Source organism: Rhodoferax sp., from assembly GCF_012927445.1.
GTDB lineage: Bacteria > Pseudomonadota > Gammaproteobacteria > Burkholderiales > Burkholderiaceae_C > Rhodoferax.
The window spans coordinates 626,542-738,941 of record NZ_JABBPD010000004.1; the positions used below are offsets into that span (position 1 = coordinate 626,542).

At 59.7% G+C, this 112,400-nt stretch carries 112 protein-coding genes and 2 tRNA genes (2 of these 114 only partly in view); 74 read left to right on the forward strand and 40 right to left on the reverse strand.

Annotation, left to right across the window (positions count from 1 at the left end; genetic code table 11):
* Positions 1-146: the 3' portion of a DUF2909 domain-containing protein gene (locus tag HHJ17_RS08525; protein ID WP_296501281.1), read on the forward strand. 76 nt of this gene lie to the left of the window's left edge; only the last 146 of its 222 coding nucleotides appear in the window; its start codon lies off the left edge, out of view; it ends in the stop codon at positions 144-146.
* Between the two features lie 67 nt (positions 147-213).
* On the opposite strand, the gene HHJ17_RS08530 is transcribed toward HHJ17_RS08525, so the two are convergent.
* From HHJ17_RS08530 to HHJ17_RS08560, 7 genes are all read right to left on the reverse strand, one after another.
* Entirely contained in the window at positions 214-1,095 is an 882-nt protein-coding gene (locus tag HHJ17_RS08530; protein ID WP_296501278.1) for a cytochrome c oxidase subunit 3, read from the reverse strand.
* Positions 1,096-1,150: 55 nt separating this feature from the next.
* The gene (locus HHJ17_RS08535; protein ID WP_296501276.1) at positions 1,151-1,372 is read right to left on the reverse strand and encodes a DUF2970 domain-containing protein; all 222 of its coding nucleotides are present in this window, start codon (positions 1,370-1,372) and stop codon (positions 1,151-1,153) included.
* Positions 1,369-1,968: a cytochrome c oxidase assembly protein gene (locus HHJ17_RS08540; RefSeq protein ID WP_296501273.1), complete on the reverse strand. Its 600-nt coding sequence runs from the start codon at positions 1,966-1,968 to the stop codon at positions 1,369-1,371. The genes HHJ17_RS08535 and HHJ17_RS08540 overlap by 4 nt, the downstream gene beginning before the upstream one ends.
* Positions 1,969-1,971: 3 nt before the next feature.
* Entirely contained in the window at positions 1,972-2,082 is a 111-nt protein-coding gene (locus tag HHJ17_RS08545) for a cytochrome oxidase small assembly protein (RefSeq protein WP_296501271.1), read from the reverse strand.
* A 17-nt stretch (positions 2,083-2,099) separates the two neighbouring features.
* The gene (gene ctaD / locus HHJ17_RS08550; RefSeq protein ID WP_296501269.1) at positions 2,100-3,722 is read right to left on the reverse strand and encodes a cytochrome c oxidase subunit I; all 1,623 of its coding nucleotides are present in this window, start codon (positions 3,720-3,722) and stop codon (positions 2,100-2,102) included.
* Between the two features lie 42 nt (positions 3,723-3,764).
* Positions 3,765-4,949, reverse strand: coding sequence for a cytochrome c oxidase subunit II (gene coxB / locus HHJ17_RS08555; protein WP_296501712.1), 1,185 nt, complete (start codon positions 4,947-4,949; stop codon positions 3,765-3,767).
* 322 nt (positions 4,950-5,271) lie between these two features.
* On the reverse strand, positions 5,272-6,144 hold the full coding sequence (locus tag HHJ17_RS08560; protein ID WP_296505532.1) for a biotin synthase: 873 nt from the start codon (positions 6,142-6,144) through the stop codon (positions 5,272-5,274).
* A 40-nt stretch (positions 6,145-6,184) separates the two neighbouring features.
* On the opposite strand from HHJ17_RS08560, the gene HHJ17_RS08565 reads away from it, so the two are divergent.
* Together HHJ17_RS08565 and trmL are read left to right on the forward strand one after the other, a co-directional pair.
* On the forward strand, positions 6,185-6,880 hold the full coding sequence (locus tag HHJ17_RS08565) for a ComF family protein (RefSeq protein ID WP_296501265.1): 696 nt from the start codon (positions 6,185-6,187) through the stop codon (positions 6,878-6,880).
* Between the two features lie 26 nt (positions 6,881-6,906).
* Complete coding sequence (gene trmL / locus HHJ17_RS08570; protein ID WP_296505534.1) at positions 6,907-7,395, forward strand: tRNA (uridine(34)/cytosine(34)/5-carboxymethylaminomethyluridine(34)-2'-O)-methyltransferase TrmL; 489 nt, start codon at positions 6,907-6,909, stop codon at positions 7,393-7,395.
* Here trmL and HHJ17_RS08575 read toward each other — a convergent pair.
* The gene (locus HHJ17_RS08575; RefSeq protein ID WP_296505536.1) at positions 7,392-7,847 is read right to left on the reverse strand and encodes a MaoC family dehydratase; all 456 of its coding nucleotides are present in this window, start codon (positions 7,845-7,847) and stop codon (positions 7,392-7,394) included. The two genes, trmL and HHJ17_RS08575, sit on opposite strands and share 4 nt — an antisense overlap.
* An 84-nt stretch (positions 7,848-7,931) precedes the next feature.
* Between HHJ17_RS08575 and HHJ17_RS08580 the strand changes: the two genes are divergently transcribed.
* The 3 genes from HHJ17_RS08580 to HHJ17_RS08590 are packed head-to-tail and all read left to right on the forward strand — an operon-like array spanning position 7,932 to position 11,216.
* On the forward strand, positions 7,932-8,588 hold the full coding sequence (locus tag HHJ17_RS08580; protein WP_296505537.1) for an NAD(P)H-dependent oxidoreductase: 657 nt from the start codon (positions 7,932-7,934) through the stop codon (positions 8,586-8,588).
* A gap of 1 nt (position 8,589) precedes the next feature.
* A complete protein-coding gene (kefC, locus tag HHJ17_RS08585) occupies positions 8,590-10,416 on the forward strand; it encodes a glutathione-regulated potassium-efflux system protein KefC (RefSeq protein WP_296505538.1) in 1,827 nt (608 codons plus the stop codon).
* 32 nt (positions 10,417-10,448) lie between these two features.
* Positions 10,449-11,216: a hypothetical protein gene (locus HHJ17_RS08590; protein ID WP_296505539.1), complete on the forward strand. Its 768-nt coding sequence runs from the start codon at positions 10,449-10,451 to the stop codon at positions 11,214-11,216.
* Between the two features lie 67 nt (positions 11,217-11,283).
* On the opposite strand, the gene HHJ17_RS08595 is transcribed toward HHJ17_RS08590, so the two are convergent.
* Positions 11,284-12,039 (reverse strand): sulfite exporter TauE/SafE family protein, encoded by a 756-nt coding sequence (locus tag HHJ17_RS08595; protein WP_296501252.1) that lies wholly within the window; start codon positions 12,037-12,039, stop codon positions 11,284-11,286.
* A gap of 17 nt (positions 12,040-12,056) precedes the next feature.
* Here HHJ17_RS08595 and HHJ17_RS08600 point away from each other — a divergent pair, with 17 nt between their 5' ends.
* Both HHJ17_RS08600 and HHJ17_RS08605 read left to right on the forward strand, forming a co-directional pair.
* A complete protein-coding gene (locus tag HHJ17_RS08600; RefSeq protein ID WP_296501250.1) occupies positions 12,057-12,695 on the forward strand; it encodes a trimeric intracellular cation channel family protein in 639 nt (212 codons plus the stop codon).
* A gap of 71 nt (positions 12,696-12,766) precedes the next feature.
* Entirely contained in the window at positions 12,767-13,201 is a 435-nt protein-coding gene (locus tag HHJ17_RS08605; protein WP_296501247.1) for a DUF1841 family protein, read from the forward strand.
* Positions 13,202-13,263: 62 nt separating this feature from the next.
* On the opposite strand, the gene HHJ17_RS08610 is transcribed toward HHJ17_RS08605, so the two are convergent.
* The gene (locus HHJ17_RS08610) at positions 13,264-13,929 is read right to left on the reverse strand and encodes a c-type cytochrome (RefSeq protein ID WP_296501244.1); all 666 of its coding nucleotides are present in this window, start codon (positions 13,927-13,929) and stop codon (positions 13,264-13,266) included.
* 102 nt (positions 13,930-14,031) lie between these two features.
* Here HHJ17_RS08610 and HHJ17_RS08615 point away from each other — a divergent pair, with 102 nt between their 5' ends.
* The 28 genes from HHJ17_RS08615 to HHJ17_RS08750 all read left to right on the forward strand — a co-directional run bounded on the left by HHJ17_RS08615 (position 14,032) and on the right by HHJ17_RS08750 (position 38,427).
* Complete coding sequence (locus HHJ17_RS08615; RefSeq protein WP_296501242.1) at positions 14,032-14,886, forward strand: MoxR family ATPase; 855 nt, start codon at positions 14,032-14,034, stop codon at positions 14,884-14,886.
* A 16-nt stretch (positions 14,887-14,902) separates the two neighbouring features.
* Complete coding sequence (locus tag HHJ17_RS08620; RefSeq protein WP_296501239.1) at positions 14,903-15,127, forward strand: hypothetical protein; 225 nt, start codon at positions 14,903-14,905, stop codon at positions 15,125-15,127.
* A gap of 9 nt (positions 15,128-15,136) precedes the next feature.
* A complete protein-coding gene (locus HHJ17_RS08625; protein ID WP_296501237.1) occupies positions 15,137-15,745 on the forward strand; it encodes a GNAT family N-acetyltransferase in 609 nt (202 codons plus the stop codon).
* Positions 15,746-15,752: 7 nt separating this feature from the next.
* Positions 15,753-16,967: a VWA domain-containing protein gene (locus HHJ17_RS08630; protein ID WP_296501235.1), complete on the forward strand. Its 1,215-nt coding sequence runs from the start codon at positions 15,753-15,755 to the stop codon at positions 16,965-16,967.
* Between the two features lie 4 nt (positions 16,968-16,971).
* The gene (locus HHJ17_RS08635) at positions 16,972-18,819 is read left to right on the forward strand and encodes an autotransporter assembly complex family protein (protein ID WP_296505540.1); all 1,848 of its coding nucleotides are present in this window, start codon (positions 16,972-16,974) and stop codon (positions 18,817-18,819) included.
* Positions 18,819-22,586: a translocation/assembly module TamB domain-containing protein gene (locus HHJ17_RS08640; RefSeq protein WP_296505541.1), complete on the forward strand. Its 3,768-nt coding sequence runs from the start codon at positions 18,819-18,821 to the stop codon at positions 22,584-22,586. Before HHJ17_RS08635 ends, HHJ17_RS08640 begins: the two co-directional genes overlap by 1 nt.
* Before the next feature lie 39 nt (positions 22,587-22,625).
* Positions 22,626-22,700, forward strand: a tRNA-Arg gene (locus tag HHJ17_RS08645).
* A gap of 180 nt (positions 22,701-22,880) precedes the next feature.
* Positions 22,881-24,101, forward strand: coding sequence for an integrase arm-type DNA-binding domain-containing protein (locus tag HHJ17_RS08650; RefSeq protein ID WP_296505542.1), 1,221 nt, complete (start codon positions 22,881-22,883; stop codon positions 24,099-24,101).
* 106 nt (positions 24,102-24,207) lie between these two features.
* A complete protein-coding gene (locus HHJ17_RS08655; protein ID WP_296505543.1) occupies positions 24,208-24,888 on the forward strand; it encodes a hypothetical protein in 681 nt (226 codons plus the stop codon).
* A gap of 69 nt (positions 24,889-24,957) precedes the next feature.
* Positions 24,958-25,293 carry an AlpA family phage regulatory protein gene (locus HHJ17_RS08660; RefSeq protein WP_366557531.1) on the forward strand — a complete coding sequence of 112 codons (336 nt, stop codon included), beginning with the start codon at positions 24,958-24,960 and terminating at the stop codon, positions 25,291-25,293.
* Positions 25,294-25,304: 11 nt separating this feature from the next.
* On the forward strand, positions 25,305-25,505 hold the full coding sequence (locus tag HHJ17_RS08665) for a hypothetical protein (protein ID WP_296505544.1): 201 nt from the start codon (positions 25,305-25,307) through the stop codon (positions 25,503-25,505).
* Positions 25,502-25,804: a helix-turn-helix domain-containing protein gene (locus tag HHJ17_RS08670; protein ID WP_296505545.1), complete on the forward strand. Its 303-nt coding sequence runs from the start codon at positions 25,502-25,504 to the stop codon at positions 25,802-25,804. The genes HHJ17_RS08665 and HHJ17_RS08670 overlap by 4 nt, the downstream gene beginning before the upstream one ends.
* A gap of 11 nt (positions 25,805-25,815) precedes the next feature.
* A complete protein-coding gene (locus HHJ17_RS08675; RefSeq protein WP_296505546.1) occupies positions 25,816-26,439 on the forward strand; it encodes a hypothetical protein in 624 nt (207 codons plus the stop codon).
* A 5-nt stretch (positions 26,440-26,444) separates the two neighbouring features.
* Entirely contained in the window at positions 26,445-27,002 is a 558-nt protein-coding gene (locus HHJ17_RS08680) for a hypothetical protein (protein WP_296505547.1), read from the forward strand.
* 82 nt (positions 27,003-27,084) lie between these two features.
* Complete coding sequence (locus tag HHJ17_RS08685) at positions 27,085-27,900, forward strand: helix-turn-helix transcriptional regulator (protein WP_296505548.1); 816 nt, start codon at positions 27,085-27,087, stop codon at positions 27,898-27,900.
* Positions 27,897-28,268: a single-stranded DNA-binding protein gene (locus HHJ17_RS08690; protein ID WP_296505549.1), complete on the forward strand. Its 372-nt coding sequence runs from the start codon at positions 27,897-27,899 to the stop codon at positions 28,266-28,268. The genes HHJ17_RS08685 and HHJ17_RS08690 overlap by 4 nt, the downstream gene beginning before the upstream one ends.
* A 335-nt stretch (positions 28,269-28,603) precedes the next feature.
* Positions 28,604-29,413 carry a helix-turn-helix domain-containing protein gene (locus HHJ17_RS08695; RefSeq protein WP_296505550.1) on the forward strand — a complete coding sequence of 270 codons (810 nt, stop codon included), beginning with the start codon at positions 28,604-28,606 and terminating at the stop codon, positions 29,411-29,413.
* The gene (locus HHJ17_RS08700) at positions 29,410-30,042 is read left to right on the forward strand and encodes a hypothetical protein (RefSeq protein WP_296505551.1); all 633 of its coding nucleotides are present in this window, start codon (positions 29,410-29,412) and stop codon (positions 30,040-30,042) included. Before HHJ17_RS08695 ends, HHJ17_RS08700 begins: the two co-directional genes overlap by 4 nt.
* Position 30,043: 1 nt before the next feature.
* Positions 30,044-30,271: a hypothetical protein gene (locus HHJ17_RS08705; protein WP_296505552.1), complete on the forward strand. Its 228-nt coding sequence runs from the start codon at positions 30,044-30,046 to the stop codon at positions 30,269-30,271.
* Positions 30,268-31,233: a hypothetical protein gene (locus HHJ17_RS08710; protein ID WP_296505553.1), complete on the forward strand. Its 966-nt coding sequence runs from the start codon at positions 30,268-30,270 to the stop codon at positions 31,231-31,233. Before HHJ17_RS08705 ends, HHJ17_RS08710 begins: the two co-directional genes overlap by 4 nt.
* A gap of 2 nt (positions 31,234-31,235) precedes the next feature.
* Positions 31,236-31,667, forward strand: a complete 432-nt coding sequence (locus HHJ17_RS08715) for a hypothetical protein (protein ID WP_296505554.1) — start codon at positions 31,236-31,238, stop codon at positions 31,665-31,667.
* A gap of 42 nt (positions 31,668-31,709) precedes the next feature.
* Positions 31,710-32,501 carry a hypothetical protein gene (locus HHJ17_RS08720; RefSeq protein ID WP_296505555.1) on the forward strand — a complete coding sequence of 264 codons (792 nt, stop codon included), beginning with the start codon at positions 31,710-31,712 and terminating at the stop codon, positions 32,499-32,501.
* Between the two features lie 36 nt (positions 32,502-32,537).
* Positions 32,538-34,532, forward strand: coding sequence for a hypothetical protein (locus tag HHJ17_RS08725; protein ID WP_296505556.1), 1,995 nt, complete (start codon positions 32,538-32,540; stop codon positions 34,530-34,532).
* A 777-nt stretch (positions 34,533-35,309) separates the two neighbouring features.
* A complete protein-coding gene (locus tag HHJ17_RS08730; protein ID WP_296505557.1) occupies positions 35,310-35,840 on the forward strand; it encodes a hypothetical protein in 531 nt (176 codons plus the stop codon).
* 629 nt (positions 35,841-36,469) lie between these two features.
* Positions 36,470-36,784, forward strand: a complete 315-nt coding sequence (locus HHJ17_RS08735; RefSeq protein ID WP_296505558.1) for a hypothetical protein — start codon at positions 36,470-36,472, stop codon at positions 36,782-36,784.
* Entirely contained in the window at positions 36,781-36,999 is a 219-nt protein-coding gene (locus tag HHJ17_RS08740) for a hypothetical protein (RefSeq protein WP_296505559.1), read from the forward strand. Before HHJ17_RS08735 ends, HHJ17_RS08740 begins: the two co-directional genes overlap by 4 nt.
* The gene (locus tag HHJ17_RS08745; protein ID WP_296505560.1) at positions 36,996-37,355 is read left to right on the forward strand and encodes a hypothetical protein; all 360 of its coding nucleotides are present in this window, start codon (positions 36,996-36,998) and stop codon (positions 37,353-37,355) included. The genes HHJ17_RS08740 and HHJ17_RS08745 overlap by 4 nt, the downstream gene beginning before the upstream one ends.
* A 646-nt stretch (positions 37,356-38,001) precedes the next feature.
* Positions 38,002-38,427, forward strand: coding sequence for a hypothetical protein (locus HHJ17_RS08750; protein WP_296505561.1), 426 nt, complete (start codon positions 38,002-38,004; stop codon positions 38,425-38,427).
* A gap of 43 nt (positions 38,428-38,470) precedes the next feature.
* Here HHJ17_RS08750 and HHJ17_RS08755 read toward each other — a convergent pair whose 3' ends face one another.
* Positions 38,471-39,187 carry a PEP-CTERM sorting domain-containing protein gene (locus HHJ17_RS08755; protein ID WP_296505562.1) on the reverse strand — a complete coding sequence of 239 codons (717 nt, stop codon included), beginning with the start codon at positions 39,185-39,187 and terminating at the stop codon, positions 38,471-38,473.
* Between the two features lie 567 nt (positions 39,188-39,754).
* Here HHJ17_RS08755 and HHJ17_RS08760 point away from each other — a divergent pair.
* Complete coding sequence (locus tag HHJ17_RS08760; protein ID WP_296503056.1) at positions 39,755-39,907, forward strand: DUF3096 domain-containing protein; 153 nt, start codon at positions 39,755-39,757, stop codon at positions 39,905-39,907.
* A 1-nt stretch (position 39,908) separates the two neighbouring features.
* Here the strand turns inward: HHJ17_RS08760 and HHJ17_RS08765 are convergent, their stop codons facing one another.
* Positions 39,909-41,480, reverse strand: coding sequence for an iron ABC transporter permease (locus HHJ17_RS08765; RefSeq protein WP_296505763.1), 1,572 nt, complete (start codon positions 41,478-41,480; stop codon positions 39,909-39,911).
* Between the two features lie 120 nt (positions 41,481-41,600).
* Here HHJ17_RS08765 and HHJ17_RS08770 point away from each other — a divergent pair, with 120 nt between their 5' ends.
* Positions 41,601-42,692, forward strand: coding sequence for an ABC transporter ATP-binding protein (locus HHJ17_RS08770; protein ID WP_296505563.1), 1,092 nt, complete (start codon positions 41,601-41,603; stop codon positions 42,690-42,692).
* Positions 42,693-42,902: 210 nt separating this feature from the next.
* Positions 42,903-44,054 carry a branched-chain amino acid ABC transporter substrate-binding protein gene (locus HHJ17_RS08775; RefSeq protein ID WP_296505564.1) on the forward strand — a complete coding sequence of 384 codons (1,152 nt, stop codon included), beginning with the start codon at positions 42,903-42,905 and terminating at the stop codon, positions 44,052-44,054.
* A gap of 15 nt (positions 44,055-44,069) precedes the next feature.
* Here the strand turns inward: HHJ17_RS08775 and HHJ17_RS08780 are convergent, their stop codons facing one another.
* From HHJ17_RS08780 to HHJ17_RS08805, 6 genes are read right to left on the reverse strand one after another with little or no spacing between them, the layout of a single operon-like run.
* Positions 44,070-44,822, reverse strand: a complete 753-nt coding sequence (locus HHJ17_RS08780) for a lysophospholipid acyltransferase family protein (RefSeq protein ID WP_296505565.1) — start codon at positions 44,820-44,822, stop codon at positions 44,070-44,072.
* Positions 44,822-46,114 (reverse strand): dihydroorotase, encoded by a 1,293-nt coding sequence (locus HHJ17_RS08785; protein WP_296505566.1) that lies wholly within the window; start codon positions 46,112-46,114, stop codon positions 44,822-44,824. The genes HHJ17_RS08780 and HHJ17_RS08785 overlap by 1 nt, the downstream gene beginning before the upstream one ends.
* A 1-nt stretch (position 46,115) precedes the next feature.
* Positions 46,116-47,078, reverse strand: a complete 963-nt coding sequence (locus tag HHJ17_RS08790; protein ID WP_296503074.1) for an aspartate carbamoyltransferase catalytic subunit — start codon at positions 47,076-47,078, stop codon at positions 46,116-46,118.
* Positions 47,079-47,081: 3 nt separating this feature from the next.
* Positions 47,082-47,579, reverse strand: coding sequence for a bifunctional pyr operon transcriptional regulator/uracil phosphoribosyltransferase PyrR (pyrR, locus tag HHJ17_RS08795; protein WP_296505567.1), 498 nt, complete (start codon positions 47,577-47,579; stop codon positions 47,082-47,084).
* Entirely contained in the window at positions 47,576-48,016 is a 441-nt protein-coding gene (ruvX, locus tag HHJ17_RS08800; protein WP_296505568.1) for a Holliday junction resolvase RuvX, read from the reverse strand. The genes pyrR and ruvX overlap by 4 nt, the downstream gene beginning before the upstream one ends.
* A gap of 11 nt (positions 48,017-48,027) precedes the next feature.
* Positions 48,028-48,627 (reverse strand): YqgE/AlgH family protein, encoded by a 600-nt coding sequence (locus tag HHJ17_RS08805; protein WP_296505569.1) that lies wholly within the window; start codon positions 48,625-48,627, stop codon positions 48,028-48,030.
* A 21-nt stretch (positions 48,628-48,648) separates the two neighbouring features.
* Here HHJ17_RS08805 and HHJ17_RS08810 point away from each other — a divergent pair, with 21 nt between their 5' ends.
* Entirely contained in the window at positions 48,649-50,127 is a 1,479-nt protein-coding gene (locus tag HHJ17_RS08810) for a deoxyribodipyrimidine photo-lyase (RefSeq protein WP_296505570.1), read from the forward strand.
* Positions 50,128-50,175: 48 nt separating this feature from the next.
* Here HHJ17_RS08810 and HHJ17_RS08815 read toward each other — a convergent pair whose 3' ends face one another.
* The 6 genes from HHJ17_RS08815 to HHJ17_RS08840 all read right to left on the reverse strand — a co-directional run bounded on the left by HHJ17_RS08815 (position 50,176) and on the right by HHJ17_RS08840 (position 59,664).
* Positions 50,176-55,833, reverse strand: coding sequence for an Hpt domain-containing protein (locus HHJ17_RS08815; protein ID WP_296505571.1), 5,658 nt, complete (start codon positions 55,831-55,833; stop codon positions 50,176-50,178).
* A gap of 44 nt (positions 55,834-55,877) precedes the next feature.
* Positions 55,878-58,118 (reverse strand): methyl-accepting chemotaxis protein, encoded by a 2,241-nt coding sequence (locus tag HHJ17_RS08820; RefSeq protein ID WP_296505572.1) that lies wholly within the window; start codon positions 58,116-58,118, stop codon positions 55,878-55,880.
* Positions 58,119-58,139: 21 nt separating this feature from the next.
* Positions 58,140-58,670: a chemotaxis protein CheW gene (locus tag HHJ17_RS08825; RefSeq protein WP_296505573.1), complete on the reverse strand. Its 531-nt coding sequence runs from the start codon at positions 58,668-58,670 to the stop codon at positions 58,140-58,142.
* 15 nt (positions 58,671-58,685) lie between these two features.
* The gene (locus HHJ17_RS08830; protein ID WP_296505574.1) at positions 58,686-59,051 is read right to left on the reverse strand and encodes a response regulator; all 366 of its coding nucleotides are present in this window, start codon (positions 59,049-59,051) and stop codon (positions 58,686-58,688) included.
* Entirely contained in the window at positions 59,051-59,449 is a 399-nt protein-coding gene (locus HHJ17_RS08835; protein WP_296503101.1) for a response regulator, read from the reverse strand. The genes HHJ17_RS08830 and HHJ17_RS08835 overlap by 1 nt, the downstream gene beginning before the upstream one ends.
* Positions 59,450-59,511: 62 nt before the next feature.
* Positions 59,512-59,664: a rubredoxin gene (locus tag HHJ17_RS08840; protein ID WP_296503174.1), complete on the reverse strand. Its 153-nt coding sequence runs from the start codon at positions 59,662-59,664 to the stop codon at positions 59,512-59,514.
* 148 nt (positions 59,665-59,812) lie between these two features.
* Between HHJ17_RS08840 and HHJ17_RS08845 the strand changes: the two genes are divergently transcribed.
* From HHJ17_RS08845 to HHJ17_RS08855, 3 genes are all read left to right on the forward strand, one after another.
* Positions 59,813-60,724 carry a bifunctional hydroxymethylpyrimidine kinase/phosphomethylpyrimidine kinase gene (locus HHJ17_RS08845; RefSeq protein ID WP_296503104.1) on the forward strand — a complete coding sequence of 304 codons (912 nt, stop codon included), beginning with the start codon at positions 59,813-59,815 and terminating at the stop codon, positions 60,722-60,724.
* Positions 60,708-62,021 (forward strand): glutamate-1-semialdehyde 2,1-aminomutase, encoded by a 1,314-nt coding sequence (gene hemL, locus HHJ17_RS08850; protein WP_296503106.1) that lies wholly within the window; start codon positions 60,708-60,710, stop codon positions 62,019-62,021. Before HHJ17_RS08845 ends, hemL begins: the two co-directional genes overlap by 17 nt.
* A 379-nt stretch (positions 62,022-62,400) precedes the next feature.
* The gene (locus HHJ17_RS08855; RefSeq protein ID WP_296503108.1) at positions 62,401-62,619 is read left to right on the forward strand and encodes a DUF1059 domain-containing protein; all 219 of its coding nucleotides are present in this window, start codon (positions 62,401-62,403) and stop codon (positions 62,617-62,619) included.
* 76 nt (positions 62,620-62,695) lie between these two features.
* Here HHJ17_RS08855 and purH read toward each other — a convergent pair whose 3' ends face one another.
* From purH to dusB, 3 genes are read right to left on the reverse strand one after another with little or no spacing between them, the layout of a single operon-like run.
* Positions 62,696-64,276 (reverse strand): bifunctional phosphoribosylaminoimidazolecarboxamide formyltransferase/IMP cyclohydrolase, encoded by a 1,581-nt coding sequence (gene purH / locus HHJ17_RS08860; protein WP_296503111.1) that lies wholly within the window; start codon positions 64,274-64,276, stop codon positions 62,696-62,698.
* 57 nt (positions 64,277-64,333) lie between these two features.
* Positions 64,334-64,570, reverse strand: coding sequence for a helix-turn-helix domain-containing protein (locus HHJ17_RS08865; RefSeq protein ID WP_296505575.1), 237 nt, complete (start codon positions 64,568-64,570; stop codon positions 64,334-64,336).
* Positions 64,567-65,619 (reverse strand): tRNA dihydrouridine synthase DusB, encoded by a 1,053-nt coding sequence (gene dusB, locus HHJ17_RS08870; protein ID WP_296505576.1) that lies wholly within the window; start codon positions 65,617-65,619, stop codon positions 64,567-64,569. The genes HHJ17_RS08865 and dusB overlap by 4 nt, the downstream gene beginning before the upstream one ends.
* A 127-nt stretch (positions 65,620-65,746) precedes the next feature.
* Here dusB and HHJ17_RS08875 point away from each other — a divergent pair, with 127 nt between their 5' ends.
* The 5 genes from HHJ17_RS08875 (at position 65,747) to HHJ17_RS08895 (ending at position 68,270) form a co-directional block, all read left to right on the forward strand.
* Positions 65,747-66,217 carry a YqaA family protein gene (locus HHJ17_RS08875; RefSeq protein WP_296505577.1) on the forward strand — a complete coding sequence of 157 codons (471 nt, stop codon included), beginning with the start codon at positions 65,747-65,749 and terminating at the stop codon, positions 66,215-66,217.
* A gap of 517 nt (positions 66,218-66,734) precedes the next feature.
* A complete protein-coding gene (locus tag HHJ17_RS08880) occupies positions 66,735-67,292 on the forward strand; it encodes a hypothetical protein (protein ID WP_296503124.1) in 558 nt (185 codons plus the stop codon).
* Between the two features lie 38 nt (positions 67,293-67,330).
* Positions 67,331-67,513: a hypothetical protein gene (locus HHJ17_RS08885; protein WP_296503127.1), complete on the forward strand. Its 183-nt coding sequence runs from the start codon at positions 67,331-67,333 to the stop codon at positions 67,511-67,513.
* Between the two features lie 137 nt (positions 67,514-67,650).
* A complete protein-coding gene (locus tag HHJ17_RS08890; protein ID WP_296505578.1) occupies positions 67,651-67,896 on the forward strand; it encodes a hypothetical protein in 246 nt (81 codons plus the stop codon).
* A gap of 62 nt (positions 67,897-67,958) precedes the next feature.
* Positions 67,959-68,270 carry a hypothetical protein gene (locus tag HHJ17_RS08895; protein WP_296503134.1) on the forward strand — a complete coding sequence of 104 codons (312 nt, stop codon included), beginning with the start codon at positions 67,959-67,961 and terminating at the stop codon, positions 68,268-68,270.
* A gap of 451 nt (positions 68,271-68,721) precedes the next feature.
* On the opposite strand, the gene HHJ17_RS08900 is transcribed toward HHJ17_RS08895, so the two are convergent.
* From HHJ17_RS08900 to HHJ17_RS08910, 3 genes are all read right to left on the reverse strand, one after another.
* On the reverse strand, positions 68,722-68,937 hold the full coding sequence (locus HHJ17_RS08900; protein ID WP_296503136.1) for a BrnA antitoxin family protein: 216 nt from the start codon (positions 68,935-68,937) through the stop codon (positions 68,722-68,724).
* 182 nt (positions 68,938-69,119) lie between these two features.
* Positions 69,120-70,205, reverse strand: a complete 1,086-nt coding sequence (gene ychF / locus HHJ17_RS08905; RefSeq protein WP_296505579.1) for a redox-regulated ATPase YchF — start codon at positions 70,203-70,205, stop codon at positions 69,120-69,122.
* A 272-nt stretch (positions 70,206-70,477) separates the two neighbouring features.
* Complete coding sequence (locus HHJ17_RS08910; RefSeq protein ID WP_296505580.1) at positions 70,478-70,834, reverse strand: rhodanese-like domain-containing protein; 357 nt, start codon at positions 70,832-70,834, stop codon at positions 70,478-70,480.
* Between the two features lie 134 nt (positions 70,835-70,968).
* Here HHJ17_RS08910 and HHJ17_RS08915 point away from each other — a divergent pair, with 134 nt between their 5' ends.
* The 12 genes from HHJ17_RS08915 to mdoH all read left to right on the forward strand — a co-directional run bounded on the left by HHJ17_RS08915 (position 70,969) and on the right by mdoH (position 85,019).
* A complete protein-coding gene (locus HHJ17_RS08915; RefSeq protein WP_296505581.1) occupies positions 70,969-72,108 on the forward strand; it encodes an FAD-dependent monooxygenase in 1,140 nt (379 codons plus the stop codon).
* A 14-nt stretch (positions 72,109-72,122) separates the two neighbouring features.
* Positions 72,123-72,836: a DsbC family protein gene (locus HHJ17_RS08920; RefSeq protein ID WP_296505764.1), complete on the forward strand. Its 714-nt coding sequence runs from the start codon at positions 72,123-72,125 to the stop codon at positions 72,834-72,836.
* Positions 72,836-74,653: a peptidase M61 gene (locus HHJ17_RS08925; RefSeq protein ID WP_296505582.1), complete on the forward strand. Its 1,818-nt coding sequence runs from the start codon at positions 72,836-72,838 to the stop codon at positions 74,651-74,653. The genes HHJ17_RS08920 and HHJ17_RS08925 overlap by 1 nt, the downstream gene beginning before the upstream one ends.
* A gap of 42 nt (positions 74,654-74,695) precedes the next feature.
* Entirely contained in the window at positions 74,696-75,475 is a 780-nt protein-coding gene (locus HHJ17_RS08930) for an enoyl-CoA hydratase (RefSeq protein WP_296505583.1), read from the forward strand.
* A 37-nt stretch (positions 75,476-75,512) separates the two neighbouring features.
* A tRNA-Met gene (locus HHJ17_RS08935) sits at positions 75,513-75,589 on the forward strand.
* Positions 75,590-75,777: 188 nt separating this feature from the next.
* Positions 75,778-76,233 (forward strand): hypothetical protein, encoded by a 456-nt coding sequence (locus tag HHJ17_RS08940; RefSeq protein ID WP_296501175.1) that lies wholly within the window; start codon positions 75,778-75,780, stop codon positions 76,231-76,233.
* Between the two features lie 104 nt (positions 76,234-76,337).
* Positions 76,338-77,696 carry a tRNA (N6-isopentenyl adenosine(37)-C2)-methylthiotransferase MiaB gene (gene miaB / locus HHJ17_RS08945; protein ID WP_296501173.1) on the forward strand — a complete coding sequence of 453 codons (1,359 nt, stop codon included), beginning with the start codon at positions 76,338-76,340 and terminating at the stop codon, positions 77,694-77,696.
* A gap of 55 nt (positions 77,697-77,751) precedes the next feature.
* Positions 77,752-79,173, forward strand: coding sequence for a HAMP domain-containing sensor histidine kinase (locus HHJ17_RS08950; RefSeq protein ID WP_296501204.1), 1,422 nt, complete (start codon positions 77,752-77,754; stop codon positions 79,171-79,173).
* Complete coding sequence (locus HHJ17_RS08955) at positions 79,157-79,843, forward strand: hypothetical protein (RefSeq protein ID WP_296501171.1); 687 nt, start codon at positions 79,157-79,159, stop codon at positions 79,841-79,843. Before HHJ17_RS08950 ends, HHJ17_RS08955 begins: the two co-directional genes overlap by 17 nt.
* Positions 79,840-81,264, forward strand: a complete 1,425-nt coding sequence (locus HHJ17_RS08960; protein ID WP_296501170.1) for a sigma 54-interacting transcriptional regulator — start codon at positions 79,840-79,842, stop codon at positions 81,262-81,264. The genes HHJ17_RS08955 and HHJ17_RS08960 overlap by 4 nt, the downstream gene beginning before the upstream one ends.
* 210 nt (positions 81,265-81,474) lie before the next feature.
* The gene (locus HHJ17_RS08965; RefSeq protein WP_296501169.1) at positions 81,475-83,049 is read left to right on the forward strand and encodes a glucan biosynthesis protein G; all 1,575 of its coding nucleotides are present in this window, start codon (positions 81,475-81,477) and stop codon (positions 83,047-83,049) included.
* Positions 83,025-85,019: a glucans biosynthesis glucosyltransferase MdoH gene (mdoH, locus tag HHJ17_RS08970; protein WP_296501166.1), complete on the forward strand. Its 1,995-nt coding sequence runs from the start codon at positions 83,025-83,027 to the stop codon at positions 85,017-85,019. Before HHJ17_RS08965 ends, mdoH begins: the two co-directional genes overlap by 25 nt.
* A 149-nt stretch (positions 85,020-85,168) precedes the next feature.
* Here mdoH and ffh read toward each other — a convergent pair whose 3' ends face one another.
* A complete protein-coding gene (gene ffh, locus HHJ17_RS08975; protein ID WP_296501163.1) occupies positions 85,169-86,533 on the reverse strand; it encodes a signal recognition particle protein in 1,365 nt (454 codons plus the stop codon).
* A gap of 77 nt (positions 86,534-86,610) precedes the next feature.
* Here ffh and ccsA point away from each other — a divergent pair, with 77 nt between their 5' ends.
* From ccsA to HHJ17_RS09015, 8 genes are all read left to right on the forward strand, one after another.
* Entirely contained in the window at positions 86,611-87,414 is an 804-nt protein-coding gene (gene ccsA / locus HHJ17_RS08980; RefSeq protein WP_296501161.1) for a cytochrome c biogenesis protein CcsA, read from the forward strand.
* Positions 87,411-87,638, forward strand: coding sequence for a PP0621 family protein (locus HHJ17_RS08985; protein ID WP_296501159.1), 228 nt, complete (start codon positions 87,411-87,413; stop codon positions 87,636-87,638). The genes ccsA and HHJ17_RS08985 overlap by 4 nt, the downstream gene beginning before the upstream one ends.
* Positions 87,639-89,381: an ATP-binding protein gene (locus tag HHJ17_RS08990; RefSeq protein WP_296501157.1), complete on the forward strand. Its 1,743-nt coding sequence runs from the start codon at positions 87,639-87,641 to the stop codon at positions 89,379-89,381.
* Positions 89,372-90,850, forward strand: a complete 1,479-nt coding sequence (locus tag HHJ17_RS08995) for a sigma-54 dependent transcriptional regulator (RefSeq protein WP_296501155.1) — start codon at positions 89,372-89,374, stop codon at positions 90,848-90,850. Before HHJ17_RS08990 ends, HHJ17_RS08995 begins: the two co-directional genes overlap by 10 nt.
* Entirely contained in the window at positions 90,837-91,433 is a 597-nt protein-coding gene (gene ampD / locus HHJ17_RS09000) for a 1,6-anhydro-N-acetylmuramyl-L-alanine amidase AmpD (protein ID WP_296501152.1), read from the forward strand. Before HHJ17_RS08995 ends, ampD begins: the two co-directional genes overlap by 14 nt.
* 433 nt (positions 91,434-91,866) lie before the next feature.
* Positions 91,867-94,791 carry a ribonucleoside-diphosphate reductase subunit alpha gene (locus HHJ17_RS09005; protein ID WP_296501150.1) on the forward strand — a complete coding sequence of 975 codons (2,925 nt, stop codon included), beginning with the start codon at positions 91,867-91,869 and terminating at the stop codon, positions 94,789-94,791.
* A gap of 129 nt (positions 94,792-94,920) precedes the next feature.
* Entirely contained in the window at positions 94,921-96,051 is a 1,131-nt protein-coding gene (locus tag HHJ17_RS09010) for a ribonucleotide-diphosphate reductase subunit beta (RefSeq protein ID WP_296501148.1), read from the forward strand.
* Positions 96,052-96,219: 168 nt separating this feature from the next.
* Positions 96,220-96,813 carry a histone gene (locus tag HHJ17_RS09015; protein WP_296505584.1) on the forward strand — a complete coding sequence of 198 codons (594 nt, stop codon included), beginning with the start codon at positions 96,220-96,222 and terminating at the stop codon, positions 96,811-96,813.
* A gap of 146 nt (positions 96,814-96,959) precedes the next feature.
* Here HHJ17_RS09015 and HHJ17_RS09020 read toward each other — a convergent pair whose 3' ends face one another.
* The 6 genes from HHJ17_RS09020 to HHJ17_RS09045 all read right to left on the reverse strand — a co-directional run bounded on the left by HHJ17_RS09020 (position 96,960) and on the right by HHJ17_RS09045 (position 102,132).
* Complete coding sequence (locus tag HHJ17_RS09020; RefSeq protein ID WP_296501144.1) at positions 96,960-98,021, reverse strand: zinc-ribbon and DUF3426 domain-containing protein; 1,062 nt, start codon at positions 98,019-98,021, stop codon at positions 96,960-96,962.
* Positions 98,022-98,055: 34 nt separating this feature from the next.
* The gene (prmA, locus tag HHJ17_RS09025; RefSeq protein ID WP_296501142.1) at positions 98,056-98,967 is read right to left on the reverse strand and encodes a 50S ribosomal protein L11 methyltransferase; all 912 of its coding nucleotides are present in this window, start codon (positions 98,965-98,967) and stop codon (positions 98,056-98,058) included.
* A gap of 12 nt (positions 98,968-98,979) precedes the next feature.
* Positions 98,980-100,329, reverse strand: coding sequence for an acetyl-CoA carboxylase biotin carboxylase subunit (gene accC / locus HHJ17_RS09030; RefSeq protein ID WP_296501141.1), 1,350 nt, complete (start codon positions 100,327-100,329; stop codon positions 98,980-98,982).
* Positions 100,330-100,347: 18 nt separating this feature from the next.
* Positions 100,348-100,806 carry an acetyl-CoA carboxylase biotin carboxyl carrier protein gene (accB, locus tag HHJ17_RS09035; protein WP_296501138.1) on the reverse strand — a complete coding sequence of 153 codons (459 nt, stop codon included), beginning with the start codon at positions 100,804-100,806 and terminating at the stop codon, positions 100,348-100,350.
* Between the two features lie 169 nt (positions 100,807-100,975).
* On the reverse strand, positions 100,976-101,542 hold the full coding sequence (locus HHJ17_RS09040; protein WP_296501137.1) for a TlpA disulfide reductase family protein: 567 nt from the start codon (positions 101,540-101,542) through the stop codon (positions 100,976-100,978).
* The gene (locus HHJ17_RS09045) at positions 101,539-102,132 is read right to left on the reverse strand and encodes a hypothetical protein (protein ID WP_296505585.1); all 594 of its coding nucleotides are present in this window, start codon (positions 102,130-102,132) and stop codon (positions 101,539-101,541) included. The genes HHJ17_RS09040 and HHJ17_RS09045 overlap by 4 nt, the downstream gene beginning before the upstream one ends.
* 55 nt (positions 102,133-102,187) lie before the next feature.
* Here HHJ17_RS09045 and mpl point away from each other — a divergent pair, with 55 nt between their 5' ends.
* A complete protein-coding gene (gene mpl, locus HHJ17_RS09050; RefSeq protein WP_296505586.1) occupies positions 102,188-103,672 on the forward strand; it encodes a UDP-N-acetylmuramate:L-alanyl-gamma-D-glutamyl-meso-diaminopimelate ligase in 1,485 nt (494 codons plus the stop codon).
* Between the two features lie 56 nt (positions 103,673-103,728).
* Here mpl and HHJ17_RS09055 read toward each other — a convergent pair whose 3' ends face one another.
* The 3 genes from HHJ17_RS09055 to rodA form a co-directional block, all read right to left on the reverse strand.
* Complete coding sequence (locus tag HHJ17_RS09055) at positions 103,729-104,868, reverse strand: 3-deoxy-7-phosphoheptulonate synthase (RefSeq protein WP_296505587.1); 1,140 nt, start codon at positions 104,866-104,868, stop codon at positions 103,729-103,731.
* 246 nt (positions 104,869-105,114) lie between these two features.
* The gene (gene tldD, locus HHJ17_RS09060) at positions 105,115-106,575 is read right to left on the reverse strand and encodes a metalloprotease TldD (RefSeq protein WP_296505588.1); all 1,461 of its coding nucleotides are present in this window, start codon (positions 106,573-106,575) and stop codon (positions 105,115-105,117) included.
* 36 nt (positions 106,576-106,611) lie between these two features.
* Positions 106,612-107,766: a rod shape-determining protein RodA gene (rodA, locus tag HHJ17_RS09065; protein WP_296501128.1), complete on the reverse strand. Its 1,155-nt coding sequence runs from the start codon at positions 107,764-107,766 to the stop codon at positions 106,612-106,614.
* 99 nt (positions 107,767-107,865) lie between these two features.
* On the opposite strand from rodA, the gene HHJ17_RS09070 reads away from it, so the two are divergent.
* The 5 genes in view from HHJ17_RS09070 to HHJ17_RS09090 are tightly spaced (at most 52 nt apart) and all read left to right on the forward strand, a layout consistent with a single transcriptional unit that may run on beyond the window.
* Positions 107,866-108,474 carry a YqiA/YcfP family alpha/beta fold hydrolase gene (locus HHJ17_RS09070; RefSeq protein ID WP_296501126.1) on the forward strand — a complete coding sequence of 203 codons (609 nt, stop codon included), beginning with the start codon at positions 107,866-107,868 and terminating at the stop codon, positions 108,472-108,474.
* A gap of 52 nt (positions 108,475-108,526) precedes the next feature.
* The gene (locus HHJ17_RS09075) at positions 108,527-110,593 is read left to right on the forward strand and encodes an RNB domain-containing ribonuclease (RefSeq protein WP_296505589.1); all 2,067 of its coding nucleotides are present in this window, start codon (positions 108,527-108,529) and stop codon (positions 110,591-110,593) included.
* A gap of 2 nt (positions 110,594-110,595) precedes the next feature.
* Positions 110,596-111,447: an energy transducer TonB gene (locus HHJ17_RS09080; protein ID WP_296501201.1), complete on the forward strand. Its 852-nt coding sequence runs from the start codon at positions 110,596-110,598 to the stop codon at positions 111,445-111,447.
* A gap of 29 nt (positions 111,448-111,476) precedes the next feature.
* Positions 111,477-112,310, forward strand: coding sequence for a shikimate dehydrogenase (aroE, locus tag HHJ17_RS09085; RefSeq protein ID WP_296501122.1), 834 nt, complete (start codon positions 111,477-111,479; stop codon positions 112,308-112,310).
* 15 nt (positions 112,311-112,325) lie between these two features.
* Positions 112,326-112,400, forward strand: the 5' portion of a protein-coding gene (locus tag HHJ17_RS09090) for a transglycosylase domain-containing protein (RefSeq protein ID WP_296501120.1). 714 nt of this gene lie beyond the right edge of the window; 75 of the gene's 789 nt are visible here — the first part of the coding sequence; the start codon lies at positions 112,326-112,328; its stop codon lies off the right edge, out of view.

A 112,400-nucleotide genomic window follows, 5' to 3' on the forward strand; every position in this document is an offset into this window, starting at 1 on the left:
GCAATGCCAAAGGAAAATCCAGAAGCCAAAAAATGGCGCTGGCACTGGCCCTGCGGGTGGGCATTTCAATTCTGCTTTTTGCCAGCATCCTGGTGGCCTGGAAACTGGGCTACATCCACCCGACCGGTATTGCATCCGGACAGTAAGCAAAACGCCCCAACAACAATCAAAAAGGCACCGCGCAGGGTGCCTTTTTCAGGTCAGTGCCGCAGACTACAGCCAATAGACCAGCACGTAAAGTCCAAGCCACACCACGTCAACAAAGTGCCAGTACCAGGCGGCGCCTTCAAAGCCGAAATGACGCTCAGCGGTAAAGTGACCTTTTTGCAGTCGCAAGGTAATGAACAGCAGCATCAACATGCCCACGAACACGTGGAAGCCATGGAAACCGGTCAGCATGTAAAAGGTTGAGCCATACACGCCCGATGTCAGCTTCAGATTGAGCTCATGGTAGGCGTGAAAGTATTCATAACCCTGCACAAACAGGAACACGATACCCAACAGAACCGTCATCCACATGAAGCCAATCGTCTTCGTCCGGTTGCCCGCAATCAACGCGTGATGCGCAATGGTCAGGGTCACACCGGAGCTCAACAGCAAGGCGGTATTGATGGTGGGCAACCAGAACGGCGTCATGGTCAAGAAGGGTTCCACGATGCCGGCGGGCGAGCCGGTCACGCCAGCCGCCAGGCTGGGCCAAACGGCCTTGAAATCAGGCCAGAGCAAGGCATTTTCCACACTGCCCAGCGCCGGGATGGAATGGCCGCGGGCCCACCACAAGGCCGTGAAAAACGCGCCGAAGAACATCACTTCCGAGAAGATGAACCAGCTCATGCTCCAGCGGAAGGACAAGTCGACCTTGTGGCCGTACTGGCCGCCTTCGCTCTCACGAACCGCCTCACTGAACCACTGAAACAGCACGCCCAGAAACCACACCATGCCGAAGGCCAGCGAATACTTGCCCCAGTCAGCGCCGTTAACCCATTGACTTGCGCCAAGGATCACAAAAAACAGTCCCAAGGCCGCCATCGCCGGATGCCGTGACGGGCTGGGTACAAAGTAGTACGGGGTTACGCCGCTTGTTGTTGAACTCATTTCAGCTCCATTCCTTCCGGTTCTCTTCACTATTTTTCAGGTGCAGGGCGGTGCCTTATTTGGCAACCACCCAATTCACCAACACTATCAAACCAACTACAAAAATGACAGCCCCGGCAATCCCCACCAGAATGATGTGAAACGGGTTAACGCGGGCCATGTCTTCCTGCGATTCGCTACTTTTTCGAATTCCAAAAAACGACCAGCTCACCAACTTGATGCTGCGCCAGAAGGACGTGGTGGGTACCGCATCTTTGTTCTTGCCGCTCTCGCTCATGAGCCTGCTCCGATCAGTCCATGCGCACCGGCGTCAGCCACGGGTGCGGCAGGTGTTTTGCCACCCACTTCAAAGAACGTGTAGGACAGGGTGATCGTCTTCACGTCCTTGGACAGCTTGGGATCAATCACAAAAACCACCGGCCAGGACTTCTTTTCACCCGGCTCCAGCGTGTACTGGTTAAAACAAAAACACTCCAGCTTGTTGAAGTGGGCACCGGCCTGCTGCGGCGCATAGCTCGGGATCGCCTGCGCCGACATGCGCCGGTTCTGCACATTCTGAAACTCGTACATCACCGTCGCCAACTCGCCCGGATGAACCTGCAGCGAACGCTTCGCCGGCTTGAACTCCCAGGGACCGCGGGCGTTGGCATCAAACTCCACCGTGATGGTGCGACTGGTGTCCACCTGGGTATTGGCGGGCATGTCCGGCGTGGCGCCGGGAATATTCCGGTCACCCAGGGCCAGAATATTGATGCCTGTCAGCTCACAAATAGACTTGTAAATCGGCACCAGCGCGTAACCGAAGGCAAACATACCAGCCGCGACAACGACCAGTTTGCGGACCATCCGAAAATTTTCGCGCTTCAGCGTCATGACCTAGTGGCTTTCCAGGTACATCTTGGCAAAAAAACCGACGAAGAACACCACGGCCACCGAGGCCAGGATCAGTCCGGTTTTCAAATTGGCTTTCTTTTGTTCTGGGGTCATGATCTAGGCGCCCAGTCTTAAGCGATGATTTTGGTCGCGGTCACGTCCAGCTTGGGCGGCGTCTCAAAGGTATGGAAAGGTGCGGGGGAAGGAATCTCCCACTCCAGGCCTTCAGAACCTTCCCATGGCTTTTGCGGTGCTTTTTCGCCTTTGCCGCGCATCGTGGGCAACACGATGAAGAGGAAGAAGTAAACCTGGGCAAAACCAAAGAAGAAGGCGCCTACCGATGCGATGGCATTGAAGTCGGCAAACTGCATCGGGTAATCGGCATAGCGGCGTGGCATACCGGCCAAGCCCAAAAAGTGCATCGGGAAGAAGGTCACGTTGAACGAAATCAGCGACCACCAGAAATGGATCTTGCCGCGTGTTTCGTTGTACATCACACCGGTCCACTTCGGGCTCCAGTAGTAATAGCCGGCAAACAAGGCATACAGCGATCCGGCCACCAGCACATAGTGGAAGTGCGCGACCACGTAGTAGGTGTCGTGAATCTGGATGTCAATCGGTGCCATGGCCAGAATCAGGCCGGTGAAGCCGCCCAAGGTGAACACAAAGATAAAACCGACCGCGAACAACATCGGCGTCTCGAACGTCATGGAGCCCTGCCACATGGTGGCCACCCAGTTGAAGATTTTCACGGCGGTCGGCACGGCAATCAGCATCGTGGCGTACATGAAAAACAACTGGCCAGTCACGGGCATGCCGGACGTGAACATGTGGTGCGCCCACACGATGAACGACAGAATGGCAATACTGGAAGTGGCATACACCATGGAGGCGTAACCGAACAAGCGTTTACGGGCGAAGGCCGGCACGATCTGGCTGATGATGCCGAAGGCCGGCAAAATCATGATGTAGACCTCAGGGTGACCGAAGAACCAGAAAATGTGCTGGTACATCACCGGGTCACCGCCACCTGCGGGGTTGAAGAAGCTGGTGCCGAAATGGCGATCGGTCAAGGTCATGGTGATGGCACCGGCCAGCACTGGCATCACTGCAATCAGCAGGTAAGCCGTGATCAGCCAAGTCCAGCAGAACATCGGCATTTTCATCAAGGTCATGCCGGGTGCGCGCATGTTCAGGATGGTGACGATGATATTGATCGAACCCATGATGCTGGAGGCGCCCAAAATGTGCAGCGCAAAAATACCGGTGTCCATGGAGGGACCCATTTGCAGCGTGAGCGGCGCATACAGCGTCCAGCCCGCAGCAGGGGCACCACCCGGCATGAAGAAGGAAGTGGCAAGCAACAGGCCGGCCGGAATCATCAGCCAGAAGCTGAAGTTATTCATGCGCGCAAAGGCCATGTCGGAGGCGCCGATTTGCAGCGGAATCATCCAGTTGGCAAAGCCGACAAAGGCCGGCATGATGGCGCCGAACACCATGATGAGTCCGTGCATCGTGGTGAGCTGATTGAACAATTCGGGGTTGATGAACTGCAAGCCCGGCTGAAACAGCTCAGCACGAATGATCAGGGCCAAGATGCCGCCAATCATCAACATGGTGAAGCTGAACAACAAATACAAAGTCCCAATGTCTTTGTGATTGGTCGCAAACACCCAGCGACGCCAGCCGGCCGGCGCATGGCCGTGGTGATCGTCATGAACGGGGTGGGCGGGGTGGTCTAGAACGGCACTCATTCAGATTTCCTTAACTATTCTTGTATTCGAGCTACGGGTCGCTTACTTGCGTGCCGCAGTGACGTCAGCCGGCTGAACCAGTTGCCCCGTCTTGTTGGACCAGTTGTTTTTGGTGTAAGTCATGACCGCGGCGATGTCCGTGTCACTGAGTTGCTTCCAGGCCGGCATGCCCAGATTGACTCGACCATTCAGCAGCACCGCCAGCTGCACACCCTTGTCCGCATCCAGCACCACGGCTGAGCCATCCAGCGGCTTGATGGGGCCGGCACCTTTGCCATTGGCCTGGTGGCAGGCCACACAGTTGGCGGCATACACTTTGGCGCCACGCTGGGTGATCTCTTCGGCCGTCCAGACCTTGGTCGGATCGTCCAATTTAGCAGCCAGCTTGACCTTCTCGGCTCCCACCCATTTGGAGTAGTCCTCGGCAGATACCACTTTCACGTGAATCGGCATGTAGGAGTGCTCTTTGCCGCAGAGCTGGGCGCATTGACCATAAAAATCGCCAATTTGCTCAGCCCGGAACCAGGTATCGCGCACAAAGCCCGGAATCGCTGCCTGCTGAACGCCGAAGGCTGGCACCATCCAGGCATGAATCACGTCATTGGCCGTGGTGATGATGCGGATTTTTTTATTGACCGGCACCACCAGTGGATGGTCCACCTTCAGCAGGTAATCGTTCACCACCTCGCCCGCCTTGGGGCCACCGTTATCGGACATGGCGCGCTGCGCGCTGTCCAGCGCCGAGATGAAGCCAATGCCCTCGCCTTCGCCCTTGAGATAGTCGTAACCCCATTTCCATTGCATGCCGGTCGCCTTGATGGTGAGGTCTGCGCTGGTGGTGTCTTTCATCGCCACCACCACTTTGGTGGCAGGTAGCGCCATCAAAATCACAATGACAAAAGGAACAATGGTCCAGATGATTTCCACCGTCACCGACTCATGGAAATTGGCCGGCTTGTGCCCCACCGACTTGCGGTGCTTCCAGATGGAATAAAACATGACCGCAAAGACGGCAATGAACACCACGGTACAAATAATCAGCATGAACCAGTGCAGCCAAGCCTGGTCTTCAGCAACCTTGGTCACCGCCGGGTGCAAATTGAGCTGGTTAACCGCCGGTCCACCGGGCAAATCACTGACGGCATGCGCTGCGGTGAAAGCTGCGGTACCTGCCCAGGCGCTTGCGGCCTGCAGCGTGCCAGTCAATTTATTGAAAATGCTTTTCATCATGTTCACTTGTTCTTTGCCTCAAATTAACTCAATCTGATCCTGCACGCGATGCATTTTTTGTTCGCCTAAAAGGCAAATTTGCGCAGGCTCCACCGCATCCGGGCCATCCAACAAACCACCGGCGACCAGCACCGGCAATTCAGCCCAAGCAAACGACAGAACCAGCACCCCGTGCTAACCCTCGTAGACAAAACTCACAGTGAGAAGTACAACTAGCCCCACTGAGCCCGTGATCCAGGCAACCGAATTTTCGAGATTGTAGCCCAGGCTTCTTCACTGCCAATTTGCCTGTCAAGCCTTTTTATCAAGGATTTCCGGATTAACTTTTGCGCTGGCTCAATGTTTCACGCATTTGTTCAAGTGAAAGCACCGTTTCAGGGCGCATGTCGAGGCGAGGCTTCGGCTTGAAGGCGTGACCATAGATAACTTCGAAAGTCAGATGCAGGGGGATGCCGCTCAGCGCCTGATGCAATTGATCGCGCCATTGCCGTCCGCGCAGACCGGCAAAACGTTGCGGCTGCAAATTGCGACCCAAGCCGCGCAACTCTTCCAGCAGCCGCTGCGGAGTCTCAAAAGTCAGGGTGATGCGCTCCATGTCCATCACAGGCTCGGCAAAACCGGCCCCCGCCAACATGTCGCCCCAATCGTGCATGTCGGTGAACTCATGCGAGGGTGCCGGCCAGCCCAAGGCTTGGTACAGCCCGCGCAACTCTTTCAAGGTATCGGGGCCCAGACAGGAAAACATGACAAAACCATCCACCGCCAGGGCGCGATGCCACTGCGCTATCAAGGCTTGGGGATCAGCCGCCATGTGCAGGGCCATGTTGGCCCACAGCATTTGAACGGCGCCATTGGCAGGCGTTTCAAAACGCGTCGGCTTAGCCGTCCAGCGGGCGGGATTCCACCAGGATGTGGTTATCGTTTTGGCGGCGTACGCGGCGCGGGCCGCCTGGGTTTCCGTGACAAAACAGCCGGCGTCGGGATAACGGCGGGACAACAGCCCATGCGCCTGCAGGCCGCCGCGCACCGGCTCCCAATGCGCCCAGTTCTTGGGTTGCAGTTTGATCCACTCAAGCCGCTCCTCCATGCGCCGGGCCACCTCCTCATGCAGCCAGGGAGACGGACCTGCTGGCATTTTTTGCCAGCGCTGGGCGGCTTGGGGGTCGATGGTGGGGGGGCGCTGAGTGGACATGATGTAGGGCGTAAAGTAGTCGCAAGAGTATATTGATTCGATGTTTCTCAAGTTGATCAAACGGGGGGTTGATGCACTGCCAAGCCAGTGCCTGGTGTGCCATGCCTGGCCGACCGAGTCCGTGTGCGAGGCGTGTGTGAATCAATTCGCCCAGCCTCAGAGTCGCTGCCAGACCTGTGCGCTGACGGTGCCCGCGGGCATCAGGCACTGCGGCGCCTGCCTCAAAACGGCGCCGCCACTGGACGCCTGCCTGGCGGCCGTGTCCTATGCTTTTCCGTGGTCGGACTTGATCGTGGGCTACAAGTTTCACAACCATCCGGGGCGGGCCAGTGCCTTTGCCGTCTTGTTGCGCAGCACGCCGTGGGCGGAGCCGGCACTGGAGGCGGCCGATGTCGTTGTGCCCATGCCGCTGTCCAGCGCCCGATTGCAAACGCGCGGCTTCAACCAGGCGCTGGTACTGGCCAGGCAGCTCGCACCGGACAAAACCGACAGCCGCCTGCTGCTGCGCATCAAGGACACGCCCGCGCAAAGCTCGCTCAAGCGCGCCGAGCGGCTGGACAGCGTGAAGGATGCATTTGCCGTGGAGCCTTTGTTGTCAGCCTCGCTCAAAGGGGCACGACTGGTCCTGGTGGACGATGTCATGACCAGCGGCGCCTCGCTCTTTGCGGCCGCGCGAACGCTGCGGGCGGCGGGCGCGGCGCACATCACGGGCCTGGTGATCGCGCGCACCGAGTAATGCCCCCACGCTGCGACAATCGGGCCATGTTTCATATCGTCCTTGTCGAACCCGAAATCCCGCCCAACACCGGCAACGTCATCCGTCTGTCGGCCAACACCGGCTGCACCCTGCATCTGATCGAGCCACTCGGCTTTTCCATGGACGACAAGCACATGCGCCGCGCCGGCCTGGACTACCACGAGTACGCCAAGCTCAAGCGCCATGCCAGCTGGCAGGCTTTTCTGGACACCGAACAGCCGGCACGGGAGCGCCTGTTCGCCCTGACCACCCGCGGCACACGCAACCCGTATCAGGTGGCGTTCCAGCCCGGCGACTGGCTGGTGTTTGGCTCCGAGACCAAGGGCTTGTCCGACGCCGTGCGGCAAACGTTTGCGCCGACCCAAGGCCTGAAGCTGCCGATGATTGAAGGTCAGCGCAGCCTGAATTTATCCAATGCCGTCGCCGTCACGGTGTTTGAAGCGTGGCGCCAAAACGGGTTTGGATCGACCACAACGACACCCGGAACAATCTAGGGGTAATGCCGAACCAGTGACTCGGCCACGCACACGGGCTTCGACAGTCCATCGCGCTCGATCGCTACTTGCCACGTCATTTGAACGCCCCCGTTGTCAATCGGCGCACTGGCGAGCAGCGTCAGGCGGCCGCGCAGCCGGCTGCCGACCGGCACCGGCGCCATGAAGCGCACTTTGTTCAGCCCGTAATTCACCCCCAGGCGCGCTTCCACAATGTGCAGGGACGACTCCAAAAACTGCGGAATCAACGCCAGCGTCAAAAAGCCGTGCGCGATCGTGCCGCCGAACGGCCCCGCTTTGGCTTTCTCAACATCGACATGAATCCACTGGTGGTCGCCGGTGGCGTCGGCAAACTGGTTCACCTGCGCCTGCGTGATGGTGAGCCAGTCGCTCAGCGCAATTTCCTGGCCGACCAGGCCGGCCAGTTCCGCAAGGGTTTGAAAAGTTTTCATGACGCCACTGTAGCGACGCGCGTGCCAGCGGCTTGTCCGTTGAGCGACAAACCGGCTGCCTGAGACTTGCGCTATCTTCAAGGTATGGACGAACACCTGCGCACACCCCCAGACGGACCTATTCCGGCACCCCCGGTTGCCGGTCAGGGCATTTACCTCCTCGCCGCCCACCCCAACTTGCGCGAATCCCGCGTTAACCGGCGCCTGTTGGACGCGGCCCGCAACGTCGCCCGGGTCGACACCAACGACTTGTATGCCCGCTACCCGGACTACTTTATTGACGTTGCAGCCGAGCAGGCGCGCTTGGCGGCGGCGCAGCTGATTGTGTTGCTGCACCCGATTCACTGGTATTCCATGCCGGCCCTGCAAAAGCTCTGGCTGGACGAGGTTCTGACTTATGGCTGGGCCTATGGCGTGGGTGGCGACGCCCTGCGCGGCAAAGACCTGTGGCTGGTGGCTACCACTGGCGGCCCGTCGGACTCCTACCACCCGCAAGGCTACAACCGCTATTTTTTCGATGCCTTTTTGCCGCCCTACGCGCAAACGGCGGCCCTGTGCGGCATGCGTTTTTTGCCACCGCTGCTGCTGCACGGCGCCCGCAGCGCCTCCGAGCCGGAAGTGACGCAGCATGTCGAGCGCTTCCGGCAGCGCCTGCAAAGCTACCCGCGCTGGCCCGAGATGGACGAACTGGGCAACTGCCCCGCCTGCGACGTGCCGCTGGCTGACCGACCCAGGGACTGACATGGAAAACATCCCGACCTGGCTGACCAACAGCTTCATCTACCTGAGCGCGGCCGTCATCGCCGTGCCCTTGAGCCAGGCGCTGGGCCTCGGTTCCATCATCGGTTACCTGGTGGCAGGCATCGCCATCGGCCCGTGGGGCCTGGGACTGGTGACCAATGTGGAAGACATCCTGCACTTTGCCGAATTCGGCGTCGTGCTGATGCTGTTTCTGGTCGGGCTGGAGCTGGAGCCCAAACGCCTGTGGAGCCTGCGCCGTCCGATTTTTGGCTGGGGCAGCGCGCAGGTACTGGGCTGCGCCCTGCTGCTGACCGGGGTCGCCCTCGCGTTGGGCGTGAGCTGGCGGGTGGCGCTGGTGGCCGGCCTGGGGCTGGCCTTGTCCAGCACCGCGATTGCGCTGCAGGTCATCAGCGAGCGCAACCTGCGCCCCACCAGCAGCGGGCAGGCGGCGTTTTCGATTCTGTTGTTCCAGGACGTGGCCGCCATCCCGATCCTGGCGCTGCTGCCGCTGTTGGCCCATGTTTCAGCATCAAATGAGGCGCTAGCCACCGTCAATATTGCGGAAGAAGCTCTCAAAATAATAGCAGTTATCGCCGGCATCGTGCTCGGCGGCCGGCTGCTGATGCGCCCGCTGTTTGGCTGGATCGCCCGCTCGCGGACGCCCGAAATTTTTACCGCCACCGCCTTGCTGCTGGTGGTGGGCATTGCCGGCCTGATGCAGCTGGTCGGCCTGTCCATGGCCTTGGGGGCCTTTCTGGCCGGTGTGCTGCTGGCCGAAAGCGAGTACCGGCGCGAGTTGGAAACCGACATTGAACCGTTCAAGGGCCTGCTGCTGGGCCTGTTCTTCATCGCCGTCGGCATGAGCATTGACTTTGACGTGCTGCGCCAGTCGCCGGGGCTGATGGCGCTGGTCGTGCTGAGCTTTCTGGCCGTCAAGAGCGTGGTGATTTACACGCTGGCGCGGCTCATGAAGCTGCCGTTTCAGGAGCGGCCCACCTTCACGCTGCTGCTGACGCAAGGCGGTGAGTTCGCCTTTGTGGTGTTTCAGGCCGCCGCCGGTAGCCATGTGCTGCCGAGCCAAACCGCCTCGCTGCTGATCGGCGCCGTGGCGGTGTCGATGCTGGTGAGCCCGCTGATTCTGGTGGGCATCGACAAGCTCTTATTGCCGCGCTACGCCCAGCGCGGCAAGGTCAAGATGGACGAAATTTCCGAGCCGCAGGAGGCGCCAGTGCTGATTGCCGGCTTTGGCCGTTATGGGCAAATCGTGGCCCGCGTGATGCTGGCGCAGGGCATCCCCTGTACCGTGCTGGAGCATGACGCCGAGATGATCGAGGCGGTGCGCAGCTTCGGTTACCGCGTGTTTTATGGTGATGCGACCCGGCTCGACCTGCTGCGCACCGCCGGGGCCGCCAACGCCCGCATTCTGGTGGTGGCGGTGGACGACATGGCTCAATCGCTGGCGATTGTGGACCTGGTGCAGGCGCATTTTCCCCAGCTGCAGATCGTGGCGCGGGCCCGCGATGTCACGCACTGGAACAAGCTGCGCGACCGTGGCGTGATGCGGGTCGAACGCGAACTGTTCGAGTCCAGCCTGCGCAGTGCGCGCAGCGTGCTGGAGCTGCTCGGGCACGGCGCCTTTGAGGCGCGCCAGACCGCCATGCGCTTTCGTCAACACAACCTGCAACTGTTTGAAAAAATGCATCCGCACTATCAGGACCGCGCCAAGTTCATCGCCGTGGTCAAACAGGGGCGCCAGCAGCTGGAAGCGCAAATGGCGCAGGAGCGCGCCGAACGCGCCGAACAGCGGCCGCCCGGCTGGGACACCTGAGCCAGTACCGAGCGGCGCCAAACAAGCACACCATGTCCAGTCCCTACACCCGCTGCCCCAAATGCGGCCACCAGCCGCTGCCCATTAAGCAAGCCTTGCCGGCCGCCTGCCCGGCCTGTGGCGTGATCCTGGCCAAGGTCGGCCAAGGCGTGCGCCGAACCGCCTCCGTGCCAGACGCTGACCCAGATTTACCCCGTGATGACACGCGTTGGACCGCGCTGCTGACCCGCATCCCGGCACGGGTCGACGCCCTGAGTTTTTGGCTGCGCGTCGCCATCCTGGCGGGCTTGGTCCTCTGGAGCTGGCAACTGATCGGGATGGATTACCGCAGCGGCGAAATGGGCGAGTCCTTCATTCACCGTCCGATTCTGGTGTTTCACGAGGCCGGCCACATCCTCTTCCTACCGCTGGGACACTGGATGATGGTGCTGGGCGGCACGCTGGGCCAGCTGCTGATGCCGGCCATCCTGGCCGGGGCGCTGCTACTCAAGAACCGCGATCCCTTTGGTGCCGCCGTGGGCTTGTGGTTTTTCGGCGTGTCGCTGCTGGATGTGGCGCCCTACATGTTTGACGCGCTGCAGCCGCAGCTGATGCTGCTGTCCGGCCAGGTGGGCGACGCCGGCGGCCACGACTGGATTTATCTCTTCTCCAGCCTGGGGCTGCTAGCGAAGTCCCAACTGATCGGCGGACTGACCCACAAGCTGGGCGCGCTGGTGGTGCTGCTGGCGCTGGGCTGGGGCACGTGGTTGCTGCGGCGGCAGTATCCACGGCGGGAAGATCATGTCAGGCAGGAAGATTAATAATTTATATCAAATCAACCCCTAGCCCCCGTAATCATTGCGCAAGAAGCTATTAATTAAATAGCGTCTACACCACCGCATCCCACACCAGCTTGACTCCGGTCAGCAGCATGCCGAGGTACACCAGGCGGTAAAACAGTACTTGACTGATGCGCCGGGCCAGCTTCACGCCGACCCAGACGCCAATCGGTGCAATCGGCAGCAACACCAGCGAGGTGGCCATGTTGCGGCCATCCAGCAAGCCCAGCCAGGCGTAGGGAATCCACTTAGACAGGTTGATAACGAAGAAAAAGAAGGCCATGGTGGCGGTGAACTTCACCGGCGACAGGCGCAGCGGGATCATGTAGGCGTTGACCGGCGGGCCGCCGGCATGGGCAATGAAGCTGGTAAAGCCCGAGGTGGCGGTCAGGATCGCGCCCAGCCATTTGGGCGGCGGCGCGCTGTCCACCTTGGGCGGGAACAGCAGGCGCTGCGCCAGAAACAGCAGTGTGAAGACACCGACCAGTCCCGCCACGGTATGCGCCTCCAGCACTTTGAACAGCAGCGCACCAATGACGATGCCAACCAGTCCAAACGGAATCAGGAACTTCAGCAGCTGCAGGTCGAAGTCTTTGCGAAAGGCGGCCATCCCCAGAATATCCATCACCAGCAGCACCGGCATCAGAATGGCCGCCGCCTGCGGCACACTGACCGCCAGCGCCATCATGGGCACGGCCAGCGAACCAAAACCGGCGCCAAAACCGCTCTTGCTGACGCCCAGCAAGAGCACGGCGGGGATGGTGACGGCGTAGAAATAGGGGTCGGTGATGAGCGGCAAAGCCATAGCGCGAAAATCCTGGCATGAACAATATTCAATCCTGGGGTGAAACCCTGAGACTTTTGGTGGAACTGGCCGCTACGGCGGCGTTTGCATTGTCGGGTGTTTTGGAAGCCGCCCGCAAACGACTCGATGCCGTCGGCGTCTGTGTGGTGGGTTTTGTAGCGGCGTTTGGCGGCGGCACCTTGCGCGATTTGCTGCTGGACCAGCGCCCCTTCTTTTGGGTGCGCCATGAGGAAATGCTGTGGGGCGTGCTGGCGTTGTGCATGCTGGCCATGCTGTTTCTGCGGCACCGGCATTTTGTCTTGACGGAAAAAGCCATCCAGTGGCCGGACGCGCTGGGCTTGGGGCTGTTCACTGCCACCGGCGTGCACCAGGCGCTGACGCTGCAAATGCCGGCGCTGGTCGCGGTGCTGATGGGCCTGATCACTGGCGTGTTTGGCGGCGTGCTGCGCGACGTGCTGTGCAACGAAATCCCGAGCGCCTTTCGCGACCACCAGCCGTACGCGGTCTGGGCTTTCGTCGGCGGCTGGACCTATGTCGGCCTGTGGCAGGCCGACGCCCCCGGCTGGCTGGCACTACTTTCCTGCGTCGGCATCACCGCCGGCTTGCGCGCCTTGTCGCTGTGGCGCAATTGGGAGCTGCCGGCCTGGCGGATATGAGCCTGCCAACCCAAGGGCTCACCGCGCAGCGGGCGACATCGGACGGCTGAGGCGCGACAATACGCCTCATTATGTTTTCACCTTCCCAAGCCGATGTGCGCCGCTTCTTTTGCTCCATTTATGCCAAAGCCCAGGCGGGTCAACCGCTGGAAGCTATTGAAACCATAGCAAGCCTGTGGATCGACGAGCACCCGGAATACCACGCCGAACTGGCCGATGTCGATGCCGCGCTGGCCGCCATGCAGCAGGCCGATGAGAGCAAGGGCAATCCGTTCCTGCACCTGTCGATGCACCTGTCGATCAGCGAGCAATGCAGCATTGACCAGCCGCGCGGCATCCGGCAAGCGGTGGAGCTGCTGACGCACCGCCGCAATTCGCTGCACCTGGCCCACCACGAGGCCATGGATTGCCTGGGCAAGATGATCTGGGAAAGCCAGCGCGCCGGTCGGCCACCCGATGGCGACGCCTACATTGGCTGCGTGCAGCAGCACGCCACACGCGACTGACGCTCAGCCCCAGCGGGTCGTTAAAAAGCCGCTTAAAAGCGGCTTTTTACGGGGTGATGAATTTAACGGAATTTGCTCTGCGGCACCGTCTTCAGTTCACCCGGCAGTGAACCCAAGTAACTGGCCATTTCTTTCAGTTCCGCATTGGAGAACTGCTTGGCGACACCACCCATGATGCCGTTGGCGCGGCCCCAGGTCGCGTTGCCTTCGGTCTTGTAGGACTTGAGCGCCACAAACAGGTAGTCGGAATGCTGGCCGGCAATCTTGGGGTAGCTCGGGTCAATCGGTTTGCTGAAATTGTCGCCATGGCAAGAGACGCAAGCGCCTTTGGTGACCAGGGCGACAGCGTGGGCATTGCCGTCCGCGGCTTTCGCCAGGGCCGGGGCACCGTCAACCTTGCCAAGGGTTTCGTAATACACGGAGATGTCGGCCATATCCTGTTCGCTCAGGTTGTCCACAATTCCGCGCATACTGGGGTGTTTGCGATCGCCCTTTTTGTAAGCGTTAAGTGCTGACACAATGTACTTGGCGCCCTGACCTGCAATCTTCGGAACCTTGTAGATTTCGGGGAAACTGGCCTGGTAACCCTGGATGCCGTGGCAGCCAATACACATCGAGATTTTTTTCTCGCCGGCGTTGGCATCACCTTTGACCTCTTGGGCATGGGCAGAAAAGACCGTCGCACAAGCGACAACCAGAGCAGGCAGTGACAGCAAGAATTTATTCATTTTGAGAGGACAATCAGCCAACGTTTGAGATAGATCAAACATTCATTATATCGGTCAACAATCCTTCAGCTACCTGCTGTTTTCCCTGACAAAGCCAGAACCATGAAATTCCAAGGAACCAAAAACTACGTCGCCACCCAGGATTTGATGCTGTCCGTGAATGCGGCCATCACCCTCAAGCGCCCGCTACTGGTCAAGGGCGAGCCCGGCACCGGCAAAACCATGCTGGCCGAAGAAGTGGCCCAGGCGCTGGACATGCCGCTGCTGCAGTGGCACATCAAGTCCACCACCAAGGCGCAGCAGGGTCTGTATGAATACGATGCGGTGAGCCGCCTGCGCGATTCGCAACTCTCCAGCGTGGACGGTGGCGAGCGCGTCAAAGACATCAACAACTACATCGTCAAGGGTGTGTTGTGGCAGGCCTTCACGGCGGAGCAGCCGGTGGCGCTGTTGATTGACGAGATCGACAAGGCTGACATCGAGTTTCCGAACGACTTGCTGCGCGAAATCGACCGCATGGAGTTTTACTGCTACGAAACCCGGCAGCTGATCAAGGCCAAAAACCGGCCGCTGGTGTTCATCACCTCGAACAACGAAAAAGAACTGCCGGACGCCTTTTTGCGCCGCTGCTTTTTCCACTACATCAAGTTCCCCGATGCCGACACCATGAAGAGCATTGTGGACGTGCACTTTCCCGGCCTGAAGCAAGAACTGCTGACCGCCGCCATGAAAACGTTTTATGACGTGCGCACCCTGCCCGGCCTGAAAAAGAAACCCTCCACCAGCGAGTTGCTGGACTGGCTCAAGCTGCTGGTGGCCGAAGACATTCCGCTGGAAGCGCTGCAAAGCCAGGACGACAAGGTGGCGGTGCCGCCGCTGGTCGGTGCCTTGCTCAAAAACGAGCAGGATGTGACGCTGTTTGAAAAGCTGGTGTTCATGCAACGGCATAACCGCTGAACCGGGAGCGTTACACATGGACAAATCACTGTTGATCGAAGGCCTGTCAGACGCCGTCGGCTTTATTGGCGGCGCCTTGCTGGGCTTCTGGCTTGGACGCCTTGTCGGGCTGGACATCTTTAGCGCGGGCTACAACAACGCCAGCATTGCCGGCATTGTGCTGGTCGGTGTGGGCGGTGGCGGCGGCCTGCAACTGGCGCGGCGCTGGCGCAAAAACAGCAATGCCAAAAGCAAAGACTGAGAGATAAGCATGGCCTACGTTGAGCCGGTCACTCTGGCCGCCAGGGGTGTTGAGCTGGTGCCGCTGGCGCTCGCCCACGAAAGCGGCTTGCGCGCGGCAGCGGCCGATGGCGAGCTGTGGAAGCTGCGCATCACCACCGTGCCCGAGCCGGAGCAAACCCGCAGCTACATTGAGAACGCGCTGGCCATGCGCGAAGCCGGCCACAACTTTCCCTTTGCCGTGCTGGACGCGGCCAGCGGCACGGTGCTCGGCACCACCAGTTTTCATGACATCGTGCCTGCGCTCAGGCGCGTGGAGATTGGCTGGACCTGGTATGCCCGGCGCTGCCAGCGCACCCACGTCAACACCACCGCCAAACTGCTCCTGCTGACGCATGCGTTCGAGACGCTGGGCTGCTTGGTGGTGGGCTGGCGCACCGACAATTTCAACTTTGCCTCGCAGGCCGCCATCGAGCGGCTGGGGGCCCAAAAAGACGGCGTCATTCGGGGCCATGCCCTGCGCCGCGACGGCACCATTCGCGACACCGTGATGTACAGCATGCGCAGCGGCGAATGGCCAGAAGCCAAAGCCCAGCTGCTGTACCTGCTGGACAAACCGCGTGCATCGCTAATCAGTTGAGGACACCATGCTGATCGACTTTTTTTACAGCCTGCGCTCGGCCAAACTGCCGGTATCGGTCAAGGAATTTCTGACCCTGCTCGAAGCCCTGAAAGCCGGCGTGGTGGGCCCCAACGCGCCCGAGCCGCAGGGTGACGAGGAGGCGACCGGTTACAAGATCGACGACTTTTACTACCTGAGCCGCACCACGCTGGTGAAGGACGAGAAGCACTTTGACAAGTTCGACCGCGCCTTTGCCGCCTACTTCAAGGGCGTGGAAATGATTGCCGACTTCACCAAGGACATCCCGCTGGAGTGGCTGCGCAAGAACCTGGAACTGGAACTCAGCCCCGAGGAGCGCGCCAAGATCGAGAAGATGGGCTGGGATGAGTTGATGGAAACACTGAAAAAGCGTTTTGAAGAGCAGAAGGAACGCCATGAAGGCGGCTCCAAATGGATCGGCACCGGTGGCACCAGCCCGTTTGGCGCCTACGGCCAGAACCCGCAAGGCATTCGCATCGGCCAGGACAAGAGCCGCAACCGCAGCGCCGTCAAGGTGTGGGACCAGCGCGCCTACAAAGACTACGATGACTCGCAAGAGCTGGGCACCCGCAACATCAAAATCGCGCTACGGCGCCTGCGCAAGTTTGCCCGCGAAGGCCATGAAGAAGAGCTGGACCTGGACGACACCATCTACTCCACTGCCGCCAACGCCGGCTATCTGGACATCAAGATGCGCCCCGAGCGCCACAACAATGTCAAAGTGCTGTTGCTGATGGACGTCGGCGGCACCATGGACGACCACATCCAGCGGGTGGAGGAGCTGTTCAGCGCGACCAAATCGGAGTTCAAGCACCTGGAGTTTTACTATTTCCACAATTGTGTTTATGACTTCATGTGGAAGAACAACCGCCGCCGCTTTGCCGAAAAGTTCCCGACCTGGGACATCATCCGCAAGTACAACAAGGACTACAAGCTGATCTTCATCGGTGATGCCACCATGAGTCCGTATGAGATTTTGCAACCCGGCGGCAGCGTGGAATACAACAACGAAGAGGCCGGCGTGGAGTGGCTGCAGCGCCTCACCAGCGCCTTCCCCAAATTTGCCTGGATCAACCCGGAGCCGCAAGGCGTCTGGCAATACCGCCAGAGCATCAGCGTGGTCCAGCAGCTGATGAACCAGCGCATGTTCCCACTCACCCTCAAGGGACTCGAAGAGACGATGCGCTTGCTGACAAAATAGCCGGATGTTCGGGCCATCCAAAAACAAACGATTCAACACGCTGACGCAAACGCTGTTCTTGTGGACAGCTTTTTTTGTTTGGATGACAGGATGTGCCGGGACGGTGCAGGCGCAAACGCCAAGCCAGGCCTTTGACATCGAGATCCAGGCGCCGTCCGAGGTGCAGGACTACCTGCAACGGCACATCGAGCTGCAACGCTACCGCGAGTTGACCGATCTCGACGCCAGCGAGCTGGCGCGGCTCTTGACCGCGGCCGAACGCAATCTGCAAGACTTGCTGGGTACGCTCGGCTATTTTTCACCGGAGATCAAGCTGGTGGTGCAAGACACGCCACAAAATCCCAAGGCAGCACGCCATGTCTTGATTACGGTGCAGCCCGGCGAACCGGTCAAGATCGCCGAGTTCACGCTCGACTTTACCGGCCCGATCACACAAGATGAAGCCACGCGGGAGCAGCGCCGGGCGATCCGCGCCAACTGGGCTTTGCGCCGTGGCATGGCCTTTACCCAGGCGAATTGGGATGCGGCCAAAACGCAGGCCTTGCGACAGCTCATCGCCCAGCGCTATCCGATCGGGACCATTTCTGCCAGCCAGGCCGACATTGACCCGGACACCCAAACCGCCCGGCTCAGCGTCACGCTGGACTCGGGTCCGGCCTACCGCCTGGGGCCGGTGCAGATCAGCGGCACCCAACGTTACGACGAACAACTGGTGACCCGGCTGGCGCAAATAACGCAGGGCGCCGACTACAGCCAAAGCCAATTACTGGAAGCGCAGCAACGGCTGCTGGACAGCGGCTTCTTCGACTCGGCGTTTGTGTCGCTCGACACCACGGGCAATCCAATGGCGGCGCCCGTGCTGGTGCAACTGCGCGAGGCCAAGCTGCAAAAAATCGTGCTGGGGGTCGGGATCAGCACCGACGGCGGGCCGCGCCTGTCCATGGAGCACACCCACCACAAAGTGCCGGGCATTGGCTGGCAGGCCGTCTCGAAACTGTCGCTGGACCGCGAAACCCAATCCTTCGGGACCGAGTTGACGGCGCCGCCGGATGCATCCGGCTGGCGCTGGGCAACTTCGGCCCTGTTTCAGAGCCAGACCTCAGGCAGCTTCGAGGTGGACAGCCAGCGCTACCGGGCCGGCCGCGGGCAAACCAGCGAGCGGACGGACCGCAACTACTATTTGCAATATGACCGTGCCAAAGCCTACGGCGCAGGTTTGCCGACGGTGGCCGATGCCCTCAGCGCCAATTACGCCTGGACCCAGCGCAACTTCGACAGCCTGCCGTTTCCCGCCAGTGGTTACGGCCTCGGTGCAGAACTGGGCGGCGGCGTCACCCTGGGCAGCAGCAGAGAACCCTATCTGCGCGTGCTGGCGCGCTGGCTGGGCATTTGGCCTCTGGCGGGTGCGCAGGTGGGCACCCGCGCCACGATGCGCGCCGGTCGGGTGGCGCTGCAGACCGAAGGCGGCATGGTGCTGGCCCGCACTGGCGCAGAACTGCCCAGCACCCAGCTGTTCCTGACGGGGGGCGATAACTCCGTGCGCGGTTATGCCTTTCGCAGCATTGGCACCGAACTGGCCAATGGCGCGATCGCCGCCGGTCGCTACCTGGCCACGGGCAGCGTGGAGTGGCAGCGCCCGATCGTGATCAACGACAAACTCACCGATTGGGAAAGCACGGTCTTTCTGGATGCCGGGGCCGTGGCCGACAAGCCGTCGGCGTTGCGGGCGCAAGTGGGTGTCGGTGCCGGCGTGCGCTGGAAGAGTCCGGTCGGGCCGCTGCAAATTGATTTGGCGTATGGCGTGGCCGTCCAGCAACTGCGCCTGCACATGAGCGTGGGGTTCACTTTCTGATGAAACTGCGTCCGCTCTTCCTTTGGCTCACCGGTTTGCTGACCACGGCGGTGCTGCTGGTTGGCGCCCTGCTCTTGAGCTTGTGGGTCTGGGCCGATAGCGACACGTCGCTGGCCACCGCGCTGCAACAGGCGTCGCGCTACCTGCCTGCCGGGCAGGTGCTGGTGGCCGAAGACGTGCTCGGCACCCTGCGCAAGGGCGGCCACATTGGCTTGCTGCGCTGGGAGAAAAACGGGCTGGTGGTGGAGGCGCGTCAGATTGATCTGACCTGGCAAGCGCTGGCCCTGCTGGACCGCCGCTTGCAACTGGACACGCTGCACGCGGCCCAACTCAGCATTGATGACCAAAGCCCAGCCAGCCCGGCCGCGCTGCTGGACAACTTGCTGCTGCCGTTTCAGGTGGACCTGACGTTTGTCATCGATGCCCTGCACTGGGCGGGCGCGGGGGCGCTGCAAGCCACCCACCTGTCAGGCCGCTACCAGTTTGAGGGCACGCGCCACGCCCTCACGCTTAAGAGTGCCCAGCTGGCGGCGGGCCAGTACCAGGCGCAGGCCAGCGTGTTGGCACAAGCCCCGTTGACGCTGGAGGTTCAGGTGCAAGGCGATGTACAAGCGCCCCTTCCCGGCAATGCGCCGCCGCTGCCACTGGCCGCCACCGCCTCGGCACGCGGCCATCTGGCCGGGCCCGATGCACGGCTAGAGATACTGGCCGAGGTGCGACCGGCCAGCCCCAGCGCCGCACCCCGAATTGACGCCAAAGCCACCGCGCCGATGCAGGCAAGATTGGCGGCCAAAATCAGCCCGTGGGCAGCGCAACCTGTTGTCAAAGCCGATGCCACGTTCAATGATCTGAACCTGGCCACCCTGTGGCCGGCGGCACCACAAACCCTGCTCACTGGCAGCGCCGCCGTGCAGCCGGACACAACGACTACAGCCCCTTCAAGCTGGCTGGTGCAAGGCAAGCTCACCAACCGCCTGAGTGGCCCCTGGGATCTGGGCCGTCTACCGGTCGATGCCGCGCAGGCACGCCTGAGTTTCCGTGATGGGCAGTGGCAGGTGCAATCGCTCACCGCCGACCTGGCCGGTGGGCGGCTGGCCGTGCAAGGCCAACTGACGGGCGCTAGCAGCAGCCGCTCGAACGCCACGACCACGCGGAGCTGGCAAGCGGAGGCCACGCTGAAGAACATCAACCCGGCCGCCCTGCACTCGCAACTGGCGGCGGCGCGCATTGACGGGCAACTCCATGCCACGGCCACACCGCAAGCGATTGAGTTTGACACCCGCTTGCAACCCTCGGCCAAGCAACCCGATGCCTCCCGCCTGCAGGGGTTGCACCTGAAAAACGCCAGCGCCAAAGGGCGCTGGGCCGATGGCACGCTGAGCCTGCAAACGCTGCAACTGCAAACCAGTGATGCCCAGATGCAAGGCCAGATCGATCTGCACCTGGCAAGCAAAGCCACACGCGGGCAAATGCAGCTGACATTGCCAGGTGGACAGGCACAAGTTCACGGACAGCTGAGTGCGCAGAGTGGTGCGGGCGAGTTTTCCTTGAAGGTGACGGATGCGGCGAAAGCCTCGCGCTGGCTGGCAACGCTGCCCGGGTTGTCCAAGCTGCTGCCCGACAAGGCGGTCCAAGGCAACGGAGAACTGACCGGGACGTGGGCCGGCGGTTGGCAAAGCACCAATTTGGTGGTGCAAAGCAGCCTGCGCGCCCAAGTCCTGCAACCCGTCGAAGGCCAACCGGCAACCGGTACGCGTCGGTTCGATCTGCAAGCCCAGGCCACCGGCCGGCGCCAGCCCAGCGGCGCCTGGCAGGCCGTGGTCAATTCCGCCCGACTGCAAGCGCAGAGTGGCCAACGCCCGGGCACCTGGACCATTCAAAGCAGCCAACCCGTCAGCCTCGGCTGGAACAGCACGGCCACCGGCAACGTGCTGGAAACCAGCGCAGGCGAAGCCGCCCTGACCGGCCCAGTCCCCGGCGCTGCCACCCTCGTCTGGCGCCCGATTCGCTGGAGCCGCAGCGGGGCGCGCCAGGAACTGAAAACCCAAGGTCGCTTGCAAGGCGTGCCGTTGGCCTGGCTGGACCTGCTGGGCAGCGCACAGGTGACCAAAATGGGTCTGCGCGGCGATCTGGTTTTTGATGGCGATTGGGATGTGCTGGCGGCGGACACGCTCAAAGTAAACGCCTCCTTGGTGCGGCGCAGCGGCGACATCAGCTTGCAGGCGGAAGGGGACGCGGGCCCCGGCATCAGTGCGGGCGTCAAGGACGCCCGCCTCACCCTGAAAGCGGACGGCGATGCGCTGCGCGTCAGCGCGCGCTGGGACAGCGAGCGGGCGGGCCAGGCGCAAGGCGACTTCAGCACCCGAATCGCCAGCGGCGCTGACGGCTGGCGCTGGCCGGCCGAGGCACCGCTGACCGGCTCGCTGCGGGCTCAACTGCCACAAGCTGGTGTTTGGTCGGTGCTGGCCCCGCCGGGCTGGCGCATTCGTGGCACGCTGGACGCCAACATCGCCCTCAGCGGCACGCGCATCGCGCCGCAGTGGAGCGGCACGCTGAATGCCGACAGCCTGGCGCTGCGCTCGATCGCCGACGGCATTGAATTCAGCCATGGCAAACTGCGCAGCACCTTGCGCGGACAGCGTCTTGACATCCAGGAATTCAGTTTGCAGGGCGCCAGCGGGGGCGGCGGCAGTGGCGGCACACTGACGGCCCAAGGATTTGCCCAATGGCTGCCCAGCGGCACCGGCGCCACGGCGGGTCTGTCCAAAATTCGTATCGAACTGGCGGCCCAGGCGCAGGCCCTGCGCGTGACGGCACGCGCCGACCGACGTCTGGCGCTCTCGGGCCAACTGCAGGTCAAACTACAAGACGCCCAACTGGAAATACGCGGGGCGCTGAAGGCCGATCAGGCGCTCTTCATCCTGCCCGATGAAAACACCCCCAGCCTCGGCCATGACGTGGTGGTGAAATCATCAACCAAAAATCCGGCAACCGCAGCCGACAAGATTGAAAACGACGCCCCGGCGCCCGACAACCTCCGCATCGTGCCCGATGTCGCCATCACACTGGACATGGGACCCGACTTTCAGGTGCAGGGCCGTGGTCTCACGACGCGACTGGCCGGCACTCTCATGCTGATCAGCTCGGCGGCCACCAACAGCCTCCCGCGCCTGATGGGCAACTTGAGCACGGTACGCGGCAGCTACAAAGCCTACGGCCAGCAACTCGACATCGAAGAAGGCGTGCTGCGCTTCACCGGTCCTTACGACAATCCGACGCTCGACATTTTGGCCATCCGGCCCAATTTAACGGTGCGCGTGGGCGTGCAGATCAGCGGTACGGCGCTGTCGCCGCGGGTGCGCCTTTACTCAGAACCCGAGATGCCGGAAGCCGAAAAACTGGCGTGGCTGGTGCTCGGCCGCTCGGCCGCCAACGGCGGCGCCGAGGCCGCCGTGTTGCAGCAAGCTGCGATGGCGCTGTTGGGCGGCAACGGCCGGGGTCTGTCGGGCGGACTGAGCGCGGCACTGGGGCTGGACGAGCTGTCCGTGCGCGGCGCGAGCAGCAGCGCCAATGGCACCACCAGTGCCGCCGCCGTCACGCTGGGCAAGCGCCTGTCGCGCAACTTCTACGTCGCCTACGAGCGCAGCATGGCCGGGACCCTGGGCACGGTTTATATCTTCTACGACCTGTCACGGCGCTTTACCCTGCGCGCCCAGACCGGTGAGCAAAGCACGATTGACCTGATTTTCACGGTGCCGTACGACTGAGCGCGGGTTGACAATCGCGTAGCCCTACAATTCGCGCTTCTCCTCGTAGCACAATGGATAGTGCGCATGCCTCCTAAGCGTGAAATACAGGTTCGATTCCTGTCGAGGGGACCATTTAATCGTTTCAGACCGTATCAGAAGACCTCAAAACCCGCGTAGTGCATAGCTACAGCGGGTTTTTTATTGCCTCATAGGGTCTCATGGGCTAACATGACATACCGACAACTTGACGGTATTTTTGACGGTAGATGCAAATACCGTCAAACGACATACCGTCAAAACAGAGGATTTACCGTGGCATTGAACGACACATTCATTAAAAACAACACCAAGCACAGCGGCAAAGTTGCTGGCGATAAGCACGCGGACGGTGGCGGAATGTATCTTTTAGTCAACGCAGGCGGCAAATATTGGCGAATGGACTACCGTTTTGAAGGAAAGCGCAAAACGCTGGCGCTGGGTGTTTATCCTGAAGTCTCATTGCTCAAAGCCAGGCAACGGCGCGAAAAGGCACGGGAGCTGCTGGCAGACGGTATTGATCCCGGTGCAGCCAAACAGGAAGAAAAACAAGCCAAGGCCACGGCAGCAGCCAACACCTTTGAAGTGGTTGCGGCGCAGTGGCTGCTGGCCACGTCAGCGAATCGGGCGACCGTCACGCAAGACAAGGTGGCCAACTGGCTGAAAAAGGACATCAACCCCCATATCGGCGCCATGCCCCTGACCACCATCGGACCGCGTGACGTGCTGGCAGTCGCCCGCCGGATGGAAACCCGCAAGGTGTTCGACAGTGCCAAGCGGATCGTACAAATTTGCGGGCAAGTTTTCCGCTACGCCGTGGCTGAGGGCACGGCAGAGCGCGACATCACGGCAGACTTGCGCGGCGCATTGCAGCAAGGCGAGAAAAAACATTACGCCGCCATCACGGAGCCCAAACAGGCCGGCGAATTGATGCGCTCCATCTTCGCCTACAGCGGGCACCAATGCACCCTGGCAGCGCTCAAACTCACCCCGCTGGTGTTTGTACGTCCCGGAGAGCTGCGCACGGCTGAATGGGCAGAAATCGACCTGGACGGCGCGGAGTGGCGCATCCCCGGCAGCAAAATGAAAATGGATAACGATCACATCGTGCCCCTGTCCACGCAGTCGGTGGAGCTACTGCGCAGCGTGCAGCCACTTACAGGCCATGGGCGCTACGTGTTCCCCAGCCTGCGCACCGGCGAACGCCCCATGAGCGAAAACACCATCAATGCAGCATTGCGCGGCATGGGCTACGCCAAAGAGGTGCACTGTGCCCACGGCTTCCGGGCCATGGCACGCACCATCATGGACGAAGTGCTGGGCCAACGGGTTGACCTGATCGAACATCAATTAGCCCACGCGGTGAAGGATGCCAACGGGCGAGCCTACAACCGTACGGCCCACCTGCCGGCACGCCGGGTGATGATGCAGACATGGGCTGACTACCTGGACAAACTGCGCATGGGTGCGGACGTGATCCAGTTCAAAAAAGCATAAAACAGTTTTAAGCCACGCCTAGCCCCGGCCTAATTAACCGAGGCGAAGACCGGGACACCCTGACCTGGCGGCGCTGGCTACTTTATTGGGGCGTGACAGGGGACGCATGATGAGAACTTCAAAACAGGAAGTAGGGCGAATATTGGCAGAGTTAGACGGCCAACTTCAGAGGCTCTTTGATGGAACAAAATTCGCTGATATCGGTCTCGCCGAACTTGCTTTCCGTCAGCTTCTTGAGTCGGCGAATGCGGGTGTGAGCCTTGAGGAAATGATGAGCGATCTATTGGCAAAGATGGCCAATTTTCCAATACCGCAAGAATATTTGCAGCACGTACTAAAGGCTTGTGCACATTCAGTCTCAGCCACGCTCCATTCCCAGTCTGGGAATGAGATAGGGGCATGGCAGCAGCTTTCAGATGCAAAGAATGAGGCTGGGTGTGCCTTGGCGTTGTTTGTGAATAGTTCTGAGCAACACCACAGAAAAACCGCGTTCTCTACGTCCGGTGGAAATAGCCGTGGCGGTCAAAACGCCAAATTGCGGGAGTTCGTCCTGACTGAGTGGAAACTCCTAAAGTTAGGTGATAGCAATCTAAAACCCGGTACTGCTGCAAAGTCTATCGCCGATAGATTTTTCAGTCCACGCGGCAACCCATATCAGCGTCCAGCGCTGAATTTGGATGACTATGACGCCGAAACTAAATTGGATGGTCTTGAACGGGCATTTGGAGACTGGATACGTAAATCTACAAATAGGGCACAGAGAAAAATAAAAAATACGGTTGCTTAGCAAGCGGATAGCCCGCAAGCGGGGGAAATTCGACACTTCATATCAAGCCGTTTCAGGAGGCGGCGCGATATGTCATACAAGTCATCGATTACACCCAAAACCACGATTGCATCAAGCGTTCCGGCTCCAAAGGTCGAAATTCACGTACCGGCTAATCCAGCCAAAGCAATCATCAACCAGTCGGTTTTCGACGCACTGCCAGATAGTGCTTTTATTCGAGAAGCGCAACTGGTGCAAAGCCCCAAACGGCCCGGTATACCGGCACCCCTGCCATTCTCTGCCCCGACGCTGTGGCGAAATGTGAAGGCAGGAACGTTCCCGGCTCCACTCAAGTTGTCCCAGCGCGTGACAGCTTGGCGAGTAGGTGACATCCGTGCCTGGATGGCATCGCAGGCCACGGCGTAAGGAGGCTGGCCATGAACACCACTACGCCAAACGAAAAGCCCGCCACGGATAAGCGATTCAGCACCTTAGCAGCCCGCGCGGCACTGGCGGGCCATACCCTTGAGCAAGTCGGAGCCGAGTACGTCCTGGCCAAGCTGACTTACTCGAAACATTGCGCTGACCTGGCGACGGTTGAAACGCTGGTTGAGCGACTGGAAGGAGTACCGGTATGAACTCACCCGTTCACCCACTGCGCACGCCCAGCGCCAAACGGGCGGCACTGGCGGCCATTCGCCGTGCGCATCCAGGAACAACCTGCATTGTTCAGTGCGACCGGCTCAAGGCCGCTCTGGCGCAATTCGCCATCACGACCTACGAAGCCATGCGCCATCTTGACGTATACGACCCGCGCGCCCGCGTGATGCAGCTACGCGATGACGGCGTGGCCATCGACACTCACTGGCGCATCGTTGAAACCGAATCAGGCGACAGGCACCGAGTCGGTTTGTACGTCAAGACCTGCGAAGCGTAAGGCCGGCACCAATGGGACTCGATAAGAAACCCGGAAAAGTAGAGGCGCACATCCGGGTCAACTTGTCTTTGCTCGATAGTCCCGCGTTCATCGCACTGGACTGGACGGCACGGGCATTGTTCTTGGACCTGCGCCATCGAATGCGTGGCACCAATAACGGCAACATCAGCGCCGCCCTGTCTGAACTGAAATCGCGTGGGTGGAACAGCTCAGCAACGCTTGTGAAGGCCTTGCGTCAGCTTGAGGCATTGGGCTTTCTCCGAAAGACGCGGCAGACCATCGGCGTGATGCGTGGCTCCAAAGTATGCAATCTATACCGATTCACAGATTCCGAAGTTTATGAACGCGCCAAGCTGGGCATCCCTGCCATGAATCCAACGGACGAATACAAAGCGTTCAAAACCTTGGACGAGGCACGGCAGGCTGTCGCCAAATCCATGGCTTCCGAGAAAAAAACAGCGCTTCAAAAAATGAACCGTGACGCTTCAGAAACTGAAGCCATAGGGCCGATTGACGCTTCAGAAATTGAAGTTACCCCCACCGGAGTGACTTCAAAAAATGAAGCGTCAAAAAATGTGCAAACAAGCCACAAAGCCAGTGCACACAAGGATTTCGCCAGTTTTCACACTGCATAGAAGTTTTGAAAAAGCAACTTCAAAAAATGAACACCTTTAGTAGTTATACCAATCCACTAGGACAGAACAGCATGAACGACAACTTCCCCGACATCAAGATTGAATTCATGAATGACGGCAAAGGTGACGGACTAATTCTTCTGTCGCAATTCACTGGCGAAGACGATTGCAGTGTCTCAATTCATCCGATTCACCTGAGATACATGGCCGAGAAGTTTGGTCTGATAGAAACAAGCGACCCGCTGGCACAAAAGACCATTGCCACACTGACGCGCCGCCTGCACCTGCTACGTGACCGGATAGACCATTTACACAACTATCTGGTGAACCACTCTGACCACAAACATGCTGACCTGTCATACGAGGTGACGTATGCGACCGCGTGCATAGATTTGGCTGACGAGTTTTGCTACGAACTGGTGGACGCAGAGCTGCAAGAGGTCACGCCTGCAACGTCACCTGCAACGGCTACCCCTCCCGTGCAAGGGAGTCCTACCCTTCCCGCCAGCGTCACCCCTCACACGGAAAGACAGCCAGTGGGACCCCAACCACGACTGATTTGATTCAGCACGGATAAAAAACATGTCACACCACGTCACACCAAATACAACCCTTCCAGTCAACACAACACGCCAGGATCAAGAAATGAACAACGACACTGTTGGAACAGGCCACGAAGCTCACAACGAAGCCACCAGCGAGGCCGCCCGCTCATCACTGAATGCAATGTGGGTTGGTTTGACTCCCGCGCCAAAAAATGCAGCCACGGACATCGTGGAGCCTTTGGCAGACGATGCGGATGACCTATCCGATGATTCGCATGGCGACTGCATTGACGACGCCGGCCCGCTCGCAGAACGTGGCCGCTCGAACGCACTGCTTAAACGCTTGCTGGCAAAGAGATTGGCCGCGTGCCGCGAACTCAATGGATGGGGCCAAACGCAAGCCGCGCTTTTGCTGGGGTACAAAAATGCAACGCAGCTCAGTTTGCTAGAGCAGGGCAAGCGTATGCCGCCGCCTGTCTTATTGATTCAAATGGCAAGGGTCTATGGCGTCAGTTCGGACTACCTTTTGGGCTTGAGCGACGAGCCGGAGCGCGACCCATCAACCGCCGCCGTGAAAGCTTCCATCAACCAGGTGCGCGTCATGCTGGATCGCAACGCCACGGCCGTTTGTGAGGCCTTGCATCAATCTCACCGTTTTGATACCTCCCAGGCATTTAGAGAGACCGGCGTCGTATCACGGGTGAAATACCTGCTTGACGCCGTTACACGTTTTCGTGAAATCAGCCCTATTTCGTTTGATGACACACGCGGGTCGGCAAAGCTTTTGTATGCAGTGCGGGAAGCCGATGAGGCCATCACGCAAGTGGGCAACCTGCTCGACCAGTCTCACCGCCGCGCTGAATTCGCACTGCGGCATGGTCGCGCGGCAATAGCCGGTGATGGGGTCGCGAAATGAGCCTGGATGTCTTGGCCCACGGGAAGTTGCGGGCCCCCGTTGAACTCAGAACCTCGCTGTCAGGCAAGGCCTACGTCCGCTTCAAAATGCACGCGCTCGATAAAAAGGGCAACACCGTGCCTGTGAATTGCGTGAGCTTCCTGCCCTCAGTGCTCGACAAGGTGAAGGACTTGGCAAAAGGCGATTCGGTTGTCGTATCCGGAGAAGCTGAAATCAGCGTCTGGAAGAGCCCGGATGGCCTTGACCACCACGGGCTCGATGTGAGCGTCAACGTCGTCATGACGGCCTACCACGCGGCTCTGCGTCGAGCCGATAGGCAACAAACCAGTGAGGACCACAACACCGTTGGTGGCCAAGACCAGCGATAGGGGGCACGCAATCAATGCTCCCTTCATATGCTACTAAATTAATAGCTTATGACGCAATGAATACGGGGTCTATCGCCAAATTTAAACCAATAAAACATGACCACGCCCTTGCCAAATTCTGGGGGCGCATCGGCGTATCCAGCGAAGACCGCCCCAGCACTGGCGAGTACGACGATCTTGATGATTGACGCCCCCACTGTTAGCCCCAGGGAAAGAGCCCGGGGTGGAGGACGGCTTGAAAAGCATAGCAGAAGCGCATGAATTGGGAAAAAGGCACATAGGCGCGCAAAGGAGCGCAATGAAACTAGGCATATCGCAACCAACCGAGACACTACATGCAGCCCACCACCATCGCAGAAATTGAGCCCCTTCTAAGCCCTGAGGAAGTCTCAAAATTCACCAAGATACCTTTGGCCACCCTGGCCACCTGGCGCAGTACCGGCAGAGGACAGGGCCTTTCCTTCGTGCGCATGGGGGGTGTGGTCCGATATCGCAAATGCGATTTGGATAGCTACATCAATTCCAATATTCACAGAGGTGACCAACCGGACCCCGTGGCGATGACCCTCGCCCTTCACAACAATCCACACATCAAGGCGCTCGCAAGCCAATGCGCTGTGGCCAAGCTTCGATTGGTTCAGAAAGCAGCCTATACCCAGTTCATTCGCGCTGCAGTGGCGCAGGCGGAGACTTCTAGCGCAACCGAGCAGTACCTGAAGAACCAACTCGCGGCGATCCATAACGAATCCGATGCCTTCGATGCTTGGGTTAAGCAAGAAAGAGAAAAACAGAAGGCTGAATCTGCCAAATTGGCGCCCTTGATGCTTGCCCTCTTGCCCTTTGAAAATGGACTCACGAGCCATCGTGCTCGACTGTTAGATCAGATACATGGCGTGGACAAAGCACAAGAGGCCAGCGCCTTGGCAGCCTCAAAAGCAGGGCTAAGCATGGCCGAAATGGAGCAGCTTGGACGGTTTGAACCGCCTGAAATTTCGGTGGCAAAGTGGCGTGCGAAGATCACTGAAATCGACGCTAAGCTCGCCCAGATCGCGGCCTTCTCTGCCGATCCGCTGAAACAGCTTGTACGCCTGGCCGGGCTGCCCGTGCCGGGCTTCGAGCAGCAGCTCGCAGGGAGCGCCGAATGAACCCCGGCAACCAACAGAAAGACGCTGAGCAACCCATCGATGAGCAGATTGTGGCCCAGATGGGGCTGAGCATGGGCCTGACGAATGGCCTCGTCGTGAAAGCATTCACCCATCAACTGGGACACCTTGACAAGCGCTTTTCTATCAATGCTCTGAGCGAAGAATTGCAGGCCATCACGGATCAGGTCAAAGATGGTGACCTGCACCACTTGGAAGCAATGTTGGTGACCCAAGCGATCGCCCTTCAAAGCATCTTCACGGACCTGGCGACAAGAGCCAGCGCGCAAACCAAAGCTGAACGGGCTGACAGCTTGTTGCTGCTGGCCTTGAAAGCCCAAAGCCACTCCCGCGCCACCATCAGCACCCTGGCAGACCTCAAGTTCCCACGGCAAACAACCTTCGTGAAGCAGGCAAACGTATCGCACGGGCCCCAGCAGGTCGTCAACGGTGCCAGGGCACCAGCCGGCCCCGTCGCCCTCCAGAACAAGCCGTCGCCAGTCCTTGAGCTTTCGCATGATGGAAGTGATGCCCTGCCCGTGGCAATCGCCAGCGACAAGGGCATGTCTCGTGCGCGCGCACGGAAATCCAAACCTTACCCCGCAAAACAAACTGATAGCTCAGGAGGATGACATGACCAAACGTGTTTGGACCGATGAACAGCGCGACCGGCTGCGCGAGGCAATTCAATACTACAAGCCATGGGAAAAATCGACCGGGCCTAAGTCTGCTGAAGGCAAGGCAGCAGTATCACAAAACGCCGACCAGGGCAGGCTTCGACCCCAATTGCGCGCGCTGAGTCGCACCCTTCGGGCGAGTGGGCTGACTTTGGCTGACATCACTGTGAAGGCGGCATCATGATCAAAATCAGCGGTGCACTCGGTGCGCTCAGTGCCCGGCGCAATGACGATCTGCAAAGCCGGCGCCTGGCCGACATCATCCTGACGCCTGAAGACCTGGCAGGCAAGACATCGGCGGCACGTTTGTTGCAAACGACGCTTGGTGGTGTAGTTCGGCACATCACAAACAAGGACCTTGACGCGTTCAAACGAAATGCGAAGGCGCTGGGCTCCAAGATGCGCACCGGCTTGACGGCGGCCGAGGTCATCGACCTTTCACGCCCGGCAGACCTGGAGCGTGCACGCAAAGAAATTCGATCCTCGATTGCGGCCAGGCTGCACAAAGGCGAAATGATGTTCGTGACGCCCAGCGGTCCTGATTCCAAGGTCAGCCGCCATTTCGTCAGCGTTGTGTTTCCCGGGTTCGGTGGTGCTGTCGCGCATCCCGGAAACGCTCTTCAGGCAGCGGCTCAACTTGTCAAATCGCCCCTGAAACTGGATTGCGATTGTGAACATTGGCGCTATAGGCTGAGATACATAGTGACGGCCATGGGCGCGAATGCCGCTCGTCCAGAAAATGGGTACCCCAAGCTGACAAATCCCCAGCTTGTCGGCGTGGCCTGCAAGCACGTCCTGCGCACCATGGTAGAGCTGCAGGGCAGCCTGTTCGTGCGCAAGCAGATTGCAAAAATGATAGACGCCGATCGATCGCGGCTGACCCCGGGCGCCAAGACGCGCGTCATCACGGTCAGCCGTGCCGAAGCCGACAAGGTGAGCCAAGGCCGCGTGCGCACCGTGCGAACGACCAACGAGAAATACGCCGCGAGCATCCGCAAGGCCATGCCCAAGGCCAGCGCGGACACCTCGACGGCGGCTGAACTCGCCAGCACCATCGCCGCGCTTCAGAAGCGCTCCGACATCACTTCAACGGCTCTTTTGCAGGCCCTGCAGGCGGTCATGCAGCAATACCCCACTGGAAAATAATCATGAACACAGAAGTCACACCCCCCCATTCACTGCCAGCCGTTCTGTTCAGGGAGCGTGTCCTGGACGATGCCGGCAAGCCAATTGACGACAACGTGCCAGATCCCGACGTATGGGAATTGGCTGATACGCGTGAGCCCGAGTTGTTGGAGCTGGGCCGTGGCCAGCTCTTGATTTTGGCAACAGACGTAATGGGGTTTCTGGATAGCGTCATGCTGCATCCCGTTGAGGACGGAGAGCAAACCATCCGCGCCATCTTCACCCCGGGCCCATCCTGCCCGGCCTACCGCATGGGCGACCTGCTGACCGTGGCCGTGCCCGACGCGGGGGCCATCACCTATCAAATTTTGGTTACCCATGGCGAGCTGCCCGACCAATTGCCGCTACCGGGCGAAATGTGCGCGCTGCTTCGCCTTGACCTCTGCCTGATCTGAAGGCGCAGACCTTAAAAACCCTGATATTTTTGGAGAAATTGAATGCCCAGTATTGATCCTACAAATTACCCTGTGTTGTCTTCGGACTGGACGGGTCTGTCCAAGCACTTGATCGCCAGCTTCTATCCAGTGCGTCGCATCGTGGACGGCACGAAATTCTGGTGGGAACGTGAACCAAATTCCACAGAGGTGCAAGCCCCTTTAACCGATGGAACCATCGAGCAAACTGCGAATTGGACATCACCTTTCGAAAACCAGCAGGCTGACGCCAAGTTGTCCAGTGTTTCAGCCCTACTGCAAATGAATGGCCTTCAGCCTATCCTGAATTCAATAGCGGGCATGTTCGGTAACGGCAGTGTGGTGGGCGACAAGATCAGTAGCACGGGTAAAGCGCTTGCCTCCCTCGCCGGGAAAACGGCAGTCACAAAGCTGAACTCCACCCAGATTTTTAGCGGTATGCCGCCCATGAAAATCAGTGTGACGGCGCATTTTCGAGCGTTGCGTAACTCTGATGATGAAGTTCAACTCCCGATAGATCAACTTATGGCATGGACGCTCCCTAAAAAGTTGTCATCCCAAGGATTTGTTGGAAATGCTGTGGATGCGGAACAGGAACTGGGCTGGAAAACCCTTTACCCATCGGAGGCACCACAGATCATCGGAATGAGCTACGCCAATTGCCTGTTTATGCCCTTGGTGATCGAGGCTATGCCGGTGCCACTGACGGGACCACGCGATCGCAATGGTCGCATGATTAGCGCCCAGATCGCCCTCACGCTGGGCAGTCTCTCTGCCCTGGATGCCAGCGACTGGACAGCTACGCGCCGGTTCTGAGTCAGTTAAGAAAACCAAAGATTTTTGGAGAACGATATGAGCCTCAAAGCAAACAAGGACGGGTTCCTTGTCGGTGAGCTGGACGAATCTAACCAGGACGCTACCGAAGAACTCAATGCCAGTCTGACCACTGGCCAGAACACAGGAAACCGGCTTCTGGGCGGCATCAGAACTGACGTGTCGGCCATCGCGAAGGCGCTGAATGTGGCGGGCCGATCAAGTTCGCCCCATCCGGTAGTGGAACCAGCCGGCAGGCGTGGCGCGTCTGAGGCCCGGGGCGGTTCACCTGGCCAGCCCTCGATGTCTGCGCAGCACACCGGTGGCTTCGGTGCGGCCAGTACACACGCCACGGTATCTCCGGCCGGCCGCGACAGCAAAGGTAGATTTTCGGCCGTGGCTGGTGGTGCTCAGGCTGGCGCTGATGGAAGCCGTCTCCTGGACAAACTTGGAGTCGCGACCGATGCACTGAAGGGCCTGGCAAGTGGATCCGGGCAAATGGACCCTTCACTGGCCGCGCTGAAAGAGGTCAAGGATGTCGTGGCGCCGATCGGTCGCGGGGCCTTCGCCTTGCTGGGCCGCTCCGGAACGCAGAAAAAAGAGCGCTGGTATCAGAAAATTTGGAAGACGCTGACGAATATTGAGAAGAAGCCTGCAGGTGGCAGCCCGGGCGGAATGCCTTCAATGGACAGTGGCGACAGCTCGCTGATGGGCGGAATTGCAGGCATTGCAGCACGATTCATCCCGGCCATCATCCCGATCGCATTGACGGCAATTGGCGCAGCCCTCGCGGTGGGCATCGGCGCTTTTGCCGGAACAGCGATAGGGACGGCCATTTACGAGTGGCTGACCAAATCAGGGTTGATGGAAAAGATTTTTGACGCCATTGACGCTGCAAAAGACAAAGTCAAGCAAGTCAAAAATGACTTCAACAAGGGCCAAGACGAAGTATTAAACCCGGTGAAATACGCGCCGCCCGTGCTGGACGACAGTGGCCGCAACCGGAACGATCCGCGCCGACTTGACCGACCAGACGCAGTCACCCCTGACGGGCGCATGATCAATGACCCGCGCAGGCTGGATGCGGGGACTGGTGAATTGCCGCCGTCAACTTCAGTTGCGCAGTCATTGGGACGGGGCAAAGGGCATGTGGTGAACTTTCTGAAGGATAAGGCTGGATTTGTCCCGCTGACAGACGAAAACGATCCCACAAAGAACATGCCAGCCAAGGCCCGCGCAAAGAAGACTGGCGATGCGTACACGGCGGGGAATATCGGCGGCCTGAACGATGCTCAAACACGCGCATTGGTTGCCTCAACCGCCCTCACAGAGAGTTCTGGCGGAAAGCTAGGTGTCGTGAATCAAGCCGGGTACGTGGGACGGTACCAAGCCGGTGCCGGTTGGCTGGCGGATGCCGGGCTGATCAAAGGTGGTGCCGTGGCGGTGAGTGCTGCCATGGCGACAGACGGATTCAAGAACGAATACAAATGGGGCCAGTCCGGTGGCATGAGCAAGTTCCTGAAGAACGATTCCAACTGGAACGATGGCATGAACTACCGGGGTTACTTGACCAGCCCCACGGTGCAGGACGCCGCTTTCAAGAAGAATTCAGACTCTGCCTATGCGCAACTCATGACGCTGGGCCCAACGCGGGGCGGTATTGACGCCAGCACACCGCCCGAGCAAGTTGCCGGTCTATTGAAGGCACGCCATTTGTCTGGCATTGGTGGGGCGCGCCAGGTTGTGCTGGGTGGTGCCGGGCCAAGTGACTCAAACGGAACCAGTGCGAGGAAGTATTACAACGATCTTGCAACTGACAAAAATGGATTCCTGGCCGCGTATTCGGCGCCATCAATCCCGTCTTCAGTGCCCACAAAGTTGCCAGCGATGCCGGAAATTCAGGTTCTAGCGCCATCCACTGAAAAGGACCGGCCGGTGAGCGTGACTATCCGGCAGCCAATTGGTCAGAACCTGTCAGACCGAGGAATTGCGCATGTGGTGACTGGCGGGATTGGCGCAACGGGTAGCTGGTAGCAGTCTGAAGGGGGCGGTCGCGCCAGCAATCGCCGAAGCCCTGCGACTTCGCGCCATGTCGGAGGGGTGAAATATAGGGTAATCCCAAGCTTGGAAAGCCTCAAAACCCAAGCTTGCGTTTTCTCTTTTCCAAGCTTGGAAAATGGCCGAAATCCAAGCTTGTCATGGTTGCGAAAACCCTCTGTCACCGACCGTACTATGCGCCTGCTTAGCTATCAAAAATGAAGCGACGGCATGGTGGTGGAACATAGCGAAACATAGCATCCAAGTGTTGGCAAAGGTTAACATTTCTGGCGCGAATAAAGTCTGGGTTCAGCGCCTAATATTTCCTCACCTTGCCAAGAAAAAAGCCCCGATCTCTCAGGGCTTGGTTCTGCAACTACTTCCAATGCCGGGGGTGTGGCAGATAAATCTGCTGGACCGATCCGGTTAGCGAGTTGCCAACTTGGTCTTGCTGGGTGGAAACCGGGGGTGTACGCACAACCGAAGTGCCATGCCCGAACCTACCCGCCTTCTCCCCGCCGAACCGTCAGCGGGGCAACAAGATGGCCGAATTCTCGATGAACCAGGTCAGTGTGTCAATTCGCGTGAGTGTTTGCCGCACGCCTGTTAGTAAAAGCTAAGGTTTCTGGCGTGGGGAGATCCGTTCTGCACGCTGGCATGGCGCTTCACGATTGACCGGGAATGGGGCGATCGCAAAGCCATGCGGTCGCACGTTTGATGGTGCCTTCGCCGCAAGTGCGTGGCGACAGCAGAGCCATCGGTTAGAGTTGTCGCATGGACGTCGGACTTGGTGCCTGGCGTCACAAACTCAGGAGTGAAACAATTGAACGGACACCGAAGCCGGTTCACTCCAAAGCCGCGATGGTGTCGGTTTTGGCGCTCAACGAACTGCTTGACGGCAACCGCTTGTCGCTAAATGGGACAGGGGACGAAGTGGGGCATCTCTTGACCACACTGGCCGGTGAGCCTACTGTGATCTGTTGGAATGCCATCAATTGTGAGGAGCTTCGCCTTTCGGTCTGGTGGAAATACGATCACTCGAAACACCCACAGGCCAATCTAGATGGCTCACAGCGTGAGCAGTTCCATACGTCTTCTCCATTGGCGAAAACCCAGCACTACCCAAAGTTCGTGGGCGCTGTCGTCAGCGGTTGGATTGAGCGCCGGACTGCGAAGCATATTCAGGGGAAGGGTGCCCAAGGCTTCTTTGACGTTTACACGCGACGAGGGGAGAAAGAAATACTGCAGGCCCTTCCAGTTCCGGTGCCCAAGGGGTTTAAAGCAGAAGGGCAATTTTTTTCCTAAGCCTTGGCAACAGAACTGTTTGCGAAATCGGCAATAGGCGTCATAATCCGCCCAAGCCTGAAAAGGCCCGGTGCTTGAAAACACCGTTATTGATCACGAGGCATATTCCCACGCCTTAAGCTGGGTTTTTTCACGTCCGAACACTTTGGTTTACGGGCGGGATGGGCTTGTCCGTAAGGCTGGCCGCATGGCGTGATCCATGTTTTCAACATCCCGTCCACCCGTTGCTCTTGAAAAGGCGGCGAGTGGTTTTCAGCCTCATCACGGAGCCCAAAACCATGACTACGATCAACACCACCACGCCCGCAGCGGCACCCCTGGGCAACTGTACGGTAAACCCGTACGGTTCAATTCCCACTACGGACACCTCCGGCAATCTGCCTACTCTCCCAGCGTTCACCAAAATCGGGCACATCTTGCGTGATCGTGTCGCTATCAGTCCACCGCCGAAGTTAGACCCGCTGGCACGTCAGCAAGCCATCGAAAACGCCCTCAGCACGGCGTTATGGCATATCCGCAAAGACAGCTCCCCGGCATCCATTCAACGCGCTACTGGCCGCGCAATGAGGGCTGCATCCATGCTCAAACAGGCGTGCACTGAGTCCACCACCACCGGGAGGGCTTGAGCCATGGCCACACCGACAACCAACCAACTGCGTAGCACCATCACCGAGATGGACAGCGCATCACAAGACGCATTCAGTGAAATAGCGACCATCGCCAAATTGGCTTTGGCATCACTGGAAACACCGGATGCTTATACCAACCCCGAATGCATGGCAATCGTGTTGAATGCTATTTTTGATAGGGCCATGGACGTCGAAAACAATATCAACGCCATGGCCGAGGAGGTGGGGTGCAACTACAAAGACCAGGCGCAACGCCGCCGCATGGACGCCAGGAGCAAAGCCCGAGAAACCACATCGAGCGGGGTGACAGCATGAGCAAAGAGCAAACCATGCTTCACCTGCAAGCCACATTTGCAGCCTGGGAAGAGCAACGTGATCGGTGTTTCGCCCTTGTTTCAGCGGTGCGAAGCAGTCTTTCGAAAAACGAAAACGCCTTCAACGAACTTCAGCTACTGGACATTGCGGAAGAAATGTTGGCCGATACCGGTGAGTTTCAACGACTCGCAGAAGCCCTGGGGGTGGCAGCATGAGCACCACCACAAAGACCGAGTCCATCGCGCCGAAGATGCCTGTTTTCACCACATCAGCGGCAATGACACTGCTGTGGAAAAAAGCCGCGCTAAAGCTGCAAACGGACGAACTGGAATGGTTTGCTGACGGAGCCGGGAATGAGGTCAATACGCAAACGCACTCAATGGCCGATTTTTTGATGGCGCTTGGGAGCATGGTCGGCAGCGACACCGAATCCGGTTCATTCCAAGACGCTGATGACGTGTCAAACCTGCTGTACAGCTTGTCGCACCAGTTAAGCACACTCAACGGCCTGGTAAACATTGCAGTCGATGCCAGCTACCTCGTACGCCTGGCGCTGAAAGGTCAACCATGAGCACCACGACCAACACCAGCACACCCGGCCGCCGTGTCGACCAACTGCGCACCGCCGTCGGGATGCTTGACGCGGCAAAAATGTAGTTGCACAAATTCACCCCAGACATGGACCGGGCCTACGACTTTGCGGAGACCGCCTTTGACAGCATCGCCCTGATGCGGATTCAGGATGCAGCCGCTACACGCAATGGGAGGGCTGCATCATGAGCGCCAAATCTATTATTGACACAGCCGCCGCCCCCGGAAAACCCTGCGCCTCCATGGGTCCGCCTGATCGCTTCTTTCGCAAGCCGCGCCCGGCTTTGAGCTAATATTCAGTCACACCGCGACACAAACAATCATGACGTGTCAAAACTGCAACAACGTGAGACACAAAAAGTTTTGACGGTACTTTTGACGGTACTTTTATTAATCAACTTTCAAGAATCCAGCACCCATGAGGGTTACAAGCCGTTTTGTGATTCCTGTCGAGGACCATTTAATCGTTTCAGACCGTATCAGAAGACCTCAAAACCCGCGTAGCTCATAGCTACAGCGGGTTTTTTATTGCCTCACATCATCTCAGGGGCTGACATGACATACCAACAAATTGACGGTATTTTTGTTGGTATTTGCGAAGTACCCACAACCGAGATACCAACAAGGTGGCGAACTGGCTCAAGAAAGATATTTACCCGCATATCGACAAGATGCCCATATCCGCCATCGGGCCACGTGACGTGCAGGCCGTCGGACGCAGGAGGGAAGCCCGGCTGGTGTTTGACATTGCCAAACGCATCATTCAAATCTGTGGACAGGTGTTCCACTACGCAGTGCCAGAGCGCAACGTGACAGCCGACCGGCGCGGCGCATTGCAGCAAGCAGAGAAAAAGGATTACGCAGCCATCATGCTCCCCAGAAAGGCAGGCGACCTGATGCGCTCAATATTCGACTACAGCGGGCACCTTTACACGGTGGCGGCGCTCAAACTGTCCCCACTGGTAGTTTGTACGCCCCGGCGAATTATGCAAGGCCGAATGGGCAGAAGTGATTTTGAAGCGGCCGTGTTGAATGTCACCATTGAAAAATAAAAAGCCCCGCAAAAAGCGAGGCCTCGAGTGAAAGCGTAAGAGCTTAGATCTTGCGGCGGCGTGATGCTGCCAAACCTGCCAACGCCAGCCCGACCAAGGCGAGTGAGGCTGGCTCGGGTACTACCTGCACGTTGTCGAGCATCATGAAGCCCGGATCATCCCGGAACGAGAATCTGATGGTTGACGTAGCGGCACCGGCCAGAACCGTGTAGTCATAGGCTCCAGATCCACCGCCGGGAGGATTCGTCAAGCTCAGCAAATTCGTCGTTGATCCGCTGATCCATTCAGCCAAGAAAGAACCTGGCGAACCATTGTCATTTATAAAGTCAAAGTGAACGTGTATCGGGGCACCGATTTGAGTTCCGAAAGACTGGAAAATCCCGCCGACCGAACCAACGGGTCCGAAGAAGGCATCGCATTGGCCCTCAGGTACCCCGATGCCCGGACATTGAACGCCGCTAAAACCGGTGTTGCCGAACTGTGTCCAACCGCTAAAGTCACCGGTCTCGAAGCCACCGTTGGTCACCTTGTTGGCCATTGCCGACGCAGATAAGGTCAAGAGCCCAGCCGCGACGGCCAGACTGCCCAGGAGGCGAAGAATTACGGGATTAGCTTTCATAACAAAGTTCCTTAGTTTAGATTTTGAGGTCCGGCAGACGACTTCAATCAGCAAAATCTGAAAGATGGCTTGCCGGATCGCTTGATAAAAAGCAATTCCCAGGCCAGTTTGCGATAAGCACGTGAATTTGACGTGCGGCAAGAGTGAAAACCAATATGAAAATCAGTCGATGCGCACACGCCGTGCTTCACCGACCGCAATAGCATGTAAATAATTCCGACATCTAAATAACAAATTCCGACACCTCAATGACATCATGACGGCTTTGACCGGTCTAAGACTCCACAGCAAACCGCTGTGACTCAGTTTGGGATCTGTGGCTCGATCCTTTCACACGCCTGAAGGCATCCGACGGCGAAGAGTAGCGCAAGGGTCAGCCGTTCAAATTGGGATACGGGGGATCAAAAGTCTGGAGGTTCTCGGCATCGAAAACCCCTCAATATTTCACGTGCACCAAAGATCCCACGCTGGAAAATATTCAAACTGGCGTGCCGGTTTTCCGCTGGACGCTTAAAGCATTGCATGGCGCACCCAATCATTGCGAGCCAAAACAGAGACACTTTGATGAATAACAGTATTTTTTAAACCGGTTTGATTGAAACCCAGCATCCATGCGGGTTACCGGCTAATATGAGAGTCCTGTCGAGACCAGTCTCGCGGCGCTTTCATTTTCTTTGTTTCATTGACTCACCACCGAAAAAGGCCGCTATGAACATCACTTTGCATTTAATCCCTATCGTCTCGCTCATTGCCGGAATCGTGATCCTCATCATGCCGCGGCTGCTGTCGACCATCGTCGCCGTTTACCTGATCGTGGTCGGTCTGGTCGGCTTGTTTGGTTCGGGCAACTTTCTTCGCTGACTCAGCGCGACGGCGCGCGCAGCGTGCGGCTCAGCAGCATGACCGGAATCAAGCCCACCAGCACCAGCGCCAGCGATGGCAGGGCGGCCTCGCCCAGGCGTTCATCCCGCGCCAACTGGTAAGCCACCACGGCCAGGGTGTCGCTGTCGAATGGACGCAGCACCAGGGTGGCAGGCAGTTCCTTCATCACATCGACAAACACCAGCAAGGCGGCGGCCGCCGTGGAGCGTTTGAGCAGCGGCCAGTGCACACGGCGCATCAGCGCCATATCGCGCGTGCCCAGCATGCGGGCCGAATCGTCAAAACTCGCGGGAATCCGGGCATAGCCGCTTTGCAGCGACTGCAGCGCGACGGCGGAAAAGCGCACCAGATAAGCCCAGATGAGCCCGAGCGACGTGGCGGTCAACACATAGCCCACACTGCTTTGTGGCGCCACGGACTGTAGCCAGCCGACCGGCAGCAACAGCCCGACGACCAGCACCGCACCGGGCACGGCATAACCCAGGCCGACCAGTTGCACCGCCAGCCGGGTCGGCAGGTCGGGCCGGCGCCGCATGTTGAACGCAAGCAGCAAGGCCAGCGCCACCGCCAGCACGGCGCTGATGGCGCCCAGCCGCAGGCTGTTCAGGGACCAGCCCAGAAACTGCCCCCACGACAAGACCGACCAGTCCGCCAGCAAGGGCCGCAGCATGAACAACACCGGCAGCACAAAGCCGATCAGCACCGGCGCACCGCACAGCAACCAGGCCAGCCACTTGGCAGGACCCTGCAAAGCGAGCGGCCGGGCATCCATGGCACCGGCGCGGCCACCGCGGGCCGCAGCAAAGCGCATGCGTTTTTGCGCCCGGCGCTCCAGGAACAAGAGCAGCGCCACCAACAGCAACAGCAGGGTGGCCAGCTGGGCGGCGGCAATGCGGTTGTCCATGGAAAGCCAGGCCTTGTAAATGCCGGCCGTAAAGGTCTGAATGCCGAAGTAACTGGCCACCCCAAAATCGGCCAGGGTTTCCATCAATGCCAAGGCCATGCCGGCCGCTACGGCGGGTCGGGCCAGCGGCAAAGCCACTTCCAGGATACGGCGGCGCATGGGCGCGCCCAGCAGCCGTGCGGCTTCCATCAGGTGCGCGGCGCGTTCGCCCAGTGCGGTGCGGGCCAGCAAATACACATAGGGATAGAGCGAAAAGGTGAACACCCAGGCCGCGCCGCCCAGACTGCGAATCTCCGGAAACACCCGGCCCTCCAGCCCCAGCGTCGTGCGCAGGAAGGTCTGCAACGGGCCACTGAACTGAAGAAAATCGGTATAGGCATAGGCCACCACGTAGGCGGGCATGGCCAGCGGCAACAACAAGGCCCATTCAAAAATCCGGCGCCCGGGAAACTCAAACATGGTCACGGCAGCGGCGGCAGACAGGCCGACCAGCACCACACCGATGCCGACCATCACGCACAGGCGCACGGTGGTCCACACGTAATCGGGCAACACGGTGCTGCTCATCTCCTGCAGGATCTGCGCGGCTGCCGCACCCGAGTCACCCCACGGCAGCCAAGACGCGAACACCGCGACCACCGGCAGCATGAAGGCGACGGTCAGGATCAACAACAGAAATTGGCGCAGCCGGCGAAGTCGTTGCAGAGACATGAAAGGGATCATCCGACTTTGTGCAAATGAGAATTGTAAGCATCTACAATCAACTTCATGTTCCTAGAGGTCTCACAACTCCGAGTGGCTTACGCGGGCCGCCGCCAGCCGGCCGTGCGCGATGTGTCGTTTGGCTTGCATGCGGGCGACATCGGCGTGCTGATCGGGCCGTCCGGCTGCGGCAAAACCACCCTGCTGCGGGCGGTCGCCGGGCTGGAGCCGGTGACGGCGGGGGTTATCAAACTCGCCAACCAGGTGGTGAGCAGTGCCACGATCAACGTGGCACCGGAAGTGCGCCAGATTGGCATGGTGTTTCAGGACTACGCCCTGTTCCCGCATTTGAATGTGGGGCGCAACGTCGGCTTTGGCATTCACCAGCTGGCCAAAACGGAGCGTGCGCAGCGCATCGCCGAAGTGCTGGAACTGGTCGGCCTGGCAGGGCAGGAAGAACGCTTTCCGCACGAACTCTCGGGCGGTCAGCAGCAGCGCGTCGCGCTGGCCCGCGCGCTGGCGCCCAAGCCCCGGCTGCTGTTGCTGGATGAACCCTTTTCCAACCTGGATGTCGATTTGCGTGAGCGTCTGGCGCACGAGGTACGCACCATCCTGAAGGCCGCCAAAACCACGGCGCTGTTTGTGACGCACGACCAGCTGGAAGCCTTTGCCATCGGCGACACCATCGGCGTCATGCATGAAGGCCAGCTGCACCAGTGGGACGACGCCTACACGCTGTACCACCGCCCGGCATCCCGTTTTGTTGCCGAGTTCATTGGCCATGGTGTATTCACCCCCGCCACCTTGATACAGGTAGACCAGCAGGTGGTCGTGCGCACCGTCCTGGGCGATCTCTCCGACATGGCCGAATGCCCGCTGCCGAGTGCCTTTGAGGATGGCGAGTGCGACGTTTTGCTGCGCGCCGATGACATCGTGCATGACGACAACGCACCGGTGAAGGCCGAAATCATGCGCAAGGCGTTTCGCGGCTCCGACTTTTTGTACACCCTGCGGCTGGCCAGCGGCGACACCGTCATGGCCCTGGTGCCCAGCCACCACGACCACAAAATCGGCGAATGGATCGGCATTCGCGCCCAGGTCGACCACGTCGTCACCTTCAAGAGAAATCAGGCGCAAGCCCCCGCAGTCATTGCGTAAGAAGCTATTAATTCAATAGCAACCAAGCACGTCACCGATGCAGAAGAATTGCGACGGCGAACCAGCCAACGGCAACCAACCTTTGCCGTTGGCGGGACATGGCGAATGCGCTCGTCGCACCGAAAGGGTGCCAGGTAGTAACATGGTTCGATCAGGGTAAACCCAAGTAACTTTTTTGCTTTTCCTCATTTGAAAACCGGATCATTGACCATGAAAATTGCGCTCCCTTCTTCTGTTTCACTTCGCCTGACTGCGGCGGCCGTACTGAGCCTGATGGCCGCCACGGCCTTCGCCCAGGAGGTCCAGACCGTCCGGATCGCCCACGCCGGCCCCACGTCCGGCGGCATTGCCCACATCGGCAAGGACACAGAGAACGGCGTGCGCCTCGCCATTGACGAGCTGAACACCCAGGCGGTCGTGATTGGCGGCAAAAAGATCAAGTTCGAACTGGTCGCCGAGGACGATGCGGGCGATCCGCGTCAGGCCACCGCGGTGGCGCAGAAACTGTGCGACGCCAAGGTGGCCGCTGTGGTGGGCCACCTGCAATCGGGCACCACCATCCCGGCGTCCACGATTTACAACCGCTGCGGCCTGCCGCACATCACCGCCGCCGCCACCAACCCGGACCTGACCAAGCCCGGCTACCCGACGACCTTTCGCCTGATCGCCAACGACAACGCGCTCGGCGCAGCGCTGGCCTACTTTGCCCATGACGCGCTCAAGATCAAGACCATTGCCGTCATTGACGACCGCACCGCCTACGGCCAGGGTCTGGCGGTCGTGTTCAAGAACACCGCCCAGCAAAAGGGCATGCAGATCGTGGCCGAGGAGTTCACCACCGACAAGGCGACCGACTTCACCGCCATCCTGACCGCCATCAAGAGCAAAAAGCCCGATGCCATCTTCTATGGCGGCCTCGATGCCCAAGCGGGCCCGATGCTGCGCCAGATGGAGCAGCTGGGCATGGCGAATGTCAAATATTTTGGCGGCGACGCACTCTGCACCGAAAAACTGTCCGAACTGTCCAGCATGGCGGGCACGCTGAAGAACGTGACCTGCGCCACCGGTGGCGCGTCGGTGCAGAAGATGCAGGGCGGCAACGCCTGGAAGAAGAAGTACGACGCCCGCTTCCCCGGCCAGTTCCAGATCTACAGCCCCTATGCCTACGATGCAACCTTTGTGCTGGTCGAGGCCATGAAACGCGCCAACTCGGTGGACCCCAAGGTCTATGCGCCGTTCATCAGCAAGACCCAGTACAAGGGCGTCACTGCCAACATCGCATTCACCTCCAAAGGCGAGTTGACGACCCCGGCCGTCACGCTCTACACCTTCAAGAACAACGTGCGCGCCGCGCTGAACTGAAGCCCGCCAGGTCCGCTACGCGGCCAGCCGCAGCGCCGCAATGGTGTTGCGCACATCGGCGGCCCAGGCGCGGCGGTCGCGGCCCTGGAAGAATTCGGGCTCGCCAAACGTCACCACCGCGCACAGCGGCGGTGCGATCAGCGTGCGCCAGATGGAGCCCAGCAAGGTGTCGTGGTCGATATAACACGGCGCCAGGCTGTGCGCACCGCTGGCGGCGTCGGCAAAGCGCAAGGCCACCGGCAGGACCGACACATTGGCGGCGATGGCGGCTTGAAACAAATTGGCATGAAAAGGCAACAAATCCACCCCGTTGCTGGTGGTGCCTTCGGGGAAGATCGCCAGGATGTCGCCCGCATGCAGGCGCTCGGCCATGTGGTGCACCACGCGCATGGCGTCACGCCGGGAGTCACGTTCAATGAACAGCGTGCCGGCACCGGTGGCCAGCGTGCCGATCAGCGGCCAATGGCGGACGTCGGCTTTGGAGACAAAGCGGCAGTGACGCGCGGCGTGCATCACCACAATGTCCAGCCACGAAATGTGATTGGCCGCCAGCAACACCGGGCCGTGCACGGGCGGCTTGCCAACCACTATTAATTTAATAGCTAGCCGCGCAAGCAGGACAAGGGCCCAGGCCTTAATTCGTGCTTCTTTTTGCGGGGACGACAGCTTGGGAAAAACAAAGACGACCGTGAGCAAACCGGTCACGATGTGCGACAGCGTTCGCACGCACTTCCAGCCGGCGAACAGGCGGACGTTGATGCGCTGCATCAGGCCTGGAACGCCACGTGCCCGGCCACGATCGTGCAGCGCACCTGGCCCGGCAACTCGTAGCCGGAGAACGGCGTGTGTTTGCCCTGGCTGCGCAAGGTACTTGCGTGCACATCCCATGCCGCCTTCGGGTCAAACACGCACAAATCGGCCACCGCCCCGACCACCAGCCGGCCGGCACTGTCTTGCAGCGCGCCCAACGAGGCACCCAGCACCCCTGCGGGCCCGCTGGTAACGACTTGCAGCGCCCGCGCCAGACTGACACCGCTGTCCAGGCTCCATTTGAGGGCCAGACTCAAGAGCAGTTCAACCCCGGTGGCACCGGCCTCGCTTTGCGCAAACGGCAGGGCTTTGGCATCTTCGTCCACCGGCGTGTGGTCGGACACCAAGGCGTCAATGGTGCCATCCGCCAGCGCCGCGCGCAGCGCATCGCGGTCGCGCTGCTGGCGCAAGGGCGGGTTGAGCCGGGCCCGGCTGTCGAAGTAGCCGATATCGGCATCCGTCAGATGCAGGGAGTTGATGCTGATGTCACAACTGACCTTCAAGCCCTCCAGCTTGGCCTGGCGCACCAGCGCCACCCCGGCCGCGCTGCTGAGGCGACACAGGTGCACGCGGGCCCCGGTGGCTTTCATCAGCTCGAAAATGGTGTGCAAGGCAATCGTTTCCGCCGCCACCGGCACGCCGCTCAGGCCCAGGCGGGTGGCCAACGCGCCACTGGCCGCCACCCCGGTGCCCAGGTACAGCTCCTGCGGGCGCAGCCAGACGGCATAACCAAAGGTACTGGCGTACTGGAAAGCGCGCTGCATGACCAGCGTGCTGGCGAGCGGGACTTCAGCCTGGCTGAAAGCGACACAGCCCGATTCGGTCAGCGACACCATCTCGGTCAGTGTCTCGCCGGCGAGGTTGTGGGTCAGGGCGCCCAGCGGATAGACGCGGGCCTGGTGCAGTTTTTTGGCGCGGTAGCGCAACATTTCAACCAGCCCGGCTTCGTCGAGCACCGGGTCGGTATCGGGCGGACAGACCAGACTGGTGACACCGCCGGCGACGGCCGCCGCCAGCTCAGACTTGAGCATGCCTTCATGCTCCAGTCCGGGCTCGCGCAGACGCACCGCCAGGTCGACCAAACCGGGCGCCACGACGCAGCCAGTGGCGTCGATGGTGCGCGTCGGCCGGAACTCAGGCGCTATATTTTTAATAGCTAGAACCACCCCATTGGCGAGGGCTACATCCGCAATTTCATCGAAACCGCTGGCAGGGTCGATGACCCGGCCGCCTTTAATCAATATAGTCATATCAGGCCTCGTTCCCTGCCACGATGCTCATCACCGCCATGCGCACCGCAATGCCAAAAGTCACCTGCGGCAAGATCACACTTTGCACGCCGTCCACCACGGCCGAGTCAATTTCCACGCCGCGGTTGATCGGCCCCGGGTGCATCACGATGGCGTCCGGTTTGGCCAGTTGCAGCTTCTCCGGCGTCAGGCCGAAGGTCTTGAAAAACTCATGGCTGGACGGCAGCAGCGCGCCGCTCATACGCTCACTTTGCAGGCGCAGCATGATGATGACATCGGCGCCGCGAATGCCTTCTTCCAGCGTGTGGCAGACCCGCACGCCCATTTGTGCCATGTCCGACGGCACCAGCGTTTTGGGACCGACCACCCGCACCTCGGCACAGCCGAGCGTGGTGAGGGCATGAATGTCGGAGCGGGCCACGCGCGAGTGCAGCACGTCGCCAACAATGGCCACCGTCAGGTTAGCAAAATCTTTTTTGTAATGCCGGATGGTGAACATGTCGAGCAAGCCCTGCGTCGGGTGCGCGTGGCGCCCGTCACCGGCATTGATCACATGCACATGCGGCGCCACATGCTGGGCGATCAGGTACGGCGCGCCGGACTCGCTGTGGCGCACCACAAACAGATCCGCCGCCATGGCGCTCAGGTTGGCAATGGTGTCGAGCAGCGATTCGCCTTTGGAGGCCGACGAGCGCGAGATGTCCAGATTGATGACATCGGCGCTGAGCCGGGTGGCGGCGATCTCGAAAGTGGTGCGGGTGCGGGTCGAGTTCTCAAAAAAGAGGTTGAACACGCTTTTGCCGCGCAACAGCGGCACCTTCTTGACCTCACGGTCACTGACGCTGACGAAATTCGCCGCGATGTCCAGCACCTGGGTCAGGATGCTCTTGGGCAGGCCCTCGATGGAGAGCAGGTGAATCAATTCACCGTTTTTATTGAGCTGGGGATTGCGCTTGTAAAGCATGGCTTACTGGGCCTCCACGTTGAAACTGAATGCACCGGCTTCGTTGCGCACGAGCGCCAACGACTGGCGGGCGTTTAAGGTCACGCGGGCGGCGCAGACATCCGCCTGAATCGGGAGCTCCCGGCCACCCCGGTCCACCAGCACTGCCAGTTGGACGCTGGCGGGCCGCCCGAAGTCAAACAATTCATTGATCACCGCGCGGATGGTGCGCCCGGTGTAGAGCACGTCGTCCAACAACAGGATGTGCGCTTCGTTCACGTCAAAGTCAATCTGCGTCTGGGCGCCGGCCGTCATGCCACGCCGGGCATAGTCATCCCGGTGCATGGAGGAGGAGATGACGCCGGGGCGCTCCGTCAGGTTCAGGTCGCGCTGCAACCGTTCGGCCAGCCAGACGCCGCCGGAAGTCACCCCGACCAAACGCATGCCCGGACGAAAGAGGGCCCGCACACCGGCGAGCAACTCAAGGTAAAGCGCTTCCGCGTCGAGCGCGAGTGTGCTCATGGAATACTCCTCAAAAACTGTTCAAGAATAATGCAGGCGGCGGCGGCATCGGCATCTTTGGCGCCCATCGACAGCGCTTCAGTGGTGGTGTAGCGCTCGTCCACTTCAAACACGGGCAGCTTGAAACGACCGTGCAACTGGCGCGCAAACTTCTTGGCGCGCGCCGTGTTTTCATGCGCGGCGCCGTCCGGGTGAAACGGCACGCCGACCACCAGCGCATCGGGCTGCCATTCCTTGATGTGCTGCGCAATTTTGACAAAGCGCGCGTCGCCTTCGGCGGTGATGGTGCCTTGCGGCTGGGCCGTGCGCATCAGGCGGTTGCCGACGGCAAAGCCGGTGCGCTTGATGCCAAAATCAAGTGCCAGAAAGGTTTGCAATCCGGCCGGCACGCTGACGGCCGCAGGCACCGGCGCCGGCAAGAGATCAGAAGGGGACATGGGCTGCTCGCTCATGCATGCCCCGCATCCGGCGACAGCATCCACAACTCCAGGCCCAGCAGCAGCAACGCCTGGTCATAGCGCTGCGCCACCGGCGTATCAAAAATGACGTTGTTGCTGGCGGCCACGGTCAACCAGCTGTTGTCGGACAGTTCGGACTCCAGCTGGCCCTCACCCCAGGCCGAGTAACCCAACGACACCAGAACGCGGCGGGGTCCGGCCCCGGTGGACAGGGCTTCCAGCACGTCCTTGGAGGTGGTCATCTCCAGTCCGCCCGCAATCGACATGGTGGAGGCGTAGGCGGTTTCGGCCGGTTGCTCGCCCCCGACGAAGATGGATTCGTGCAAGACAAAGCCGCGCTCCGTGTGCATCGGGCCACCCTGAAACACCGGTTTATCAAGCAGATCTTGGCGGCGCAACGGCAGATCGACCTTGTCAAACAGGCGTTTCATGTCCAGGTCGCCGGGCTTGTTGATCACCAGCCCCAAGGCGCCGCGCTCGCTGTGTTCACACACAAAAACAACGCTGCGGGAGAAAATTGCATCCTGCAGTCCGGGCATGGCGATCAGAAAATGGTTCGTCAGATTGGTCAGGGCAAAATCTCCGGGCATATATGAATTTTAACGGTGATCATGAACAAGCAATTTGAAACCGGTTTGATGTGGTTCCGCCGCGATTTGCGCGTGCAGGACAACGCCGCGCTGTGCCTGGCGTTGCAGGCCTGCCGGCAACTGCACTGCGTGTTTGTCTTTGACCAGGACATCCTCGCCGCCCTGCCCCGCACCGACCGGCGGGTCGAGTTCATCCGCGAGTCCGTGCACGAGCTCGACGCCGCTTTGCGACAACTCAGCGGCCGAGCCGGCGCGGGCCTGATCGTGCGCCTGGGCCGCGCCACTGAAGAAATTGTGGCGCTGGCCACCACACTGCAGGTGCAGGCGGTGTTTGCCGCGCGCGATTACGAGCCGCAAGCCATCGCACGCGACGCCCGGGTACGGGACGCCCTGACCGACGCCGGCATGGCGCTGCACACCTGCAAAGACCAGGTGGTGTTTGAAGGCCGCGAGCTGTTGACCAAAACCGGTACCCCCTATGGTGTTTTCACGCCGTACAAAAACACCTGGCTGGCGACCGTCAGCTCGCAGCATTTGCGCTGCCATGAGGCGGCGCCGCTGGCGGCCGCGCTGGCCTCGCGGCCGCCAGGCCTGCAACAGGCGGTGCCAGCTTTGGCCGAGATCGGTTTCGAGCCAACCAACCTGCGCACGCTCAAAATCCCCACCGGCGCCTCGGGTGCGGCGACCCTGTTTGAAGATTTCTTCGAGCGCATGGACGACTACCATGAAACGCGGGATTTCCCGGCCATCAAGGGTCCGAGCTACCTGGGGGTGCACCTGCGTTTTGGCACCGTGTCGATCCGGCAACTGGCCGCCACCGCCTTGCAGCGGCAAATTCAGGGCAGCCGCGGGGCGGCGGTCTGGCTGGGGGAACTGATCTGGCGTGACTTTTATTGCCAGATTCTGGCCAATTTCCCGCATGTGACGCAGGGCGCCTACAAGCGCGAGTACGACGCGATCCAATGGGAACAGGGTCCACACGCCGACGCCCTGTTCCAGGCCTGGTGCGAAGGCCGCACCGGCTACCCGCTGGTGGATGCCGCCATGGCCCAGATCAACCAGACCGGCTACATGCACAACCGTCTGCGCATGGTGGTGGGCAGCTTTCTGGTGAAGGATCTCGGCATTGACTGGCGCTGGGGCGAACAATACTTTGCCCAACACCTGAACGACTTTGACTTGTCGGCCAACAATGGCGGCTGGCAATGGGTCAGCTCCAGCGGCTGCGATGCCCAGCCGTACTTCCGCATTTTCAACCCGGTCAGTCAGAGCGAAAAGTTCGATGCCGAGGGCAAATTCATCCGCCGCTACCTGCCGCAACTGGCGCAACTGCCGAACAAAGTGCTGCACGCGCCCTGGACCGGCAAACCGCTGGAGCTGCAGATGGCGGGCGTGATACTGGGACAAAACTACCCGCGGCCGATCGTGGCGCACGATGCGGCCCGGGCGCTGACGCTGCAGCGCTATGCCGTCGTCAAGAAGTCCCTCCAGACGCCTTAACCAATAACGCTATAAATTTAATAGCTAGTTATATAGCCCCGACGGGGGCTACGACTGCTTTTTATCCTCAACCGGCGCTGCACAGTACAAGCGCACCAAGCCAATCAGCTCGTCTTCCGAATACGGCTTGCCCAGATAGTGATCCACGCCCAGCGCCCGCGCATGCTCACGGTGCTTCTCGGCAATGCGCGAGGTAATCATGATGATGGGGAGATCGCGCAGTTTGGCATCACCCCGGATATTGCGCACCAGATCGAAGCCATCCATGCGCGGCATTTCGATGTCGGACAGCACCACCGCCGGTTTTTCTTCCTGCAAGCGCTCCAGGGCCTGCAAGCCATCGTTCGCCAGCGCGACGCGGAAGCCTTCCCGCTTCAGGAGACGCTGCGTGACGCGGCGCACCGTGATCGAGTCGTCCACCACCAACACCAGAGGCGCCTGACTGACACCCACCATCAGGGACGCCAGTGGGGTGGCGGCGGCGTAAGACAAGCCGCCGACCGCCTGGTCGGCATTGAGCTTGAGTTGGCGTGCCTGTTCGCCATAAACGGTCGCCAGCGCCACCGGGTTGTAGATCAGGACCACGGCCCCCGAGGCCAGCATCGACATGCCGACCAAGCCTGGGAGACGTGACAACTGATGCCCGAGGTTTTTGACCACCACCTCCTGGTTGCCCAACACCTCGTCGACGTGCATGGCCACCCGCTGACCGGCGCTGCGGAAAATGGCAACCGGCAGCGTTTTGGTTCTGACCTCGCTGCTGTTGGCCGAGGCCTGCAACAGGGCCCCCGCCCAGAAAAACGGCACTTGTTCGCCACCAAACTCGAATACATGGCTCTGGTAGGCGCGTTCCAGGTCGGCCGCGGGTACCCGCCGCACCATCTCGACCAGATTCGCCGGAACACCCGTCACCAGTTCGCCCATGCGCAGCATGACCACCTGCGTCACCGCCGTGGTGAGCGGCAACACCAGTTGGAACTTGGTGCCTTGGCTGCGGACGGTTGATGTTTCTATGCGGCCACCCAGTGCATTGACCTCGGCCCGGACGACATCCAGACCAATGCCTCGACCGGACAACTCCGTGATCTGCGACGCGGTTGAAAAACCGGGGACAAAAATCAGATTGGCGGCTTCGGCATCCGTTAACGACGCGTGCTCGGCGACATGGCCATCAGCGTGTGCTTTTTCACGGATACCGTCCAGATCCAGCCCGGCACCATCGTCACTGATCTCGACCGACACATCATTGCTTTGCTGTTGCAGCCGAATGGTAATAGTGCCCGCCGCCGGTTTGCCGGCCTCGATGCGGACCGCCGCGTCCTCAATGCCATGGGCCACCGCATTGCGCAGCAAATGCTCAAACGCGGGCGCCATCCGGTCCAGCACGCCGCGGTCCATCTCCAATGAGCCCCCTTGAATGTCGAGCTTCACCTGTTTGCCGGCATCCTTGGCGGCCTGGCGCACCACGCCGTACAAACGCTCGGCAATGCCCTCAAACTCCACCATCCGGGTTCGCAGCAAGTCGCGCTGCAACTCACGGGCCTGACGGGCCTGGGCGATCAAATCATCCTCGACCCCCTCCACCGTGCGCTGCAGACTGCGCTGCACCGTGGCCACGTCATGCACCGATTCGGCCATCATCCGGGTCAGCTCCTGAACCCGGGTGAAGCGGTCAAACTCCAGCGGGTCAAAGCCTTGCGCCGAGTCTTTCGACTGGGCCAGACGCGACTGCATCTGGGATTCGGATTGCAACTCGATATCGCGCAACTGGTGGCGCAAACGGTCCAGATTGCCGGTCAACTCCCCCAGCGAGCCGCGCAACTGCCCCAAGCGGGACTCCAGCCGCGAGCGCGTGATCATCACCTCGCCGGCCTGATTGACCATGCGGTCCAGCAACTGCGAACGCACCCGCACGGTTTGATTCGGCAAATGGCGCAACGGCGCCAACGGTAGGGTCATTGGCAGCACAGTCGCCGGGACCACCATCGGCGCGACCGCCGCAGCCTCCCCTCCCGGGAGAACCGACGTGATCGCTTCTTCGATCGCCGGCCCGGCCTCCGGCAGACTCAAGGCCTGCTCTGGCGTGGCGCGCAGCCGATCAAAATGGGTTTGTATCGCATCAAAGCGCGCCAGCAACGGCTCCAGCTGCGGCGCCTGCAAATCCTCAACACCCAGCTGCTCAATGGCCGACTCCATGCGGTGCGCCATCTCGCCCAGACGCATGGCGCCGGCCAGACGCGCACTGCCTTTGAGCGTGTGCAACACGCGCAGCACTTCATTGCGGGCGCCCAAATTCTCCGGCCGCGCCGTCCATTGCCGCAACGCGCCGCCCAGCTGCGGCAACAACTCCAGCGCTTCTTCTTCAAAAATCGGGAACAGGTCGACATCAAGAACATCGAGCGCGTCAATGTCCTCCTCATCGAGCGTCAGCACAACCGAGGCGGCGAGCGGGATGCCCTGATCCAATGGAGCGGGTTCTGCCGCCGCAGGCAGGGTGACCGGCAGCGCGGGGGCTACCGGCTCAACTTCCGCAACCACTTCGACATCCGGGGACTGATCAGCAGCGGCTTCGGGTTCGATTTCCGGTTCAAGTTCGGCTTCAACCGGCTGCTCGCGCTCTTCGGCCACGGCGGGGAATTCAATCTCCACAATGGCTTTGAGCGCGTCAATCAGCGCGCGATCCGGCTCCTTGAGGAAGCCGGCCGCAAATTGATGCAGCAGGCGCCGAATATCTTCCGCCGCCGCAATGAAGACCTGCGCGTGCGCCGGAAGACTTTGCCGGTGAAGCTGCACATGTTGCAAGGCGTGTTCCAGTGCCCGGGCAATCTCGGACAAGGCAAAAAACCCAACGGTGGCGGAACTGCCGGACAAGGAATGCGCCAAGGCAATCGTGGTGTCGGACAGCGGCCGCGGCAACTCCAGCGCCCATTCGTTCAACTCGGTGAGCAAACGGCGCGACCATTCATCGGCCTCATTCAAATAAACGTTGTAGAGCGGAATATCAATGCGCAAGGTGCCAATCACCTTGACCTGATCTTCATCCTCGGCTTCCACCAGCTCGAGCGGTTCCGGCGCTGGCGGAACTTCTTCGGCCACAGGCTCCAGCTCAACCAGTTCGGGCTGCAGGGTCACGGCTTCGTCCGGCGTAGCGGCGGCCTCGGGCGGTGTTTCTGCAACTTCAGCGACGTCCGCAAAATCAAAATCCATCAGGTCCAGCGGCAACGCTTCCCCAACGGCCTCCGCCTCTTTATCCGGCTCCAGGCTGGCATCAAAGGCTTGCGTTACATCAAAATCAAACAGTTGGGTAGAAACGAAATCAGGCGGCGTTTCTTCTGCGGGCGCGGACACTGGCGCCGGCACCTCGTCACCCGGCAGCAGCAGATCCACCACGCGGTCGTCCAGACGCAGGCCATCGGCCGCCTTGCGAAAAGGCTGCGCAGTCCACGGTGCGTCATCGCCATTCGCGATCGCCTCGACCCAGCGACCCAAGCCTTGCATGGCCTTGTCGGCAAGATTAACCAATTCATTACTGGCCGGTTTTTGCTCTGCCAGCCAGGCATTGAGCAACTGCTCCATGGACCAGGATGCCTCACCAAACTCGTTGAGGCCCACCATCCGTGCGCTGCCCTTGAGCGTATGGAAGGAGCGGCGCAGCGTGCTCTGCTGCCCCAGGTCGGCGGGATCGCTGGCCAGATTCCGGGTCGCTTCCAGCCCGGTTTGCACTACTTCACGCGCTTCTTCCAGGAAGATATCCTTCAACTCACGTTCGTCATCGTCCAGCGTCGCAGCAATTGCCACTGGCAGCACTTCAGGCGGCGCAACCAACACGGGCGAAGCCACTTCAACCGGAAGTTCCGCTGGCGGGATTTCAACCGGCAACGCCACGGCCGCAAGCCGCTCGGCGGCAACGCTGGGGCTCGCTTCTGCCACGATCTCAGCAGGCTTTTGCCGCCCCATCAGGGGCTTGAACTCACCCAGTTCTTCGTCATAGACAAAGAGTTTTTTGGCCAGTTCGCGCTGATAACTCAGCATGTCGATCAAAAAACCAAGGGCACCCAGGCTGTTGCCCAACTTCTCGAAAATACCGGTTCGCGCGGACTCCACGTCGACCTCGTCAACCAGAAATCTTTCGACACTGCTCCGCATGCGCAACGCGGCCAATGCGGCTTGATCCAGCCCCAACACCGAGAACACGCCGCGCATCTGCGCCAGCTGGCTGGGCACCTCATGCAAAGGGACTTTGTCATGCGGGTTGCGAAAGAAAGAATCCAGTGATAGCTCCACCTCGCCCAGCGTCGCTCGCAACTCATCGACCACGCTCCCCATGATCTGCCGATCACTGACCCGGCGGTACAGGTCTTCCATCCACTTTTCGAGCGGCTCGGTTTCTCCGCCGGCATTGACGTTTTCCAGCCGCCGCGCCAGGCTGGCACTGCGTTCCGCCATGTGGGAGTCGGTCGGATCCAGATCTTCGTAGGCGGCTTCGAGGTACAGCACCGCCGTGGCCACTTCCATGGCCAGTGACGGCGCTGGCGCCTCGCCCGAGCGCACGGTAGCGTCGATGGACTGCGTCAAGGCGCGCACCAAATCACCACTCTCGGGGTGCAGTTTCAGCACCGAATCGGTCACCAGGCTGAATTGGTCCGTCGCCGCCTTCAAGCGGTTGGTATCCCCGCCAGCGAGCGCCGACCAGGTCTCGGTGGCGGCGGCAATCCGCTTGCGGGCCTGCACCAGCAGCGCCGGATCAAAACGTCCAAACTGGGGCGTCTCGTAATCAAACGATTTGGTCTGGGTCAACCCATAAGCGGCGCGAACCGCCGCCAGCACGGGCGCATCAACCGCATGGGCTGGAACCGCTTGCGCACAGAAAAACAGCAAATCCTGAATCAAACGATCAGAAATTCCGGCCTCGCCACGGGCCAGTGTTCGGTATTGCAAAAGAATACGGGACGCAGCCCGTTTGCCATACACATCGGAGGGACACAGCCCCAGCGACACGGCTTCAAAATAGGCGGCACAAATTTTCCAGAAAACGCGCGGCTCCAGCGTACTTTGCTCGGCGGCAAAACCCAGGCTGATATCGTGCATGGCTTTGGCTGCGGCCACATCACCCGACTTGACCACTTTCAGGATCAACCCGTCAAGACGGGCCCTAACAGCGGAGTCGTACGCCAGCGGCATCGCCTCTTCCGGCAGCGCCACGTCAATCCAGCGCCACTCAAACGGCCACAAATCGGCCGGGTGCACGCGATCCTCGCCTACCAATTCCAGCACATCGCGGTACTGGGGAAACAAGGCGACCGACGAGGCATTTTTGCCCTTGAGAACGCCTTCCAGGTATTCAGTCAGTGCAAAACTGGCCCGCTCCACCTTGTTGGCGGCTTCATCGCTGCAAAGCTCGGGGCGCTGCACAAAACGCTGGGCCAGCGCCTCCATGGCGCGCAAGACCTTTGCCGGTGCGGCCAATCCCACCATCTCCAGGGCACCCACGGCCTGATGCAGTTGCTGTCGGGCAATGCGCAACTGGCTGGCGTCCAGCGCGGCCAGATCGGAACCACGCGCCAGTTCGGCGTCACGCACAAATCGGCGCAGGGCTTTGGTTGCACCATCCAATGATTTGCGCAACTCATCGAGCACCCAGGCCAAAGGCCCGAGATCATGGGTCGCGAGTTCATTGTCGCCAGTCAGGGCAGCGTTCGGTTGCATGGGTTCGTGCACTCCTGGGGATAACAAATTCAAACTTATTCAGCTCAGGAAATCTTGAACCGGGCCACAGACTGGCGCAATTCTTCAGCCATTTTGGAGAGCTCGCGCACTTGCGTGGCGGTGGAGCGCGTGCCCTCGCCAGTCTGTTCGGTCACCGCAAAAATGTGCTGGATATTTTCAGCCACCACATTGGCCAGGTTCGCTTCCCGCGAAGTGGAACTGGAAATTTGCTCGATCAACTCGGACAGCCGACGCGACACCTGATCAATTTCGGTCAGGGCGGTACCGGCGTTATCCGACAGCTTGGCCCCTTCCACCACGCCCTGGGTGGAGCGCTCCATGGCGCCCACGGCATCCTGGGTGTCGGTCTGAATCGCCTTCACCAGCGCCGCAATCTGGCGCGTGGCATCGGCCGAGCGTTCGGCCAGCCGCTGCACCTCTTCCGCCACCACCGAGAAGCCGCGACCGGCCTCACCGGCGGAGGCGGCCTGAATGGCCGCATTGAGCGCCAGCACGTTGGTCTGTTCGGTAATGTCGGAGATCAGCTCGGTGATTTCACCAATTTCCTGGGATGACTCACCCAGACGCTTGATCCGTTTCGAGGTCTCCTGAATCTGGTCCCGAATCGAGTTCATACCGCCAATGGCGTTTTGCACCGCCTGCAAGCCCACCTCGGCGGCGCGCAGCGACTGCCGTGCCACAGAGGCGGACTCTTGCGCCTGCACCGACACTTCATTAATCCGGGAGGCCATCTCGACGACCGAGCGACCGGTTTCCCGAATTTCATGCAATTGCTCGTTGGAAGCGGCCAACAGCTCGGTGGACGTGGTGTCCACATCGGCGGTGGTCTGCGCCACGCGGGCCGCTGTGTTTTGCACGTTCCCCACCAGCGATCGCAATTCTTCCACCGTGTAGTTCACGGAGTCGGCAATGGCGCCGGTAATGTCTTCGGTGACAGTCGCCTCTTGCGTCAAATCGCCCTCGGCCACCGTCTGCAACTCATTCATCAAACGCAAAATCGCAGCCTGGTTGGCATCGTTCACCCGCTTCGCCTCTTGCTCCTGGTGCTCGGCATCGACTCGCTGCGCCTCGGCGGCAACCTGGCGCTTGCGACTGTCCAGCAACTGGACATAAGACAGGCCGGCGGCACAAAGCAGGGCAAACAAAGCGGAGCCGACCAGCACCGCCAAGGCGCCAACGCCAAGCCCGGTGTGGGCCGAAAGTTTGCTCTGCAGCGCTTCCAGATTGCGACGCAGCGGTTCGCTGTCACTCACAATGGAAACTTGCGCCTCACGCGCCGACACCAGCCCTTGCAGATTGCCCAGAATGGCGCCAGCCTGCATACGCGTCTCTTCAAACAGTTTGATCAAGGCCGCCAGTTGTTCACGCGTTTGCGGATCTTTGGAGGCTGTCAACCGCAACTCGGGGCTGCCATCCAGCAAGCCCTGTGAAATTTCCTTGAACGAATTCAAGTCTTTTCCCAGCAGGAAAACTGCCTCGGGATTCACACCCTCAACCGTCAAAAACTCATTGGACGACTTGCCAATGCGCTGCGTCAACATCACCAACTGACTTGCCGCCGAAATTTCGGCGGAGGAGGCATTTTGCTGCAGCTTGAGAGAGGACACGGTCTCGGCGATCTCCAGCAGATCGGAAGACTGCCGATTGATCAGGCGAAGCGCGGCCCCCACCTGCGTCAGGATTTTCTGCTGCGCCATCACCGTGGCGGCATGCTTTTCAGCGCGCTCCACCAAGGGCGTGATTTTGTCCAGCTCCGGCTGGTAGTCAGCACTCAAAGCCACCAGACTCATCTCTTGATCACCGGCTTTCAGACCGCGCACCGACTTGGCCAGAACACCCGAGCTATCGGCCACGTCCGGAAAGGCCTGCGCGCCCCCCACCAAGGCCTGCGATACCGATTTCGCCAACCGTTGTGACTGCATCAAAGAGTTGCCGGTGGCCTCCATCTGTTGCGCCACCCGGTCACCCTGACTTAAGGCCACCAGCGTCACCGCCGCCAGCAAAACCAAGGCCAAGCCCAGCAAGATCGACAGCATTCGCTGATGCTGAACGACTGTCTTCTTTCCGAGAATGGGCAGGGCAATCAAGTCGGGCGAATCTTCATCAGACTCGTCAGCGGTATTCAGCGCTGGTTCACCCTTGATTTGCCCAAGCATTCCCGGCTCCATCGCGGCGTCCGGCATGGCCAGACTCAACCGGGAATCTTCCTCGGAGTCGGGCACCTTTTTTGCAAACATGTTTTTCAGTTGATCGACAACGGACATAAGGGAACCTTAGGTAGAAACTTAAGCGCTAATGCTGAGAAATTCGGGAAGTTGAGATAAGGACTGGAGGTTGATCTCCTGCCAGTGCTCGCCGTTGAGGTCGGTAAACCGGTTACCGAAATAAGCCGGCGAACCCTCTGGGGGCGCCACGGCGTCAGAGAACGCATCACGTTTGCGCAGCCCGGCCAAGCCATCCACCAACAACGCACAATTGAGCTCCAGCGCCGCATTGAACGTGATGACACTGGATTCAGCCAGCGATTGCTCGCCTCTCAGTCGCGTTGCCCCGTCGCCCATGAAGCTGGCCAGATCCACAACGCCATACAAAGCGCCGCGCAGATTGATCACGCCCATGAACCAGGGACGGGCATAGGGCACCCGCTGAATATGAGCCAGCGGGAATATTTCGCCCGATTGCGACAGCGGGAAAAGGCAGTTGAACTCCCCCACTTTGACCGCCAGCCACGAGGCAGACACGCCCTCAGAGCGCGCCGCCTGCAATCGGCTGGCGAGACGGGTCTGGAGTTCCCGGAGCGCTTCGCGATTAGCCATGCAGTCCTGCGGAGTTCAACCCAAAGCCTTGATCTTGACCATCAACTCGGCCGCATCGACCGGTTTGGTGATGTAGTCGCGCGCCCCCTGGCGCATGCCCCAGACACGGTCAGTCACCAGGCTCTTGCTGGTGCACATGATGATCGGGATGCCGGCATATTCAGGCGTCCGGTTGATGGAGCGTGTCAGCTGAAACCCATTCTGGCCGGGCATCACCACATCCATCAGAATCAAATCGGGCTTTTCCTCGGACAGCCGGCGCAGCGCCTCATCAGCGCCCTCGGCGGTGCGGACCGACATGCCGTTTTTCTGCAGCAAATTCGTCATGAACATCAATTCAGTTTTTGAATCGTCCACGATCAGAACTTTTTGGATTGCCATCAATTTTCTCCTTGCATTACGGTGCCAAACTGCTGAACAGCCTGCAACAACTGGTCTTTGGTAAACGGTTTGGTCAAATAGTCTTGCGCCCCGACCATGCGTCCGCGCGCCTTGTCAAAGACGCCATCCTTGGACGACAGCATGACAATCGGCACGCCGGCAAATCGGGCATTGCGCTTGATGATGGCGCAGGTTTGATAACCATCAAGCCGGGGCATCAGGATGTCGCAAAAAATAAGATGCGGCTGGTAGTCATTGACCTTGGCCAGGGCATCGAAACCGTCCTCAGCGAGCATGACTTCGTGCCCACCCTGCTTGAGAAATATTTCGGCACTGCGCCGGATGGTGTTGCTGTCGTCAATCACCAGCACTTTGAAAGTTGATCCCGTCGTATTCACAAGACATGGCTCCTGAACTGGCATTTAACAAAAGTAACGATGCACATGTTGGGCAAACGGCCTCAAATCTGCACCATTTCGAAGTCTTCCTTGCGGGCGCCGCACTCCGGGCAGGTCCAATTGAGAGGCACCTCACGCCACGGCGTTCCCGGCGCGACGCCATGCTCGGGGTCGCCCGTCTCTTCGTCATAGATCCAGCCACAAATCAGGCACATCCAGGTTTTGGTCTCGCTCACAGCTTAAAAAGCCTTCCAATAGAATGTAATCATCGAATAAAGACGGCGTGCGGGCTTCAAACGCCACACACTACAACTCACGATATTCTGCCTGAAGAAAAATACGGGCCCGCTCATGCAACCACCCATGGTTTCCCTTATAGACGAAGAGCCGACGCAAGCGACGCATCCCGCCTGCGTCATGGTGTTCAACGCCAATGATCCCAGCGGTGCGGGCGGCCTGGCCGCGGATGTCACGGCCATTGCATCGGTGGGTGCGCATCCGCTGCCGATCGTGACCGGCGCCTACGCCCGCGACACCGCCGAGATTTTCGATCACTTTGCGTTCGACGAAGACGCCGTGACAGAGCAAGCGCGTGCCGCCCTGGAAGATGTCCAGGTCCAGGTGATCAAAGTCGGCTTTGTCGGCTCCCCGGAAAATCTCAGCGTGATCGCCGGCATTGCGGCCGACTACGCGGACGCGCCCCTGATCGCCTACATGCCCGACCTGTCCTGGTGGGATGAAGTCCAGATTGACCTGTACCTGGATGCTTTCAAAGAACTGATCCTGCCCCAAACCACCGTATTGGTGGGCAACCACAGCACCTTGTGGCGCTGGCTGCTGCCCGACTGGAGCACTGAGCGCAGCCCGGGGGCACGCGACATTGCCCGCGCCGCCCAAGAACTGGGCGTGTCCTATACGCTGGTGACCGGCATTCCGCTGCCCGACCAGTTCATTGACAACGTGCTGGCGTCCTCGCTGGCCGTGCTCGCCAGCGAAAAATTTGAACGCTTCGAGGCGGTGTTCTCCGGGGCTGGCGACACCCTGTCGGCCGCGCTGGCCGCCCTGCTGGCCAGCGGCGACGACCTGGCGGAATCCTTCACCGAAGCACTGAGCTACCTGGATCGCTGCCTGGAAGGCGGCTTTCGCCCCGGTATGGGGCACATCGTGCCGGACCGGTTATTTTGGGCCCTCCCTGAAGAGGATACCGAAGCAGACTCCGACGAACCCTCTTCTTTTTCCACGCTGGATTTCCCCTCTAATGACACAAAACACTGATCACAACCACACGCTGTTCGAACGCGCCAAGCGGGTCATCCCCGGCGGCGTCAACTCCCCGGTCCGGGCCTTCAAGGCGGTCGGTGGCACGCCCCGCTTTATCAAGCGCGCCCAAGGGGCTTACATGTGGGATGCCAACGACCAACGTTACATCGACTACATCGGCTCTTGGGGCCCGATGATTCTGGGTCACGGCCACCCCGCCGTCCTGAAAGCGGTGCAAGAAGCGGCGCTGGAAGGTTTTTCATTCGGCGCCCCGACCGAACGCGAAGTCGAGCTGGCGGAAGAAATCCTGAAACTGATGCCGTCGATGGACATGGTGCGGCTGGTCAGCTCCGGCACCGAAGCCGCCATGAGCGCCATCCGGCTGGCCCGCGGTGCCACCGGCCGCAGCAAACTGATCAAGTTTGAAGGCTGCTACCACGGCCATGCCGACGCGCTGCTGGTCAAGGCCGGCTCCGGTCTGGCCACCTTTGGCAACGCCACCAGCGCCGGCGTGCCGCCCGAGGTGGTGCAGCACACCTTGGTGCTCGAATACAACCATATTGGCCAGCTGGAAGAAGCCTTTGCCTTGCACGGCGACACCATCGCCTGCCTGATGATTGAGCCGATTGCCGGCAACATGAACTTCGTGCGCGCCTCGGTGCCCTTCATGAAACGCTGCCGCGAACTGTGCACCCAGTATGGCACCTTGCTGGTGTTTGACGAAGTCATGAACGGCTTTCGGGTCGCCTTGGGCGGCGCACAAAGCGTCTACGCCCGTGACATCCCCGGCTTTGAGCCCGACATGACGGTGATGGGCAAGGTCATTGGCGGCGGCATGCCGCTGGCGGCCTTTGGCGCCAAACGGGCCGTGATGGAGCAGCTGGCGCCCCTGGGTGCGGTGTACCAGGCCGGCACGCTGTCCGGCAACCCGGTGGCCACCGCCTGCGGTCTGGCCACGCTGCGTGAAATTCAAAAGCCCGGCTTTTTCGACGACTTGTCGCGCAAAACCCGCTTGCTGGTCGATGGCCTGACCGCGGCGGCGCAGCAGGCCGGCGTTCCGTTCTGCAGCGACAGCGAGGGCGGCATGTTCGGCTTTTTCCTGCTGGACGCGCTGCCGCAAAACTACCCGGCCGTCATGAAGACCGACAGCGCCCGCTTCAACCAACTGTTCCACGGGCTGCTGGACCGTGGCGTCTACATTGCGCCGGCCCTGTTCGAAGCCGGTTTTGTGAGCGCCGCACACACCGATGACGACATCGCCACCACCGTGGCCGTGGCGCATGAGGTCTTCAAATCGCTATCTAAACAATAGCTTACAACGCTTATTTAACGGGGGCTACAGCCTGATTAGCCATTGAAAATCACTCCTCAAAATGGCCTCTCAACGGCAGGCCGCTGGCTGCCCCAACGTGAGCGACGTCAAGGGCGGCATGAATCTGGGGGGCCACCCGCGGCTTGCCCACGGTCAATCCATCGGGTTACCCCGCCGATGGGGTGCGTCTGGCGTGGATCTCGGCCGTCAAATTGAACACGGTGTTTGACAAAAATTTCTTGCAGATTTGATTTTTTTGACTATAAGAAAAGAGCGGCACCGTTCGCAATTGCAGAGCGCCCGGCCCGACGCCATTGCTGACAACTCTGCGCGGCAATCCGAGCCTCTGCATCGTCATTAACTTGATAGGGAGGTTGACATGACACGCCAATACGTGGATTGCCGGGAATTTCCAAGTGACATGAATTGCTCGGTAGCGATCGCGGCTGACACGGACCAAGAACTGCTGGAGGCAGCCGTTCAGCACGCCGTCGCGGTTCATCACCACGAAGACTCCCCGGAATTGCGCCAACAAATTCGGCAACTCTTCAAGGAAGGCACGCCACCCATGGCGGTGTCGCGCAAGCAGCCCGCCTGACTGGGCCTTCCCATAAAAAAAGCGGCACCAGGCCGCTTTTTTTTACTTAACACCGATCACGCGGCAGTAAGCCCGTTCAATGGCGGAAATGGCGCACACCGCTGAACACCATCGCCACACCGCGCTCGTTGGCGGCATCGATCACTTCCTGATCGCGCATCGAGCCACCGGGCTGGATGACGCAGGTCGCACCGGCGTCTACCACCACATCCAGACCGTCGCGGAACGGGAAGAAGGCGTCGCTGGCGACCGCCGTGCCATTCAATGACAGGTTGGCATGTTGCGCCTTGATGCTGGCGATGCGGGCCGAGTCCAGGCGGCTCATTTGACCGGCGCCGACGCCCATCGTCATGCCATCTTTGCAGAACACGATGGCGTTGCTCTTGACGAACTTGGCCACGTTCCAGGCAAACAACAGGTCTTGCAACTGCTGTGCCGTCGGTTGCACCTTGGTGACGACCTTGAGGTCGGCCAGCGTGAGCGTGTGGTTGTCGGCAGTCTGCATCAGCAGGCCGGAGCTGACGCGCTTGATGTCCATCGTGTTGCGGCCCTGGCTGCCGTCGGTGGGCAGGCTGATTTTCAGGATGCGCACATTGACCTTGGTCTTGAACACTTCCAGCGCCTCGGGGGTGTAATCCGGCGCCATCAGCACTTCAACGAACTGTTTTGAGATTTGCAGCGCAGCCTGCTCGTCCAGCGTGCGGTTGAGGGCAATGATGCCGCCAAAAGCGGAGGTCGGGTCGGTCTGAAACGCCTTACTGTAGGCTTCCAGCGTGTCGGCGCCCACCGCCACGCCACACGGGTTGGCGTGCTTGACGATGACGCAGGCCGCTTCCTTGCTGGCGTCAAAGCTCTTGACGCATTCCCACGCCGCGTCAGCGTCGGCGATGTTGTTGAAGCTCAGTTCCTTGCCGTGCAATTGCACGGCCGTCACCAAGGAGCCGGCGGCCGGGTTCAGGTCGCGGTAGAAGGCGGCTTGTTGGTGCGGGTTTTCGCCATAGCGCAGGTCTTGCAGCTTGATGAACTGGCTGTTGGCCTGGGCCGGGAACAACTGGCGCGCCGGCGTGCTGTTGTCTTCTTCAAAGGTGATCGACGACAAATAGTCGCTGATGGCGCCGTCGTACTGGCTGATGCGGTTGAACGCAGCCACCGACAGGGCAAACTTGGTTTTGAGCGTCAGGCCACCGTCGGTCAACTCGGCCAGCACTTGGGCGTACTGCGAGGCGTCGGTCAACACCGCCACGTCTTTCCAGTTCTTGGCTGCGCTGCGCACCATGGCGGGGCCGCCAATGTCGATGTTTTCAATCGCATCTTCCAGCGTGCAACCGGGCTTGGCGACGGTCGACTCAAACGGGTAAAGATTCACCACCAGCAAGTCGATGGTGTCGATACCGTGCGCTTTGATGGCCCCCATGTGCTCGGGCAGGTCGCGCCGGGCCAGCAGGCCGCCGTGCACTTTGGGGTGCAGGGTTTTGACTCGGCCGTCCAGCATTTCGGGGAAACCGGTGACTTCCGCCACTTCGGTCACGGGCAGGCCGGCATCGGCCAGCAATTTGGCGGTGCCGCCGGTGGACAGCAGCTTGATGCCCAGCGCGTGCAGCGCCTGTGCAAATTCAACGATGCCGGTTTTGTCGGAGACGGATAAGAGTGCGTTCATGGGTTTAAATAAAGTAATCGATAAAAAAAGTGAGGCTCACAAGCGCTGGCGCACGGCTCACTCAATCAGCTTGTGTTCCAGCAGTTTCTTGCGCAAGGTGTTGCGGTTCAAGCCCAGCCACTGGGCGGCTTTGGATTGGTTGTTGTCGGCATGCTGCATGACGACTTCAAGCAGCGGTTTTTCCACCACGTTGACCACCATGTTGTACATGCCGTTGGGCTCGCTTTCGCCCAAGTCCCTGAGGTAGTCCGTCAGGCTGTTGCGCACGCATTCTTCTATGTGCATCGTGCTCATGCTGCTTTTTCCATGTGCTTTTCTTTCTCGCTTTGCAAACCATTTGGAACGGCCGCCGGCATCCGGTCCATCTGCGCGTTCATCCCGTCAAAAAAATCAGCCACGGCACGGGTCTGGTGGCCGCAGTCTTCGATCAAATTCATGCGCGCCCGAAAGTCCTCGCCGCCGGGCAAGGACTTGACGTACCAACCAATGTGCTTGCGCGCCGTGCGCACGCCGGAGTATTCGCCGTACAGCGCGTAATGGTCTTGCAGATGGTCCAGCAACAGCTGTTTGACCTCGGCCACCAGTGGCGGCGCCAGATGGGTGCCGGTCGCCATGAAATGCGCCATTTCGCGAAAAATCCAGGGCCGGCCCTGCGCCGCGCGACCGATCATCACGGCGTCGGCCTGGGTCGCGGCCAGCACCTGCAGCGCCTTCTCGGGCGACGCAATATCGCCGTTGGCCACCACCGGCACGCGCACCGCGGCCTTGACGGCGGCAATGGTGTCGTACTCGGCCTGCCCGTTGTAGCCCTGTTCGCGGGTGCGCCCGTGCACCGTGATCATCTGCACGCCCGCCTGTTCGGCGGCCCGGGCCAGCACCACGGCATTTTTTTGCGCCTGGCACCAGCCGGTGCGCATTTTGAGCGTGACCGGCACACCGCGCGGCGCACAGACGGCCACCACGGCCTCGACGATGGACAAGGCCAGCGTTTCGTCCTGCATCAGGGCGGAACCGGCCCATTTGCTGCAGACTTTTTTGGCCGGGCAACCCATGTTGATGTCAATGATCTGTGCGCCCCGGTCAATGTTGTAGGCCGCCGCCTCGCCCATCATCCCCGGCTCGGTGCCGGCGATTTGCACCGCGATCGGGCCGGGCTCGCCTTCGTGGTTGGCACGGCGCGAGGTTTTCAGCGTGCCCCACAAATCCGGCCGGCTGGTGACCATTTCACTCACGGCATAGCCCGCGCCCAACTTCTTGCAAAGCTGACGGAACGGTCGATCCGTCACCCCCGCCATGGGGGCGACAAAGAACGGATTGGCGAGCGAATAGGGACCAATGTTCATGCGGACAAATGAATGACGATGAGACCTTGTGCAGGGTTAAAACAGGGGGGGCGGCAAAAAGCCAGAGGTGAATTCTAACTGCCCAAAATTTCAGCAATTAAAACGTAAACCCTATACTCACGCACCCATGCCCACCTGGATCGATCACCTCCTCAAACTACTGGCGCTGCCCGAATTCGGCCTGAGCACGGTGTTTGTCGTGTCGTTCATTTCGGCCACGCTCATTCCCCTAGGCTCCGAGCCGGTGGTGTTTGGTCTCGTCAAGCTGAATCCGGCCCTTTTTTGGCCGACCATCCTGGTCGCCACCGCCGGCAACACCCTGGGCGGCGCCGTGACGTGGGCCATGGGCCTGGCGTCGCACAAAGTGGTTGATCGCTACCAGCATTCCAAACATCATTTGCGGGCGCTGGACTGGCTGGAACGCATCGGCCCGAAAGCCTGCCTGCTGGCCTGGCTACCGGGCATCGGCGACCCGCTGTGTGCCGTCGCCGGCTGGCTCAAACTGCCGTTCTGGCCCTGCCTGGCCTACATGGCGATTGGCAAGTTTGCCCGCTACCTGACGATGACAGCGGCACTGGTTGGCCTGTTTGGCCCTTAAACATCGGGCAGGGATGAGGCAGCGCGTGGGAGCGACTGAACCTGCGGTTCTTGATGTCGCACCCACGCGCTGCCTCATCCCCACCGACTTGACGTGTTGACGGCCTCAGGTCAAACGCCCCAAAACGCTATGATTTTTATAGCTTTTTACGCTTTCTGCACGGCGGCTAGCGGATTTTTAAGCTTACAAAAAAGAATGACTCAAGCCACAAACCCATACGTTTGCATCACATTGATTTGTGGATCAGTTGATTGACACGAAACAATCAAAACAGGTGGCACGCTAGCCTTGTTTTTGGGTGTCAACAATACGACCGTTTTACGAACACTATTTCAACGATGAAATTTGACCTGGATCGGTTAGCAACAGTTTAGGACGCCGATGTTGGCGTGAGTGGTGCTTAAAAAAAGATGGCATGAAAAATTTTAAAAAAATACAAAAATAGCTTAAATACATCTTGCAACTATCTTAAATATATCTTAGGATTGCTTCATTGTTTTTTTAAACGGAGCTAACAATGAATGACCAAGTTAAAGCAAAAGTATGGGGGGTGTTCGTCGGCGAAAGAGGTGATCAATTGGAGGCGTTCAACTCAAAAAATGGGCCATTTCCGCCGTCACCTGGAGTAGAGGGTTACATTGCGATAGGTTGGGCAGGAATGGGCGACCTTCGAATGTTCAAAAACAACTACTCTGACTACTTGGAAAAATTTAGAATTTTGTACCCTGATGAAGATGGAAATGAAAGAGTTCTAAAAACACAAGCAAACATACCGTGGAATTTCGCTTATTCCATAAATGATGGCGATTTTGTTATTTGCCCTTCATCAGCATCTGGGTATTTGCTTATTGGGAATATCGTTGGGGATTATGAAAATGACTTCAATAATTGGATAAGCGTTGCAAAGACAAAAACACGTGCTGATCTTATGCACTTAAGACGTGTTAAATGGATTACTGCCTTATCCAAGGATGATCCAAGATATGAAAAAATTCATCGAATTGGACAGCTAACAGTTGTATCCCCAAGTTTATCTGCAATAGATTTGATTAACATAATTAACGAAGATAAATAAATAAAATTTAGATTTCTTGATTTACAACGAGGCATAAAATGGCGAAAATTAAATACGAAATTAGATTCTACATTTCAAATTCAACTGGTAGTTCAAAACAAGGTCCAAATACAGCAACGATTGAGGCTGAAAGCGAAATAAATGCCATTTCAGAAATAAAGAAAAAATACCCTGATTCATCAACTAGGAAATTTGAGTTAATTTCATTAAAACAAAAATAGAAAAGTAAATAAGGAATAGCCAACCCTCAATATAGTATTTGTTAATCTGAATTTTGCCGAATATTTTTTAAATATTTATCGGTCTAACTTCTTGTGAGACAAGTCAAGAAAACTATTAGGATAGCAAGGAAGTAATCATGAGCCAAGGTATCTGCAATACATGTCGTAAATATAAAAAATTACATGGCAATGGTTCGTGTGGAGGTTGTCAAGCACAAAAATATGGAGGGGATTTCGCAGAATGGCTATTTGATTTTGTGGCTAAAAAAATAAAATTATTTATTAATAGAAAAAAAATAATTTGTACAATAAATTTATGCCAATTCAACACTCCAGTCGAACGTCGCGATCTGTATAAAAAAATTAATCACAATCTCAAGTAGTTAACCACCTATTAAACTACTTAATTTACTAAAATTTATGGTGTTTATCTTAGAATAATTCAATGAAAAAATATATTAACATCGCATTTTTAATGATTTCCATTTCATCAATTTCTATTTCATCCTATGCTGAAATTCTCAAAGGACAACGCATTGTTGGATACTATGATTGCGGCACAATGCAATGCAATTTCGTGACCCCTGATGCCGGAACATTTGATTTTGAAGTTGCCGATAAGAAAGTAGCACCTAAAATTTTCAAATTATGTAAAGTTGATGATATTTGTGCGATTACAGGTGATCTTGACATTGAAAATTCAACAATCCTTAAAGTAATTAAGGTTGAAAATAGCGGGACTAAACACAAAAAATAAAGTGCAATACGTACCCTGCTTGAATTATTTTAGATTTCAATGCAGTGTCGTGGTATTCGAAAAATATCAAGACACTGCATAATGCCTTAAATCGTGAATTCTGAAATCTTTAAATTGTGTTCATAAAAGGAACCTTTGCTGAACAGCCAGCTAGGCCATCCACTTGACATAACGTCCTGTCGCGTCAAGTGGAAACCGCAGCACCCAATGTCAGCTAGCAGGCAGGCCCGCTCGACCACCTGCAAATCACACAACGCTAGGCGGGGACGGGGCAGCGTTTGGGGGCGACATCAAGAACCGCAGGTTCAGTCGCTCCCAAGCGCTGCCCCGTCCCCGCCGGTCCGAAACAAAAAAATACCCGAACCCACTATCAATAAAATAGCTTCTTACGCAAGCTGCTCAAGCTCTAAAGCCCGATTCGGAATAAATCAAGAGATGACCAGGAAGTTCATCACGTCGCACGAAAGGCGGCGGACACGTCGGGTGATAGGCGGATGGTAGTGGGCACCTTGGGCGCGGCCTTGACGCTGCCCACTGGGCGGCCCTGGCGCCGTGCCATGATCTGCTCGGGCGTGGTCACGCGGCCCTCGCCGCGCTTGGCCTGGGCTATGGACTCCAGCAAATCGCGTTCAAATTCACTCAGTTCTGTATCGACTTTGAGTTTCATAATTTCGCCTCTCGTGAAGTTTTGCCAGCTCGCGCAAAAATGCAGCCGACAAGTTATCTTGCGTGGACTTGTCGTAGACGGTCAAAGCGAATGACTTCACAGCAGACGAACAGACACCGCTATTATTTTAATAGCTGCTTACGCAGGCAGAACAGGGGCTACAGCCCCGTTTCTTATAAATATCAGGAACTGAACAGGAAGTTCATCACGTCGCCATCCTTGACGACGTATTCCTTGCCTTCGCTGCGCATCTTGCCGGCATCTTTGGCGCCCTGCTCACCCTTGTGGGTGATGAAATCTTCAAAGGCAATGGTCTGGGCCCGGATGTAGCCCTTCTCAAAGTCGGTGTGAATCACACCCGCCGCCTGCGGGCCGGTATCGCCGACATGGATGGTCCAGGCGCGCACTTCTTTCACGCCAGCCGTAAAGTAGGTTTGCAGGCCCAGCAGCTTGTAGGCCGCAATGATCAGGCGGTTCAGGCCCGGCTCTTCCTGGCCGATTTCGGCGAGGAACATTTTCTTGTCTTCCTCTTCCATGTCTGCCATTTCGGCCTCGATCTTGGCGCAGATCGCCACCACCGGCGCGTTTTGCGCTTTGGCGTAGGCGGTCAGGCGGTCCAGGAATGGATTGTTCTCAAAACCATCTTCGGCCACGTTGGCCACAAACATGGCAGGCTTGGCGGTGATCAGGAAGAACTGCGTCAGCAACGGCAACTCTTCCTTGCTGAACGCCAGGGTCCGCACCGGTTTGGCTTCATTCAGCGCCGCCTGGCATCTTTCCAGAATCGACACCAGCTTGATGGACTCCTTGTCACCGGAGCGTGCGGCCTTGGTCACGCGGTGCAAGGCTTTTTCCACCGCCTGCAGATCGGCCAGGCACAACTCGGTCTGGATCACTTCCATGTCGGAGATCGGATCGACCTTGCCAGCGACGTGAATCACGTTGTCGTCTTCAAAGCAGCGCACCACATTGATGATGGCGTCGGTTTCGCGGATGTGGGCCAGAAACTTGTTGCCCAGGCCTTCGCCGGTGCTGGCGCCGGCCACCAGGCCGGCAATGTCCACAAACTCAACAATCGCGCGCTGCACCTTTTGCGGCTTGACGATCAGGGACAGCGCATCGAGACGGGCGTCCGGCACTTCCACGATGCCCACATTGGGCTCGATGGTGCAAAACGGATAGTTTTCGGCGGCGATGCCGGCCTTGGTCAGGGCGTTAAACAGGGTCGATTTACCGACGTTGGGCAAGCCCACAATGCCACATTTCATGAAATTTCCTTAAAAATCAAAGCACTAGCGAACCCAACGGGGCATCGTGGAAGTGCCGGACCCGCGCAAGATAACGGGGTCGAAAAGATCAAAACCAAACGGGCAAAACACGGCATTGCTGCACAGTTTTGTCCTCGTTTAGCCCTGGAAGATTGATGTCAATTGTAATGATCAGCGAGCCAATGCTTAAAAAGGCGAGCGCGACCGATGGGCGCATCCTGCGGGAGAGTGGTCCAGTCGCAAGGTGCACACCGTACGCCGTCCAAAGAAGATTAGTCCAAAAACTTGCGCCAGGTTCCGATGTTGTAAACCTTCTGGTAGCCCTTCTTCTTTAGCAATAGTTTTGCCATGCCGCTTCGTGTTCCGCTGGCACAGCAGAGAACAACCGGGGACGACTTGGGTATCTCACCGAGTCGGCTTCCCAATTCCGGCAGGGGGATGTTGATTGTTCCAGGTGCGTTCCCATTGGCGAACTCCCCAGCCGATCTAACGTCGACAAAGATGGCGCCGTCCTTCTTGAGTTCTGGCAGCATGGCAATGACTCTTTTTGAATTCCACCACTTGTACGCCCACCAAAGACCCAAGGCCAGGAATGGCCAATACTTTTCAAAAAGACCCAAAAAATCCATATAACTCCTTATTAGACTGAATGAATGAAGTATCGGTGAATGCCCGAAAGCGCACTTTTTTGATGGCCACCGCTGTGATGAGCCCATTGGGCTGATTGAATAGGGATTTAGCGCGGGCTTCTACAATCCCGAACATGACTCAACCCTTTGATATTTGCATTCGCGGCAGTGGCATTGTGGGTCGCACGCTGGCGCTGTTGCTGGCGCGTGAACGTCTTCGCGTGGGCCTGGTGTCGCTGGCCCCAACCGTGGCCAAAAACGATTCACCCGAAAAGACGACAACGGCCGACGTGCGGGCTTATGCCTTGAATGCCAAATCCAGAGCCCTGCTGGAATCACTGCGCTGCTGGCCCGATGCCCAGCACGCGACCGAAATCCTGTCAATGCAGGTCAAAGGCGACGACGGCGGTGAGGTGAACTTCAGCGCCAGCGACCTCCAGGTTCCCGGTTTGACCTGGATTGTGGATGTGCCGGTGCTTGAAGCCCAGCTGGCCGAGGCGGTGCGGTTTCAACCCCTCATCGAGTTGCTGGACGCCCCCCAACCGGCCACCCTGACCGTCATCTGCGAAGGCAAGACCAGCAGCACACGCGCCGAGTTCGGCATTGACTTTGAGGTCACGCCCTATCACCAGCGCGCAATCGCTGCCCGGCTGCGGTGCGAAACGCCCCATGCCCAAATCGCCCGCCAGTGGTTTTCGCAGGGCGAAATTCTGGCTTTTTTGCCGATGGGCGGGCCCGAAGGGAACTCTGTCGCCATCGTTTGGTCTGTTGAAGAGGGTCGCGCGCAGGCGCTGCTGGACGAGAGTCCGGACGAGTTCTGCCAGCAGTTGGTAGCGGCGAGTGAAGGCTGCCTGGGCCAACTCACCCTGATCAGTGAGCGAAGCGCCTGGCCGCTGCAGCAGGCGCAAGCCGATCGCTGGGTCGGCCGTCATGACGGCAAGGCGTGGGCCTTGGCCGGTGACGCCGCGCACAACGTTCATCCGCTGGCCGGGCAAGGCCTGAATTTGGGGCTGGGCGACGTGGCGGCACTGGCAACGGCCTTGCACGAGCGCGAGTACTGGCGCTCGGTCGGCGACGAAAAACTGCTGCGGCGCTACGAGCGCTCGCGCAAGGCGGCGGTGTTGACCATGGGCGCCACGATGGATGGCCTGCAACAGTTGTTTTCGCAACGGAGTGCCCCCTGGCAAGCCGCGCGCAACTGGGGCATGAAGGGGTTTGAACGGAGCGGCCTGGTCAAGCAATGGGTCGCACGCCAAGCCATGGGTTTTAAATAATTGACGGGATGATGATGAACTTGATGAAAACCGCCTTGCTGGCCGCCACTCTGGTGGCGGCTTTTAGCGTCAGCGCCCAGGAGGCCACCATTCGCAAGAATCTGGGCGAGCGGATTCCTCAGCTGAAGAAAATCGACGAGGTCACCAAGAGCCCCATGCCCGGCCTGTTTGAAATTCGGGTCAACGGTACCGATATTTTCTACACCGACGCTGAAGGCAATTTCCTGGTTCAGGGCAATCTGATCGACACCAAACAACGCCGCAACCTGACTGAAGAACGCATCGACAAGCTGACCGCCATCAGTTTTGACTCGCTGCCGATCAAGGATGCCTTCACCATCGTGCGCGGCAATGGCAAACGCAAGCTGGCCGTCTTTGAAGACCCCAATTGCGGCTACTGCAAACGCTTCGAGCACGACCTGCAAAAAGTGGACAACGTGACGATTCACATGTTCCTCTACCCCATTCTCAGTGCGGACTCTGCCGAGAAGTCCAAGCACATCTGGTGTGCCAAAGACAAAGCCAAATCCTGGCAAGACTGGATGGTGCGGGACCAGTTGCCCAAAGCAGCGAGCTGCGATAGCGCCGCCATCGAGCGCAACGTGGAGTTGGGCCGCAAGTACAAGATTACCGGCACCCCGACGCTGGTCTTCGTGGACGGCACCCGCGTGCCCGGTGCCATCAGCACCGCCCAAGTTGAAAAACACCTGACCGACGCCAAGAACTGATGACCACCGCTGCCGTTGGCTACAGCGTGCGGGTGCAAGACCTGCATGCCCATCTGTTTCAGGTCACGCTGACCATCGCGCAGCCCGCACCCTTGCAGCGGGTCAGCCTGCCCGCCTGGATTCCGGGCAGCTATCTGGTGCGTGAGTTTTCCAAAAGCTTGCAACGCTTGCAAGCGCACCAGGGCGCCACATCGGTGGCACTGACGCAGCTCGACAAGTGCAGCTGGCAAGCCGAATGCGCGGCGAACCAGCCGCTGGTGCTAAGCTACGAAATCTACGCCTTTGACAACTCGGTCCGCACCGCCTGGCTGGACGCAGCGCGCGGCTTCTTCAATGGCACCAGCCTGTTCCTGCAAGTCGCAGGCCAGGAAAACTTGCCCCATGCGCTGGAACTGCGGGCGAACAAGGCATCCCCCAACTGGCAGGTTGCCACCGGACTGACACCCAAAAAAACCAATAAGAGCGGCTTCGGCCGCTATCTCGCCGCCAACTACGACGAACTGGTGGACTGCCCGGTGGAGATGGGCGAGTTCTGGAGTGGCTCTTTTGTGGCGGGCGGCATCCCGCACCGTTTTGTGGTGACCGGCGCGCCCCCCAGCTTTGACGGCGACCGGCTGCTGGCCGACGCGCAACAGATTTGCGAAGCTGAAATCCGTTTCTGGCACGGCCCCAAGGCCGGCAGTCGCGCCAGCAACCAACCACCGCAGCAGAGCTACCTGTTCATGCTCAACGCCGTGGACGATGGCTACGGCGGCCTGGAGCATCGCAACTCCACCGCGCTGATTTGCACCCGCAAAGACCTGCCGCGTCTGAGCAACCCGGCGCTGCTGCCGCACACGACCCAACCGCCGACCATGCAACCCAAGCCATCCGAGGGTTACACCACGCTGCTGGGTCTCATCAGCCATGAGTATTTCCATACCTGGAACGTCAAGCGACTGCGCCCGGCCGAATTTACCCGTTACGACTACGCCCAGGAAAACTACACGCAACTGCTCTGGTTTTTTGAAGGCTTTACCAGCTACTACGACGATCTGCTGCTGCGCCGGGCCGGACTGGTTGACGACACCACCTACCTGAAGCTGCTGACCAAGACCGTCAACCAGGTGCTACAGACGCCCGGGCGCGAGGTGCAATCCGTGGCGCAGGCCAGCTTTGACGCTTGGGTGAAGTACTACCGGCAGGACGAGAACACGCCCAACGCCACGGTCAGCTATTACACCAAGGGCGCGCTGGTGGCCTTGTGTCTGGACCTGACGCTGCGTCATGAGGGGCAAACAACCCTCGATGCGGTGATGCGGGCCTTGTGGCTGCGCTGCAAGGGTGGCCCCATGCGTGAGAGTGATCTGTCCAATGTGCTGGAAGCCCTCTCGGGTCGGTCTTTTGCCAAAGAGATTGCACACTGGGTGCATGGCACCGCAGCCCTGCCCCTCCAGGCACTGCTCGACGGGCAAGGCATCGCCGTGCTGGAAGAGCCAGCCCAGATCGCGCAACGCCTCGGCCTGCGCGTGGCGGAGAGCAACGGGATTGTGATCAAAACCGTTTTGCGCGGGGGCGCCGCTGAATCCGCCGGGTTCGCCGCGGGCGATGAATGGCTGGGGCTTGAAGTCGGGACGGCCAAGTCCGCCACCCACTGGCGCCTCAGCAAGCTGGATGATTTGTTGCTTTATGCGGGCACGGCCACCCAGGTCATCGCCCTGGTGGCACGCGACAAGCGACTGATGAAACTGTCGCTGTCACTGCCCAAGGCCGTCACCACCTGGCGGCTGGTGGCGCGCGACGGCCAACGAGTTGGCCAGTGGCTCAACGCCGCCTGATTTTCTTTCGATGTCAACCATTAACAAAAACCGGAGAACTGCATGAACTACGAACTGATCAACGTCCGCACCGAAGCCGACAAAGTCGGCATCATCACCCTGAATCGCCCCAAGCAACTCAACGCACTGAACGACCAGCTGATGACGGAGTTGGGCACCGCACTCAAAGCCTTTGATGCGGACCCGGCCATTGGCTGCATGATCATTACCGGCAGCGAAAAAGCCTTTGCTGCCGGGGCCGACATTGGCGCCATGGCCAGCTATACCTTTGCCGATGTGTACAAAAGCGACTACATCACCCGCAACTGGGAACAGATTCGCTTAATCCGCAAACCCGTCATTGCCGCCGTCAGCGGCTTCGCACTCGGTGGCGGCTGTGAACTGGCCATGATGTGCGACTTCATCATCGCCGCGGACAACGCCCGCTTCGGCCAACCTGAAATCAAACTGGGCGTGATTCCCGGCGCCGGCGGCACCCAACGTCTGCCACGCGCCGTGGGCAAAGCCAAGGCCATGGACCTGGCCCTGACCGGCCGCATGATGGACGCGGTTGAGGCCGAGCGCGCCGGTCTGGTCAGCCGCGTCGTGCCGCTGGACAAGCTGATGGAGGAGGCGCTGGGCGCCGCTTTGATGATCAGTGATTTCTCACAAATTGCCACCATGGCCGCCAAAGAATCCGTCAACCGCTCGTTTGAAGGCACCCTGAGCGACGGCATCAGTTTTGAACGCCGCATGTTCCACGCCCTGTTTGCCACCGCCGATCAAAAAGAAGGCATGGACGCCTTTGTGAACAAACGCAAAGCAAATTTCAAGAACCTGTGATGAATGCGGCTTCTAGTTGCTATAATCTGCGGCTGTCGGTGATATAGCTCAGTTGGTTAGAGCGCAGCATTCATAATGCTGATGTCGGTGGTTCAAATCCACCTATCACCACCAAATTATTCAGAACCCGCATCAGCAGCTGTTGATGTGGGTTTTTTGTTGATGCGCCCGCTGGCTGAGCGCCCCTGGTTCTGTCGATCAATGCCATCGATGCCAAGCTATTGATTTACAATGGATTTTTTACAGGTTGAGATTCTTCAACCTGAATTCGCCTCTCAAACCCCAGCCTCTGGATGAACACCATGAACCGCTGCCTGCCCCTGCCAATGCTCCGTTTTCTGCTGATGCTGGCCCTTGTCTGCACGGCCACCTCCAGTCCCATGCCCGTCGCGGCGCAAACCACGCTGCGCCAGTTTCCACTGGCGGCCAAGCGTGGCCTGCTGGAGGTAACGGCGCCGCCGGCGGTGCTGATGAGCGGCACGCCCGAGCGGCTGTCGCCGGGCGCCCGCATCAAGGGCGTCAACAACGAACTGGTGATGTCCGGCTCCTTGGTCGGCACCCGCGTGCTGGTCAACTACCGGCGCGATGCGCAGGGGCAGATTCATGAAGTCTGGATCCTGAGCCCCGAAGAAGCGCAAGAAAAACGCAGCGGGATGGAGCCGGTGACGAACTTCATTTTTGGCTCAGACGCCGACAAGCCCAAAACGGATGACGGCAACACGCCGTACAACCAGCTGCCCAAGTATCCTCGGCAGTAACGGCGTTGGTCCGCCCCTCGAAATTTATATAAAACAGGCGCTAGCCCCCGTCTTATATGCGCAAGCAGCTACAAATACAGTAGCAATTAACCTGAATTCTCTCCATGTCCAAAAAAGTCTTTATCAAAACCTTCGGCTGCCAGATGAACGAGTACGACTCGGGCAAGATGGCCGATGTGCTGAATGCCGCACAGGGCTACGAGCCGACCGACAACGTGGAAGAAGCCGACCTGATTTTGTTCAACACCTGCTCGGTGCGGGAGAAAGCGCAGGAGAAAGTGTTTTCTGATCTGGGGCGCGTCAAGCACCTGAAAGAAAAAGGGGTGCTGATCGGTGTTGGCGGCTGTGTCGCCAGCCAGGAAGGCGCCGCCATCATTGCCCGCGCCCCGTATGTGGACGTGGTGTTTGGCCCGCAAACCCTGCACCGCCTGCCGCAATTGCTGGCACAGCGTGACCGGCAGAACCGCTCGCAAGTCGACATCAGCTTTCCCGAAATCGAAAAGTTTGACCACCTGCCGCCAGCGCGTGTCGAAGGCGCCACCGCTTTTGTCAGCATCATGGAAGGCTGCTCCAAATACTGCAGTTACTGCGTCGTGCCCTACACCCGGGGCGAAGAAGTGTCACGCCCGTTTGAGGATGTGCTGGTCGAGGTGGCCGGGCTGGCGGACCAGGGCGTGAAAGAAGTCACGCTGCTGGGCCAGAACGTGAACGCCTACCGCGCCCGCATGGTGAGCGACGCCGCATCGCCCTCCAGTGAAATGGCCGACTTTGCCACGCTGCTGGAGTACGTGGCCGACATTCCCGGCATTGAGCGCATCCGCTACATGACGAGCCACCCCAACGAGTTCACGCCAGCGCTGATTGCCGCTTACGAGAAAATTCCGAAGCTGGTGAGTCACCTGCATTTGCCGGTGCAACACGGCTCCGACCGCATTTTGATGGCGATGAAGCGCGGCTACACCGCAATGGAATACAAATCGACCGTGCGCAAACTGCGCGCCATCCGGCCCGACATGGCGATGAGCAGCGACTTCATCGTCGGCTTCCCCGGCGAGACCGAAGACGACTTCGGCAAGATGATGAAACTGATTGACGATGTTGGCTTTGACAATTCGTTCAGCTTTATCTTCAGCCCGCGCCCCGGCACGCCTGCGGCCAATCTGCATGACGACACGCCGCATGAGGTGAAGCTGCGCCGGCTGCAACATCTGCAGTCGGTCATCAACGACAGCATCAAGCGCATCTCGGAGAGTCGCCTGAACACGGTGCAGCGCATTTTGGTGGAAGGCCCGTCCAAGCGCGATGCCGCCGAGCTGATGGGCCGCACCGAGTGCAACCGGGTCGTCAATTTCGTCGGACCGACCGAGATGATCGGGCAGTTGGTGGACGTCAAGATTACCGAGACACGCTCTTACTCGTTGCGCGGCGACGTGCTCCCCCAACACATTGCCGAGCCGGCCTGAGGCGGCCACCTTGCTGGGAAACCGCCTGCTCTACGGCACCCGACACCCGTTGAGAATGCTGCAGCGATTTTCGTTTCGGCAGCTCCTGGTCATCGCTTTTCTGCTGATTGCCGCCTTGCTCGGCGCAGCCTCGCTGCGCGCCCTGTTCACACTGGAAGACCTGACTCTGCAAAGCCGCGACGGCGCGGCGCAAGCGCTGGAACTCAGCCGCTTGGCCCAGACCCTGAGCGAGCTCAGTGTCTCGATGGAGCGCGCCTCGCGCCAGTCGGTGGTGCTGGACGACCGCGTTCTGCGCAAGCGCTTTGCCGACGAGGCCCGTGACGCCAGCAACACCCTGGCCAGCATGACCGCCGAAGGCCTGGCCAGCGGCAGCAAGCGGGACTGGCTGGCGCACCTGCAAACCGTGGGCAATCTGCTGACCGGCCCGCCCGAGACCGCGCTGGACCGGGAACGCCAGCTGGCGCAGGAGTTTCGCGAACTGGCGGTCGTCAATTCGGCCATCGCGCTGCAGGTGCAGCAGACTATCCAGCAACGCAACAAATCACTGGAAACCAAGCTGGAAGACAGCCGCCGGCACCTGGCGCAACAAGTCACCTGGGCCATCGCGCTGGCGGTCGCCATGGCGCTGGCCTTCGGCATCTGGTTCACCCTGCCGCTGAGGCGGCTGGAGCGCGCCATCGTCGGCCTCGGCGAAAACCGGCTCGATCAGGTGATCGCCATCCGGGGCCCGGCTGACTTGGCGCTGGTGGGGCAGCGGCTGAACTGGCTGCGGCTGCGGCTGGTTGAGCTGGACGCCGACAAATCGCGCTTTTTGCGCCATATCTCCCACGAACTCAAAACCCCGCTGGCCTCAATGCGGGAAGGGGTCTCCCTGCTGGAAGATGGTGTGGCCGGCGAGCTGAACCATGAACAACTCGAAATTGCCCAAATCCTGAAGCACAACACCGGCGTCTTGCAGAGCCAGATTGAAGATTTGCTGCGGTTCAATACGGCCGCGTTTGAGGCCCGCCAGTTGCACCGAAAAACCACCAACTTGCTTGAATTGATGGAATCGCAGGTGGACGCGCAGCGTCTGCAATGGCGTGCGCGCGACTTGTCGGTCACCGTCACCGGCGAGCGGACGATGGTGGAGGTCGACCCCGAAAAAATCGGCACCGTGCTGGCCAACCTGTTGTCCAACGCCATCCGCTACTCGCCGCTCAACGGCCTGATCCGGCTCGAGTTGAGCACCCTGCCGGGCCTGGTCCGGATCGACATTCACGACCAGGGCGTTGGCGTGGCTCTGACAGATCGGGAGCGGATTTTTGAGCCGTTTTACCGTGGCGAACGCCAACCGACCGATATGGTCCGGGGCAGCGGCATTGGCTTGTCCATCGTTCACGAATATATTGCGGCACACGGCGGCCGCATCGAGCTGCTACCGGACCAACCCGGTGCCCACTTCAGAATTGAGATTCCCCATGTTTTTAAATCCTGAAACTTCTGCCTCCCATGCCCTGCGCCGGCTCCGGACCGGCTTGCTGGCGGCCCTCACGGCGACGGTGCTGGCGGCCTGCAGTACCACCACCGCGCCCGGCCCCGTCTGCCAGACCGAGGACGAGGCGCCAAGCACTGGCACGGAGCCGTCTGTGATGGCCAGCCCCCAGCCAACAACCAGTCCCCTGGTCGCGCCGGCCAGCCCGGCCACGCCGATCACGAACCAGGCCGTCGCCCGCATGCTGGCCTATGCCGAACGGGTGCATCTGATGTCGCCGACAGAATTGAGCCAGGAAGCGACCCGCTTGGACAACGGGGCCAGCCCCACCGAGCAGATGCAGCGCTCCCTGGTGTTGAGCCAGATGCTGCAACTGCCTGAACTGATCCGGGCGCAGGAACTGCTGGCCCGCGTGCTCGCCAACAACAGCATGGAGGCGCAGTCGCTGCATGCCCTGGCCCGCCTGCTGGCCGCGCGCTATGGCGAGTTCCGCCGCCTGGAAGATCAGCTGGAGAAACAAACGCAACAGACGCGCGAGGTGCAACGCAAGCTCGACCAGACCAATGAACGGCTGGAGGCGCTGAAGGCCATCGAGCGCAGCCTCACCAGCCACCCACCGGCCCCCAAGTCGTCACCCCCGGCCAAACGCAGCAACCCGTCCCCCGCCCCATGAGCGAATCCCGCCCCCCGATCAAACCAGCCGCGGCAGCGTCGCTCGCCCAAGGGCCCCATCTGCTGGTGGTTGACGACGACGCCGACATGCTGCGCCTGCTGACCATCCGGCTGACGGCGGCAGGCTACCGCGTCAGCGCCGTCACCTCCGCAGAAGCGGCCATGACCCAGTTGCACATTGAGCGGCCCCAGCTGGTGCTGAGCGACGTGCGCCTGCCGGGCCGCGACGGCCTGGCGCTGTTTGACGACATCCGCGCGCAACACCCGTCGTTGCCGGTGATTTTGCTGACCGCCCACGGCACGATTCCTGATGCGGTGGAGGCCACCGAGCGCGGCGTCTTCTCCTACCTGACCAAGCCGTTTGATGGCAAGAGTCTGCTCGACAAGATTGCCCAGGCCCTGTCACTGAGCGCCCCGGCCCATTCAGCCAAGCAGGGCAGCCCGGAGGCGTGGCAAGACCAGATCATCAGCCGCTCCAGCCGCATGGCGGAAGTGCTGGCGGAAGCGCGGATGGTGGCGCAATCCGACGCCAGCGTGCTGCTGCGCGGCGAAAGCGGCACCGGCAAGGAACTGCTGGCCCAGGCGATTCACCAGGCCGGGGCACGCGCCAGCAAACCGTTCATCGCGGTGAACTGCGGCGCCATTCCGGAAGCCCTGCTGGAGTCGGAATTATTTGGCCACGTCAAAGGCGCGTTCACCGACGCCGTCGCCAACCACGCCGGGCTGTTTCAGGCCGCGGACGGCGGCACCCTGCTGCTGGACGAGATTGGCGATATGCCACCGGCCCTGCAGGTCAAGCTGCTGCGCGTGCTGCAGGAACACATGGTGCGGCCGCTGGGCTCCAGCCAGTCCATTCCGGTGGATGTGCGCATCATCTCGGCCACCCACCGCGACCTGGACCAGGCCATGGCCGAAGGCCAGTTCCGGGCTGACCTGTACTACCGGCTCAACGTCGTCACCCTGACCTTGCCGCCGCTGTCCGAGCGGCGCGAAGACATCCCCCTGCTGGCCAATCATTTTTTGGTCAAGCTGGCCAGCAAGTACCACAAGCGCCTGAGCGGCTTCGCGCCCGAAGCCCTCAAAGCCTTGACCACCACCGCCTGGCCCGGCAATGTGCGCCAGTTGTACAACGTGGTGGAGCAGGTCTGCGCCCTGTCGACCTCGCCGCTGGTGCCGCTGGCGCTGGTGGAGCGCGCCCTGCGCTCGCCCAGCGTCGAGGTGCTGACGTTTGCCGAGGCCAAGCAGCGCTTCGAGCGCGACTATCTGGTCGGCCTGCTCAAGCTCACCGACGGCAATGTGGCCGATGCCGCGCGCCTGGCCGACCGCAACCGGACCGAGTTTTACCGCCTGATGCAAAAGCACGGCTTGACGCCCGGCCTCTTTAAAACAGACAGCACGGCACCGCCGACAGCGGCCGCCTGAAGCGGAGTCGCTCTCAGGCGACAGCCCTAAGTGCATGATTTAAAAGAGATTCTTCTTTCCAAGGCAAGATGCTGTCGCTCTCCGGCGACAAAAACACCGGTTTTTGCGGGTTTTTCGGCGATTTTCAAGGCTCCTGATTTAAAAACAGGTCCAAGCTGTTGATTTAAATAGGTTTTTTAAAGTTGGCATAGGGTTTGCACTAGTCAAACCATGCAAGCTTTAATTCGACCTTCTTTTCTCGCTCGCCGTCCTCTCTTTCAGGCCCCTCTGGCCGCCTTGACCGTCGCCGGTCTGCTGGTCTTGATGGCCGGTCAGGCACGTGCCCAGGCCTGGGGTCTCGACAACGTCGCCGGTCTGGCCCGCCAGCGCGCCCAGGCCGCCTACAAGCCGGCGTCACATGCCATCCCCGCTGAACTGGCCAACCTGGACTACGACGGTTACCGCGACATCCGCTTCAACCGGGACAACTCCTTGTGGCGGGCAGACAAGCTGGACTACGAGGCCAATTTTTTCCATGTCGGCAAAAACGGCGACTCGGTTCGCATCAACGAGATCACGCCGACCGGGGTCAAGCCGATTCCCTACAACCCGGCCAACTTCAACTTTGGCAAAAACAAACTCTCGCCGCAAAAGTGGGGCAACCTGGGCTACGGCGGCTTCCGGGCCTTCAACACCCTGAACTCGGCCAGCTACAAGGACGAACTGGTCGCTTTTTTAGGCGCCAGCTACTTCCGGGCGCTCGGTACGGGCCAACGCTACGGCCTGTCGGCACGGGGCCTGGCGGTCGATACCGCCGGTGGCACCAATGAAGAATTCCCCGGTTTTACCGAGTTCTGGCTTGAAAAGCCGATCGCCGGCGCCAAGCAGCTTACCGTCTACGCGCTGATGGACTCGCCGCGCATGACCGGGGCCTATCGCTTCGACATCAAGCCGGGCGAGCAGACCGTGACCGAAGTGCACGCCCGCATCTTCATGCGTCCGACCGACAAGCCGGTGGCCACACTGGGCCTGGCGCCGCTGACCAGCATGTTTTTCTTTGGCGAGAACCAGCCCCGCCCCGGCGATTTTCGGCCGGAAGTGCACGACTCTGACGGATTGATGATCGCCACCGGCGAAGGCGAATGGCTGTGGCGGCCGCTGCAAAACACCGCCGCCCCGGTGGCGACCTCGTTCAGCATGAAGAGCCTGAAGGGCTTTGGCCTGATGCAGCGCGACCGCGACTTCAAAAGCTACGAAGACACCGAAGCCCGCTATGAACTCCGGCCCAGTGCCTGGGTCACGCCGCTGGGTGACTGGGGCGCCGGCCGGGTCGAATTGCTGCAATTTACAACGCCCGACGAAACCCACGACAACGTGGCGGTCTACTGGGTGCCGGCCAAAATGCCGCCGCCCGGTCAATCGATGGACTTTGCCTACCAGATTGCCTGGCAGGGCAAAAACCAGCAGTTGCCGCCCAACGGTTGGGTGACGCAATCGCGCCGCGGCACGGGCTACACCAAGCTCGGCACCGAGGCCTTGGGACAGCAAACCCAGTTTGTGATTGATTTTGCCGGCCCGGCGCTGGACGCCTTGCCCGAAGACGCGCCGGTGCAGGCCATCGCCACCGCCAATGCCAATGGCCGCATCACGGAAAGCCTGGCCTACAAGAACCCCGCGACCGGCGCCTGGCGCATGACATTGCGCGTGCAACGAATCAATCCGGCGCTACCCGTGGAGCTGCGCGCCTTCCTCCAACATAACAACCAAACACTGAGCGAAACATGGACCAACCTGATCACACCCTGAAAGGACGCAGTACTTTGCGCGAAGAACGTCACCCCAATGCGGTCACGGCACCGCCGATTAACCGCGGCTCGATGGCCCCCCGGCCCTGGCGCGGTTTCTGGAACAGCCTCGCCACCGCCGCCCTGTTGCCGGTTCTCAAGTTGACCGGTCGGGCGCAAGCCCCCGTGGCGCCCAGCCCGCAGAGGTCGGAAAAGCCGGAGCCGTGGCAACTGGCCGCCAAACGTCGCCGCACCGTGTTTATGCTGCTGACCCTGGTCAGTACGGTGCTGGCCACCCGGCTCTTTGCCGACATGCAGCCCGACTACGACAACGCTTTGCTGCAGTACGGCCAGACCGCGCTGTTTGCCTTGCTGTCGGCTTGGGTCGTGACCGGTTTCATGACCGCTATGATGGGTTTTTATGTGATGCTGCGCGGCGATGCCCACAGCCTGTCAGCCAAAAAAGTTCAGCACCACACGCTGGATGCGGCGACGCGCACCGCCATCATCATGCCGATCTGCAATGAAGATGTGCGCACGGTCTTTGCCGGCCTGCGCGCCACCTGTGAATCGGTGGCACTGACCAGTCATGTGCGGGCCTTTGATGTGTTTGTGCTGTCGGACAGCAACAACCCGGCCATCATCAAAGCCGAGCGCGCCGCCTGGGAAGACTTGCGCGCCCAGCTCGCCAGCCAGCCCGAGCAGCAACAAGTCGAGGTCTACTACCGTCTGCGCAAACGCCGCACCGACCGCAAAGCGGGCAATGTGGCTGATTTTTGCCGCCGCTGGGGCAAAGATTACAACTACATGGTGGTGCTCGACGCCGACAGCGTGATGAGCGGCGACTGCTTGGTCTCCATGGTCAAGCTGATGGAAGCCAACCCCACCGCCGGCATCATCCAGACCGCCACCCAGGCCATCGGCCACGTCACCCTGCACGCCCGGGCGCAGCAATTTGCCTCCCGCGTGACGGGTCGCCTGTTCACGCTGGGCATGCAGTTCTGGCAAATGGGCGAGTCGCACTACTGGGGCCACAACGCCATCATTCGTGTCGCACCCTTCATGGAACATTGCGCGCTGGCGCGCATTGCCGGTACCGGCGGCATGTCGGGCAGCATCATGTCGCATGACTTTGTCGAAGCCGCCTTGATGCGCCGCGCCGGTTACCACGTCTGGCTGGTGGCCGATCTGGTGGGCAGCTACGAGCAGCAACCGCCGGACCTGCTGGCCGAACTGCAACGCGACCGCCGCTGGTGCCAGGGCAACCTGCAAAACTCGCGCCTGATCGCCGAACCCGGCATTCACCCGGTGCATCGCTCCATGTTTGCCACCGGTGCCATGGCCTATTTGTCGGCGCCGGTGTGGCTGAGCTTCCTGACACTGGGCACGGCCCTGTGGCTGTCGGGCACGCCGATGATTGCCGACTGGATGCTGTTGCCCGGCGAACTGGTGTCGCTCTGGTCCTGGACGCTGTGCATGCTGTTTTTGCCGCGCATTCTGGGCATCGCCGCCGTGCTGATCAACCGCCAGCAACAGTCGTTTGGCGGCACCGCCAGCCTGCTGCGCAGCGCCGTACTGGAAACCCTGATTGCCCTGCTGCAAGCGCCTATTCGCATGGTGGCGCACTCGCTGTTTGTTGTGGTGGCGCTGACCGGTCTGAAGCTGGAATGGAAATCACCTCCGCGCGAAGCAGCGGCCGTGCCGTGGCGCCATGCACTGACACAGCTCGCGCCCATGAGCCTGGTGATCGTGGCGCTGGCCGCTGGCATCGCCATGATTGATGCCAGCGCCCTGATCTGGTTGCTGCCGGTTGGGCTGCCGCTGCTGCTGGCCATCCCGATGACGGTGATCACCAGCCGCGTCGGCCTGGGTACCGCCATGCGGGCGCAAAACTACCTGCTGATTCCGGAAGAGACCAAGTCACCGGCCGTGTTGCGCCGGGCCTGGCTGCACGCCAGCCAGCTGGCCAAGCCCCGACTGATCGCGGCCTGAGCACCGGGCAAACCAAATAGCGGCGTCAAGCCGCTATTTTTTTAATAGCTGCTTGCGCAGGATTTACGGGGGCTAGAGGCCGAAATGACCTAATAAAACCGGGACAGAACCGGCGCGCGGCGCGGCGCGGCGGTCTGTCCCACCCGGTTTCAGAACGGCATCTTGGGCATGCCCTTCATGCCGCCCATGCGCTTCATCATTTTCATCATGCCGCTGCCCTTCATCTTTTTCATCATGTCCTGCATCTGCTCAAATTCCTTGAGCATGCGGTTCACTTCCTGAACCTGCACCCCGGCGCCAGCGGCAATGCGGCGCTTGCGGGTGGCCTTGATCAGCTCCGGTTTGCGGCGCTCCAGCGGCGTCATGCTGTGGATGATGCCTTGCTTGCGCTGGATGTCTTTTTCCGCCCGGTTCATGTCGACCTGGCCGGCCTTGGCCGCCATCGCCGCCGGCAGTTTGTCCATCAAACTGGCCAGGCCGCCCATTTGTTTCATTTGCTGAATCTGGGCCAGAAAGTCATTCAAATCGAAACCGGCGCCGCTCTTGATCTTGGCCGCCAGCTTTTGCGCAGCGGCAATATCGACGCCCGAGGTGACCTGCTCCACCAGCGCCAGAATGTCGCCCATGCCCAGGATACGCCCGGCATGACGCTCGGCATCAAACACTTCCAGGCCGTCCAGTTTTTCGCTGGTGCCGGCAAACTTGATCGGGGCTCCGGTAACCTGGCGCACCGACAGGGCCGCACCGCCACGTGAATCGCCATCGGTCTTGGTCAGGATGATGCCGGTAAGCGGCAACGCTTCCTTGAACGCGCGGGCGGTGTTGATGGCGTCCTGGCCCTGCATGGCATCGACCACAAACAGCGTTTCGACCGGGTTCAGCACCGCGTGCAAGTCCTTGATTTCGCGCATCAGCGCTTCGTCAATCGCCAGCCGGCCGGCGGTATCGACCAGCAGCACGTCAAAGTAATGCTTGCGGGCGTAATCCAAAGCGGCCAGCGCAATGTCGACCGGCTTTTGGTCCGGCGTGCTGGGGAACCACTCGGCGCCGGCTTGGGCCGTCACCGTTTTCAACTGTTCAATAGCGGCCGGGCGGTACACGTCGCCCGACACCGTCAGCACTTTCTTGTTGCGCTTTTCGATCAAATGCTTGGCCAGCTTGGCGGTGGTGGTGGTTTTACCAGCCCCCTGCAGACCGGCCATAAGGATCACGGCCGGCGGTTGCGCGGCCAGATTGATGTCGCTGACGCCCTCGCCCATGGTGAGCGCCAGCTCTTTGTTGACAATGCCAACCAGCGCCTGACCGGGCGACAGCGAGCCCAGCACGTCCTGGCCCAGCGCCTTTTCTTTGACGCGGGCAATAAAGTCACGCACCACGGGCAGCGCAACGTCGGCCTCCAGCAGGGCCATGCGCACTTCACGCAGCATGTCGGCCACGTTGGCTTCAGTGATACGGGCCTGGCCGCGGATTTCCTTGACGAGGCGGGAGAGTTTGTCGGTAAGGGCGGAGGCCATAGAGGGTATTCCGGTGAACGGAACCAAGGTTGGGTGCCAACAGGCACTGGCAATGTGCAAAACGCTAAACTGTGCCCATGATTTTAGCCAGTGCTTCCCCCTTCAGTTTGACTTTGGCACTTGGTGCGGCCGTGGCCTATGGGGTGTCCGCCATCGGCGCCTCGCGGCTGGGCGCACAGGCCACCCGCAGCGCCGTGTGGCTGGCCTGGCTGCTGCACGGTATTTTATTGGCGTGGAGCCTGTTTGGCAGCCAGCCCCGCTTCGGCTTTGCGCCCGCCTTATCTGTCACGGCCTGGCTGGTCGCCGTCGTCTACGCGATTGAAAGCCAGGTCTTCCCGCTGCTGCAGACGCGCTGGACCCTGTCGGCCCTGGGCGCCATCGCCGTCATCCTGGCGGTGCTGTTTCCGGGTAACCCGCTGCATGCCAATGCCTCGCCCTGGCTGCCATTGCACTGGGCACTGGGCATTGCGTCCTACGGGCTGTTTGGCGTGGCAGTGGTGCACGCCTGGTTCATGATGCGGGCGGAAGAACGCATCCGCCTGGCCACCGATCCGCACAGCGGCATGCCGCTGTTGACGATGGAGCGGCTGACCTTCCGCTTTGTCGGCGCCGGCTTCATTCTGTTGTCGGCCACCCTGCTGGTGGGCTTTTTGTTTGAGCAGCAGCTCTATGGCTCAGCACAGCCCCTGAAATGGGACCATAAAACCATCTTTTCGGTCCTGTCCTGGCTGGCGTTTGCCATCCTGCTGGTGGGTCGTGCCCGGTTTGGCTGGCGCGGCCGACGGGCGGTGCGCATCTTGTACATCGGCTCCGGGCTGTTGCTGCTGGCCTACGTCGGCTCGCGCTTCGTCATGGAGATCATTCTCGGACGGTCGGTATGAAGTTCCTGCTTGTGCTGCTGGTGGTGTTGGTGGGTGCCTGGCTCTGGCGGAGCAACCGGCAGTCAGACCCCAAACTGAAGCAACAAACACCCAAGGCAGCGCCAAAGCCGCTGGACATGGTTCGCTGCGCACTCTGTTCGGTCCATGTGCCTTCCGTGGAGGCGATTCAGGGTAAAAAAGGGGTGTACTGCTGCGCAGATCACCGCCAGCGCGCGGAGCCCTGAATGAGTCGGCAGCCAGAGACGCACTCTTGGTTCGGCCCTTCCTTGCTGGAACCGGGCATCGAACCGGTCGACAACCCCCAGGAATTTGAGCGCTTGTGGCGCGGCTTCATGACGGCACGCGTGACGCTGGGGCTGGTGCTGCTGTTGCTCCAGAGCACCATCTACGCCCTCGGCACAAGCAAGGACACCACCTTAATCCTGATTTGCACCGGCTACTTTGCCGCCACTCTGACGATGCGCCTGATGGCCAGGCCGCGCCCGCTGGGCAAGACATTGGACGCCCAATGGGTCGCCACCATCGGTGTGGATATTCTGGCCTTCGCCGCCCTGCAAGCGGCCCAAGGCAACAGCATCAATTACGCGCCCCTGTTCGTCCTCCCCATTTTGATGGCGTCCGTGCTGGGGTCCCTGCTGCTGGCCATGGGGGCGGCGGCGAGTGTGACCTTGCTGCTGTTTGCCCACGCCATGTGGCTGTCCCTTCAAGTCCCCGCCGACACCGCCGCCCATTTTTTGCAGGCAGCCCTGACGGGCGCTGGCTGCTTCGTCATTTCATTTCTGGCCAACCAGATCGCCACCCGACTGGCCAACGTCGAGCTGCGCGCTCAACGCAGCCAGTTGGCGGCGCGGGTGCAACGGCAGGTCAACGAACTGGTGATTGAGTCGTTGACGGACGGGATTCTGGTGGTTGACCAGCGCAGCATGGTGCGGGCCGCCAATCCGGCAGCCCGCACCATGCTGGGCGGCGAACGCGCCCTGAGTGGCACTTCGTTTGAACTCGTTTCCCTGCCCGGCTGGCGGGGACTGGTGGATCTGATGAATCTGAGTTTTTCCGAGCAGGCTGCCCAACAAGCGGATGTCACCATTCACCATGCCGGCCAGGGTCCCCGACGCGTGCAGGTCCGCACCCAACTGACGGCCACGCAGGATGGCAGCCACGAAAGCCTGTGCGTCATGTTTCTACAAGACCAGCGCGAGATGGAAGCCCGCGTGCGCACCGAAAAACTGGCCAGCATGGGCCGGATGTCCGCCGCCGTCGCCCACGAAATTCGCAATCCCCTGGCCGCCATCGCGCAAGCCAATGCCCTGCTCGACGAAGACCTCTCCGACCCGCGGCACAAGCAACTCACCCAGATGGTGCAGCAAAATGCCAAACGACTGGAAAAAATTGTGGAAGAAATCCTCAATATCTTCCGGGTGCAGCACCGTGAAAACGGTATCGCCGCCAGTGCGCTGGCCGTGAATGAGGCGGTCGCCCGAATTTGCCGGGACTGGCAAGGCCAGACGACCAGTGAACACAGGTTGCGCGTCGACCTGTCGCCCCGCCCTGTCGAAGTCAGGTTTGACGCAGAGCACCTTCGCCGGATTCTGGTGAACCTGCTTGACAATGCCAGTCGCTACGCCACCCACCAGCGGGACGCCATCCTGGTGTCTGCCGGCACGTCGCCCACCGGACAAAGCGCGTTAAGCGTCTGGAGCGACGGTCCGCCGATGGATCAATCGGTCCAGCGCCATTTGTTTGAACCCTTCTTCTCTTCGGAGAGCCGCTCCAGCGGCTTGGGTCTCTACATTTGCCGCGAGCTTTGTGAGGGACACGGCGCCTCGATTGCCTATTACCGAACACCGCGCAACGTCTGCGGGAAGGTCGTCGAAGGAAATGAATTTCTTGTGACCTTTCGGCCCCAGCGGTCAACCACCCGCAATAGCACAGCCAGCGACAACACACCGGTAACACCATGGCCTTAAACACACAGCTGAGCACCGCCCAGATCCTGGTGGTTGATGACGAGCCCGATTTAAGGACGTTGTACGAGCTGACGCTTTTACGTGCCGGCTACCGGGTGGAGACGGCCGAAAGCGTGGCCCAGGGCCTGCAGCTGCTGGCCGAACGTCGTTTTGATGTTGTCATCACGGACATGCGCCTGCCCGATGGTCTGGGCATGGAGCTGATCCGGCACATCAAGGCGCAGCAACGCGGGGAACGCTGTGTCGTCATCACGGCCTACGGCTCGGCCGAAAATGCGGTCGAGTCACTCAAGGCCGGTGCTTTTGACTATTTGACCAAGCCGGTTGACCTCAAGCAGTTTCGCGCGGTCATTGCCTCTGCCGTGCTGGACCCGATCCCGCCGGCCAGCAAGGCCGACCGGGCTCTATCACTGAAACATGACAGGAGCGACAACGCGCCCGCCCTCTTCAATGGCGAGGCCGCGCTGCTGCGACTGGTGGGGGAATCCGCCAGCATGCGAGGGGTCAAGGAACGGATCGTCAAAGTGGCGCGCAGCATGGCCCCCGTGCTGGTGACCGGCGAGTCGGGCACCGGCAAGGAGCTGGTGGCGAGCGCCATCCATGCCAACAGTCACCGCGCCGCGGGCGCGTGGGTCGCCGTCAACTGCAGTGCCATTCCCGAGAGCCTGCTGGAAGCCGAGTTCTTTGGGTCAAAAAAAGGCGCTTACACCGGTTCCACCCAAGACCGTGATGGCTTCTTTCAGGCGGCCAGTGGTGGCACTTTGTTTCTGGACGAGATTGGCGATTTGCCCCTGGCCATGCAATCCAAACTGCTGCGGGCCATTCAGGAGCGCCGCATCCGCCCGATTGGATCGCCCCAGGAGGAGCTGGTCGATGTTCGCATCCTCAGCGCGACCCACAAAAATCTCGCCGAAGAAGTGAAAGCAGGTCGCTTTCGGCAGGATCTGTATTACCGATTGAATGTGATTGAAGTCGTGATCCCGCCCTTGCGGGAACGCCGCGAAGACTTAGCCGAACTGTGCAAGGCCTTGCTCGGCCGGATTGCCAATGAATCAGGCATCCCGGAGCCCACGCTATCGGCTGCCGTGCTTGATCAACTCGCCGCCGACCCGTTGCTGGGCAACGTCCGCGAGCTGGAGAACCTGCTGCATCGCGCCATCGCCTTGAGCGATGAAGATGACCTTCAGATTGAACCCTCCGTGCGGCAACCACTTCTCCCGGCGTCATTTGCACCCCAGAGCGGCCCAGCGCCGCTGGACGACGACCAGATCAGCATCCCCAGCGATTTGCAAAGTCATTTGGACCGCCAGGAGCGTGAAATACTGATCCAGGCCCTGCGTGAAACCGGCTTCAATCGCACGGCCGCAGCGGCCCGACTGGGGTTGAGTCTGCGCCAAATGCGGTACCGCATCGCCAGGCTCAACATTGACACCCCGAACAACAGCGAATCGTCTGATGACCTCGCCTGAACCTTTGCACCCTACGCCGCTCTGGCTGGATGGCTGGTACCAATTTTCGGGGCGGCTGGTCTCCCCCAATTTTGGGCCCCGCCCCAGGGGGACCCATGTTGATCTCATCGTGCTGCATTGCATCAGCCTTCCCCCGGGCCAGTACGGCGGTGACGAGGTACAGCGCCTCTTTACCAACCAGCTCGACTGGCGCCAGCACCCCTACTTTGAAAGCATCGAGGGCATGAAGGTGTCGGCCCACTTTTACATCCGCCGCAATGGTGACCTGCAACAGTTCGTCAGCGCCAACGACCGCGCCTGGCACGCGGGCGCCTCCAGTTACCGCCAACGGAGCAACTGCAACGACAACTCCATCGGCATAGAACTCGAAGGGGTTGCAGGAGACCGCTTTGAGGACAGCCAGTATGAAACACTGGCGGGTTTGTGTGCGGCCATCCTGCAACGCTACCCGATCACACAGATTGCCGGCCATGAACACATCGCACCGGGACGGAAAACCGACCCCGGAAATGGCTTCAACTGGCGACTGTTACAACGTTCGCTGGGCTTGGCATCGCCCTACTTCCCGGATGGCCTTTTGTAAAAAAATGTTTTCTGAATTTATTTAATCGCATCGCGTCCCCCCTGACGCGAACGACGCTGCCAGCGGTTCAAAAAAGCCAAACAGAGGCTGCATGCGGCACGGAAGCGCAAAAGCCTTCGCAAGGCTTGGATTGACTGGCCTCAACCCATAATTCTCCGACTTGGCAAGGGGATCCGAAGGATCCGGTGGCACGCACCGGGGCGTCCCCCCTAGAAATTCACCGCCGCGCCAGCCACTGGATTTACGTGAACCCGTGAATTTTTCCAGACACATCAAGATACACTACCGGTAGTGCTTGAAATCAAGCAAGACCCCATATATAGTGTGTCCTGCAGACAACGACAGACCATCCACACGCGGATCCGGTGCTGCGCCCAGAGACACGAAACCACCCAAAACACAGCTACAGACGAGGATATCTATGCAGACAGCTTTGAATACACTTCCCGACCTCCAGACCGGGGCTCCTGGACAGCACGGCACCGATGGCGAAAGCAATGCGGCGGCGAATTCGCTGAGCCATTACCAAATCCTTCGCCGCAACGGCTCGGTGGTGCCTTTTGAGCCCAACAAAATCGCCGTCGCCATGATGAAGGCGTTCTTGGCGGTGCATGGGACGCAAGGTGCGGCCTCGGCCAGCGTTCGTGAAACGGTGGATGGTTTAACGCAGGCCGTGATTCGCGCCCTGATGCGCTCGCGTCCCGGCGGCGGCACGTTTCACATTGAGGATGTCCAGGACCAGGTGGAACTGGGTCTGATGCGCAGTGGTCATCACGAAGTGGCCCGCGCCTATGTGTTGTACCGGGAAAAGCGCAACCAGGAACGCGCCAAAAAGGTGGTCGAAGAGACACCGCAAGCCCCCGTGCTGCACGCCCTGGACAATGGCAAGCGCATCGTGCTGGATCTGAACCGCCTGAAAGGCCTGATTGAGTCCGCCTGCGCCGGCTTGGGCGCCGACGTCAAGCCGGAGCCGATCATGGCGGAGACCATGCGCAATCTGTACGACGGCGTCCCGATGGACGAGGTGTACAAGGCCTCGGTGCTGGCCGCGCGCACGCTGATCGAGAAGGATCCCGATTACACCTATGCCACAGCACGGCTGCTGTTTCACACCATGGCCAAGGAAGCCTTGGGCCGGGATGTGGTGCAGGCCGACATGGCGCAAGCCTATGTCGATTACTTTCCGCAATTTATCCAGCAAGGGGTCGACAACGAACTGCTTGACGCCAAACTGCTTGAGTTCGACCTGCAACGGCTGGGCGCTGCGCTCAAGGCGGACCGGGATCTGAAGTTTGATTACCTTGGTTTGCAAACCCTGTATGACCGTTACTTTCTGCACATCGGCAAAACCCGCATTGAGTTGCCCCAGGCGTTCTTCATGCGCGTGGCCATGGGCCTGTCACTCAACGAGTCAGACCGCGAGGCGCGTGCCATTGAGTTCTACGAGACTCTCTCCTCCTTTGACTTCATGTCCAGCACACCAACGCTGTTCAACAGCGGCACCCTGCGCTCGCAACTCTCCAGCTGCTATCTCACGACCGTGCCAGACAATCTGGAAGGCATTTACGACTCCATCAAGGAAAACGCACTGCTGTCCAAGTTTGCAGGCGGCCTGGGCAACGACTGGACGCGTGTGCGCGCCTTGGGCGCCCACATCAAGGGCACCAATGGCGAGTCGCAAGGGGTCGTTCCGTTTTTGAAAGTGGTGAATGACACTGCCGTGGCAGTCAATCAGGGCGGCAAGCGCAAGGGCGCGGTTTGTACTTACCTGGAAACCTGGCACCTTGACATCGAGGAGTTCCTGGAGCTGCGCAAAAACACCGGCGACGATCGCCGTCGCACCCACGACATGAACACGGCCAACTGGATTCCTGACCTGTTCATGCGTCGCGTGATGGAAAAAGGCCAGTGGACCCTGTTCTCACCCAATGACGTGCCCGATCTGCACGACAAGTTTGGGATGGCATTCGAGAAAGCCTATGTGGCTTACGAAGAAAAAGCAGCGGCCGGAGAACTCAAACCCGCCCGCACTTTGCAGGCGGCTGACTTGTGGCGAAAAATGCTCACCATGCTGTTTGAAACCGGCCACCCCTGGATCACATTCAAGGACGCCTGCAACATCCGTTCTCCGCAACAACATTGCGGCGTGGTGCACTCCAGCAACCTGTGCACGGAGATCACACTCAATACCAGCGACACCGAAACCGCAGTGTGCAACCTCGGTTCGGTCAACTTGCTGCAGCATTTGAAGGACAGCCCAGCCGGTGGCACCAAAGTGCTCGATCACGCCAAACTGCAAAAGACCATCACCACCGCGATGCGCATGCTCGACAACGTGATCGACATCAACTATTACGCCGTGCAAAAGGCACGTGACTCCAACATGCGCCACCGTCCAGTGGGCCTTGGGATGATGGCGTTCCAGGACAGCTTGTATGAGATGCGCACCCCTTACGCCAGCGATGCAGCGGTGGAGTTTGCAGACCAATCAATGGAGGCCATCTGCTACTACGCGTACTGGGCCTCCACCGAACTGGCACGTGAACGGGGTCAGTACTCCAGCTACAAAGGCTCGCTCTGGGACAAGGGCATCTTGCCCATCGACACCCTGGACATGCTGGCACGCGAGCGCGGTGGTTATGTCGAGGTGGATCGCTCTTCCACCCTGGATTGGGACGCCCTGCGCCAGAAGATTGCAAAGGACGGCATGCGCAACTCCAACTGCACCGCCATTGCGCCCACGGCCACCATCTCCAACATCATCGGTGTGGACGCCTCCATTGAACCCTGTTTTGGCAATCTGTCCGTCAAGTCCAACTTGTCGGGCGAATTCACCATCATCAACAGCTACCTGGTGCAGGACCTCAAGCGCCTCGGGCTTTGGGACGATGTCATGGTCATGGACCTCAAACACTTTGATGGCTCCCTGAATCCGATTGATCGGGTTCCGGCTGAGATCAAGGCGATGTACGCCACCGCCTTCGAAGTGGAAACGCGCTGGTTGGTGGAGGCTGCATCGCGCCGCCAGAAGTGGATTGACCAAGCGCAATCACTCAATATTTACATGGCAGGCGCCTCTGGCAAAAAGCTGGATGACACCTACAAACTCGCCTGGATTCGTGGACTGAAAACGACCTACTATCTGCGCACCATGTCGGCGACCCATGTGGAGAAATCAACCGTGACCGCCGGTCGAATGAATGCAGTGTCTTCCAGCAGTGAAACACACAGCGGCAATGTCGGCATGAGCGCCCTGGACGCGGCGGCCGCCGCTGCAAAAATGCAGATGGCATCCGGCCCGGCAACGGACATCAAGTTTTGTGGTGTTGATGATCCAACCTGCGAGTCTTGCCAATAAGGTCGTACCGACTTTCATCTTGAATGCGATGTTGCGGAACAACACTCGCCAACACAATGTGGCCGCGATATGAATGAATACTTTTCATTTCATTTCGCTGCTCTCATAATCTGCTGATTGGAATTATTTATGTTGACCTGGGACGAAGAAGTCAAGCCCACCCCGCCATCGACTCCTGCACGCGACTCATCGAGCAGTCGTTCGGTTGAGTCCGCGTCAAGCGCAACGGTTTCAAGCAGTCCGCGGCGCGTCAATGCGGCGGACAAACGCATCATCAACGGCAAGACGGACGTCAATCAACTGGTGCCTTTCAAGTACAAGTGGGCGTGGGAAAAGTACCTCTCCAGCTGCGCCAACCACTGGATGCCGCAAGAAGTCAACATGACGCGTGACATTGCTTTGTGGAAAGACCCGAACGGCCTGACCGAAGACGAACGTCGCATCATCAAACGCAATCTGGGCTTTTTTGTCACGGCCGATTCACTGGCGGCGAACAATATTGTGCTGGGCACCTACCGCCACATCACGGCGCCTGAATGCCGCCAGTTTTTGTTGCGGCAGGCTTTTGAAGAAGCGATTCACACCCATGCCTACCAGTACATCGTAGAGTCTTTGGGCCTGGATGAAAGCGAAATCTTCAATGCCTACAACGAAGTCAAATCCATTCGCGACAAAGACGAGTTTCTGATTCCTTATATTGAAGCGATCATGAACCCGGAGTTCAAAACCGGAACACCCGAGACCGACCAGACCCTGTTGAAGTCGCTGATCGTGTTTGCCTGCCTGATGGAAGGGCTGTTCTTCTATGTCGGGTTCACGCAAATTCTGGCACTGGGCCGTCAAAACAAAATGACAGGCGCGGCCGAGCAATACCAGTACATCTTGCGCGACGAGTCGATGCATTGCAACTTTGGTATTGACTTGATTAACCAGCTCAAGCTCGAAAACCCCCACTTGTGGACCGCTGAGTTCAAGGCTGAAATCAAGGCGCTGTTCGAAGAAGCCGTGGAGTTGGAATACCGCTACGCGGAAGACACCATGCCACGGGGTGTGCTGGGCATGAATGCGTCCATGTTCAAGGGCTATCTGCGCTATATCGCCAACCGTCGGGCAACGCAGATCGGTCTTGAACCTCTTTTCCCCAACGAAGAAAACCCGTTCCCGTGGATGAGCGAAATGATTGACCTGAAGAAAGAGCGCAACTTCTTCGAGACCCGCGTCATTGAATATCAATCAGGCGGAGCGCTTTCTTGGGATTGAGTTTTATATGACAACAAGAATTTCACAAATAGTTGATTGCCCCGCAGAGGGCACAAACTGTTTGTGCACCCGAGTTCATGGTGTTGGGTTCAATCCCAGCACCATGAATCGCTTCATGCTCTCCAACTCGCATGAAGTGCTCTTTGTAAATTGATCAAGGAGAAAATAATGGCAACTGCAAAAAAACCGGTCGCAAAAAAGGCCGTTCCCGCGAAGAAAGCTGTACCAGCAAAAAAAGTAGTCGTCGCCAAGAAGGCAACGCCTGCGAAGAAAGCCGCTCCAGCGAAAAAAGTAGTCGTCGCCAAGAAGGTAGCGCCTGCGAAGAAAGCCGCTCCAGCGAAAAAAGTAGTCGTCGCCAAGAAGGCAGCGCCTGCGAAGAAAGCCGCTCCAGCGAAAAAAGTAGTCGTCGCCAAGAAGGCAGCGCCTGCGAAGAAAGCCGCTCCAGCGAAAAAAGTAGTCGTCGCCAAGAAGGCAGCGCCTGCGAAGAAAGCCGCTCCAGCGAAAAAAGTAGTCGTCGCCAAGAAGGCAGCGCCTGCGAAGAAAGCCGCTCCAGCGAAAAAAGTAGTCGTCGCCAAGAAGGCAGCGCCTGCGAAGAAAGCCGCTCCAGCGAAAAAAGTAGTCGTCGCCAAGAAGGCAGCGCCTGCAAAGAAAGCTGCTCTAGCGAAAAAAGTAGTCGCCAAGACGACCTCGACCGCATCTTCGGCTCAGACCACCCTGAACCCGCAAGCGGCTTGGCCGTTTCCAACAGCCAGCAAGCCCTGAACCACCCCGGTTCTGCGTCAAGCCCGGTGCCGAAAGACATCGGGCTTTTTCTTGCCTGCTAGCTACCGAGCAACTTCAAACGACCCGTTGTGAAAATAGTGTCCAAGAACCCCGATGGGGAGTCGCACCAGATTTTTTACGCAAACTCAGGGATAAAAAGCAAGCAAACGGTAGCCGGCAACCCGGTCCGCCGGGCCTGCCGTCTTGACCGCCAGGACGCGCGAAGCCGACCACTCGGCGCCAGCCGCCAGTGTGTCCGAGTTACCCCCGAGTTCGGTCGGCAAGAAAACACGCCGTACGACCGGCTGATCGAGTGAGTCCGTCAAAGTCAATTCGATGGCGGGTACGGCCAGTGCGATCGCTTCAGAATTTTTAACAGTCAAGTTAAGACGGTAGAAATCACTGTTCATTTTGATGAACGAGGAGCTGTCAATGGCGATTGACTCAATTCTCTGCAGCGGTGACAGGCTGCAGCTCAAGGGCCGGCAGAACGCCAACAACCAGGGCTTGAGGCCGGGTTCCAAGGCCACAATCCGGTCGCGCTCATGAAAAATGATTTGCCCTGACAGCCCAAGTAGCAGTACCAGACTGAACAGACCCAACGTCACCCGCACCAGCGGTTTGCGCCAAACAGAACTACGACTCTGGTCTCGCATGAAAGAAACAGCGCTAAATTCAGCAAGGGGTTCAGCTTCAGGCTCGTCGAGATCAGGCTGAGCCACATCGGCGGGCCGGACTGCAGTTATCGCCGTCGCCGGGACTGACTGCAACACAAGTGTTTGCGCATCCAGCAACTCCATTGACAAAGAGATGGCTTCATCTACCGGAGAGATTTCATCCGGGATCGACTCTGGAGAATCCAGCTCGGCAACATTTTCTGCGACAGTGGGAGCAACGAGCTCTGGCGCTGAACCTTGATCTTGATCTTCTGCCAATGCGGCCAGATCGCCCATCGGAGCCGAATTCAGTTCACTATCGTCTGATGGGAAAGGGGAAATCGGCGTGTCGTTTGCGTCGCTCTGCGCCAACAAGGCCTCGCGCGCTGCTGCGGGCTCCCATTCTGTGGACGAGTCCGGCAACAGGTGAAGTGAAGCGTCAAATATGTCATCACATTGCCCGCAGCGAACCCATCCTTCGGAAATCCGAAGCTGGTCAGGCACGACCTTGAACAAGGTCTCGCAGGCCGGGCAACGTGTGATCAGGCTCATTTACAGCGAATTGTAGAGCCCATCCTGGCGCGACTCAGCGCGTCGCGGTCATCAGTATCCAGCCTTCTTGCTGATCAGAAACTGCCAGTTGGCAATAGGGCGCGTAGGCGGCTTTCAACTCTTCCGTCTGACGTTCAAGAATGCCGGCCAAGACCAGCGAGCCGCCCGGGGCAACACGCGACCACAACAGCGGGGCCAGTACCTTCAGGGGTGTCGCCAAAATATTGGCCAGCACAGTCCGGTATTCACCCGTCACGATGTCCGGCAAACCCGCGTTGAGGGTGACGCCATTGGCCTGCGCATTCAGCACGGTCGATTCGACAGCGGCGTCATCGATATCGACCGCATCAATGTCGTTGGCGCCATATTTGGCCGCACCGATCGCAAGAATGCCCGAACCGCAGCCGTAATCCAGAACCCGACCCAACCCGATTGCACCTTCAGAAAGAGCGCTATCTGAATGACCGTGTTTTGCAATCCATCGCAAACACATGCGGGTGGTGGGATGGGTACCGGTGCCAAACGCCAATCCGGGATCGAGCCGAATAATGGTGCGGGCTTGCTGGGGCGGTTCGTGCCAGGTCGGCACAATCCAGAATTCAGGCGTGATGTCCACCGGCGTGAACTGGGACTGGGTCAAGCGCACCCAATCCTGCTCCGGCACCTCCTGCAAACCCAGAATTTGGCAGTCGGCAAAGAAGTCCTGCGCCTTCAAAAGCGCCAGCGCCTCTTTGGCCAAGGCCTCCGTGGCGTACAGAGCCAAGACCCGAGAGCGCTGCCAGCCGCCTTTGGGCGGCGGCATACCTGGCTCGCCAAACAAAGCTTGCTCGGCATCGGTCTGGGCATCGGCATCTTCAACACTCACGCTCAAAGCGTCCAGTGCTTCAAGCGCATCACTCAAGGTCTCAACCCGGTTTTCCGGGCACATCAGGATTAATTCAAACATGCAATACCGTACTTAACGCTTGTGCTGAGCAAGCCACTCTTCCAGATAATGAATATTGGTTCCGCCCGCCATGAATTTCGCGTCCACCAGCAATTCCCGGTGAAGCGCAATGTTGGTGTTGATGCCTTCGACCACGGTTTCACCCAGGGCCGTGCGCATTCGGGCCAAAGCCTGCTCACGCGTGTCGCCATGAACAATGATTTTCCCGATCATCGAGTCGTAATTTGGCGGAACAAAGTAGTTGGTATAAATGTGCGAGTCCACACGCACCCCTGGCCCGCCCGGCGCGTGCCACATCGTGACACGACCCGGCGACGGAATGAATTTGTACGGATCTTCAGCATTCACACGGCATTCGATGGCATGGCCACGAATCTCGATCTGACGTTGTGTGAACGGCAGCTTTTCGCCCGCCGCCACCATGATTTGGGTCTTGACAATATCAACCCCGGTGATCATTTCCGTTACCGGGTGCTCCACCTGCACGCGGGTATTCATCTCGATGAAGTAGAACTCGCCATCCTCATACAGAAACTCGAACGTCCCGGCGCCACGGTAATTAATTTTCTTGCAGGCGGCGACACAACGCTCCCCCACCCGCTCAATCAGCTTGCGAGGAATACCCGGTGCGGGCGCTTCTTCCAGAATTTTCTGGTGCCGCCGTTGCATCGAGCAATCGCGTTCACCGAGGTAAACCACGTTCTTGAACTTGTCGGCCAGAATCTGGATTTCAATGTGGCGCGGGTTCTGGAGAAACTTCTCCAGGTACACCGCCGGGTTGCCAAACGCAGCACCAGCTTCGGCCTTGGTCATCGCCACGGCATTGATCAAGGCCGCCTCGGTATGCACGACGCGCATGCCACGTCCGCCGCCACCGCCCGCCGCCTTGATGATGACCGGATAGCCCACCGCCTTGGCAATCCGGCGAATTTGCACCGGGTCATCCGGCAGCTCGCCTTCCGAGCCCGGCACGCAGGGAACCCCCGCCTTGATCATCGCCTGCTTGGCCGACACCTTGTCGCCCATGATGCGAATCGATTCGGGCGTGGGGCCAATGAACTGGAACCCGCTTTTCTCGACCCGCTCGGCAAAGTCGGCGTTTTCACTTAAAAAGCCATAGCCGGGGTGAATCGCTTCAGCATCTGTTACTTCAGCCGCCGAAATAATGGCGGGCATATTCAGATAACTCAGGCCCGATTGAGCGGGCCCGATGCACACGGCCTCCTCGGCCAGTTTGACGTATTTGGCATCGCGATCGGCCTCGGAATAGACCATGACAGCCTTGATACCGAGTTCGCGACAGGCTCGTTGAATTCTGAGGGCGATTTCGCCCCGATTGGCAACCAGGATTTTCTTGAACATGGGAATTGCGGGGTTACATCACTCAATCACGAACAGAGGCTGTCCGTATTCAACGGCTTGGCCGTTTTCACAAAGGATCTGCGTCACGGTTCCTGATTTATCAGCTTCGATTTCATTGAGGATCTTCATGGCTTCAATGATGCAAACCGTCTCGCCTTCCTTGATGGAGTCCCCAACTTCAACAAAGACCTTGGCGCCAGGAGAGGCGGAACGATAAAACGTACCGACCATCGGCGACTTGACGGTATGCAGGGCAACCGCCGGCACTGCGGCAGCAGCAGGCTCCACACTGGCGACGACGGCAGCCGTCGTCGCCGCAGGCATCATCATCATGCCGACTGGCGGCGCGTACTGCTGGGCCACCGCACCGCCGCCCTTGACGATACGAACCTTGCCTTCTGCTTCTGTGATTTCCAGTTCCGAGACATTTGATTCCGACACCAGGTCAATCAGCGTTTTCAGTTTTCTTAGGTCCATGAGGTCTCCAACGAATTTCAAGTAATGGCTGGCGAATTTACCTTAAATTCCTACTAAATACAGCCATCTTCTTTTATTTTACAGAATATCAACACCCGCCAGAAGGAGCGCCACGCGCCTTGCTCACACAAAAGGCGCCTGACCGACCTCTACTCACGGCAATTCAGTCTTATTTTAATAAGGCCCATGCACGCAAATCGTCGGGTGTAACTTTGCCCATTTTACGATGCGCCACCAACCCATCGGATCCCAGCACCACCGTGAACGGCAAACCGCCACTCAGATTGCCGAGCGATCGGCTGAGTTCGATCCCGGGCATGCCAGCCATGGCCACCGGAAAAGTCACCGGCGTGTTGGCCAGAAAGTGCCTGACCGGCTCCAGCTGGTCCACCGCCAAACCCAGAACTTGCCAGCCTTTGGCTGAATTTTCTTGATAAAAACGGCTTAATAAAGGAAGTTCTTCCACACAGGGCGGACACCAGGTCGCCCAAAAATTCAATAGCACGGGTTTGCCGCGCAGTGCGGCCATCCGCAGCAGGCGGCCATCGGGGCTTGCGAATTCCAGCGGCCAAAGCTCGGATTCGGCGGTCGGCGACATGGCTTGCGGCTGGTATTTCCGCCAGCCCAGGCCAATACCACCCAATGCCGCAGCGCCGGCCACGGCGCCGATCAGCCAGCGGCGGCGCGTGCGTGCTGCGTTTTCGGCGGGGTCAGGGGAAGAAATTGGTTCAGTCATGACTGCGGATCATGCAACAAACGGCGGACCGCCACCAGATCGCCGCGGGGAGTGCGTCCTTTGACGTCGGGTTTGAGCGCGCCACGCACGTCATCGAGGTCGTAAATCAGCAAATGAACGCCCACCTCTTCGTTCAAATCAGCGCAAAAAGCATGTACGCTCAGCGCCTCCACCGAGTCCCCATTGAACCCGGTGACCGTGCGCGGCACGTAATCGACCTGATGATCAATCAGCGCGATCTCAGCCGATTTGCAGTCATCGCAAAACAACTGGAGGTAGATATCCGTCAAGCGCGTTGCGGTGCCATGCCAGACGGCGCCACCCAAGTGGGGCCGAAACGCTGCCATGCGCTCCATCCAGACCACGGCAAGACGGCGCAATGCCAGCAGCTCGCCCGGCTGCGTCTCGGCGCAGAAAAGCGCGATGTATTCCACAACCGCGTCTTCGATCTCGTCATTACCAGGCAAGGCGGTGCGCCCCGGCAAACCGAGTTGCTTGACCGCGCGCCGCTTGGCCGGGCCGTATTCCTGCCCATCCTCCACCACCATGCGGGCCGCGACTGCAGAAATTTCTGATTTCAGGGTATCCATAAGTCGCCATTTTGCCCGCGTTTTGAGCCCGACCACGCCAGCCTAAAATCCATGCATGCACATTCATATTCTTGGTATTTGCGGTACTTTCATGGGGGGCCTGGCCGCACTGGCACGGGAAGCCGGCCATCAAGTCACCGGCTGCGACACCGGCGTCTACCCGCCCATGAGCGACCAGCTGCGCGCGCTCGGCATTGAACTGATGGAAGGTTTTGGCGCCGACCAGCTGGCGCTCCAGCCGGACATGTTTGTGGTGGGCAACGTGGTCAGTCGCGCCCACCTCAGCGATGGCACGCCGAAATTTCCCCTGATGGAAGCCATTTTGGACGCTGGCCTGCCCTACACCAGCGGCCCGCAATGGCTGGCGGAGCATGTGCTGCAGGGCCGGCATGTCATCGCCATCGCGGGCACGCATGGCAAAACGACCACCACCGCCATGACCGCCTGGATCCTGGAACACGCCGGTCTGCAACCCGGGTTTTTGGTGGGCGGCGTGCCGATGAACTTTGAAGTTTCGGCGCGACTGGGTGGCGGCAAGGCCAAACGCAGTGCAAGGCCGCCCCAAGCAAGTTCAGCCCCTTTGGGAGGCAGCGCAGCACACGCAGTGGCAAGCGTGGGGGCTTGTTTCGTCATTGAAGCCGACGAATACGACACCGCTTTTTTCGATAAACGCAGCAAGTTTGTGCACTATCGCCCGCGCACGGCCGTGCTCAACAACCTGGAATTCGACCACGCCGACATCTTTGATGATCTGGCGGCGATCGAGCGCCAGTTTCATCACCTGGTGCGCACCGTGCCGGGCACGGGGCCGCATGGCTCGGGCCGGGTGATCGTCAACGGGCTGGAGGAAAGTCTCGCGCGGGTCTTGCACACGGGCTGCTGGAGTGAAGTGCGCAGCTTTGGCACGGCAGTGAGTGACTTCACCGCCGACGGCGAACCGCATGACTTTGACGTGCTGTACCAGGGCCAGAGCGTGGGCCGCGTCACCTGGGCACTGACCGGCGTGCACAACCAGCTCAATGCGTTGGCGGCCATCGCCGCCGCGCAACACGTCGGCGTGTCACCGGCAGTCGCCGCCACCGCCTTGGCCCACTTTGAAAATGTGAAACGGCGCATGGAAGTGCGCGGCACGGTGCAAAGAGCCGGCGGCAGCATCACCGTTTACGACGACTTTGCCCACCACCCGACCGCCATCCGCACCACGGTGGACGGACTGAAGCGGCGCATCGGACCGGGCGAGCGCATCCTGGCGGTGTTTGAGCCGCGTTCGAACACCATGAAGCTCGGTGCGATGAAAGCCCAGTTGCCCTGGAGCCTGGCGCAGACCGACCTGGCGTTTTGCCACAGCGGCGGGCTGGGTTGGGACGCCCGTGACGCGCTGGCGCCGATGGGCGAGCGGGCGCATGTGGTCGACAACATTGATGGGCTGGTGGCGCTGGTCGCGGCCAATGCCCGGCCGGGCGATCACATCGTGTGCATGAGCAACGGCGGCTTTGGTGGCATCCACCTCAAGCTGCTGCAGGCGCTACAAAATAAATAGCTGCTTTCGCAATAGACACGGGGGCTAGAGGCCTAAAACCTCTGAACCCCGGACCTTTAGCGGGCGCGCCGGGCCTTGACGGCCTGTGACAACACCTCCAGCGACTCGATCGAGTCATCCCAACCCAGGCAGGCATCGGTGATGCTCCGGCCATATTCCAGCTTGGCGGCATCGTCTTTGCCCGGCGTGAACTTCTGGGCGCCGGCCTGCAAATGGCTTTCCACCATCACGCCGAATACGCTGGTAGAACCACTCGCAATTTGCGCCGCGATGTCACGCGCCACATCCAGCTGCTTCTCAAACTGTTTGCTGCTGTTGGCGTGACTGCAGTCCACCATCAGGGTGGCGGGCAGCTTGGCTTTTTCCAGGTCTTTGCAGGCCGCGGCGACGCTGGCGGCGTCATAGTTGGGCGCCTTGCCTCCGCGCAGGATGACGTGGCAGTCCGGGTTGCCATGGGTCTGCACAATCGCCACCTGGCCATTTTTGTGTACCGATAGAAAGTGGTGCCCACCACCAGCGGCCTGAATGGCATCGGTGGCGATTTTGATATTGCCGTCGGTGCCATTCTTGAAGCCAATCGGCGCCGACAGGCCTGACGCCAGTTCGCGGTGCACCTGGCTCTCGGTGGTGCGCGCGCCAATGGCGCCCCAGGCGATCAGATCACCCAGGTACTGGGGAGAAATCACGTCCAGGAATTCGCTGCCGGCCGGCAGACCCAGGCGGTTGATTTCAATCAGCAGCTGGCGCGCAATGCGCAGGCCTTCGTCGATGCGGAAGGTTTCATCCAGGTACGGATCGTTGATCAGGCCTTTCCAGCCGACGGTGGTGCGGGGTTTCTCGAAATACACGCGCATCACGATTTCCAGTGTGTCCGCGTATTTCTCGCGCTGCACCTTGAGCTGGCGCGCATAGTCGAGTGCCGCAACCGGATCGTGGATCGAGCACGGCCCAATCACGACCAGCAAGCGATCCTCCTTGCCCCGCATGATGTCGTGGATGTGGTGGCGGGTGCTGTTAATCAGCGACTCAATGGGGGTGCCGCTGATCGGGAAGAAACGGATTAAATGCTCGGGAGGTGGCAACACTGTGATGTCCTTGATGCGTGCGTCGTCGGTCTTGCTGGTACGGTCAATGGGGAGGGCGACGGGCTTCGCATACCAGGCATCGGTACCGGCAACAGTGGCTTTGGCATTCATGGTGAGGCTCCTAAGTCAATCAAGTAAAGTCAAAAAGACATAAAAAAACCGCCGGGGGTGCCGGCGGTTTTTGGAAGATCAGGACGTTTTCTTTAGGTACGTTCAGAACTCTCTACCGCCGACAGCGCTTGAGAACCAAAAGTAGCCAAAGTAAAAACGGGCTGAATTCATAAAGTTAAATGTAGCATAGTCAGCAGCGGCCATCCCAGATCCGCGGCTTGCGGGTCGAGCCCGCAACGACTTAGCCTAGGCCGTACCGCCCACCGTCAAGCCGTCAATCCGCAGGGTGGGCTGCCCCACGCCGACCGGCACACTCTGGCCTTCTTTGCCGCAGGTACCGACGCCGCTGTCGAGTTTCATGTCGTTGCCGATCATGCTGACGCGTTTCAGGCACTCCGGTCCGCTGCCCACAATGGTGGCGCCCTTCACCGGGTACAAAATCTTGCCGTTTTCCACCCAATACGCTTCGCTGGCGGAGAACACAAACTTGCCCGAGGTAATGTCCACCTGGCCGCCGCCGAAGTTGGTGGCGTACAGACCTTTTTTGATGCTGGCCACAATTTCTTCCGGCGATTTGTCGCCCGCCAGCATGTAGGTATTGGTCATGCGCGGCATCGGAATATGGGCGTAGCTCTCGCGTCGGCCATTGCCGGTGGGCTGGACGCCCATCAGGCGCGCGTTCATGGCGTCCTGGATATAGCCCTTCAGAATGCCATCTTCAATCAGGACATTGCGCTGGCTGGTGTTGCCTTCATCGTCCACATTGAGCGAACCGCGGCGGTCGGCCAGGGTGCCGTCATCCAGCACGGTGACGCCTTTGGCCGCCACCCGTTGACCAATGCGGCCGCTGAAAGCACTGGAGCCCTTGCGGTTGAAGTCGCCTTCCAGACCATGGCCAATGGCTTCGTGCAACAAAATACCGGGCCAGCCGGGGCCAAGCACCACGGTCATTTCACCGGCCGGCGCCGGGCGCGCCTCCAGATTGGTGAGCGCCGCCTTGACCGCCTCATCGACATATTGCTCGATGATGGCGTCATCAAAATAAGCCAGGCCGAAACGACCGCCACCGCCGGCCGAGCCCATTTCACGCCGGCCCTTTTGTTCGGCGATCACGCTCACGCTCAGACGCACCAACGGGCGCACATCGGCCGCCAGGGTGCCATCGGCACGCGCCACCATCACCACATCGTATTCACTGGCCAGCCCGGCCATGACCTGCGCCACGCGCGGGTCCTTGGTGCGGGCCAGTTGCTCCACCTTCTCCAGCAGTTTGACCTTGGCGGTGCTGTCCAGCGTCGCGATCGGGTCCAGCCCTTGGTACAAAGAGCGTGCTGACGCTATCTTTTTAGAAGCGGACTTCAACCGTCCCGCCTGGGCTACAGACGATATTGACCGCACCGTGCGCGCCGCATCCAGCAGCGAGGCCTCGGAGATGTCGTCCGAGTAGGCAAAGGCGGTTTTCTCCCCGCTGACGGCCCGCACGCCGACGCCCTGGTCAATGCTAAAGGAACCGGTTTTGACGATGCCTTCTTCCAGACTCCAGCCCTCGGAGCGGGTGTACTGAAAATACAGGTCAGCCTCGTCCACTTGGTGCGCCTTGATTTCATTCAGGGCGCGCGTCAGGTGGGATTCATCCAGGCCAAACGGCGTGAGCAAGAGGGACTTGGCAACAGCCAAGCGTTCAAGGGTGGGTTCGCGAGAGATCATGGTTTTATTTTAGGCCTTATCACCGTTCCGCCGGACTCAGGACTGCACCAGCCGCTTCGACTTGGCGATCGACATCAAGATGCCCAGGCCCATGCCGAGCGTGACCATGGCGGTGCCGCCGTAGCTGATGAAAGGCAAGGGCACACCCACCACCGGCAAAATGCCGCTGACCATGCCCATATTGACAAACGCGTAGGTAAAAAAGATCAGCGTGATGCTGCCCGCCAGCAGGCGGGAGAACAGCGTGGGCGCCTCCAGCGCAATGGCCATGCCGCGCAGTACCAAAAAGATAAAGCCGGCAATCAGCAGCAGATTGCCAAACAGGCCGAACTCCTCCGAAAAGGCGGCAAAAATAAAGTCGGTGGTGCGCTCGGGGATGAACTCCAGATGCGTCTGGGTGCCCTGCATGAAGCCCTTGCCCCAGAAGCCTCCCGAGCCAATGGCGATCATGCCCTGAATGATGTGAAAGCCCTTGCCCAGCGGGTCGCGCGACGGGTCCAGCAGCGTGCAGATGCGTTGCTGCTGGTAGTCGTGCAGCACCGGCCAGCGCACGCCGTCGGCACACAGCTGCGGCTCAAAGCCCACAATCAGCGCCACCCCGACCACGCCAATCAGCACCGGCGGCAACAGCCACTTCCAGGACAGCCCGGCAAAGAAAATAACCGACATGCCGGCCGACAGCACCAGAATCGCGGTCCCCAGGTCGGGCTGCCTGACGATCAAGCCAATCGGCACCAACAACAGCGCCCCGGCCACGGCAAAGTCCAGCGGCCGCAGTTGACCTTCGCGTTTTTGGAACCACCAGGCCAGCATCAGCGGCATGGCGATCTTGAGGATTTCGCTGGGCTGGATGGTGACGCCGACGTTGAGCCAGCGGCGCGCCCCTTTTTTGGTGACACCAAACACCGCCACCGCAATCAGCAGCGTCACGCCCAGCACATACAGCGGCACCGCCAGCGCCATCAGCCGCTGCGGCGGAATCTGCGCCACCACGAACAGGATGAAACCGGCCAGCAGCATATTGCGGCCATGGTCCGCAAACCGGGTGCCACTGTCAAAGCCGGAGGAATACATGGTGAGCATGCCGGCGCAGGCGAGCAGGAACACGGCAAACGCCAGCGGGCCGTCAAAGCCGCGAAACCAGGGAGTGATGCGACGCCAAAGCGGAGGGGTTTCAAATACGACTGCCATGGGTTGCGATTATCGTCAATCGAAGGACGGCCCAGCACGCGCAGCACCGCCAAGGACTTCGGCCGTGCCCGGATTGGCGCGCCGCCTATCATCCGGTTCATGTCCAGCACCCGATTCACCCCACCCCCCATCACCCACCTGCTCTACCTGCACGGCTTTCGCTCGTCGCCGCAGTCGCTGAAGGCCCGCACCATGGCGCAGCACATGGCCACACGGCAGCCGCAAGTGCAATGGTGGTGCCCGCCATTGCCGCCGTCGCCGCGCGAAGCGTCTGCACTGTTGATGCAAGGCATCCAGGATTGGCCACGCGCATCGATGGCGGTGGTCGGCTCCTCGCTGGGCGGCTTTTACGCCACCGCCGTGGCCGAGCAAACCGGCTGCCGGGCGGTGCTACTGAATCCGGCGGTCAACCCGGCCCGCGATCTGGCGAAATACATCGGCGAGCAAACCAGCTGGCACGACCCGCAGGAGCGCTTTTTCTTCCGGGCAGAGTTTGTGCAGGAGTTGCGCGACCTGGCGGTGAGCCGCCTGCGCCAACCCGACCATTACCTGGCGTTGATCGCCAAAGGCGACGAGGTGCTGGACTGGCGCGAAGCGCACGCCCGCTATGCGGGAGCCCGGATTCGCCTGCTGGAGGGCGGCGACCACGCCATCAGCGACTTTGACGCGCACCTGCCTGAAATCATGGCGTTTTTGGGCTTGAACTGAGCCGCGGCGACGGCGCCACCCCGTTCCCCTTTTTGCAGAGACAATCCATCCCATGTTTTTATTGTTTGAAGAAGCCGGAAAATTCATGGCCGGTCGGGTGCTGTCAGAGGCGGATACCTCTGCACAGGTGGAGTTGGACAGCGGCAAGCGGGTCAAGGTCAAGACGGCCAACTTCCTGCTGAAGTTCGAAAAACCGGAGCCGGCGCAGCTGCTGGCGGCGGCGCAGACCATCAGCCAGTCGATTGAGCTGGAGCTGGCCTGGGAGTTTTCGCCGGAAGAAGAGTTTGGTTTTGCCGAACTGGCGCGCGAATATTTCAGCGACAAAGCGACGCTGGAGCAGCAAGCCGGCACGCTGGTGCGCCTGTTTGAGTCGCCGCACTACTTTCGCCGGGCCGGCAAGGGGCGCTTTCGCAAGGCGCCGGCCGACATCATCGCGCTGGCCCTGGCCGCGATTGAGAAAAAGAAGCAGATCGCGCTGCAAACCGAGCAATGGGTGAAAGACCTGAGCGCGGGCGAGTGCCCGCAGGCGATCCGCGAGCAGCTCTACAAAATTCTGTTCAAGCCCGACAAAAATGCGCCTGAGTACAAGGCCGTGGTCGAGGCCTCGCGCGCCACCCATCTGGGGCCGCTGGAGTTGCTGATCAAAGCCGGCGCGATCGATTCGCCCTACCAGTTCCACTGGCGCCGCTTCCTGCTGGAGAACTTTCCCAAGGGCACCGGTTTTCCCAAACTCGAAGCGCCGGCCATCAAAGACGAACTGCCTTTGTCCACCGCGCGGGCCTTCTCGATCGACGATTCGGCCACCACCGAGATTGACGATGCCCTGTCGGTACAAGGCCTGGGCAGCGGCACGGTGGTCGTCGGCATTCACATTGCGGCCCCTGGCTTGGCGATTCAACCCGGCAGCCCGATTGACCTGGTCGGCCGCAACCGCCTGTCGACCGTCTACATGCCGGGCTACAAAGTCACCATGCTGCCGGATGACGTGGTGCAAGCCTACACGCTGCAAGAGGGGCGCGACTGCCCGGCGCTGTCCTTGTACGTCACGCTGGACGAGGCCACGCTGGAAATCCAGAGCAGCGAGACCAAACTGGAGCGGGTGCACATTGGCGCCAACCTGCGGCACGACCAGTTGGACGCCATCGTCACGCTGGAATGGCTGGAAAATCCTGACTTTAACCATCAAATCGACCCGCAGCCCTTACTGAATAAGCGTAAGAAGCTATCATTTTTGCACCGCCTGGCACAAGACCTGAAGGCCAAGCGCGAAGTGGTGCGCGGTAAGCCGGAGAACTTCAACCGGCCCGACTACAACTTCAAGCTGGTCGGCAACGACGGTGCCGAGCCGCAAGGCAGCGAGCAGGTGCAAATCAGCGTGCGCGAGCGCGGCGCACCGCTGGACCTGATCGTGTCGGAGGCCATGATTCTGGCCAACAGCACCTGGGGCAACTGGATGGCCGAACTCGGCGTCCCCGGCATTTACCGCAGCCAGGCCTCCATGCTGCCGGGCGTCAAGGTGCGCATGGGCACCCGCGCCCTGCCGCATGCCGGTCTGGGCGTCAAAAGCTACGCCTGGAGCAGCTCGCCGCTGCGCCGCTACACCGATTTGGTCAACCAGTGGCAAATCATTGCCTGCGCCCGCCATGGCAAAACGGCGGCCTTGGTGGCGCCGTTCAAGCCGAAAGACGCGGACCTGTTCTCGATCATCTCCAGCTTTGACAGCGCTTACTTCGCCTACAACGACTACCAGCGCGCCATCGAGCGCTTCTGGACGCTCAAGTTCATCCAGCAAAATCAGGTGACCGAGATCACCGCCACCGTGTTCAAAGAAAACATGGTGCGGGCCGACGACCTGCCCTTGGTGCTGCCGGTGATGGGCGCCAGCGGTTTGCCCCGCGGCGCACGGGTCCTGATCAAGCTGGGCGACATTGACGAGGTGACGCTCGACATCCACGGCACCGTGGTGGAACGGCTCGATGCCGTCACGGAAACCGCCAATGCACCGGACGACGAGGCCGGTGACGAGGATGAAGACGCTGGCGCCGGCCCAATTGCAATTGCCGTCGACATGAGCGAGACGGACGCCAGTCCCGCCGTCACCGATCAAACTGCCCCGTGAACCTGCGGTCTTTCAGCCCTCTCCAGCTGGCACTCGGCGCCTCGATCGCCGTCCATGTGGTGCTGCTGACGGTCCGCTTTGTGGACCCCGAGGCGTTCAACCGCGTGTTTGAAGACACGCCGCTGGAAGTCATCCTGGTCAATGCGCGCACCACGGAGAAGCCGAGCAAGGCCCTGGCCATTGCCCAGGCTTCCATGGCGGGCGGCGGTGAGACGGAAAAAGGCCGCGCCACCAGCCCGTTGCCGCCGGCGCTGCGGACGGAAACCGGCGATGACGTGGAACAGTACGCGCAGCACAAACTGCAAAACCTGCAGGAACAGCAAAACCTGCTGCTGGCCCAGATCAAAAACCAGCTGGCCGCGCTGCCGCCACCGGACCCCAAGCAGCCCACTGTCTCCACCGAACAGGCCGAGCGGGAAGAAAAACGCCGCCAGCTGATCAAGCTGCTGGCCGAGATCGAGCGCCGCATCAATCAGGAAAATGCCCGCCCGAAGAAGCGCTACATCAGCCCGGCCACCCGGGAAGAGGTGTACGCGGTGTATTACGACCATTTGCGCCGCGCCGTCGAAGACAAGGGCACCGAGAACTTTCCCCAAGCCGGCGGCAAGAAACTGTACGGCGAACTGACCATGATCGTGACCGTCAATTTTGACGGGCGGGTTCTCAATATCGAGATCGTGGAAAGCTCCGGCAACCGCACGCTGGACCGGCGCGCCGAGGCCATTGCCCGCAGTGCCGCCCCATTTGGTCGCTTCAACGCGGCGATGCGGCGCCAGGCCGAGCAGATCATGGTGGTCTCGCGTTTCAAATTCACCCGCGACGAAACGCTGGAAACCCAGCTCACGGCCCAGTAAACGCCAAAAAAACAACTCACAGGACGACTATGTCGATGGATCTTTATTGCGTCATGGGCAACCCGGTGGAACACAGCAGATCGCCGTGGATTCATGCCCGTTTTGCCGAGCTGACGGGCCAGTCGCTGCACTATGACAAGCGACTGATTCCGCTGGACGGCTTTGCGACGGCGGTGAGCGCCTTCGTGGCGGAAGGTGGCCGGGGCTGCAACATCACCGTGCCGTTCAAGTTTGAAGCCGCGGCGCTGGCCACCCACACCAGCGAACGGGCCATGCTGGCCCTGGCCTCCAACGTGCTGACCTTTCGGGACGGCGACATCCTGGCCGACAACACCGATGGCGCCGGTCTGGTCAACGACATCCAGCGCAATGCCGGGGTTGATTTACAGGGCCGCCGCGTGCTGCTGATCGGCGCCGGGGGCGCGGCCGCCGGCGTGTTGGGCCCGCTGATCCTGGCGCAGCCGGCCGGCATCACCGTCGCCAACCGCACCTTGAGTAAAGCCAGTGAGCTGGTGGAACGCCATGCGGCGCTGGCTTTGCTGCAAAAAACAGAGCTGACTGCGCATGATCTGCAAGGGCTAGAGGCCAATTTTGATGTGCTTATCAACGCCACTGCCAGCAGCCTGAGCGGTGCGGAGGTGCCGGTGGCGGCCAGCACACTGAAACCCGGCGCGCTGGCCTACGACATGATGTACGGGCCGGCGGCGCAGGGCTTTTTGACCTGGGCGCGCGAACACGGCGCGGTGGCCCGTGACGGTTTGGGCATGCTGGTGGAGCAGGCGGCCGAATCCTTTTTGATCTGGCGCGGCGTGCTGCCGCCCTCGCAACCGGTGCTGGCCGAGTTGCGGGCGATTCTGCGTTAAACGGAGCTCGCCCCCATGAAGTCACTGATGCGCTGGCTGGGTTTGCTGCTGGCCGCCGTGCTGGCGCTGCAGCTCTTCTTTGTGGCGCGC

Excerpts from the sequence above, each read along its gene's own strand:
- HHJ17_RS08530 (WP_296501278.1), bottom strand. The coding sequence starts at position 1,095 with ATGAGTTCAACAACAAGCGGCGTAACCCCGTACTACTTTGTACCCAGC.
- HHJ17_RS08535 (WP_296501276.1), bottom strand. The coding sequence starts at position 1,372 with ATGAGCGAGAGCGGCAAGAACAAAGATGCGGTACCCACCACGTCCTTC.
- HHJ17_RS08540 (WP_296501273.1), bottom strand. The coding sequence starts at position 1,968 with ATGACGCTGAAGCGCGAAAATTTTCGGATGGTCCGCAAACTGGTCGTT.
- HHJ17_RS08545 (WP_296501271.1), bottom strand. The coding sequence starts at position 2,082 with ATGACCCCAGAACAAAAGAAAGCCAATTTGAAAACCGGACTGATCCTG.
- ctaD (WP_296501269.1), bottom strand. The coding sequence starts at position 3,722 with ATGAGTGCCGTTCTAGACCACCCCGCCCACCCCGTTCATGACGATCAC.
- coxB (WP_296501712.1), bottom strand. The coding sequence starts at position 4,949 with ATGAAAAGCATTTTCAATAAATTGACTGGCACGCTGCAGGCCGCAAGC.
- HHJ17_RS08560 (WP_296505532.1), bottom strand. The coding sequence starts at position 6,144 with ATGTCCACTCAGCGCCCCCCCACCATCGACCCCCAAGCCGCCCAGCGC.
- HHJ17_RS08565 (WP_296501265.1), top strand. The coding sequence starts at position 6,185 with ATGTTTCTCAAGTTGATCAAACGGGGGGTTGATGCACTGCCAAGCCAG.
- trmL (WP_296505534.1), top strand. The coding sequence starts at position 6,907 with ATGTTTCATATCGTCCTTGTCGAACCCGAAATCCCGCCCAACACCGGC.
- HHJ17_RS08575 (WP_296505536.1), bottom strand. The coding sequence starts at position 7,847 with ATGAAAACTTTTCAAACCCTTGCGGAACTGGCCGGCCTGGTCGGCCAG.
- HHJ17_RS08580 (WP_296505537.1), top strand. The coding sequence starts at position 7,932 with ATGGACGAACACCTGCGCACACCCCCAGACGGACCTATTCCGGCACCC.
- kefC (WP_296505538.1), top strand. The coding sequence starts at position 8,590 with ATGGAAAACATCCCGACCTGGCTGACCAACAGCTTCATCTACCTGAGC.
- HHJ17_RS08590 (WP_296505539.1), top strand. The coding sequence starts at position 10,449 with ATGTCCAGTCCCTACACCCGCTGCCCCAAATGCGGCCACCAGCCGCTG.
- HHJ17_RS08595 (WP_296501252.1), bottom strand. The coding sequence starts at position 12,039 with ATGGCTTTGCCGCTCATCACCGACCCCTATTTCTACGCCGTCACCATC.
- HHJ17_RS08600 (WP_296501250.1), top strand. The coding sequence starts at position 12,057 with ATGAACAATATTCAATCCTGGGGTGAAACCCTGAGACTTTTGGTGGAA.
- HHJ17_RS08605 (WP_296501247.1), top strand. The coding sequence starts at position 12,767 with ATGTTTTCACCTTCCCAAGCCGATGTGCGCCGCTTCTTTTGCTCCATT.
- HHJ17_RS08610 (WP_296501244.1), bottom strand. The coding sequence starts at position 13,929 with ATGAATAAATTCTTGCTGTCACTGCCTGCTCTGGTTGTCGCTTGTGCG.
- HHJ17_RS08615 (WP_296501242.1), top strand. The coding sequence starts at position 14,032 with ATGAAATTCCAAGGAACCAAAAACTACGTCGCCACCCAGGATTTGATG.
- HHJ17_RS08620 (WP_296501239.1), top strand. The coding sequence starts at position 14,903 with ATGGACAAATCACTGTTGATCGAAGGCCTGTCAGACGCCGTCGGCTTT.
- HHJ17_RS08625 (WP_296501237.1), top strand. The coding sequence starts at position 15,137 with ATGGCCTACGTTGAGCCGGTCACTCTGGCCGCCAGGGGTGTTGAGCTG.
- HHJ17_RS08630 (WP_296501235.1), top strand. The coding sequence starts at position 15,753 with ATGCTGATCGACTTTTTTTACAGCCTGCGCTCGGCCAAACTGCCGGTA.
- HHJ17_RS08635 (WP_296505540.1), top strand. The coding sequence starts at position 16,972 with ATGTTCGGGCCATCCAAAAACAAACGATTCAACACGCTGACGCAAACG.
- HHJ17_RS08640 (WP_296505541.1), top strand. The coding sequence starts at position 18,819 with ATGAAACTGCGTCCGCTCTTCCTTTGGCTCACCGGTTTGCTGACCACG.
- HHJ17_RS08655 (WP_296505543.1), top strand. The coding sequence starts at position 24,208 with ATGATGAGAACTTCAAAACAGGAAGTAGGGCGAATATTGGCAGAGTTA.
- HHJ17_RS08660 (WP_366557531.1), top strand. The coding sequence starts at position 24,958 with ATGTCATACAAGTCATCGATTACACCCAAAACCACGATTGCATCAAGC.
- HHJ17_RS08665 (WP_296505544.1), top strand. The coding sequence starts at position 25,305 with ATGAACACCACTACGCCAAACGAAAAGCCCGCCACGGATAAGCGATTC.
- HHJ17_RS08670 (WP_296505545.1), top strand. The coding sequence starts at position 25,502 with ATGAACTCACCCGTTCACCCACTGCGCACGCCCAGCGCCAAACGGGCG.
- HHJ17_RS08675 (WP_296505546.1), top strand. The coding sequence starts at position 25,816 with ATGGGACTCGATAAGAAACCCGGAAAAGTAGAGGCGCACATCCGGGTC.
- HHJ17_RS08685 (WP_296505548.1), top strand. The coding sequence starts at position 27,085 with ATGAACAACGACACTGTTGGAACAGGCCACGAAGCTCACAACGAAGCC.
- HHJ17_RS08690 (WP_296505549.1), top strand. The coding sequence starts at position 27,897 with ATGAGCCTGGATGTCTTGGCCCACGGGAAGTTGCGGGCCCCCGTTGAA.
- HHJ17_RS08695 (WP_296505550.1), top strand. The coding sequence starts at position 28,604 with ATGCAGCCCACCACCATCGCAGAAATTGAGCCCCTTCTAAGCCCTGAG.
- HHJ17_RS08700 (WP_296505551.1), top strand. The coding sequence starts at position 29,410 with ATGAACCCCGGCAACCAACAGAAAGACGCTGAGCAACCCATCGATGAG.
- HHJ17_RS08705 (WP_296505552.1), top strand. The coding sequence starts at position 30,044 with ATGACCAAACGTGTTTGGACCGATGAACAGCGCGACCGGCTGCGCGAG.
- HHJ17_RS08710 (WP_296505553.1), top strand. The coding sequence starts at position 30,268 with ATGATCAAAATCAGCGGTGCACTCGGTGCGCTCAGTGCCCGGCGCAAT.
- HHJ17_RS08715 (WP_296505554.1), top strand. The coding sequence starts at position 31,236 with ATGAACACAGAAGTCACACCCCCCCATTCACTGCCAGCCGTTCTGTTC.
- HHJ17_RS08720 (WP_296505555.1), top strand. The coding sequence starts at position 31,710 with ATGCCCAGTATTGATCCTACAAATTACCCTGTGTTGTCTTCGGACTGG.
- HHJ17_RS08725 (WP_296505556.1), top strand. The coding sequence starts at position 32,538 with ATGAGCCTCAAAGCAAACAAGGACGGGTTCCTTGTCGGTGAGCTGGAC.
- HHJ17_RS08730 (WP_296505557.1), top strand. The coding sequence starts at position 35,310 with ATGGACGTCGGACTTGGTGCCTGGCGTCACAAACTCAGGAGTGAAACA.
- HHJ17_RS08735 (WP_296505558.1), top strand. The coding sequence starts at position 36,470 with ATGGCCACACCGACAACCAACCAACTGCGTAGCACCATCACCGAGATG.
- HHJ17_RS08740 (WP_296505559.1), top strand. The coding sequence starts at position 36,781 with ATGAGCAAAGAGCAAACCATGCTTCACCTGCAAGCCACATTTGCAGCC.
- HHJ17_RS08745 (WP_296505560.1), top strand. The coding sequence starts at position 36,996 with ATGAGCACCACCACAAAGACCGAGTCCATCGCGCCGAAGATGCCTGTT.
- HHJ17_RS08760 (WP_296503056.1), top strand. The coding sequence starts at position 39,755 with ATGAACATCACTTTGCATTTAATCCCTATCGTCTCGCTCATTGCCGGA.
- HHJ17_RS08765 (WP_296505763.1), bottom strand. The coding sequence starts at position 41,480 with ATGCTGCCGGTGGTCGCGGTGTTCGCGTCTTGGCTGCCGTGGGGTGAC.
- HHJ17_RS08770 (WP_296505563.1), top strand. The coding sequence starts at position 41,601 with ATGTTCCTAGAGGTCTCACAACTCCGAGTGGCTTACGCGGGCCGCCGC.
- HHJ17_RS08775 (WP_296505564.1), top strand. The coding sequence starts at position 42,903 with ATGAAAATTGCGCTCCCTTCTTCTGTTTCACTTCGCCTGACTGCGGCG.
- HHJ17_RS08780 (WP_296505565.1), bottom strand. The coding sequence starts at position 44,822 with ATGCAGCGCATCAACGTCCGCCTGTTCGCCGGCTGGAAGTGCGTGCGA.
- HHJ17_RS08785 (WP_296505566.1), bottom strand. The coding sequence starts at position 46,114 with ATGACTATATTGATTAAAGGCGGCCGGGTCATCGACCCTGCCAGCGGT.
- HHJ17_RS08790 (WP_296503074.1), bottom strand. The coding sequence starts at position 47,078 with ATGCTTTACAAGCGCAATCCCCAGCTCAATAAAAACGGTGAATTGATT.
- pyrR (WP_296505567.1), bottom strand. The coding sequence starts at position 47,579 with ATGAGCACACTCGCGCTCGACGCGGAAGCGCTTTACCTTGAGTTGCTC.
- ruvX (WP_296505568.1), bottom strand. The coding sequence starts at position 48,016 with ATGTCCCCTTCTGATCTCTTGCCGGCGCCGGTGCCTGCGGCCGTCAGC.
- HHJ17_RS08805 (WP_296505569.1), bottom strand. The coding sequence starts at position 48,627 with ATGCCCGGAGATTTTGCCCTGACCAATCTGACGAACCATTTTCTGATC.
- HHJ17_RS08810 (WP_296505570.1), top strand. The coding sequence starts at position 48,649 with ATGAACAAGCAATTTGAAACCGGTTTGATGTGGTTCCGCCGCGATTTG.
- HHJ17_RS08815 (WP_296505571.1), bottom strand. The coding sequence starts at position 55,833 with ATGCAACCGAACGCTGCCCTGACTGGCGACAATGAACTCGCGACCCAT.
- HHJ17_RS08820 (WP_296505572.1), bottom strand. The coding sequence starts at position 58,118 with ATGTCCGTTGTCGATCAACTGAAAAACATGTTTGCAAAAAAGGTGCCC.
- HHJ17_RS08825 (WP_296505573.1), bottom strand. The coding sequence starts at position 58,670 with ATGGCTAATCGCGAAGCGCTCCGGGAACTCCAGACCCGTCTCGCCAGC.
- HHJ17_RS08830 (WP_296505574.1), bottom strand. The coding sequence starts at position 59,051 with ATGGCAATCCAAAAAGTTCTGATCGTGGACGATTCAAAAACTGAATTG.
- HHJ17_RS08840 (WP_296503174.1), bottom strand. The coding sequence starts at position 59,664 with ATGTGCCTGATTTGTGGCTGGATCTATGACGAAGAGACGGGCGACCCC.
- HHJ17_RS08845 (WP_296503104.1), top strand. The coding sequence starts at position 59,813 with ATGGTTTCCCTTATAGACGAAGAGCCGACGCAAGCGACGCATCCCGCC.
- hemL (WP_296503106.1), top strand. The coding sequence starts at position 60,708 with ATGACACAAAACACTGATCACAACCACACGCTGTTCGAACGCGCCAAG.
- HHJ17_RS08855 (WP_296503108.1), top strand. The coding sequence starts at position 62,401 with ATGACACGCCAATACGTGGATTGCCGGGAATTTCCAAGTGACATGAAT.
- purH (WP_296503111.1), bottom strand. The coding sequence starts at position 64,276 with ATGAACGCACTCTTATCCGTCTCCGACAAAACCGGCATCGTTGAATTT.
- HHJ17_RS08865 (WP_296505575.1), bottom strand. The coding sequence starts at position 64,570 with ATGAGCACGATGCACATAGAAGAATGCGTGCGCAACAGCCTGACGGAC.
- dusB (WP_296505576.1), bottom strand. The coding sequence starts at position 65,619 with ATGAACATTGGTCCCTATTCGCTCGCCAATCCGTTCTTTGTCGCCCCC.
- HHJ17_RS08875 (WP_296505577.1), top strand. The coding sequence starts at position 65,747 with ATGCCCACCTGGATCGATCACCTCCTCAAACTACTGGCGCTGCCCGAA.
- HHJ17_RS08880 (WP_296503124.1), top strand. The coding sequence starts at position 66,735 with ATGAATGACCAAGTTAAAGCAAAAGTATGGGGGGTGTTCGTCGGCGAA.
- HHJ17_RS08885 (WP_296503127.1), top strand. The coding sequence starts at position 67,331 with ATGGCGAAAATTAAATACGAAATTAGATTCTACATTTCAAATTCAACT.
- HHJ17_RS08890 (WP_296505578.1), top strand. The coding sequence starts at position 67,651 with ATGAGCCAAGGTATCTGCAATACATGTCGTAAATATAAAAAATTACAT.
- HHJ17_RS08895 (WP_296503134.1), top strand. The coding sequence starts at position 67,959 with ATGAAAAAATATATTAACATCGCATTTTTAATGATTTCCATTTCATCA.
- HHJ17_RS08900 (WP_296503136.1), bottom strand. The coding sequence starts at position 68,937 with ATGAAACTCAAAGTCGATACAGAACTGAGTGAATTTGAACGCGATTTG.
- ychF (WP_296505579.1), bottom strand. The coding sequence starts at position 70,205 with ATGAAATGTGGCATTGTGGGCTTGCCCAACGTCGGTAAATCGACCCTG.
- HHJ17_RS08910 (WP_296505580.1), bottom strand. The coding sequence starts at position 70,834 with ATGGATTTTTTGGGTCTTTTTGAAAAGTATTGGCCATTCCTGGCCTTG.
- HHJ17_RS08915 (WP_296505581.1), top strand. The coding sequence starts at position 70,969 with ATGACTCAACCCTTTGATATTTGCATTCGCGGCAGTGGCATTGTGGGT.
- HHJ17_RS08920 (WP_296505764.1), top strand. The coding sequence starts at position 72,123 with ATGAACTTGATGAAAACCGCCTTGCTGGCCGCCACTCTGGTGGCGGCT.
- HHJ17_RS08925 (WP_296505582.1), top strand. The coding sequence starts at position 72,836 with ATGACCACCGCTGCCGTTGGCTACAGCGTGCGGGTGCAAGACCTGCAT.
- HHJ17_RS08930 (WP_296505583.1), top strand. The coding sequence starts at position 74,696 with ATGAACTACGAACTGATCAACGTCCGCACCGAAGCCGACAAAGTCGGC.
- HHJ17_RS08940 (WP_296501175.1), top strand. The coding sequence starts at position 75,778 with ATGAACCGCTGCCTGCCCCTGCCAATGCTCCGTTTTCTGCTGATGCTG.
- miaB (WP_296501173.1), top strand. The coding sequence starts at position 76,338 with ATGTCCAAAAAAGTCTTTATCAAAACCTTCGGCTGCCAGATGAACGAG.
- HHJ17_RS08950 (WP_296501204.1), top strand. The coding sequence starts at position 77,752 with ATGCTGCAGCGATTTTCGTTTCGGCAGCTCCTGGTCATCGCTTTTCTG.
- HHJ17_RS08955 (WP_296501171.1), top strand. The coding sequence starts at position 79,157 with ATGTTTTTAAATCCTGAAACTTCTGCCTCCCATGCCCTGCGCCGGCTC.
- HHJ17_RS08960 (WP_296501170.1), top strand. The coding sequence starts at position 79,840 with ATGAGCGAATCCCGCCCCCCGATCAAACCAGCCGCGGCAGCGTCGCTC.
- HHJ17_RS08965 (WP_296501169.1), top strand. The coding sequence starts at position 81,475 with ATGCAAGCTTTAATTCGACCTTCTTTTCTCGCTCGCCGTCCTCTCTTT.
- mdoH (WP_296501166.1), top strand. The coding sequence starts at position 83,025 with ATGGACCAACCTGATCACACCCTGAAAGGACGCAGTACTTTGCGCGAA.
- ffh (WP_296501163.1), bottom strand. The coding sequence starts at position 86,533 with ATGGCCTCCGCCCTTACCGACAAACTCTCCCGCCTCGTCAAGGAAATC.
- ccsA (WP_296501161.1), top strand. The coding sequence starts at position 86,611 with ATGATTTTAGCCAGTGCTTCCCCCTTCAGTTTGACTTTGGCACTTGGT.
- HHJ17_RS08985 (WP_296501159.1), top strand. The coding sequence starts at position 87,411 with ATGAAGTTCCTGCTTGTGCTGCTGGTGGTGTTGGTGGGTGCCTGGCTC.
- HHJ17_RS08990 (WP_296501157.1), top strand. The coding sequence starts at position 87,639 with ATGAGTCGGCAGCCAGAGACGCACTCTTGGTTCGGCCCTTCCTTGCTG.
- HHJ17_RS08995 (WP_296501155.1), top strand. The coding sequence starts at position 89,372 with ATGGCCTTAAACACACAGCTGAGCACCGCCCAGATCCTGGTGGTTGAT.
- ampD (WP_296501152.1), top strand. The coding sequence starts at position 90,837 with ATGACCTCGCCTGAACCTTTGCACCCTACGCCGCTCTGGCTGGATGGC.
- HHJ17_RS09010 (WP_296501148.1), top strand. The coding sequence starts at position 94,921 with ATGTTGACCTGGGACGAAGAAGTCAAGCCCACCCCGCCATCGACTCCT.
- HHJ17_RS09015 (WP_296505584.1), top strand. The coding sequence starts at position 96,220 with ATGGCAACTGCAAAAAAACCGGTCGCAAAAAAGGCCGTTCCCGCGAAG.
- HHJ17_RS09020 (WP_296501144.1), bottom strand. The coding sequence starts at position 98,021 with ATGAGCCTGATCACACGTTGCCCGGCCTGCGAGACCTTGTTCAAGGTC.
- prmA (WP_296501142.1), bottom strand. The coding sequence starts at position 98,967 with ATGTTTGAATTAATCCTGATGTGCCCGGAAAACCGGGTTGAGACCTTG.
- accC (WP_296501141.1), bottom strand. The coding sequence starts at position 100,329 with ATGTTCAAGAAAATCCTGGTTGCCAATCGGGGCGAAATCGCCCTCAGA.
- accB (WP_296501138.1), bottom strand. The coding sequence starts at position 100,806 with ATGGACCTAAGAAAACTGAAAACGCTGATTGACCTGGTGTCGGAATCA.
- HHJ17_RS09040 (WP_296501137.1), bottom strand. The coding sequence starts at position 101,542 with ATGACTGAACCAATTTCTTCCCCTGACCCCGCCGAAAACGCAGCACGC.
- HHJ17_RS09045 (WP_296505585.1), bottom strand. The coding sequence starts at position 102,132 with ATGGATACCCTGAAATCAGAAATTTCTGCAGTCGCGGCCCGCATGGTG.
- mpl (WP_296505586.1), top strand. The coding sequence starts at position 102,188 with ATGCACATTCATATTCTTGGTATTTGCGGTACTTTCATGGGGGGCCTG.
- HHJ17_RS09055 (WP_296505587.1), bottom strand. The coding sequence starts at position 104,868 with ATGAATGCCAAAGCCACTGTTGCCGGTACCGATGCCTGGTATGCGAAG.
- tldD (WP_296505588.1), bottom strand. The coding sequence starts at position 106,575 with ATGATCTCTCGCGAACCCACCCTTGAACGCTTGGCTGTTGCCAAGTCC.
- rodA (WP_296501128.1), bottom strand. The coding sequence starts at position 107,766 with ATGGCAGTCGTATTTGAAACCCCTCCGCTTTGGCGTCGCATCACTCCC.
- HHJ17_RS09070 (WP_296501126.1), top strand. The coding sequence starts at position 107,866 with ATGTCCAGCACCCGATTCACCCCACCCCCCATCACCCACCTGCTCTAC.
- HHJ17_RS09075 (WP_296505589.1), top strand. The coding sequence starts at position 108,527 with ATGTTTTTATTGTTTGAAGAAGCCGGAAAATTCATGGCCGGTCGGGTG.
- aroE (WP_296501122.1), top strand. The coding sequence starts at position 111,477 with ATGTCGATGGATCTTTATTGCGTCATGGGCAACCCGGTGGAACACAGC.